Origin of the sequence: Bradyrhizobium genosp. SA-4 str. CB756 (assembly GCF_000473125.1) — a bacterium.
Lineage (GTDB): Bacteria > Pseudomonadota > Alphaproteobacteria > Rhizobiales > Xanthobacteraceae > Bradyrhizobium > Bradyrhizobium arachidis.
Genome location: NZ_KI421499.1, coordinates 2,140,205 through 2,249,368, shown reverse-complemented (window position 1 = coordinate 2,249,368; position 109,164 = coordinate 2,140,205). Strand labels below are relative to the sequence as shown.

Below are 109,164 nucleotides of genomic sequence, written 5' to 3'. Positions count from 1 at the left end.
CTTCGGACGGGTGCCCCGGCGGCCCGAAATGGCTATAGATGAGCGACCTATTCGCGCGGGTTCCGGAGAATCGAGATGAGCAAGTTGACGCTTGTAGCCGCAGTTGCTGCCCTGTCGGCCGCAATCCTGGTCCCTGGCCTTGCAGAAGCGCGGGGACATCACCGGTACCACCGCTATCACGCCAACCCGCTGCCCTACCCGATCAGCTATCTGCACAATTACGGCCCCGGCATCACGCCCGGCACCTTCGCCTTTTACGACGGCCCGTCGACCAACCACTGCTACCGCAGCGCCGCCGCCTATGTCGGTCAGGACCGCCGCCGGCACCCCTGCTTCTGAGGGGCGCCAGCGCGGGCATCGCTATCGGCCGGCGCCCGACCGCAGCAGCTGCTTCTCGATCTCGTAGACCGGCAGCTTGACGAGGTCCTTGCCGACCTCGCCTTGCAGCGCCTTGCGCAGGACGTCCGAATAGTCGGCGCGGATCATGCCGAGCGCGCGTGGTGAGGCTACCATGGTCAGGGCCGAGGTCTCGCCCGTACTGACGGCGGCATCGAGCCGGCCAGCAAGGCTCCGCAGGAAGGCGCGCTCGGCCTCATCGTGCCAGTCGGTCTGCTCGACCGAACTGCGAGCGCCACCGGCCGCCCCATGCAATCGACCCGGCGCATCGCTTCCTTGTGCGCTGGTCGCCGGATTGGGCTGCTCGTGCACCTCCCTGGTGTGGAGGTTCGGAAACATCTCGTCGCCGCGGTTTTCCAGAATGAGCGCCTTGCGCCCGTCGCACACGACCAGCCAATCACCCTTGTCCAATCTCATTTTATCCATTTGCACAGCTCCAAGCATCTTGCGGGCCCGTCCTTCGCGTTTCTCGAAAGACTGGTCACCGCGACAAGACTAGGGATGAAGCCGCATAGATGAATTGCGCAAGATCAAGCATGACCGCGATGTTCTGCGGGCCAACAGCAGGGCAGATGCAGCATTGGTCATGTGTGCGAACCTGGGATAGTCTGGCGAGACTAAACAAGTTCAGACTTGGGGCGAACGGCTGAAGATTTGTTCATCAGTATTACATTTCGGTTCCGCCACAATTTGATCAGAACAACTTCGATATCCTGCATCGCGTAAGCAGAGGAAGACATCATGAATCTCAAGATTGGCCTCGTCGCCGCGTCCCTGTTCGGTGCTCTCGCGGCATCGCCGGCGGCGTCCGCCATGCCCATTGCGCCCGCGCCTGCGGCACCGCAGGTCTCCGGCGTCGAGCAGGTCCGCATGGTCTGCAACGCCTGGGGACGGTGCTGGTGGCGCCCGAACTACTATGGATATTACGGGCCACGGCCATATTACGGCCCACAGTATTATGGGCCCCGCTATTACGGTCCGCGCTACTATGGTTATTACGGCGGCTATCGCCGCTGGTGACATTCGAAGGGGCCCTCGAGGCCCCTTCGCTTTTGCGGAATCGAAAACTGCCTATGCGTACCGGCGCGATCGCCTGGAGCGCTTACAAAACTGATCTAGATCAAAGTGGAAATCCGCCAAGCCGTCATTCTGCGACGATGGCCGATTTGATCGTTTTTCGATGCCCGCAGACGGGCATGAATGTGCAGACGCATCTGGAAAGGCAGCAGAGACAGGAGGGACGCAGCTTTGCGTCCTTCGCCTGTCCCGCCTGCACGCGGCTGCATTTCATCGACCTCGCCTCCGGCCAGCCGATGAGCCGGGAACGTTGACGGTGACATTGGCCTGACCACCCTTGGCATGATGTCCGCAATACTACGGCCCGGAATCCGGTTTACTGAAGCCGGATGTTTCGCCATTGATGGCAAAGTGCCGACATTCATTTCATTGTCACATTGCAGCAGCCGGCCTGACGTATGTTGTTCGACGCCCTTGTCCCGTCCTCCGCGCTTCAACTGATCGGCTTTGCCGACGTCGATGCGTTTCGGCCGATCGAGTCGATGGAGGACGCGAGAAGCATTCCGCTCGACGTCTTGAACTTCGCCGCAGCCCGCGCCGTCGTTTCGCTGCCGGCATGCCGCATCATCGTGATGAAGTCATTCGCGCGCATCCTCGACGCTGCCTATCGGATGCCGGGCGGGATGGTGATCCTGTCCATGACCGACGACCTTCAGGTCAATGCCAACGGAATGGATCTCGACGCGCGCTTCTTCGTTGCGCTCCGCGGCAACGAAGAGTGCCATTTCGTCGAACCGCAGACCAATCATTATGCGATGATCATCTTCTCTCCCGGCCTGAAAGACCGGGGTTGGTTCGACCATGCCGACGATCTGCGGGCCTATGTCGCCAACAGGCCCGCGCTGCTGCACACGCGGCAGCTGCTGCTCGACATTCTGCGAACCGCATCGGTGCAGCCGTTCCTGTTCGAAACCACCGAGGCCGCCGCCCATCTCCAGGAGGGCCTGCTGCTCGCGCTCGATGACTTGTTCCGGATCGAGCCGCCCTCGCATCGGACCGCCTCGGTTCAGGCCGACCGGTCGGCCAAACTGGTGCAACGGATCGACGACTACGTCGCAGCCTATCCGACCGCCCCGATTTACACCGCCGATCTCGCCGGCGAGTTCGGCGTCTCGATCCGCACGCTCGGCGGCGCGGTCAGCCAAGTGCGCGGCATGAGCCTGCACCAGTACATCCGTCTCAAAAGGCTATGGGCCACCCGCGCCCGGCTCCTGAAAGGCGGCGGTGCCACCGTCGCCACATGCGCGCGCGCCCAGGGTTTCCATCATCTCGGCGAGTTCGCCGCGGCCTATCGCGCGACGTTCCACGAGGCGCCCTCCGACACGCTGGCGCGGGGCCGGCAGACCAGGTTTTCGGCGGACTGACCGGCAGGCCTTGCGGCGATGACCCGGAACCCGGCACGCGGGCAGGACAAAGCAAAGGCGTGGCGCGCTCGGAAGGATTCGAACCTCCGACCCTCGGAATCGAAATCCGATGCTCTATCCAGCTGAGCTACGAGCGCCCTGGCCCGTCCGTAGGGCCGCAACCGAGAAGCGCCGGGGACCGCGACTGGCGAGCCAGCAAGGCGGGCGGCGTTCGGACGGCTTCGAATTAGCAGAGAGACTGGCCAATAAAAAGCCCTCCCGGTCTCGTTTCGAGCCAGCCGGGTCAGAGCCGTTCTTACCAGGTGCTGTTGAAGAAGCCGAACTGCGGCCGCTGCGCCATCACCATCATAGGCTGACCGCGCTGCGGAGCCGGATGCGCCCGGGCGACCTTGCGCTTGACCGGGGCCTGCGGCTTGAGGTCGGCTTTCTTGGTAGCATCAGCCTTTGAGCCTGGGGTGAACTGGGCGAACGTCTCGCGTACCCGTGCCTTGGCCGACATCTCCGCAAGGGCGGCTGCCGACGCGGCGTCCGGCGGCTGAGGCGCCGCCACGGCTGTTTTCACCACAGGCGCCGCAATCGTCGGCTGGGTGGTGTCGAGCACGACACGCTCAGGCAGGTGGCGATCGGACCTGATCCGGATCAGCGGTTGATCATTGCTTGCGGTGGCAACAGCCTGTGCCACGGGTGCCGCCGGCACCAGGTAGCTGACCGCGAACAACAGTGCGAGCAAAGCTCCACCGACATAGACGAAATACCGAAAGATGGGCATTGGCCGCACTCCGCCCCCCGCATCCCCGCGTGGGCTCTCCGCCTTAACAGGCGATACTCTAATTGGTTCCTAGCCCGGCCCTTTGGTTCAATTGGCAACGCCAAGATTTTTGGCCAAGGGGTGCGGAGGGCTGCGGACGGTAACTTTTCCGCTACCGGAGGACGCCGTCTTTCAGGTGCGCCGTGCTGCGACCAGCGAACATTTCGCTTGATCCGCGTTCACGTTGACGAAGCCGACGGAGACGCGCGCAAACGTCTTGCGGCTCTTCATGTTGACGGGCTCGGCCAGCACGCGGGTGCGATCGGTGAGATGGCTGCCGTCGCGTCGTGCGAATGCGCAAACGATCTCGATATCCTTTACGGCATAGTCGTTGTCGTTTCGCAGCGTGAACGTCACCAGTGCCTTCGAGCCGAGGCCGCCGCGGCGCCAGGTCTGTGATGAAATCCTGAGATGACCGAGTTCGGCCATTGCCGACGGCGCCTGGGCTTCAGAAGCCGGCGTGACCGCTGCTGATGCATCGCCCGAAGGCGTCGTCTCGACGGATGCAAGCTCAGGCTTCGCCGGCTCGGCGCTGTTGCCCTTGGAAAGAGGCAGCAGCATCCAGACACCGCAGCCGACGATGATGGCCGCCAGCAACCATAAAAGACTGCGGCCGAATGAGACGCTCGCGATCGTCACGCTCCGCGCCAGCCGCTCGCCGCTCCCGGCGAAACGTCCCAAACCGATACGGTCAAGCCTGGCGTTCATCGTTGCACCGATAGCGACCACAGCCCGTTGGACGACAGATCTGGCCGCTGTTTACCTTAATCCGGCAGACGAACTAAGGTTCCCGCGCTTCAGCCGAGTCGGCAAGGGCGGTGGCGATCATCCTCCTGGGCCGCTAACATGCACTGCAACATCGAAAGACCCTGTCGGGAGAACAAGACATGCCATTCGTCGTCACCTGGGATCACGTCCATCTGCGCAGCCCCGATCCGGAGGCCACGGCGACCTGGCTGCGGGACGTCTTGGGTGGTGAGATCGTGCACGCTCCCGGGCGGATCGACGTGAACCTCGGCGGCGCAAAAATCTTCATCGCGCCGCTTGAGGGCGACAACGCCGTCAACCCGCCGCCCCCGCACCCGCATCAAGGCCTCGACCATTTCGGCCTCACGGTGAAGGACATCGATGCCGTCGCGGCCGAGATCAAGGCCAAGGGCGTCACCTTCACGCGCGAGCCGACCACGATCCGCCCCGGCGTGCGCATATGCTTCATCCGCGGCCCGGAAGGCATCTCCATCGAGCTGCTCGAGCGCGACAAGAAATACACCTGACGCAAGCCGCATCAGGCATCAGCCGCCGCGCGAGCACCGTGCGGTGGCGCTACGTCATGCTACCGGGCATGAAGCAGCGGATGGTCACGCCCATGTAGCCGTAGATCGGCCACACCATGGTGCGCCCCACCCGGTTCGGCTCCGAGATCACGGCCTCCTCGGGCACGTCGACCCAGACCATCTCCTGCTGCTGCTGGCGATCGAGCATGGAGCCCGAACGCGGGATGCGGACGCGATAGTGCCCGTCCTTGCTCTCCCAGTCGGTATCCGAGAGCGCCGAGCCGTCGGCATCGGAGCAGCACGGCCCCTTGCCGCTGCGCAGGCCGTCGAACCAGGCCTTCAGATCGGCGTTGGTGTTGACGAACTGGCCGCGGTCGCGCGCGTGCCCGAACGGGGCAGCGAGCGCGATCAGCGCGATTGCGCAGGCCAGCTTCGTCACACCTCGCCAGCGTGCCGCGCTGCCAATCCGCCATCGTTCGTTTTTGCAAATCGTGGGACGCGCACTGTATAGACGCGGCTCATCGCCGCCGGAATCGATCCAGTTGCTCACGTTTGTCTTGCTCCAGCACCCCGCGGCCAGTGCAACAATGGTTATGCATTTCGCGGGCCAACTTGATTCGCAACGACTGGCCTCGCCTCATGATGAGACCGTCATATCGGTGTCACAGACAAGTCGGGACAATTACGGTGCGCGTTGCGGGGACAGCTTGGCGGCCGGCAAACTGCCGCGTTGCGCGCGGGATTGCGCTTTGGCATAAAAGCTTTACCGGTTGCGCCATTGGGCGATGGCGGCCGGCCTACGGGACGTTATGAAGAACGGCCTCTATTCGATTCACGTGAGTCTGCTCGATGGTCGAGTCGGCAAGGGCAGCGGCGTGATTCTGTTTCGCGACGGCAGGATTCTTGGCGGCGACGCCTACCTGTTTTACACCGGCAGCTACACCGTGAAGGACAACACCTTCAAGGGCGAGGTGCTGGTGCAGCGCCACACCTCGCCGCGGGGCGATGACAATCCGTTGTTCGGAGGCCCTGCCCCAGTCGGCATCGGCGTCAGCGGCACCTTCACAGACACTCGCGCGGAGATGACCGGCACGGCTCTCGTCGGCAAGGCCAGCCAGATCTTCGGCGCCACCCTGCACCGGCTCGCTGACGCCGATTAGCTATTCCGCGGCCTGCTCAAGCGGCGCGGTGCGCGGCAGGATCATCTGGATACGCGTGCCGCCGCCGGGCTCGGAATCGAGATCGAGCCGCCCGCCGAGGCGATTGGTGACGATGCTGTAGACGATGTGCAGGCCGAGGCCGGTGCCGCCCTGGTCGCGCCGGGTCGTGAAAAACGGATCGAACGCGCGGCGGCGAACGTCGAGCGACATGCCGCAGCCATTGTCCGAGAAGATGATCTCGACATTGTCCTTGCCGGACTCGCGCACCTGGATGTCGATGGTCCCGGGACGGCCGTCCGGGAAGGCGTGTGCCACCGAATTGAGAAACAGGTTGGTCAGCACCTGGCCGTAGGGACCGGGATAGCTGTTCATGGTGAGATCCGGCTGGCACTCGACGTTGAGCGTCAGATTGTGCTTGCGCAGGCCCGGCCGCAAACTCATCACCACCTGCTCGGTGAGGTCGCCGAGATCGAAATTGCGCTGGTCCGAATAGTTGCGGTCGGCCGCGACCTGCTTGAACGACTGGATCAGCTCGGCGGCGCGGTTGAGGTTAGAGACGAGCTGCGAGGAGGCATCGCGGCTGGTGTTGAGGAAGTCGTTGAGCGTGGAGCGGCGAAGCTCGCCGCGCTCGACCTCGGAGGTAAACGTCGCGGTCTTGCGTTCCAGCGCGGAGGCGACCGTGAGGCTGATGCCGACGGGATTGTTGACCTCATGCGCGACGCCGGCGACGAGGCGTCCGAGCGCCGCGAGCTTCTCCGCCTCGATCAGCGAGGCCTGGGTCTCGCGCAGATTGCGCAGCGCGGTCTCGGCGGATTCCTTGGCTTTGCGCATCTCCTGCTCGCCGCGCTTGCGCTCGCCGATGTCGAGCGCGACGGTGACGATCCGCTCGATCTCGCCGTCGGCGTCGAGCAGCGGCAGCTTGTTGACCAGCCATTGCCGCATGTTGCCGGCGGCGTCCTTGTACTCCTCCTCGTAGAAGCCGAGCCCCTTGCGCAGCCTGAGCACGCGCTTGTCGTTCTCGTCGGTCTTGGCCGCGCCGTAGCGCGACATCAGGTCCGCGGTGGTGCGGCCAAGCGCGTCACCGGGCTCGATGCCGAAGATGCCGGCCATGTAGCGGTTCATCAGCACGTAGCGCAGGTCGCGGTCCTTGACATTGATGACCGCCGGCACGGTATCGATAACCTGCTGGAGCAGACGCCGGCCTTCGGCGATGGCGTCTTCCGCCCGCTTCTGGTCGGTGATGTCGCGCAGCGTGCCCTCGTAGCGGACGATGTTGCCCTGCTCGTCCCGCACGCCGGTGGCGCTATCGGAGAGCCACAGGATGTTGCCGCTGCGCTGGCGCACCTGGTACTCGAACTCGCGCACCATGCCGTCGCGCGCCATCAGCCGCTGATACTCGTCGCGCGCCTCGGGAAGGACGTAGATGGTGTGGGCGATGTCGTTGATACTGTCGATCAGGTGCTGCGGGCTGTCATAGCCCATCATCCGCGCCAGCGCCGGATTGGCGTTGAGGAGGTCGCCGGCCGGCGTCGTCACGTAGATGCCGTCGACCGAGCCCTCGAACAGCTTCCGATAGCTCTCTTCCGCAAGGCGCTGCTCGGTGAGCGCGCGCACCGCCGCCTCGCGCGCGGTGTCGGCCTCCTCCAGCGCGCGGCGGAACACTTCGGCTGCGCGCGCGATGTCGCCGATCTCGTTGTCGAGGTCGGCCGAGGGAATCGAGGTGTTCTTCTCGCCGGCCGCGAGCGCGCGAATGGATCGCGCGATCTTTGCCAGCGGCCGGACGGTCCGCCGTACCACGAAGGCGGCCGCGACCATGCCGATCAGCACGCCGACGCTGCCGAGCACGATGCTCTGCCACCGCGCCTCCGCAAGCGTGCGGGCGAAGTCGCGTGACAGCACGTGGCCGCGGCGGTCGCTGACATCGCGCAGCAGTTCGGTGACGCGGCCGATCAGCCGGCCTTCGGTGCCCAGCACCTCGCGGTCGATGTCGGCGATCTGCCGCTCCCGGACGGCGACCGCGATGATGGCCTCGGCATAGTCGTTGACGGCCGTCTTCAACCCGCTATCGGCGATGTCCATCGTCCGCATGCCCTGCGCCGCCTGCTCGGCCGCGGAGGGATTGCGCGCCAGCAGGCCGAGCGCGATCCGGCTCTGCGCCTCGGACAGGCGGGAGGCCAGCTCGCGGTCCGCGGTGCCTGACACGGCCGCGTCGAACCGGTCGCGCAGCGGTGGCAGGCCGGCGAGCAGCTGGGCGCGTCGGTCGATCAGGGTCGAGATCCGCTCCAGGCCGCTGCGATAGGTCGCCAGCCGCTCGGTAACCCCGTCGATCATGTCCTGCTGCTCGGGCGCGAGCTCGATGCGGGTCTTCTTCAGGATGTCGCTGAGGGTCGAGGCCGCCTCGCCCACCTGCTTGAACTGGATGCCGGCGCCGGGATCAGTGACGAAGTCGCGCGCGGCGAGCCGCAGCTCGTTCATGCGGCGGTCGATGTCCTCGGCGAGGTCGCCGACGCTCTGGAGCCGCTGGAGCTCGGCGAAGGTCGTGTCGATGTGCCGGATCGCGATCACGCTCGCGGTCGAGGTGACGAGGATCACCGCCAGCACCAGGAGGAAGCTGCCGAAGGTGAGCTGGCCGATGGAGAGCGAGAATGTTCGCTTTTTCTCAGGGGTCGGCGTCAATTCGGCGGACATTGGTGTTTTGAGGACCGGGCTACTGGTAGCCCAATATACGACGTATTGCAGGCCCGGGGGAACATGCCTCGGGACGTCCAATATCCTTAATATTCCGGCCTACCGCCCTCCTCCGTCTCGACTTTATGACGCCCTGGCGCTGGCCCGCCGGCCAGCCGGGATCGTCATGGCGGCGACGCCGAGGACGACGCAGGCGAGCCCGATCCAGGCGGTCCGGCTCAGGGTCTCGCCAAGGAAGGCGACGCTGATGGCGACCCCGATGGGAACACGCAAGTACGCCTGCGCGGTGGTTCCGACCGAGCCCAGGGTCTGGATCAGGCGGAAGTAGATCGCAAACGCCGCCGCGGTCGAGAATACGGCGAGCGCAAGCAGGGCCAGCACCGAGCTCAGCGAGGGCGTTACCATCCAGGGCTGCTCGACGACCAGCGAGGCCGGGATCAGCACCGCCGCCCCCGTCAGCAGCGAGCCGGCCGCCGGCGCCATGGGATCGAGGCCCTTGAAGCTGCGGCCGAAGATCGCGGCGCAGGCATAGCAGATGGTGGCGGCGACGATCGCGGCCTCCGCAACGATGCCGCCGCCGATGTCATGGACCGCATCGACGCCGACGATCAGCAGGATGCCGGCCATGCCTGCGACCACGCCGATCAGCTTTCGCGGCGTCGTCGCCTCGTGGCGGGTGACGATTGCGGTGAGCAGGAAGGTGAAGATCGGTCCGGCCGAGTTGAGGATGGTGGCAAGCGCGGCATCGACGTGGCGCTCGCCCCAGGCGATCAGCGTCCAGGGAATGACGCTGTTGAGCACGGCCTGGAACGCGAAGCGCTGCCAGGTCGCGGCATCCGTCGGCATCCTAATGCCCCTCACCCACATCACGAGGAGCAGCAGCAGCCCCGCGATCGCCGTGCGCGCCGCGATCAGCGTGATCGGCGGGATGGTGGCGACGCCGAGCTTGATGAAGGTGTAGGAGCCGCCCCAGAGCGTTGCGAGCGCGACCAGCAGCGCCAGCTCGACGGCGATGTTGGTGTCCTGCCTGATATCCATCGTCCGTCCCGTCCATTTCGCAATAGACGGAACCTAGCGCGTCCCCGCTCGCTAATACTTCGTTGTGTGTCGAAGTGTATCAGCCGACCGCGCCGACCTCGAACACCTCGCCGTCATAACCTGCCTCGCGAGGGATGCGGAGCTGGCGCCCGGTTTCGGTCTTGGTCATCACAGGCATCACCGTGATGATGGACATGCCGCGGGCGTGCTCCATCGCAGCGTTCACGTTTGGCTGCTTGGCGAGCCGGATCAGATTGCGCGTGGTCGGGAACGGCAGCTTGAAACGGCCGCTCTCGCCGCCCTCCACCGCCTCGCGCGGCGAGACCCAGATGGAGTCGGTGGACTCACGGCCGTCATGCGCGCCGAGCTGGTCGGGCGGCGCTGCTGCGAGGAAGAACCAGGTGTCGAACCGCTTCGGCATGCCCTCCGGCGTGATCCAGTGCGCATAGGGCACGAGCGTGTCGAGCGCGAGCTGGAGGCCGTTGTCGGCGAGAATACTGAGGAAGCTGATCTTGTGCTCGTTGAGCGCGATGCGGTGCGCGTCCGCGATCTCGCCTGCGCGTTTGGCATCGACCGGCGCGCCTGTGTCCTTCGACCGCGCCAGCAGGATGCCGCTCTCCTCAAAAGTCTCGCGGATCGCGGCGATACGAAAACCGCGGTCGGCCTCGCTCAAGCCCTCGCTGCCTGAATAGAGGTCGGCGCGGGCGACGATCTCCTGATCGCCGGCATCGACGCTGCCGCCGGGAAACACCAGCGCGCCCGAGTTGAACTCGATCTGATGATGGCGGACCATCATGAAGACTTCGATTTCCTTGACGCCATCGCGCAGCAGGAGGATCGTCGAGGCCGGGCGTGATGCTGATGTCTCGGGCATTCAACTAACCTGCAGCGCTGGATTGCGGGCCGAGATTGGCGCGCTTGTCGAAACGGGCGACGCGCGACAAGAGGTAGTCGACCTCCGCCTTCGCCGTCGCCGTCATGGTCGCGCCGGGCTTACGCTGCGCGCTGGAGGCGATGATGCCGCGCTTCTGCAGCACGTATTTGCGTACGGTGAGGCCGACGCCGGGCTGCTGCTCATAGCGGATCAGCGGCAGATGCGCGTCGAAGATGTCATGCGCGGCATCGCGCTTGCCGGCCTTGGAGAGGTTCACGACGTCGATCAGGAGTTCGGGGAACGCGTAACCGGTCATGGCGCCGTCGGCGCCGCGCTCCATCTCGAAATCGAGGAATGTGCCGCCATTGCCGCAGAGGATCGAGAGCGGACGCAGCGAGCCGTCCTTCTGGAAGCCGCGCAGGGTCGAAATCTTCTCCAGGCCCGGCCAGTCCTCGTGCTTGAGCATCACGCAGTTCGCATTGTCCATGACGATCTTGCGGATCACCGAGGGAGTGAACACGACCGAGAGCGTCAGCGGATAGTCCTGGAGCACCCAGGGAATGTCGGGGCCGATCGCCTCGGCCGCCTGCTTGAAATAGCCGACGATCTGGTCGTCGGTGCGAAGCGAGGGCGGCGGCGCGATCATCACGCCGGCCGCGCCGGCGTCCATCGAGGCTTTCGCCAGCGAGCGCATGGTGGCAAAGCCCGGTGCGGAGACGCCGACGATCACCTGCATCTTCTTGGCGCGCTTGACGTAGCGCACCGCCACCCGCTCGGCTTCAGTGGCATCGAGCTTGGGAGCCTCACCGAGGATGCCGAGCACCGTGACGCCGTCGCAGCCGACCTCCTCGTAGAAATCGGTCAGGCGGTCGATCGAGCGCTCGTCGATCCGGCCGTCGTCGTGGAACGGCGTCGGCGCGATTGCGAAGGTGCCCTTGGCGTCGGCGGTGAGTTTCATCAGTCTCTCTCTTTCTCCGTCATTCCGGGGCGCGCGCAGCGCGAACCCGGAATCTCGAGGTTCCGGGTTCGTGCTTCGCACGCCCCGGAACGACAAAAAAGCCTAAAACCTCCGCGCGCCCATCTTGATCTGCTCCTCGGAGAAGAAGATCTCCTTGGCGTGATCGACGATGTCCTGGGCGTTCCAGCCCGAGTGCGGCGGTTTCCAGCCTTCCATCTCCATCATCCGCATTTCGCGCACGCCGCGGGGCCCGGACACGCCCAGCACCTTGCCGGTCTGGTCGCCCGACAAATCGCTGACCATGTATAGCACGGCCGGCGCGATGCCGTCCGGCCCCAGCGCCGCGCCGGGGTTCTCCTTATAGCGGGGCAGGTCTGCGGTCATGCGGGTCAGCGCGCCCGGGGCGAGCGTCCAGATCCGGATGTTGTACTTGCGGCCCTCGATCGCCAGCACGTTGGAGAGGCCCCAGATGCCGCCCTTGGCCGCGCCGTAATTGGTCTGGCCGAAATTGCCGATCAGCCCTGACGTCGAGGAGGTGTTGACGATGACGCCGCCACCGTTTTCCCGCATCCAGCGAAACACCGGCATGGTGCAACAAAAGGTGCCCTTCAGATGCACCTTGATGACCTTGTCCCAGTCGGCCTCGCTGGCCTTGTGAAAGGTCTGGTCGCGGAGGATACCCGCGTTGTTGACGAGGATGTCGGCGCGGCCAAAGTGCTTGATGGCGTCGTCGAACACCGACTGGCCGCCTTCCATGGTGGAGATGTCCGCACCGTTGGCGACCGCCTTGCCGCCCTCGGCCTTGATCGCATCCACCACCTGCTGCGCCATCGACTTGTCGGCGCCTGAGCCGTCGCGGGGGCCGCCGAGATCGTTGACGACGACCGAGGCCCCTTCCCTCGCGAACAGCTTGGCGTAGGCCTCACCGAGCCCGCCTCCCGCGCCGGTGATCAGCGCGACCTTGCCGTCGAGTAGTCCCATGGTGGCTTCTCCCTGTTTATTTTTCTAACCTCGCCCCGCTTGCGGGGAGAGGTCGATCGCGTAGCGATCGGGTGAGGGGTACAGGTCTCACTATCGTCTCGGCTCGTGGCGAGGGCCCCTCACCCCGTCCTCTCCCCGTAAGAACGGGGCGAGGGCGCGAGACATCGGCGCCTGCCTAACCCAGCACCGTCTTGCCGTTCTTGATCACGGTGACGCCGCGCGACTTCACCTTGACCTCGAACGAGATCACGTTGCCGTCCTTCCAGAGGTCCATGGTCACGGTCTCACCGGGATAGACGGGCGAAGAGAATCGCGCGACGTGCTGGCGGAACGCGCTGGCGTCGTAGTCGGCATAGGTCTGGAGCACGCCGCGGCAGGTGATGCCGTAGGTGCACATGCCGTGCAGGATCGGGCGCGGGAAGCCGGCCTTCTTGGCGAACTCGGGATCAGAGTGCAGCGGATTGCGGTCGCCGCAGAGGCGATAGACCAGCGCCTGGTCCGGACGCGTGACGATATCGATGGTCTTGTCGGGCGAACGCGTCGGGATCTTGTGCGGATCGGGCTGGGTCAGGTTTGGCCCACCGAAGCCGCCGTCGCCGCGCGCGAAGCGCGAGGCAACCAGCGTTGCCAGCTTCTCGCCCTTCTCGTTCTTTAGCACGGTCTGGTGGCTGATGATGACGCCCTTGTCCTTGCCCTTGTCGTAGACCTCGAGCACGGAGGAATCTGCGGTGATGTTGGCTGCCACCGGCAGCGGCTGATGGAAGGTGATGTCGCGCTCACCGTCCACCACCATCACCCGGTTGAGGTTCATCTCGCCGGGACCCGAACCCCAGGCCGCAACGGAGGCAAAGGTCGGCACCACCTTCAGCGGCCGCGGCGTGAACGTGCCCTCGTTGACGAAGGCGAGCTCGTTCTCGTCCATGGGGTCTGCACCCAGGCCAATGCCATAGGCGTAGAGCATGACCTCGCGATCGCCGTAGGCGTATTTCTGGCCGAGGTTTTTCAGGCCTTTGAGTTCTTCGTATCTGGCGGACATTTTTCTGGTTTCCTCCCGGTATTCCTCTCAGCGAGCAACGGCGGTTGAGAATGTGCCCTCTCCCCTTGCGGGAGAGGGCAGCACCGCCCTTGCAACAAACTCACTCGGGTGAGGGGTTGCCTCCGCAATGACACTTCTCGTGTGGAGAGAGACCCCTCACCCGGCAGCCTTCGGCTGCCACCCTCTCCCGCAAGGGGAGAGGGTTACGTCTTGCATCACATCAGGCCGGCGTGAAGAACGGCAGCGGGGCGCCGTCGGTCGGCTTGAACACCACCTTCACCTTCTGGCCGATCCTCAGCTTCTCGAGATCGCAGTCGACGAAATTGGTCTGCACCGACGGTCCTTCCTTCAGCGTGACGTAGCCGATGGCGTAAGGACCGGTCGGTGACTTCCGCATCAGGCTCCAGGTGTAGATCGTCCCCTCGCCCGACGCCTCTTCCCACACCGTCTTGTCGGAGTAGCAGAACGGGCAGATCGAGCGTGGGAAGTAATGCGCTTCGCCGCAGGCGGTGCAGCGCTTGATCATGAACTTGCCCTGCTTGGCCGCATCCCAGAATGCGGCGGTCTCAGGATTGGTCACCGGGGCCGGATATTTTTTCGCTTCGCTCATCACACGCGCTCCAGAATGGCCGTCGAGGCGGCGTGGCGAACACCCAGAAGGCCGCCGGTGCCGTGGGCGATGGCGAGATCGCAATTTTTCACCTGCACCTTCGGATGCGCCTCGCCGCGCAGCTGCCTGACGGCCTCAATGATCTTGGTCATGCCGCCGCGATTGACGGGATGGTTGCTGCAGAGGCCGCCGCCATCGGTGTTGAACGGCAGCTTGCCGACACCCGAGATCAGATTGCCGTCGGCGACGAACTTGCCGCCGTCGCCCTTCTTGCAGAAGCCGAGGTCCTCGAGCTGCATCAAGACGGTGATGGTGAAGCTGTCATAGATCGAGGCGTATTTGATGTCCTTCGGCGTAATGCCGGCTTCCTCGAACGCGCGCGGGCCGGACCAGACGCCGGCGGAGTATGTGAGGTCGAGATCCTTGCCGCCGCGCGGGCCCTTCATGGCCTCGCCATGGCCGATCAGGCGGACCAGCGGCTTCTTCAGGCTCTTGGCGATTTCCGGCGTCGTCACGATCAGCGCGCCGCCGCCATCGGAGACGACGCAGCAATCCATGCGATGCAGAGGATCGGAGATCATCGGCGAGTTCAGCACATCCTCGACGGTGACGACGTCCTTGAGCATCGCATGCGGATTGTATTGCGCGTGATGCGAGGCCGCGACCTTGATCCACGCGAGTTGCTCGCTGGTGGTGCCATAGTCGTGCATGTGGCGCATGGCACACATGCCATAGGCATTGTGCGTGGTCGCGCCGTAAGCGGACTCGAAATCGACCTCCGCGCCGGCCGCACGCGGCGGCATCACGCCGGTACGCGGCTTGCCGGCGAGCGTGATCAACGCGATCGAGCACTTGCCGGCGGCAATGGCTTCGGCGGCGTGGCCGAGATGAATGATGTAGGAACAGCCGCCAGTCTCGGTGGAATCGACGTGGCGCAGCTTTTTGGTGTTCAGGCCGAGATAGTCGACCATCGGCCAGGCGCCGCCGGGCGCGTCGCCCGCGCAGAAATAGCCGTCGACATCGTCCTTGCTGATCCCGGCATCCTCGATCGCGCCCTTGGCGACCTCGGCGTGGAGCTGGGCGGTGGATTTGTCCGGCGCATGCCGGGTCGGGTGTTCATAGATCCCGGCAATGTAGGCCTTGCCCTTGATGGTCAAAACAGAGGTCTCCGCTCGCGTTTCTTCTTGGCTCTTTTTTCTGAACCGCACCGGCCTGATTGGCAAGCGCGGAAATATTCCGTCGCGCGAGAGGGCAGCGGGTTGGCGCAACTCTCCCGACCCGTCATCCCTGAGAGCCGGGCCGTTCGAGGCTCGCCGAAGAAGCTCGCACCTCAGGATGACGGTTAAGCAGGGCTAGCTGTCTCAACATCGTCATTGCGAGCGCAGCGAAGCAACCAGGAATTTTTCCGCGGATGCATTTCTGGATTGCTTCGCTGCGCTCGCAATGACGGCCAGACACGGCTCCGCACCCTCGCGGCGGGTTCGCCCGAGTTTTGCTTCCGTCTGGCTTCCCTCTCGAACAGAGGGCGCAGGGAAGACCGGGTGCCGGCTGGGCACCCACGGTCCGCTGTGTGCGAATGCGCGAAGAACAGATGCACAGCGGCATACAGGTGAAGCCAAACATCCGGCCTTCCCTGCGCAGTGGCTTTACGGCTTATGCCGCGCTCTCCCCGGGGAGCGATGCACTATTGCCCCCGTCGCCTTGCGAGCGATCGCAAGACTTGACGCACAGACCCCGGGCGTCAGGACCACACGATTTTGCCGTACGCGAGACCGCGCCCGTCGTGCCGCGAGACAATCGCTCGCGTGACGCAGCCCGCGTCCACCGCCGCTCACCCCGCGTTTCGTGACGATCGCGATACGCCCCTCCGAGGGATGAGGTGGCGGACAGATACGATAATTCCGAATTTCGGTAAAGCGGAATATTTTTGAGCGCAAGGATTGACCCGCGGCATGGGTGTTTTGCCCGACGGGCAACGCAAGGGATGGTGTGTAGCCGGCGCCGTAGGGTGGGCAAAGGCGCAACGCGCCGTGCCCACCATCTCGCCGAAATCAATCCCGAAGACGTGGGCACGCTTTGCTTTGCCCACCCTACGGGACTGCCCTACTCGGCTGCAATCTGCCTTGGCGCGGGCGGCGGGCTCGCGAGATCCGCGGCGAGCTGGGCATAGCGGGCCTTGGCGTCTGCCACCGCCTTCTCCTTCACCGGACCGTAGCCGCGGACGCGGTCGGGCAGTGACAAGAGTTCAACCGCTGTATCGATCGTGACCGGCGACAGCAGGCCGAGCACGGTGGCGACGTCCTTCTCGTAGCCGGCGATCAGGTCGCGCTCGAGCTTGCGGTCGGCGCTGCGGCCGAAGATGTCGAGCGGGGTGCCACGCAGGAATTTGAACTTTGCCAGCACGCGGAACGCCTTCAGCATCCACGGGCCGAAGGCGCGCTTCTTGGGACGACCGAGCGCATCGATCCCGGATGCCAGGATCGGCGGGGCCAGGTTGAAGCTGAACTTGAAGTCGCCCTCGAACTGGTCGCGCAGCTGCTGCTCGAAAGCGCCGTCGGTGAACAGGCGCGCGACTTCGTACTCGTCCTTGTAGGCCAGCAGCTTGGCGTAATTCACCGCGACCGCGCGCGGCAGCGCTTCGCCGTAATCGCCTTGCTTCGCGGCATCGCGGACCTGGTCGATCAGCTTGCGATAGCGTTTGGCAAGGCGGCCGTTCTGGTAGGCGGTCAGATGCTTGGCACGGTGCTCGATGACTTCGTCGAGTGTCATGGCATCGAGCGTCTTCGGCGCGACCACCTCGTCCGTGCCCTTCAGCATCTCGGCAAGGCGCGCGGGATCGGCGACTGCGAGGCGGCCGAGGCGGAAGGCCTCCTTGTTCATCTTGATCGAGACGCCGTTGACCTCGATCGCCTGCTCGATCGCTTCAGCCGACAGCGGCAGCAAGCCCTTCTGATAGGCGTAGCCCATCATCATCATGTTGGTGGCGATGCTGTCGCCGAGCAGCTGCTCGGCGGGCTTGGTGAAGTCGAAGAACGCCGAGTCCTTATGCAGCGCCGTCTCGAGCAAGCCGGTCAGCTTGCGGGTTTGGAAATTGAAGTCGCGGTTGAGGATGAAGTCAGCGGTGGGAATGACGTGGCTGTTGATGATGCCGCGGGTGCGGCTGGTATCACACAGCGAGATCGTGTCCTTGGCGACCGCGACCACCTCGTCGGCGGCGAGCACGAGATCGGCAGTGCCGGTGACGATGCGCGAGCAGGTCACCTCGGCCGGATGGTCCGACAGACGCACGTGGCTGAGCACCGCCCCGCCCTTTTGCGCGAGGCCCGACATGTCGAGGATCATCGAGGCCTTGCCCTCGATATGGGCGGCCATGCCAAGCAGCGCGCCGATCGTCAGCACGCCGGTGCCGCCGACACCGCCGACCGCGATGTTGTAGGGTTTTTCAAGCGTCGGGCGCGAGGCCGGCTCGGGCAGCGCACCGATATCGGCGAGCTCGGCCGGCGCGCGATGGCGCGGTGCCCCGCCGTCGATGGTCACGAAGGACGGGCAGAAGCCTTTCAGGCAGGAATAGTCCTTGTTGCAGGACGACTGGTTGATGGCGCGCTTGCGGCCGAACTCGGTCTCCAGCGGCTCGACCGAAATGCAGTTCGACTGCACCGAGCAGTCGCCGCAGCCCTCGCAGACCGCCGGATTGATCATGACGCGGCGCGCCGGATCCTCCATCAGGCCGCGCTTGCGGCGGCGGCGCTTCTCGGCGGCGCAGGTTTGCACGAAGACGATCGCGGAGGTGCCCTTGAACTCGCGGCACATCTTCATGACGTTCTGGAGCTCGTCGCGGTGATATTTCTTCACGCCGGGCGCGATGGTGTCGGCGGGATAGGCGTCGGGGTTTTCCGAGACGAGATAGATCTCGCGGATGCCCTCGGCGTGGAGCTGGGCCATGATCTTCTCGGGCGATAGATCACCGTCGTGACGCTGGCCGCCGGTCATGGCGACGGCGTCGTTGTAGAGGATCTTGTAGGTGATGTTGGCCTTGGAGGCGACCGCCTGGCGGATCGCGAGAATGCCGGAGTGGAAATAGGTGCCGTCGCCGAGGTTGGCGAAGATATGGTTCTCGTTGGTGAAGGGCGCGATGCCGACCCACGGCACGCCCTCGCCGCCCATATGGGTGAAGGTCTCGGTCGAGCGGTCCATCCACAGCGCCATGAAGTGGCAGCCGATACCGGCGAGCGCGCGGCTGCCTTCGGGGACCTTGGTCGATGTGTTGTGGGGGCAGCCGGAGCAGAAATACGGGGTGCGGGAAACCGGCGCGACCGCCTGCATCTGGGTGGCCTGGCGGCCGTTGAACCAGTCGGCCTTGGCGCGGAGCATCTCCGCGATCTCGGGATTGAGATTAAGTCGAAGCAGGCGTTCGGTCAGTGAGGTCGCAAGCGAGGCGACGCTGAGCTCGGCGGCGAAAGTGAGGAAGCGCTTGTCGTGCTCGTCCATCTTGCCGACGATGCGCGGGCGCACGTCGTCGCGCCAGTTGAACAGCTCCTGCTTGACCTGGTTCTCGACGATCTCGCGGCGCTCCTCGACGATGAATATCTCTTCAAGGCCGACGGCGAAGTTGCGCACGCCTTCCGGCTCCAGCGGCCAGGGCATGCCGATCTTGTAGAGGCGAAGGCCGATTTTTGCGGCAACCTCCTCGGTGATCCCCAGCTCGCGCAGTGCCTGTCGGACGTCCTCGTAGCTCTTGCCCGAGGCCATGATGCCGAAGCGGGCGTTCGGCGAGTCCATGGTGATGCGGTTGACCTTGTTGGCGCGCGCAAAGGCGATCGCGGCAAAGCCCTTGTAGTCCTGCAGGCGGCGGTCCTGCTCGAAGCGGTCATCGGGCCAGCGCAGATTGAGCCCGCCGGGCGGCAGCTCGAAATCGGTCGGAATGATGAAGGGCTTCATCTCGTCGGTGAGATCGATCTCGGCGGTGGTCTCCACCGTCTCGGTGATCACCTTCATGCCGACCCAGCAGCCGGAGTAGCGCGACATCGCGATGCCGAGCAGGCCCATCTCGATCATCTCGTGGATGCTCGAGGGATAGAGATACGGCATCAGCGCCGAGATGAAGGCATGGTCGGACTGATGCGGGACGGTAGAAGACTTTGCGCCGTGGTCGTCGCCGGCCAGGCACAGCACGCCGCCGTTCTTGGCGGAGCCGGCGGCATTGCCGTGGCGGAACACGTCACCGCAGCGATCCACGCCGGGGCCCTTGCCGTACCAGATGCCGACCACGCCGTCGTACTTGGCGCCGGGCGAGAGGTTGAGCTGCTGGGAGCCCCAGACGGCGGTCGCCGCCAGGTCCTCGTTCACGCCGGGCTGGAACTTGATGTTGTACTCTTCGAGATGCTTGCGGGCGGCGAAGAGCTGCTGGTCGTAGCCGCCGAGCGGCGAGCCGCGATAGCCGGAGATGAAGCCCGCTGTGTTGAGGCCGTTAGCGCGGTCGCGCCGGATCTGGGCCATGGGAAGGCGGACCAGGGCCTGGATGCCCGTGGTGAAGACATGTCCGGTTTGCTGGGTGTATTTTTGGTCGAGACTGATCGGACCCTGGTTGATTCCCATGCTGTCCTCGTTTTGCCGCCCTGTTCAGGCCCTTGTTGCTTTAGGTCGCTTAAGCCGTTGCTTGCCCGTTGTTTTTAGCTAGGGCGCGCCGACCACCTTCGCCACTCTATGTCGGATATTTCACGCTCCGCATCACAAATCTGGACCAAAGGGAGCGCCGGGTAAAAATCGCAATTTCGTGGCCGGAAGCACACCGGGGATTTTCAATTTGTGTCACCATACCCCCGTCGTCGCGAAATGAATCGATGCCCGATCCTACGGGATGCGGGCCATTGGTCGCAGGAGAGACCGGGCATGCGGACGATTCTGGCTGTGATCGCGTTGTGCAGTGCAGTTGCGAGCGCGGCTTTCGCCGCCGATCCATCGCCGGAGCTGATCGCCTATGGCAAGGCGCTGGTCGAGGCCGGCGGCTGCGGGGGCTGCCACACCGCCGATCCGGCGAAGCCGTTTGCGGGCGGCAAGCGCATCGACACGCCCTTCGGCGCGGTCTATGCGCCGAACCTGACGCCCGACCGCGACACCGGGATCGGCGCCTGGGCGGATGCCGATTTCACCCGCGCGCTCCGCACCGGCATCGCGCCTGACGGCTCGAACTATTATCCGGCGTTCCCCTATCCCTACTTCACGAAGATGACCAAGGACGACACGCTGGCGATCCGTGCCTATCTCGGAACGCTGGCACCGGTGGTGAACCGCAACAAGCCGCCGGAGCTGCGCTGGCCGTTCGGCTATCGCCGCCTGATGCGGGTCTGGAACGCCTTCTATTTCAAGCCTGGCCTGTTCGAGCCGGACCAGAGCCAGAGCGCGGCGTGGAACAGAGGCGGCTATCTCGTCACCGGGCTCGCCCATTGCGGCGCCTGCCATACGCCGAAGAATTACTTCGGCGCGGACAAGCAGGCTCAGGTCCTCTCCGGCAACGAGGTCGGCGGCTGGTACGCGCCACGGCTCGACGGCGCCGTGCGCACCGGGCTGAAGTCATGGAGCGTCGAGGACATCACCGAGTATCTCCAGAGCGGACGTAACGCCAGGAGTCATGCCGACGGGCTGATGGCCGAGGTGGTCGTCAACTCGACCTCGAAGATGAGCGATGCCGACGTGACGGCGATCGCGGTCTATTTGAAGAGCCTGCCGCCGTCGCGGCGCGAGACCATCGTGACGCCGCCTGAGGATGCCGAGATGAAGGCCGGCCAGGCCGTCTACGCAAAGCTCTGCATCGCCTGTCACGAAGCCGACGGCTCCGGCGCGCCGCGGATCTATCCGCCGCTGCCGGGCAATGCGCTGCTGCAATCGGTCAACCCGTCCTCGACCTTGCGCCTCATCCTCGACGGCGCCCATACCGTGACGACACCGCGCGCGCCCAATACCGGCGAGATGCCTGCCTATGCCGAGCAATTGTCGAACGAAGAGATCGCGGCGGTGACGAACTACATCCGCAATTCCTGGGGCAACGCGGCACCGCTGGTGACGCCGGCGCAGGTCGCGAAGGCAAGGAAGTGAGGGGCGAATGGGGAGTAGTGAGTGGCGAATGGCCAGATCTATTCGCCATTCGCGCGCGACAGCGCTTACCTCCCCTCGTCCTCCGTGAAGACGAATTTCGGCATCTCCCATTTGTAGCGCACCGCCAGCAGGCGGAAGCTGATGCCGAGGACGAAGGTCAGGATGGTCCAGAGCTCGGCGTTGAGCTTGAGGCCGAAGGCGGTGGCATAGAACAGACCGGTCACCACCGAGACGCTGGCATAGAGCTCGGAGCGGAACAGCAGCGGCACGTCGTTGCACAGCACGTCGCGCAAGATGCCGCCGGCACAGCCCGTTACCATGCCGGAGACGATGACGATCGGCAGCGAGGCATCCATCTGCCAGGCGACGTCGCAACCGGCCATGGTGAAGACGACAAGGCCGATGGCATCGAGCACGATGAAGGCGACCTTGAGCCGGTGCACGAGGCGGGCGGTCAGGATGGTGAGGAAGGCGGCGCCGCCGGCGAGCGCGAGATAGATCGGGTGCTGCACCCAGACCAGCGGATAATGCCCGAGGAAGAGATCGCGCAGCGTGCCGCCACCGAGCGCGGTGATGCAGCCAAGGAAGCAGACGCCCAGCCAGTCCATGCTGCGGCGGCCGGCAGCGAGCGCGGCCGTCATACCTTGCGCTGCGACCGCGACCAGCGACAGGAAATGCAGCACGCTATCGCTCGGCGGCAGGCTCCACATGATCTTGTTCCCTTCCTCCGCTGGTGGAACTCACGCTTTCGGTTCCCCAGGCGAACAGGTTCCCGATTCCCGCAGCCGGGGCAACATGCGACGAAAGCATAAAGGAGGCGGAACGGAATCTCGCAGCTGAGGGTTGTCCCGGCGTCATAACCGAGGAGACCAATCGATGGCTGACGACCGTTTTCCCAACGATCCGTACCGCCCGAACCTCGCCGACGATGAGTATCTTCGCGCGGCGCGCCGGGATGCCGACCTTCAGGCCGATCCCGAGCTTGGCGAAGGCCCCGCCTCCAGCGGCAAGGTCGCGCTGTTCGCGGTGGCGATCGCCCTGGTGCTGGGCGCCGTGTTCTATGGCTTGAACAACACGACCACGGGCAACCAGGCGAGCAACACGCCGGCGACACAGACTGCGCAGCAGTCGCAGCCCGCCAATCCGGCTGCACCTCCCGGCATGCGCGACGTGACGCCGCGCAACAACGCCGCGCCGGGCGTGACCACGGGCGCCGCGCCGAGCAAGCCGGCCGCGCCGGCAGATACGCCTGCGGCAAAGCCAGCGCCGGATACGCAGACTCCGTCTGACGGCGCGAAGTAAGACGTAACACGATAGCTGTCGTCGCCCGGCTCGACCGGGCGACCCAGTACTACGAGACGGTTGTGATAGAGCCGAGAAGCCTCGGCGTACTGGATGCCCCGCCTTCGCGGAGCATGACACGAGAGGATGAGAGAGCGGCGGGACTCAACATCCCGCCGCTTTCGTTTGCCTTCAGCTGAACATCTTGTTGAGCTCGCCGCCGGAATAGCCGCTGCCGAGCTCTGCAAAAGTCCCCTTTTCCGCCATCTCCTTTGCGGCGCGCATGAAGCCGCCCCAGGCGGCGCGGGCGAGCGAGCCGCCGACGCTGATGCGGCGCACGCCGAGATCTTCGGCTTCCTTGAGCGACAGGCCGGGACCGCCGATCAGGAGGTTGAACGGCTTCGGTGCGACAGCCTTCACCACCGCGGCGATGTCCTCGCGTGTCTTCAGGCCCGGCGCGTAGAGGCAATCCGCGCCGGCGTCCGCATAGGCGGTCAGCCGGTCGATGACGAGCTTGAGGTCGGTCACGCCCCACAAATAGGCCTCGCAGCGGCCGACCAGCAGCGTGCCGCTGTCGCCGATCGCCTTGCGCGAGGCCTTGATGCGCTCGACCGCGAGCGCGCGCTCGTAGATCGGCTTGTCCTTGTCGCCGGTGGAATCCTCGATCGAGAGGCCCGCGACGCCGGTGCGCACACCGCGCTCGACATTGTCGGCGACCTTGTCCGGCTCGACGGCGAAGCCGCCCTCGAAATCCGCATTCACGGGAATGTCGACCGCCGAGCTCAATGCTGCCAGATGTTGACAGACATCCTCGACGGTGACGTGGTTGTCGGCCTTGCCGATGGTCCAGGCAAAGCCCGCGCTCGATGACGCGATCGCCTTGAAACCGAGATGCTGCAAGGCTTTCGCGCTGCCGACATCGACCGGATTGGGCAGGATGAAGCAGCCGCTTTCGTGCAACTTCCTGAACGTCGCACGCTTGTCGGCGGTGGTCACATGCATGTTTCTCTCCCTTGTTGGCCGCGCAGACATGGGGATGCGTCGCGGCCGGCGCTAGTGCGCGTCGTGCACCGCGCGGCTGTCCTTCGGCGCCTGCTCGCGATCATTCATGCCGTAATCGCGGATGACGCTGGCGATGCGCAAATGATAGTCGGCGAAGATCCGCGCCCTGCCCTTGGCCTGGGTACGGCGATGCTCCATCGTGTTGCGCCAGGCCTGGACTGCTGCCTCATCGCGCCAGAACGACAACGAGAGGATCTTGCCCTTCTCGGTCAGGCTCTCGAAGCGCTCGACCGAGATGAAGCCGTCGATGGTTTGCAGGAGCGGCTTCAGATCGGCGGCGAGATCGAAATAGTCCTGGCGATGTTCCGGCTTGGGCCAGACCTCGAAAATCACGGCGATCATGGGCGTCTCCTTAGCGTTGGTGGCCTACACTACCACCTTGCGCAGGAACGTGCGCTCCTCCGCGAGGATGAATTTGTTCTCCTCCGCGAAATGGAAATTCGCCATGCCTTCGGAATCCTGCCGCAGCCTCGCGCGATAGGCCTCGTAGGCGGCAAGGCTCTCGAAGGTGATCAGCGCGAAGGCGATGTTGTTGGTGCCCTCATGCGGCATGAAATAGCCAATGAGGTCGCCGCCGCATTTCGGGATGATGGTGAGCCAGCGTTTTGAATATTCCTCGAACTGCGCGCGCTTGAACGGATCGAGCTGGTAGCGGATGAAGACGGTGACGGACATGATAGGCTCCTGATTTGTCTTCGTCATTGCGAGCGCTGGTCTCGTAGGATGGGCAAAGCGAAGCGCGCCCACGTCCTTTGTCCGCAACGACGATTGGTGGGCACGCCGCTACGCTCCTTTGCCCACCCTACGGCGCTGGATTGCTTCGCTCGCAATGACGACGTAGTGAGAGGCTACGCCCTTGCCCGACCACAATGCTTCGGCTACCATCGAAGCATGAAATCAGGTCCCGACATCGCCATGGTCGCCTCGCTGGTCGGCGATCCCGCCCGCGCCAACATGCTCACGGCGCTGATGAACGGCCGCGCGCTCACCGCAAGCGAGCTTGCGCAGGAGGCCGGCATCACGCCGCAGACTGCGAGCTCGCATCTGGCAAAGCTCGAGGCCGGCGGCCTCGTCGAGCCGGAGAAGCAGGGCCGGCACCGCTACTACCGTCTCACCGACGACGACGTCGCCGGCGTGCTCGAGGGCCTTGCGGGCCTTGCCGCACGCACCGGCCATATGCGCGTGCGCACCGGTCCGAAGGATCCGGCGCTGCGGCGGGCGCGGATCTGCTACGATCACCTTGCCGGCGATCTCGGCGTGCAGATGCTCGACACCATGCGCGAGCGAAATCTGGTCAGGCAGAAGAAGCAGGACATCGAGCTGACGGCCGACGGCGAGCGTTTCCTCGCCAAGAATTTGCAGATCTCGGCCGACATGCTCAGCCACCCGCGCCGCCCGGTCTGCAAGGCCTGCCTCGACTGGAGCGAGCGGCGCCACCATCTCGCCGGCACGCTGGGCGCTGCGATGATGCAGCGGTTCGCGGAATTGAAATGGGCCGCGCGCGATCCCACGCCCGGCAGCCGCGTCGTGAATTTCACCCGCACCGGCGAGAAGCAGTTCGCGGCGCTGTTCGGGAATGGGAAGGATTAGTCACGCAACCGTCGTGAAATCACACGTTCGCGTGTGAATGCGGGCTCTCGTCATGGCCGGGCTTGACCCGGCCGTCCATCGCTTTAAGCGCACTGTCGTTCCGGGATGGTCCGAAGGACCAGACCCGGAACCTCGAGATTCCGGGTTCGATGCTGACGCATCGCCCCGGAATGACGCTGCCAACACACGAGACCCCAATGATCCGCTTCCTCTCGGCCGCGCTCGCCGCTGCCCTCCTCGCCTCCTCACTCACCTCTGCACACGCCGCCGACACCGCACCCCGCGAACCCTACGGCGTCGCGCTCGAAGGCTTTGCCTATCCCTATCCCGTGCATCTGCTCCCCGTGATCAATGACGGCGAGCAGCTCAGCATGGCCTATATGGACGTCGCACCCGCGCAAGCAAATGGCCGCACCGTCGTGCTGCTGCACGGGCGCAATTTCCCGTCGAGCTACTGGGCGCCTGTCGTCAAGATGTTGAGCGAGGCCGGCTATCGTGTCGTGGTGCCGGACCAGATCGGCTTCGGCAAGTCCTCCAAGCCGACGGGCGAGCTGCATTTCGACAATCTGGCGCGCAACACGATCGCGCTGCTCGATCATCTCAAGATCGACAAGGCAGATGTCGTCGCCCATTCGCTCGGCGGCATGCTCGGCGTGCGCATCGCCCGCGCCTATCCGGACCGCGTCGCCCATCTGGTGCTGACCGCGCCGATCGGGCTCGAGGACTACCGCCTCTACGTGCCGCCGACGCCGACCGAGAAGATCATCGAGACCGAGGACAAGCTCACCGCCGACGGCTACCGCAAGCAGCTCCAGACCAACTACGCGATCAAGCTGCCGCCGGACGCGATCACGCCGTTCATCGACGCCCGCTTCAACATCAAGGGCAGCCCCGATTATCCGCGCTGGCTGCGCGCCTTCGTCTCGTCCGGCCAGATGATCTATCGCGAGCCGGTGGCGCACGAGATCCCGCTCATCACCGCGCCGACGCTGTTCATCATGGGCGCCGACGACCACAACGCGCCGGGCCGGCCACTCGCGCCCGAGGCGTTGCGCGCCAAGATGGGGCAGAACGCCGAGCTCGCCAAGCAGCTCGCCACGAAGATGCCGAATGCGCGGGCCGAGGTGATCCCGGACACCGGCCATCTCGTCTTCCTGGAGGCGCCCGAGAAGTACAGGGAGCTGGTGTTGGGCTTTCTCGGCCGCTAAAGCATGATCCGGAAAAGTGCGAAGCGGTTTTCCGGAAAGATCATGCGTAAACAACAACCTAAAGCGCGATGACGATTCATCCAGATCTCATCGCGCTTAGCGACAGATGAGTGTCGCCTCAAGCAGCATGCAGGGAACGTTCATGCCGCATTCAGGTCATGATTGGCAGGTTTGCATCGCGATGCACGTTGCTTCCCCGATTTAACGTGTCGAATCGTGTCTTTTGATTCATTGTGCGCCGCAAGCGCCAAGCCCTGAAGATTCGCCCCCCCAAAGCCCTGCCCCAAGGACGAGAAGGAAGACCAAATGAAATATCTCTTCGCCGCCGTCATGCTCGCCAGCGCGGTTGTTGGTTTCAGCGAGGCGGCCAGCGCTGCTGGCGGCTGCGGCCCCGGCTGGTATCGCGGCCCCTATGGCGGCTGCCGTCCGATGGCCGCACGTGGGCCGGTCGTCGTCGTGCCGGCGCCCGCACCCGTCGTCGTGGTGCGCCCGCGCGTTTGCCCCTATGGCTTCCGCTGGTGGGGTGGCCGCTGCCGTCCGATCTGATCTCGTCTTTTCGCACTGCGAAGTGGCCGCGCAGGACAGCCTGCGCGGCCACTTTGTTTTTGAAGGCCCTTCAACCCATCATCTCACCCCGGCGTCGAATCAAAACGGGGACCGCGAACCGCGATCCCCGTTCAAGGCCTGGCTTGCGCGAAGCTTACCAATGATGACGACGCCAGTGTCGGCGGCGCCAGCCCCAGTGGCGGTGACGCCAGCCCCAATGGCGGTGATGCCAATGGCCATGACCATGGCCCCAGCGAACCTGCTCGGGCTTGAGCTGCGCGGCTTCATCGCTGGTGGTGACGGCGGGATGGGCGTCGGGATTGCCTTCCGGCATGCGCGCCGGGCCAACCGGCTGCGGCGACAATGGCGCGGCCTGCGCGGTCGCTGCGAAGGCAGCGGCGCCCGCCGTCACACCCAATGCAAGTTTCAAAAAGTTCCGACGCTCCATGACATATCCTCTGGTCTTTCGCGCAAGTGATGCAGAGGAAGTGTCGCGATCACGACATGAACCAGAGCTGAATCGCGCATTCAGGTTCGTTGCGAACGTGACAGGATTTGCAGACCTACTTCACAAACTCCTGCGCCAGCACCAGCGTCTCGCGCGAGCGCTTCACATCGGGCCAGTCCCGCTTGAAATCGGCGACGAGCTGCTTCAGAGCATCGCCCTTCAGCATCGCCGCGAGCGCTGCTTCGTCGTCGAACTGATACATGGCCTGGTGCAGCGAGGGATCGTCCAGGCTCCAGAACCGCCAGGCTTTGCTCACGCCGAACGCCTTCACCGCGTCGGGCACATGCTCGGTCTCGTACCACCGGTCGAAGGCGGCGCGCTTGTCGGCATCGGCGACGATGGCGCGGACGACGAAGTAGGCAGCGGGCATCGGGTTTCCTCCTGTTGTTTGGCCTCAGCATAGACGGTTATAGTGGCGGCAACAAAAAGCCCGCGCGGCGGATTTTACGCTGCGCCTACCTAAGGGAAGGAACGGCCATGCGCAGGATCATCTCGGGTCTCGTTGCGATCACCTGCCTGTGGCCGGCGGTATCAGTCGCCGAAATCGTTCGCTTCGATGTTCTGGAACGCGTGCCCGCCTTTGACGGGCGCAGCTTTGGCAATGTCGGCACCTATGAACGCATCACCGCGCGCGCGACCTTCGCGCTCAACCCGGCCGACGATCGCAATGCCGTCATCACCGACCTTGCGCTCGCGCCGCGCAATGCCGACGGCAAGGTCGAGGCCACCGCCGACGTCGTGATCCTCAGGCCCAGCGATCCCACGCATGGCAACGGCACGCTGCTGCTGGAGGTGCCCAATCGCGGCCGCAAGCTGGCGCCCCAACTGTTCGACGATTCCGCCCAGCCCGGCGCCAACAATGCCGACAAGGCCGAGGATGCCGGCATCGGCTTCCTGCATCGCCAAGGTTTTACGATGGTCTGGGTCGGCTGGCAGGGCGACATTCCCTCCAAGCCCGGCCAGATGGCGCTGGCCGCACCGGTGATCAAGAACATCAGTGGTCCCGCGCGCGAAGAATTCGTCCTCGACAACACGACCAATCCCGCGCGTGCCACGCTGACCTGGCCGGCGGCTGAGGCCGCCAACCTCCACGTCACCGTGCGCGCCGCCTGGGCCGATGCGCGGCAGACGCCATCAGGCCTTTCGGCAAAACTCGTCGATCCCACTGCGGTGGAGATCACGCGCCCTGATGGCTTTGATGCCGGCGCGCTCTACGAGATCACCTACACCGCGCGCGATCCGGTGCCGCTCGGCATGGGCTATGCCGCGGTGCGCGACGTCGTCAGCTTCCTCCGCCATGACGAGACGCAGGCCAACCCGCTGCTCAATGGTTTGCATCCATCGGTGAGCCGCGCGATCGGCTTCGGCGTCTCGCAATCCGGCCGCTTCCTGCGCGACTTCCTCTATCTCGGCTTCAACGAGGACCTATCGGGCCGCACCGTGTTCGACGGATTGATGCCGCATGTCGCGGGCACGCGGCGGATGGCGACCAATGTCCGCTTCGGCCAGCCCGGCCGCAACCCGCGCCATCTCCAGGACCCGGCCTGGCAGGCCGATCTCTTCCCGTTCACCTATGCGAGCCTCAGCGATCCCTATTCGGGCAAGACCGACGGCCTGCTCCGCCGCTGCTCGCTCTCGGCGACCTGCCCGAAGGTGATGCAGACCGACAGCGAGCACGAATGGTGGGCCTCGCACGCTTCGCTCCTGGTCACCGATCTCGCCGGCAACCATCTCGATCTTCCCGACAATGTCCGCGCCTACATGATCTCGGGCACGCCGCATTTTGCGGAAGCCGCCGACGTGATGAAGAAGGGCGTGCCGGCGATGTCGCTGCCGCAGAACCCTGTTCATGCGGGCATGCCGATGCGCGCGCTGCTCACCGACCTCAATGCCTGGATCAGCGACGGCGTCAGGCCGCCGGCAAGCCGCGTCCCTATGCGCGCCCACGGCACGCTCGTGCCGGCGCAAGGCGCCGTGCCCACCGATATCCCCGGCCTGCCCTATGCCGGCATCCACACGCTCGCCGCCTTCTCCGACCAGAGCGTGCTGCCGCCGAAGGAGATCAGCCGCTATCCCGTGTTCGTGCCGAAGGCGGATGATGACGGCATGGCCATCGCAGGCATCCGCCAGCTCGCTCTCGCCGTCCCGCGTGCGACCTACACGGCATGGAATCCGCGCGCGCAGGGGTTTGGGCCGACAGCGCTCTATCCATTGCAAGGCGCGGTGGTGCCGTTCGCGCCGACGGAAGCCGCGCGGAAGGAAGTGCATGATCCCAGGCTGTCGATTGCGGAGCGCTATGCCGACGACGGCGCGTATGTCGCCGCGGTGAAGCGCGAGGCAGCGCGGCAGGTGGCGGAGCGGATTTTGCTGCCGGAGGATGCCGAACGCGCGGTGGAGGCCGCGAAGCAAGGCAAGCTGGCGAAGCTTGGGCCATGAGCACCGGCCCGTAGGATGGGTAGAGCGCAGCGAAACCCATCATTCCACCCGCGGGAATAGCGTTGATGGGTTTCGCTTCGCTCTACCCATCCTACGAGATCGCCTTTTTTTCTGTCCCCGCTGTCGGAACGTCCGCTCCTCATCCGTCCTATGCCCAGACAACACGGAGCCCCCACATGCCCAATCTCATCCTCACCACCTTCGACTGGGTTCCCGAGATGCCCCGCGGCTTCGTGCGCGACCTTCGTGTACGCTGGGCGCTGGAAGAAGCAGCCCTGCCCTACCGCGTCGCGAGCGTGCCGTTCAACCCGCGCGATGCCGCGCACTTCGCGCATCAGCCGTTCGGCCAGGTGCCGTGGCTGACCGACGGCGACCTCTCGATCTTCGAGAGCGGCGCGATCCTGCTGCATCTGGGTCAGCGCAACCCCGAACTGATGCCGACCGATCCCCGCGGCCGTAACGAAGCGATGGAGTGGGTGTTCGCCGCGCTCAATTCGGTGGAGATGCCGGCCCTGCCCTGGACGATGTTCAAGTTCACCGGCAGTTTCGATGGCTCGCCTGCCGTGAAGTTCGTCGACGACTTCCTGAAACTCCGCCTCAAGCACATGGAGACGGTGCTTGCGACGCGCGAATGGCTGGCGGGGTCCTTTTCCGTCGCCGACATCCTGATGTCGGACGTGCTGCGCGTCGTCGATAAGTTCGGCGGCTTGTCGGAGCACCCGGCCTGCCGCGACTACGTCGCGCGCGCCACGGCTCGCCCGGCGTTCGCCAAAGCCCACGCCGACCAGCTGGCGCATTTTGCCGCGGCCGATGCGGCGCGACGATAGAACGGAACAGCTCGTAGCTCTCAGGATGGGTGAAGCGAAGCCGTAACCCACCTGGGTCTGCCCGAACGAATGGAGACGTGGTGGGTTACGCTGGCGCTAACCCACCCTAAAGCGCGATGGCATGAAGATGAATCACCATCGCGCTTTAGGTTATTGTTTGAGCACGATCTTTTCGGAAAACCGCTACGCACTTTTCCGGATCATGCTCTGCGCACCTCTACGCCTCGCCGCTTCACACCAACTTCATTGGCGCATTGCCTTGCGGTTCCCGCGCACGCGGCGTAGCCTTCCACCACAGGTAGCTCGTTCGAAAGTGATCTGTCGGGTTCGGCCTAGCGGGAGGGAGCGATGGTGGACCAGGTCTCATCTCAGGTCTCGTGGCAGCTTTCCGGTGACTATTTCGAAAATTGCAGTTGCAGCATTGTGTGCCCGTGCCTCGTGTCCGCGGGTGCCCCGCTGACCGCGCGACCGACCGAGGGCTTCTGCAACGTGCCGCTGATCTTCCACATCGAGACCGGCCGTTACGGCGATGTCGCACTCGATGGACTGAACGTCCTGGTCATTCTCCATGCGCCCGGAGTCATGGCTGACGGGGACTGGTCGCAGGCCACCTATGTCGATCAGAGCGCCGACGATCAGCAGACCGAGGCGCTGGCCGCGATCTTCAGCGGCGCGGCCGGTGGTCCCATGGCCGCGTTCGTACCGCTGATCAGCAAGAACCTCGGCGTGAAGAAGGTCCCGATCTCATTCCGGATCGACGGCAAGACGCGGTCTGCGGAAATCCCGGGCATTCTGCACATGTCGGTCGATCCGTTGCCGACCATGCACCCGAGCGGCGAAATGTGGGCCAACATCGGCCACCCCGTCAGCCCCGACAGGATGGTGATGGCGGTCGGCGCCGCCGGCAATACATACAGCGATCATGGCATGCGCTGGGACAATTCCGGCAGGAACGGCCTCTATGCGCCGATCCAGTGGTCGAACCAGGCTTGATGCCACTCCTGATGTGACGGTCTGCGGGAAGGCCGGCAACACGCATCACAAATGACCGACAGCGCTCTCGAAACCGTGCTGCGCCGCGATCGCTGGATCGTCGGCGGCGCGATTCTGATCATCGTCGCGCTGGCATGGGCCTATGTGCTTTGGCTCGCCAACGACATGGACATGGGCGGCATGGACATGACCGGCTTCCGCATGATTCCGGCCGGGATCGGAATCATGTTGCCCGCCGGCGAGCCGTGGCGAACGATCGAGTTCGCCTACGTGTTCCTGATGTGGGCGGTGATGATGGTCGGAATGATGGCGCCCTCGGCCGCACCCATGATCCTCATGTACGCCAGCGTCGGCCGGCGAGCGAAGGCACAGGCCAAGCCGTTCGCGGCGACGGGCTGGTTTGCGGCCGGTTATCTCCTCGCCTGGACCGGCTTTTCACTTGTCGCAACCCTTCTGCAATGGGGGATCGATCGCGCAGCCCTTCTCGACTCCCGGATGACGCTCGCCAGCAACCTCGTCGGCGCAATCGTGCTGATCGCAGCCGGGATCTATCAATGGACGCCATTCAAGGACGTCTGCCTCGTCCAATGCCAGTCGCCGTTCCTGTTCCTGATGCGCCACGGCGGCTTTCGTGACACGCCGCGAGGCTGCCTGCTGCTGGGACTTCGGCACGGAAGCTATTGTGTCGGCTGCTGCTGGCTCTTGATGGCACTCCTGTTCATCGGCGGCGTGATGAACGTGCTCTGGATCGCGCTGTTGGCGCTGCTCGTTCTATTGGAGAAGCTGACGCCGGCCGGACGATGGATCGCGCGCGCTGCTGGCATTGCATGTGTGGCCGCGGGCGTTTGGCTGCTGACGTCCTCGCTGCGGTGATGCGTTGCGCGCGAGACATTCAGCGCACCATTAACCCGTTGTTATCCATGTCCCCACCACCGCCGGAACGAAGCAATTTGCTTCAAATTATTCCTGCCAGAGGTGACACATGGCCCGCATCGACTATCTCAAAGAGCAGGTTGCCCGCGCCGAACGCCTGGCGAAGACCATCCTCGACCAGGAAACCGTGGAGCGGCTGCAAACCTTCGCCGCCGAATGCCGCGCGGAATTGATGGTGCTGACGCTGCGCCCTGCAGCGTGACGCGGTGCGTCACATCAGCTTCAGCGGTGCATCGGCGACCAGGCGCAGATCGATCGTTCCAATCAGCGCCGCGCGCCGCGCCTCCGCGGCACTGATCGCCTCGTCCGTCTGCCGCAACGTGCTGATGTTCGAGCCGAGCGACACGATCCCGCCCAACACCAGCGCGATCGATCCGAGCGCGGCGGTTTGGCCAGTCCCGAACAGCCCGAGGATCGTGATCAGCAGCAGCGCAGCACCGCTGCCGATGGCGATCTTGGAGGCCAGGATATACTTCCGGCATCGCTCGGCGATCTCGGCTAGCCGCTCGATCCGGTCTTCGATGTCGGAGATTTCGTCGGTCGGATCGTCTTCGGTCATTGGGTTTTGATCAAGGATGCCGGATCAGAAACGAACCTGGTAGCCCGCATGAGCGAAGCGCGTACAGCAACTGCTGAACGAGAACCCGGATTTCGCTACGCTCCATCCGGGCTACGTCCACCTCACAACGGCAAATTGTCGTGCTTCTTGGCCGGCGCTTCCACCTTCTTGTCCTTCAGCATCGCCAGCGCCCTTGCGATCCGTTTCCGCGTCGAGTGCGGCATGATGACGTCGTCGATGTAGCCGCGCTCGGCCGCGATGAAGGGCGACAGGAAGCGATCTTCGTATTCCTTCGTTCGCGCCGCGATCTTGTCGGGGTCGCCGATGTCGCTGCGGAAGATGATCTCGACGGCGCCCTTGGCGCCCATCACCGCGATCTGGGCGGTCGGCCAGGCGTAGTTCATGTCGGCGCCGATTTCCTTGGAGGCCATGACGTCGAAGGCGCCGCCATAGGCCTTGCGGGTGATGATCGTCACCAGCGGCACGGTGCACTGCGAATAGGCGAACAGCAGCTTTGCGCCGTGCTTGATCAGGCCGCCATATTCCTGCGCGGTGCCCGGCAGGAAGCCCGGCACGTCGACGAAGGTGACGATCGGGATGTTGAAGGCATCGCAGAAGCGGACGAAGCGCGCCGCTTTCCGCGAGGCATCGCTGTCGAGCACGCCGGCCAGCACCATGGGCTGGTTGGCGACGAAGCCGACGGTACGGCCGGCGATGCGGCCAAAGCCGGTGACGATGTTCTTGGCGAAGGCATCCGCGATCTCGAAGAAGTCGCCCTCGTCCACGACCTTCAGGATCAGCTCCTTCATGTCGTAGGGCTTGTTCGGATTGTCGGGGATCAGCGTGTCCAGGGAATCGTCGAGGCGCTCAATGGAATCGAAGCTCGGCCATTCCGGCACGCCGTCGGTGTTGTTGGACGGCAGGAAGTCGATCAGGCGCCGCATCTGCAAGAGCGTCTCGACGTCGTTCTCGAACGCACCGTCGGCGATCGAGGAGCGCGTCGCGTGCACCGAGGCGCCGCCGAGCTCTTCGGCGGTGACGACCTCGTTGGTCACTGTTTTCACCACGTCGGGGCCGGTGACGAACATGTAGCTGGTGTTCTTCACCATGAAGATGAAGTCGGTCATGGCAGGCGAATAGACGTCGCCGCCGGCGCAGGGGCCCATGATGACGGAGATCTGCGGGATCACGCCGGAGGCGAGCACGTTGCGGCGGAACACGTAGGAATAGCCGGCGAGCGCGGCGACGCCTTCCTGGATGCGGGCGCCGCCCGCGTCGTAGAGGCCGATGATGGGCGAACGCGCCTTCATCGCCATGTCCTGGAGCTTCGTGATTTTCAGTGCGTGGGTCTCGGACAGCGAGCCGCCGAACACCGTGAAGTCCTTGGCGAAGACAAACGTCTTGCGGCCGTTGACGGTGCCCCAGCCGGTGACGACGCCGTCGCCGGGCACCTTGGTCTTCTCCATGCCGAACTCTGTGGAGCGGTGCTCGACGAACATGTCGAACTCCTCGAACGATCCCTTGTCGAGCAACAGCTCGATGCGCTCGCGTGCGGTCAGCTTGCCGCGGGCGTGCTGCGCCTCGATGCGCTTCTCCCCGCCGCCGAGCTTTGCGCCGGCACGACGATCTTCAAGGGCGTCCAGGATATGTTTCATTTGCTCCCGCCAGTTCTTAACTAAGCCACGCTTGCCGGGGGTTCTAACACGGCATTTTGCGGAGCGGGAAGCGGCTTTCGGCGCCGCAGGGCTGCCCTGCCACAGCGTGAAAGCGCAAGGAATTACAGAGTTTTGCCTGGGAGGCGACGATGGACGAACAAGCTGCCGAGACCGGGGCTGCGACAGGTGGCGTCAACATCCTGCTCCGCCTGGAAGGCCTGACCCTGTTCGTTGGCATGGTGATGCTGTACGCGGCCTGGGGCGGCTCCTGGCTCGTGTTCGCCCTGCTCTTCTTCGTGCCTGACCTGAGCTTCCTGGCCTACCTCGCCGACGCCAAATTCGGCGCGATGGTCTATAACGCCGCCCACAGCTACATGGCGCCGGTGACGCTGATGACGCTGGGCTTCGGCTTCGCCTCGCCCCTCACCCTCTCCATCGCCTTGATCTGGCTCGCCCATATCGGCATCGACCGGGCGCTCGGCTATGGCCTGAAATATTCGGCCGGGTTCGGCTTCACCCATTTAGGGCGGATCGGCCGGCAGAAGGACGCCTGACCCCAAATTTGGCGGGCCTCGCCGGTTGACCGGGCCGGCCGATTCAGGCTTGCTCGGGTCCTCGATCAGGCGCCGAATGTTGCGTGAGCCCAGTCGGTACGGCGGCGGTCATTACGCCCTGGCATCCCCCATGTCCGCGACGGTCGTCCCACTGCCGCCGAACTCATCGTCCGAAACCGTCGATTTCCTGCGGCGCATGGCCAGCATGGTGTCGGGCCGGAACGGCGCCATGCTGCTGCGTGCGGCCGCGCTGATCGAGTCGCTGGCGCAGCGGGCGATGTCGGCCGAGCGGCTCTATCACGAGACGCAAGAAGAGAACACGCGCCATGTCGAGCTGCGCGAGGCCGCCGAGCTCGCCTCCGACTCCATGGTCGGCCAGATCGAGGCGATGCGCGCGCAGCTTGTCGAGGTGACCGCGGCGGCTGCCGCCGAGCGCACCGCCTTCAATGCCGAGCGCGTCAAGCTGCTCGGCCTGATGCAGGATGCGGAGAGCCACATCCGCAAGCTCACTGCCGAGCTGGAGAGCTTGCGCGCCTCGGTCGACAGTTTCAACGACACCGTCGTCTCGGTGCCGATCGAGGTGCTGCGGCTGGCGCGGACCCAGTTCGACTATCTCTCCAGCGGCTTTGCCAGGCGCGGCGACGTGATCTCGCAGGCGATGAGCGAGATCGGCGGCTTTGCCATCGACCAGGCGCTGACGGCGAAGAAGACCGACAAGGCCTGAAACATTTGGAGCCGTCATACCCGGGACAGCGGCCTACTCGGCGTCAACACGGTTTTGCAGGCGCTGTTCAAGCTGGGTTAGGTGCGGAAGCAGCTCGGCTTGCACCGATGCCGTAGGGTGGGCAAAGCGGAGCGTGCCCACCAATCGCGGTAGCACATAGAGAGATGGTGGGCACGGCGCGATGCGCCTTTGCCCACCCTACGGCATCGCAATTTTGTCGCGGGTTCTCGCGCCTCTTACGGCTCACCCGGCCTGAACGGCTCCTGCTTGTCCGGCGGCACCGTTTCCTCCGCCATCGCCAGCAGCATCGCCACCATCACGTAATTGCCTGAGACCGCGGTGAGGTCGACGATCTGCTGATCGCTAAAGATCTTCTTCGCCCGCGCATAGGTCTCGTCGGTGACCTTCTTGGTCGTGGTGATCTCGGTGACGAAGTCGTAGACCACAGCCTCGTCCTCGGCCATCTTCGACGGCCGCTTGTTGGCCTTCAGCTCCGCGATGATGTCGGGCGACAAACCCGCCTTCGCGGCGAGCGGCGCGTGCGCGAACCATTCCACCTGCGAGCGCCATTGCCGTCCGATGATCAGGATCGCGAACTCGTTGAGCTTGGTCGGGACCGAGGTCTCCCAGCGCAGATAGTAGAACAGGTCGAACAGGCGCTGGCCAAGCACGGGGCTGCGGATCATCGGATTGTAGGGCCCGCCGATGCCGACGCTCGACACCTTCATGATCTGCTCGCCGAGCGGCTTCTGCTTGGGGTCGAGCTGGTCCATGGTGAGCTGCGGAAAGCGCGGCTCCTTGCTGGTGGCGGGTGCGGTAAACGTCGTGGCAGCGAGCCAGCCGCCGGCCGCGGCCAGCGTGAGCGACGACAGCCAGAGTGGCGTTGAGTTCATTGTTATCCTCCCGGTTTTCTTTCTTGGCCGAAAGGATGCTAGTCGAGCGGCGCCGGCGCGACAGCGCTAGATCGCGCCGATCTCGGCAAGGCAGGCTTGCGTCAGGCTCATGCGGGCCTCGATGTGGCGCAGCTCCTTGCAATCGATGTTGAGCGCGAACACCGTGTGCGCGTCGCCCTTTTCGGCCCAGCCGACCATCCAGCCCAGCGACGGCTCGCCGCGCTCGGCGCCCAGGAGGCCCGACTTGGCGCGGATGACGCTGTCGCCGACCTTCGTCACCGGCAGGATGTCGGCGACGAGATCCTGGCTGCGCTTTGAGATCGGCAGCGCGCGGCGGCGCAGCCGGTCGACGAAATCGATCTGCTCGATCGGATCGATGCGCAAATTGCCGGTGAGCCAGAACTGGTCGATGCCGCCGCCGATGTCGCGATTACCGTAGTCGAACTCGTCGACATATTTCTGCATCCGCTCCTGCCCGATCCGGCGCGCGATTTCCTGATAGACCGGCACCGCACTCACCGCGATCGCGCTGCGCAGCGTGTGGTCCTTGTTCCAGGCCTCGATCGGCCGCTTCACGCCGTCCCACGGGAAGACGTCCTTGTCCGGATCGGCGACAACGCCGGTCTCGAGCGCGATCAGCGAGTTCGGAATCTTGAAGGTCGAGGCCGGCAACTTCCCCTCGCCCGAACGTTCCTTGTCGCTGGCGACGATCAGATAGTCCTCGACCTTGTAGCCGACGAAGGTGCCTGACGTGCCGAGATCGGTGAAGCGTTTTGCCAGGCTGTCGCGGATCTCGTTGCGCGGTGGCGCGACATGAGCGAATGCGCGCTGCGGCAGGATCGCGGCTGCGGCGAGAAGGCCGAGGGTGGAACGGCGGGAGAGCAAGGGCGGTATCCGTTAAGCAATGAAGACAGGCGCGACCATGCCGCCGCTACGTGGTGAAACGATGACAGGTTGTTCCTAGCGCCCCCGCCCCGACAGCCGCAGCACGAACACCAGCACTTCGGCGACGGCCTTGTAGAGGTCGGGCGGGATCTCCTCGCCGAGCTCGACCTTGGAGAGCGCGCCCGCGAGGATTTCGTTCTCCTCGATCGGGATGTCGTTGGCTTTCGCGATCTCGACGATCTTTTCGCCGATCGTGCCCTTGCCCTTGGCAACGACGACGGGCGCGCCAGAGCCCTTCTCGTAATGCAGCGCGATTGCGAGCTTGGATGGATCGCTCATGTGGCGCGATCCAGGAAATGGCCGGCGCGGGCCGGTGCGGGCTGCGGCGGCGTGCCGTCGCGGACCAGGATGTCGCCGGGCTTGAGCTCGGCCCGCATCAAGGCCTGGTTGAGCTCACTGACGCCGGCGCGGAGCTGCTGCGCGGTCGCCGGCCGCTCCGCCCACATCCGCACGAAGGTCTTGTCGCCGTTCAGCGTGATCAGCGCGTGCACGGGACCGGCCGGCTCGACGTTGAGCGTGAAGCGCGCGCGCCAGGCGCGCTTGGCGGGATCGGCGGACTCATTGCCGCCGTCGCGCGAGATCTCGAACTGCGCCATCGCGGTGCCCTGCGGCGTCGCAAACGGGATCTCGAAATTCCACTGCGGCACGGTCGGGTCGATGCGATGGCCGGATGCATCGGTGCGGTCGGGAAGCGAAGCGACCTGCAGCAATGTCTGCCGCGCGATCGCGGCATCGGTGTCGTCGAGCAGGCGATGCACTGTTGCGGAAAGCGGCGTGTCAGGCGCGAGCGACGGCGAAGCGACCGCCTGCGCTGCCGGCAGCGCACCGCGGAACGGCGGCGGCGTCGTGCGCCCCGCGGCCTCGAAGGTGCGGCCGTCGGGCACGGCCTTGTTCGAGCCCGGCACATTGCCGGTCAGGCGCGGCAGATTCTGCGCGGCCTCTTGCAGCAGGCTCGCGGCGAGGCCGGCCGACATGATGCGCGGCATCGCCGCCTGCGACGCGCCGGGGGCTATGTCAGTCAGGACCGCCGCCGCAAGACTGGCGCCGCGCGGCATCTGCTGCGGCTGCGCGATCTCAGGCTCGGCCACCAGCAATGTGGCCTGCGGCGTCTCGCCTGCCGCCGGTGCCGGCGCTGCGGCGACCCGCGGTGTCGCCGCGGCGTTCGTCGGGATCGTTCCGCCCTGCGCCTGCGGCGCGGCGCTCTCGAGCGTCGCCAGCGTCTGGCGCAACACCAGCAGCGCGGCCTTCAGGTCCGGCACATTGCCTGACGACGGCGTTGTACCAGCGGCGAGCGAAGCTTCGAGAAACAGCCCGGACTTCTGGAACGCGGATTCGATATCGCCGCCGTCGAGGGCGGTGTTGAGCGGCGTCTGCTGCGCCAGCACGTCGAGCACCGCCTGCTTCAGGCCGACAGGCAGATCGCTGCCGGTGACGACGGAGGCGAGATTGGCGAACAGCGGCGCCTGGCTGCCCTGTTTTGTGACCGCTTCGGCCGAAGCGGCGGTGACGGCGACCTGCTCCAACGGCGTGAGCGTATTGCGTGCCGCGGTCGTGGACGGCGCCAGCGACGGGCTGTCCACCCGCGAGGCCGCAGCCGGCGTCAGCGTGATCTGATCGGCGCTCGCCTCGCCTGCCCCGTTCATGACGGCAAGACGGATGGTGCCGTCGTTCTGCGACACCGCGAGCTGGAGGTTTTGCCCCGGTGTCAGCGACACCTCGGACATCACGTCCATCGAAAGGTTGGCGATCGCGATCCGCACCAGATTGTCGGCGAGCACGCTGACGACTTTGGCGTCGACGACGCTACCGGCCTGAAGCACGAGATCGGGCGTCGCCGCATCAGCCACAGGGCTGGCGGCACTGACCGGTACGATCGAGCTTATCGGTGTCGGCATTTTGGGGCCCAGGGAATGCGCCTCCCACCCTAGGGCCCCGTCGTAAACCTCTCGTTAAGGACCTGTGGCCGCTGGCCGCTTCAAGGCGGTCAGAACCGCCACGGCGGCCTCGAAATCCCTGAGGCGGGTAGCGCGGCGGGCGGCCGCCTCCTCGTCCACGCCCCACTGATCGATATTCCAGTCCTCGTCGACATGGGCAGCGGCCCAGACCTGGCCGGCATCGCGCGCGCCATGGGCCAGCGCCAGCGCCAGCAGCGCTGAGCCGGTCAGGGTCGTCACCACATGGAGGGCTGCGACCGACCAGGGATCGCTTGGCAGCGCATCGCGGGCCGCCTTCAGCGCCTCGTCCGGCTGCTTCACATGCATGATGCCCTCGGACAGGATGAAATGCGCGCCCAGCGTTTCCGAGGCCCAGAACAGCACGGGATCCCAATGCGCGGCCTCGCGGGCGACCAGCCCTTCCGGGTGGCCGGCGCGATAGAACAGCAAATCGGACTCGAAGTATTTTGCGAGGTCGTCGCTGACGAGCTCGACGCGGTCGACGACGCCCTCGACCACGCTGTTGGCGATCCGGGTCAGCGGCATGGTCACGGGATCGATCGCCTCGCCCTGGGCCGCCCATTCGCCGGCCACGGCATCGGCCAGCGATCGCGAGGGGATCACCACCTGGCGGCCGGACGGCGTGCGGATCGGCTTGCCGTCGAGCGTGATGGCAAAACCGCCCTCGGCCTCGGTGACGCCGGTCTCCTTGTAGAAGCGCTTGCGCAACGGCGTGCGCGCGGAGGCACGCGCCGAGTCCCGCGGATCCGGCGGGGGCTGGCTTGCTGCTTCTTCGAACAATTCGCGCATGTGAGTTTTCGGTCCCGGTCGCTGGATGCTAGGCTTTTAAGATAAGCGTTTAGGCCAGTACTTGCAGCCGATAAAGCGAGCGGCAGGCATGAGGGAACTTGCGGGCATCGTGGCCCTGTTCGCCGCGCTTTGGCTGGCCGCGGCGGAGGCCGGCTTTCGCACCCCGGAATCGCTGGTCCGCAACGTCTATGCCCATTACGGCCAGGGCGCGCCGGAGCTGTCCAAAGGCCTGCCGCGCGATGCCGCCACTGCCCGGCAGTTCTTCGATCCTCCCCTGCGCAAGGCCTGGAGCGCGCCGCGGGCGGAGCCCTATGACTTCCTGGTGCAGAGCCAAAGCTGGAAGCTCGGTCCGGTCGCGATCGCTATCATCCGCAGGCAATACGACAAGACCTATGTCGCGGCGAATTTCGACAATCGCGGCCGGCCGGTGACGCTGAACTTCATCCTGGTCAACGGTCCCGAGGGCTGGCTGATCACGGATGTCGAAAGCCCGCATGACAGCTTGCGGATGTTTCTGGAGCAGTTTCGGAATTGAGCCCCGCCGTCATGCCCCGCGAAGGCGGGGCATCCAGTACGCCGCGGCGTCTCGATTCAACAATGACTGTCTCTGGAATACTGGGTCGCCCGGTCAAGCCGGGCGACGACACCGGAGAGCGCCCCTACTCCTCCGGCGCGTTCTCGATCGGATCGAACCGGCTCGCATCCAGCCCGAGCAGATTCCACGACTGCTGCATGTGCGGCGGCAGCGGCGCGGTGGCGTCGATCACGCCGCCGCGCGGATGCGGGATGACGATACGGCGTGCCAAGAGATGCAGCCGGTTTTGCAGGCCGCCCGGCAGCTGCCAGTTCTCGATGTTGAAATATTTGGGATCGCCGACGATGGGGTGGCCGATATGCTCCATATGGGCGCGCAGCTGATGGGTGCGTCCCGTCACCGGCTTCAGCGACACCCAGGTCAGCTTGTTGCCGGCGGTCTCAACCACCGCGTAATACGTCACGGCGTGGCTGGCGCCCTCATCGCCATGCTGGGCGATGCGCATGATGGTGTCGTCCTCACCCTCCTCCTTGGCGAGGAAGGTCGAGATGCGGCCCTGCTTCGGCTTCGGCAGGCCCGGCACCAGCGCCCAGTAGACCTTTCGTGCCGACCGCGAGCGAAACGCGCCGGTCAGATGCGAGGCGGCAAAGCGCGTCTTGGCGATCAGGAGGCAGCCCGACGTCTCGCGGTCGATGCGGTGCACGAGGCGCGGCTTCTGGCCCTTCGAATCGCGCATCACCTCCAGCATCTGGTCGATGTGCCGCGTCATGCCCGAGCCGCCCTGCACGGCAAGGCCGGCGGGCTTGTTCAGGACAAGGACGTCGTCGTCCTCATAGATCGTCATCTCCTTCAGCGCCTTGAGCGTCTTCTGCGCGGCCTCGGAGAGCTCGCCGACGACCTTCGGCGCGTCGAGCTTCAGCGGCGGAATGCGGACGCTCTGGCCCTCCTCCAGGCGGTCCTTGCTGTCGACGCGCTTGCCGTCGACGCGCAGCTCGCCTTTGCGGACGACGCGCTGGATGTGGGAGAACGACAGGCCGGGAAAGCGCGCTTCGAGGAAACGATCGACGCGCATGTTGTTCTCGTCAGCCGTCACGGTGACGGTCTGCACCTTGGTCGGCAGCAGCGCCTCGACGGGCTTTTCGGGCGCAGGCCTTTCCGGCGCAGCTTTTGGCGGACGCCGCTCGGCACGCTCGGGGCCACGCCGCTCGGGACGCTCTCCGGCAAAGCGCGGCGGCTTGCTGCCGGGCTTACCGCCCGGCCGCGGCCCGGCCTTCTTCGCGCCGCGCGCCTGATGCGGACGTGAGTCCTCGCGCTCGTCACGCGAACGGGGCTTTGGATTCATTCTCTTGATGCGGCGGCTCATGCTTGCCTGCGTACCCTAAAAGCGGCCTTCCGTCACGACGAAATGGCCACCTCTAGCGCGAGCCGCCCCGCTCCTTGCGCAGCTTGGCCCAGTAATCCAGCCGCTTCCTGATCTCGCGCTCGAAGCCGCGCTCGGGCGGGTCGTAGAAGGTCTGCCGGCCGAGGGCCTCCGGGAAGTAATCCTGACCGGAGAAGGCGTCGGGGGCGTCGTGGTCGTATTCGTAAGCTGCGCCGTAGCCTTCCGATTTCATCAGCTTGGTCGGGGAATTGAGGATGTGCTTTGGCGGCAGCAGCGAGCCAGCCTGTTTTGCAACCTGCATCGCCGTGCCGAAGGCGGTGTAGACCGCGTTCGATTTCGGCGCGGTGGCGAGATAGACGACGGCCTGCGCGATCGCGAGCTCGCCTTCGGGATGGCCGAGGAAGTCGAAAGCGTCCTTGGCGGCATTGGCGATGACCAGCGCCTGCGGGTCGGCCAAGCCGATGTCCTCCACCGCCATGCGCACCACGCGGCGGGCCAGGAACAGCGGGTCCTCGCCGGCGTCCAGCATGCGCGCGAGATAATACAGCGCGGCGTCGGGATCGGAGCCGCGCACCGATTTATGCAGCGCCGAGATCAGGTTGTAATGGCCGTCGGCGGACTTGTCGTAGATCGGCGCGCGGCGCTGCAGGATGTCCTGCAACTGCGCGGCATTGAAGATCTCGTCCGCCCGCGCCGAACGCCAGACCTCTTCGGCGAGCGTCAGCGAGGCGCGGCCGTCGCCGTCGGCCATGCGCACCAGCACCGCCCTCGCCTCGGCATCGAGCGGCAGCTTCCTGCCCTCGACCGCCTCGGCATGCGCGAACAGCTTCTCGATCGCGGCGGCATCGAGCGAGCGAAACACCAGCACGCGCGCGCGGGACAACAGCGCCGCGTTGAGCTCGAAGGACGGGTTCTCGGTGGTGGCGCCGACCATCACCACCGTACCGTCCTCCATCACGGGCAGAAACGAGTCCTGCTGGGCGCGATTGAATCTGTGCACCTCGTCGACGAACAGCAGCGTGCCCTTGCCCATCTCGCGGCGGGCCCGCGCGGCGTCGAACGCCTTCTTGAGGTCGGCGACGCCGGAGAACACCGCGGAGATCTGCTCGAAATGCAGATCGGTGGCGTCCGCGAGCAGCCGCGCCACCGTGGTCTTACCGGTGCCGGGCGGGCCCCAGAACACCAGCGAGCCCAGCGTGCGCGTCTCCAGCATGCGCGTCAGCGCGCCGTCGGGCCCGAGGATGTGATCCTGGCCGACGACCTCCGACAGCGCACGCGGGCGCAGCCGGTCCGGCAGCGGATGCGGCGCCTCGTGGTCGAGCCCCGCCGCGGCAAAGAGGGTCGGCGTCTCCTGTGGTCGCTTCGGACTCATCCGCCCAGCGTGACGTTGATCTGCTGGCCGCCGCGCACCACCGTGATGCGCCAGATCCGCGGCCGCTCGCCTGCGGCCTTTTCGAGGTCGCCGGTCTTGCTGATCTTCTGGTTGTTGACCGCCAGGATAATGTCGCCCTTCTGGAAGCCGACACTCGCAGCCGCGCTGTCGCCGCCGAGATCGGTGACCACGACGCCTTCGGTGTCGGCGTCCAGATGCAGCTCGTCGGCCACCGCCGGGGTGATAGTCGAGACCTTGGCGCCCTGGAACGGCGAACGCGCGGTGATGACGAGCTCGTTGCGGCCGGAGTCGGGCGCGGTCTCCAGCGCCACCGTCAGCTTGAGCGGCTTGCCGCCGCGCTGCACGTCGATCTGCGCGGTGCCGCCGAGCGGACGGGTGGCGAAACGGTAGTCGAAGGCGTTGGGATCGTCCACGGTCTGGCCGTCGATCCCGGTGATGAGGTCCGAGGATTTCAAACCGGCCTTCGCCGCGGGGCCGCTCGCGACGACGCTTGCGACCAGCGCGCCGGTCGGCGAGCGCAGGCCGAGGCTCTCGGCGATCTCGGGCGTCACCGCCTGAAGCTTGGCGCCCAGCCACGGCCGCTTCACCGCCTTGCCGCCGCTCTTGGCGGAGGCGACGACGACGCGCACCATGTTGGACGGGATCGCAAAGCCGATGCCCTGCGAGCCGCCGGAGCGCGAATAGATCGCGGTATTGATGCCGGCGAGCCGGCCGTTCATGTCGACCAGCGCGCCGCCGGAATTGCCGGGGTTGATCGCCGCATCGGTCTGGATGAAGAACTGGTAGTCGGTGATGCCGACCTGCGTGCGCGCCAGCGCCGAGATGATGCCGTGGGTCACGGTCTGGCCGACGCCGAAGGGGTTGCCGATCGCCATCACGACGTCGCCGACCATCAGCTCGTCCGAATTGGTGAGTTCGAGCGCGGGAAACTTCTCCTTGGTGTCCTTCAGGCGCAGCACGGCGAGATCGCTGCGGGAATCCTTCAGCACGATCTCGGCCTCGAACTCGCGCTTGTCCGACAGCGACACCTTGACCTGGTCGGCGCCTTCGATGACGTGGACGTTGGTGACGACGAGCCCGGCCGCATCGACGATGACGCCCGAGCCGAGCGAGCGCTGCACCTGCTCCTGCTGCTGGCCCGGCACGCCGAAGAAGCGGCGGAAGATCGGGTCATCGAGCAGCGGATTGCGGTTCTGCACCACCTTGGCGGCATAGACGTTGACGACCGCCGGCTGCACCCGCTGCACGATCGGCGCATAGGACAGCCGTAGCTCGGCCTGCGAGGACGGAACGCGGCGGTCCTGTGCGGCGGCCGGATTGAAGTGGGCTGAAAACGCTATGCACAACGCCGTGATGATAGCTGCGGGACGGATCGATCGAAACATTCCTACCTCTCGGAAAAGACGACGGAATATAGGCGCGTTCGCCGGGCAATAGAAGGGCGCTGGGGCAATATTGCGCCCTCCTCAGGTGTGTCCGGCCTGCAAGCACGGCGTGCGAAATGACAATCCGCCTGGGGTGGTGGATTGGCATGATGCGCATCATCCAGCATGCTACCCGGTGGCGGATTCGGTTGCGACGAAATTACATCAGTGGGAACCCGCGCAACCGAGGCGCGCCGTCGCGGGGCAGTCATCGACCATTCCTAGGCTCTCGCCTGCGACTTGGGGAAGTTCGTCAACCGATGGAGTGATGACGTGAGCAGGACAAGAATTGCAGCCGCGGCGATTGGTTTCGCCGGCGCGCTGGCGGCCTCGCAGGCCCAGGCCCAATCGGCCAGCAGCAGCGAACAGGAGATCGCGCTGCTGAAGCAGCAGTTGAAGATGCTGGAGCAGAAGCTCGACAAGCTCCAGAGCCAGACCGCGGCGAACACCGCGGCCACGGCGAAAGCGAAGGCCGAGGCGAAAGCCGAAGCGAAGGCCGAGGCACGCTCGGAGGCGAAGGCGGTCGTCGCCAATGCCAATGCGGCGATCCCGCTCAAGACCCCGCCGCCTGCGTCCGGTGTCGTGGTGACGATGCCGAACAACCGGCCGACCATCTGCACTGCCGACGGGGCGAACTGCGTCGCCATCACGAGCCGCGTGCATTGGGACGTCGGCGGCTACGACTTCCGCCCCAACACGGCGGCAACTGTGCCGCAAAAGCTCGACAGCGGCGAAAACGTGCGTCGCGCGCGTATCGGTGTCGTCGGCAAATTCCTCGAAGACTGGAATTTCGCGCTGATCTACGACTTCGGCGGCTCGTCGGACGGATTTGGCGGCACGGGAGCCGCCGGCGCGACCCCCGTCGGCTTCCTGCCCGGCGGCGGCACATCCGGCATCGAAAACGCGTTTGTGAGCTACACGGGACTGAAGCCGTTCGGCGGCAAGATGGCGATCGAAGCCGGCATCATGGATATCGCCTGGACCATGGATGAGTCCACGAGCTCCAACGACATCGCCTTCATGGAGCGCGCTTCGGTCGGCATCATCGCGCAGAACATCGCCGCCGGCGATTTCCGTTCTGCCGCCGGTGCCCGCTGGTACAACGACGTGTTCTACGCCGGCGCCTACGTGACCGGCCCGACCACGGGTGCCATTCACTCGGCCTCGAGCGTTTCACCTCCCGGCACCAGCGAGCAATACGGCGCAACCGCCCGCGTTGCAGGCCAGGTCGTGAGCGGCAACGACTACTCGGTGCATCTCGGCGCCGACGCCCAGTGGCTGATCCAGCCGCCGCGCAATCTGGTCGCGAACACGCAAACGCTCACGCTCAGCGATCGTCCCGAGCTGCGCATCGATCCCACGACGCTGATCTCGACCGGAGCGATTGCGAATGTGTCGGGCGCACAGGTCTATGGCGTGGAAGCCGCAGCCACCTACGGACCGCTCTGGGTCCAGGGCGAATACTACTGGTTCAACATCGATCGCGATGCCAACACCGCCGTGCCACCGATCGGTACGTCGAGCCTGAAATTCCAGGGCGGCTACGCGCAGGCGGCCTATGTCCTGACCGGTGAAAGCCGCAAGTACAATCCGGGCAACGCGGCCTATGGCGGCGTCAAGCCGAACAATCCGTTCTCGCTCAGCGGCGGCGGCTGGGGTGCCTGGGAGATCGCCGGTCGATACTCAACCGTGGATCTGAACGATCAGCTCGCGACCGCTGCGGGCATCGCCGGCGGGCGGCAAACCGTCTACACGCTGGCGCTCAACTGGTACGTCAACGGCAATGTGCGCTTCATGCTCGACTACCTGCACGGCACGGTGTCGAAGCAGGCCTCGGCGGTGTCGGCGGCGGACACGGGCTCGAAGTTCGACGCGGTCGCGTTGCGCACGCAGTTTGCGTTCTGAGGCTCGCTGTCGTCCCGGGGCGCGCACCAGCGCGAACCCGGGACCCATAGCCACAAGCTGGAGTTTGGCGAGGACTCGGAGCTGCCGGCTCGCGCCAAAACTTCTTCTTGCGGTTATGGGTCCCCGCCTTCGCGGGGACGACACCGAGGGTGCGGCAACAACTTCGCAGCAAAATCACGCCGCCCGCTTCGGCTTCTTCACGACCACCGGCGGCGGCGCGCAGGACAGCCGCTGCTGGTGGCTCTCGCCCCACGCCTTCAAAATATCGATCACCGGCTTGAGGCTCTCGCCTAGCTCGGAGAGGCAGTACTCCACGCGCGGCGGCACCTCGGCATAGACCTTGCGGATGACGAGCTTGTCCTCCTCCAGCGCGCGAAGCTGCTTGGTCAGCATGCGCTGCGTGATGCCGGGCATCCGGCGGCGCAGTTCGCCGAAGCGCTGGGTGCCGCTTTGCAGGTGATAGAGGATCACGCCCTTCCACTTGCCGTCGATCAGGTCCAGCGTCGCCTCGACCGAGCAGCCCGGCCGGCGGGCAAAATCGCGCCGTTTCATGCGTGTTTTCCCAATAGTATCCAAACAGGGACTATATCCCTGAATTTACAGTACTTGCCAAATGGAGGCCAGCGGGACAGTTAGCAAGCCGGGCGCACGTCACAGGCTGGGCGCCAACTGATGGAGACAAGCCATGAAGGCCGTCGGCTACAAAAAGTCGCTTCCGATCGAGGACGCGGATTCACTGATCGATTTCGAGACCGCAAAGCCGGAGCCCAAGGGACGCGACATCCGCGTCGCCGTGAAGGCGATCTCGGCCAATCCGGTCGATTACAAGGTGCGCAAGCGCGCCGCCCCGCCCGAGGGCGAGACGAAGATCTTGGGTTACGACGCGGCCGGCGTAGTCGATGCCGTCGGGCCCGAGGTCTCTCTGTTCAAGCCGGGTGACGAAGTGTTCTACGCCGGCTCGATCCTGCGCCAGGGCACCAATGCCGAATTCCATCTGGTCGACGAGCGCATCGTTGGCAACAAGCCGAAGAGCCTGTCGTTCGCGCAGGCCGCCGCCCTTCCCCTCACCTCCATCACCGCCTGGGAATTGCTGTTCGACCGCCTCGGCGCGGTACCCGGCAAGAGCGTCGATCCGCGCACGCTGCTGATCACGGGCGGCGCCGGCGGCGTCGGCTCGATCCTGATCCAGCTAGCGCGCCGCCTCACCGGCCTCACGGTGCTCGCGACCGCGACGCGCCCGGAGTCGCAAAAATGGTGCCTCGACCTCGGCGCCCATGCGGTGATCGATCACGGCAAGCCGATGAAGGAGCAGATCGAGAAGCTCAAGCTGCCGCCGGTCGCGTTGGTGGCGAGCCTCACCTATACCGACCAGCACTACAAGAGCATTGTCGAGTTCATGGCGCCGCAGGGCCGGTTCGGCCTGATCGACGATCCGCCGGAGTTCACCATGAGCACGTTCAAGGGCAAGGCGATCTCGGTGCACTGGGAATCGATGTTCACGCGATCCTCGTTCCAGACATCAGACATGATCGCGCAGCATCATCTGCTGAACGACGTCGCCGACCTCATCGACAAGGGCGTGCTCCGCACCACGCTCGACCAGACCTTTGGCACGATCAATGCGACCAACCTCAAGCGCGCGCACGCGCTGCTCGAGAGCGGCAAGTCGCGCGGCAAGATCGTGCTGGAGGGGTGGTAGACGCCGCATACCCCGTCATGCCCGGGCTTGTCCCGGGCATCCACGGACGTTGTCGCCTTGGGCGACACGTGGATGGCCGGACAAGCCCGGCCATGACGAATGCCGTTACGGCGCCACGCCCTCGACGAACAGCAGCCGCCGCTCCAGTGCACCGGCGCGGATCTTCAGCGCCTCGGCATATTCCGGCGAGGCGTACCACTCCTTCAGCCTCGCCATCGAGGCGAATTCGACGATGACGATAGCCTTCGGCGGAAGATTGCCTTCCGCAAGCTCGGCCTTGCCGCCGCGAACGAGATAACGTCCGCCGTACTGCGCGATCGTCTTTGCGGCGAGCGAGCGATAGGCTTCGAATCCGTCGAGATCGCGCATCTCGACTTCGGAGATCACGTAAGCAGTCATAGGCAGCTCTTACGCGATCGTATTGACGATACCGCCTTCCGCGCGCAGCGCGGCGCCGTTGGTCGCGGACGCTTCCTTCGAGGCGACGTAGACCACCATATTGGCGATCTCATCGACGCTGGCAAAGCGCTGGATCAGCGAGCTCGGGCGATGCTGCTTGACGAAGTTGGCGGCGGCCTCGTCCACCGACTGACCGTTCTGCCTGGCGAGGTCCTTCACGAAAGTCTCGACACCCTCCGACATGGTCGGCCCGGGCAGCACGGAATTGACGGTGACGCCGGTGCCGCGGGTGAGCTGCGCAAGGCCGCGCGCGACCGAGAGCTGGGCCGTCTTGGTCATGCCGTAATGGATCATCTCGACGGGAATGTTGAGCCCGGATTCCGAGGAGATGAAGACGACGCGGCCCCAGTTGCGCTTGAGCATGCCCTTCATGTAGGCGCGCGACAGCCGCACACCGCTCATGACGTTGACCTCGAAGAAGCGGTTCCAGTCCTCGTCCGGAATGTCGAAGAAATCCTTCGGCTCGAAGATGCCGGCATTGTTGATGAGGATGTCGACCTCGGGAAGCGCCGCGACCAGCGCCTTGCAGCCCGCAGCGGTCGAGACGTCGGCGGCGATGCCGCGCACCTTGGCGCCGGTCCCTTCGAGCTTGCGCACGGCCGCATCGACCTTGTCCTGACCACGGCCGTTGATCACTACGCTGGCGCCGGACGCAGCAAGGCCCTTTGCGATGGCGTGGCCGATGCCGGCGGTCGAGCCAGTCACGAGGGCGGTCTTTCCGGACAAGTCGATCTTCATGCGTCGTCTCCATTGCGGTTGGTGCGGATATCGTGCGCAGCACAGACGGATGCAATCATCCCTCACCGACGCGTGAGGATCGATCGCCACAACAGCAAGCGCCGATTGGTGTGCACGGCGCGCGTCGAGCGCGCGCCTTTGCCCCCCAACGGCACCTATTTCTTCGGCGGCAGCGTCCTGACAAACGCGACGATGGCATCGAGATCCTGTGGCGTCATGCTGGCATAGGCAGCATACGCCATCGGCGGCTTGAGCTTGCGACCGTCACGCGCGATGCCTTGCGTAATCGCACGTTTGATTTCGTCGTCGCTCCAGTTGCCGAGACCGGTCGCGGGATCCGCGGTGATGTTGGGAGATACGGATTCACCCCACGGACCCCTAAAGGTGCGACCGCCCTTGCCGCTCGCCGCGGTGAAATCGTGCACGGCGGACGGGCCTTCCGGCGTGTGGCATTCGAGGCAATGGGCGATGGTCAGGAGATAGCGGCCGCGCGCGAGCTTGTCGGAGAGCTCGGCCTCGCTCGCCTGCCTGCCGGCATAGGTCGGCACTTCCGGCTTCAAGGCGATCCTGTATTCCGGCGCCGGCGTTTCGTGGCGCACCGGCGGCACGGAGCGCAAGTACGCCGCGAGCGCGTCGAGATCGCGGGCCGTTAGCACCGTGTAGAACTCGGTCGGCATGATCGGCGCGGCCTTGGTTCCGTTCGGCTTGATACCGCTCACGAGAAACCGCTTCAGCTCGGCATCGGTCCAATTGCCGATGCCGGTGTCCTTGTCCGGCGTGATGTTGGAGCCGGTGACCTTGAAGGCGGGCTCGTCGAACGTCTGGCCGCCGGAAAGCGCGCGAGAGAGATCAAGCCCTTGCGGACCCCGCGGCGTGTGGCAGTTGTGGCAGACCATGACGCTACCAACGAGATAGGCGCCGCGCTCGGTCAGCGTCTCGCCCATGGCCGGCGCCATCAGCAGCGCGAGCGCAATTGAAACCGCAGCTCTCATGGAATCCCCCAAACGAAATCAATTCTGCAAAATCATCGTGCACAGCATGAGAAATTGCTGCGCCATACAAAAAAGCGGCGCCCAGGGGCGCCGCTTTCTGAAACTTCCATACTGGTCGGCTTACGCCGCCTCGGCTTCCTTCTCCTGCACCGGACCGGAGTCCTGGCCCTTGGCATCGACGTCGCGATCGACGAACTCGATCACGGCCATCGCGGCGTTGTCGCCGTAGCGGAAGCCGGCCTTGATGATGCGGGTGTAGCCGCCCTGGCGATCCTTGTAGCGGGTCGCGAGCGTATCGAAGAGCTTCTTGACCATGTCGACGTCGCGCAGCTCGGAGATGGCCTGGCGGCGCAGCGACAGGCCGCCCTTCTTGCCGAGAGTGACGAGCTTCTCGACGATCGGACGGAGCTCCTTGGCCTTGGGCAGCGTGGTGACGATCTGCTCGTGCTTGATCAGCGCGGCCGCCATGTTGGCGAACATCGCCTTGCGGTGCTCGGCCGTACGATTGAGCTTCCGATGAACCTTGCCGTGACGCATGTGTGTAGTCCTTACGTTAAAACTGCCGCGACGGTTCGTCGGACATGTTGCTCAGGTGGGCTACCTGCGTTCGCCCTGGGTGGTGAATAGCGAATGGCGAGTAGCGAATAGAATTACTATTCGCCATTCGCCACTCCCCATTCGATCAGTAATGATCCTCGAAGCGCTTGGCCAGCTCGTCGATGTTCTCCGGCGGCCAGCCCGGCACTTCCATGCCGAGGTGCAGACCCATCTGGGCCAGCACTTCCTTGATCTCGTTCAGCGACTTGCGGCCGAAGTTCGGGGTGCGGAGCATTTCCGCTTCGCTCTTCTGCACGAGGTCGCCGATGTAGACGATGTTGTCGTTCTTCAGGCAGTTGGCCGAACGTACCGACAGCTCGAGCTCGTCCACCTTCTTGAGGAAGGCCGGGTTGAAGGCGAGGTCCGGGATGATCTCCTGGGCGACTTCCTTGCGCGGCTCTTCGAAGTTGACGAACACGTTGAGCTGATCCTGCAGGATGCGGGCGGCGTAAGCCACCGAGTCATCCGGCGAGATCGCGCCGTTGGTCTCGATCGTCATGGTCAACTTGTCGTAGTCGAGGATCTGGCCCTCGCGGGTGTTCTCGACCTTGTAGGAGACCTTGCGGACCGGCGAGTACAGGCTGTCGACCGGGATCAGGCCGATCGGCGCGTCCTCGGGACGGTTGCGCTCGGCGGGCACGTAGCCCTTGCCGGTCGAGACCGTGAACTCCATGCGGATCTCGGCGCCCTCGTCGAGGGTGCAGATCTGCAGGTCCGGGTTGAGAACGGTGACGTCGCCGACGGTCTGGATGTCGCCGGCGGTGACGACGCCCGGGCCCTGCTTCTTCACGACCATGCGCTTGGGGCCTTCGCCCTGCATCTTGATCGAGATGTCCTTGATGTTGAGCACGATGTCGGTGACGTCCTCACGGACGCCAGCGATCGAGGAGAACTCGTGCAGCACGCCGTCGATGTGCACCGACTGCACCGCCGCGCCCTGGAGCGAGGAGAGCAGGATGCGGCGCAGCGCGTTGCCGAGGGTCTGGCCGAAGCCGCGCTCGAGCGGCTCGGCGACGATGGTCGCGAAACGCGTGGGGTCACTGCCGGGCGTGACCTGGAGCTTGTTCGGCCGAATCAGTTCTTGCCAATTTTTCTGGATCGTCACTGTTTCACCCATACAGGCCAGTCGAACTGCCGTTGCAGACACTGGCGTTGGAGAAAGGCCGCAGGCTGCACCCGCGGCTTCGTACAAAAGTCATTGCGGGCGCCGATGCACCCGCAACTTGGTATCAAACGCGCCGACGCTTGCGGGGACGGCAACCGTTGTGCGGGATGGTGGTCACGTCACGGATCGAGGTGACGGTGAAGCCCGCGGCCTGCAGTGCACGGAGCGCCGACTCGCGGCCCGAACCGGGACCGGCGACTTCGACTTCCAGCGTGCGCATGCCGTGCTCCTGCGCCTTCTTGGACACGTCCTCGGCGGCCACCTGCGCGGCGTACGGGGTCGACTTGCGCGAGCCCTTGAAGCCCATCGTGCCGGCGGAGGACCAGGCAATCGTGTTGCCCTGTGCGTCGGTGATGGTGATGGTCGTGTTGTTGAACGACGAGTTCACATGCGCAACGCCGGAGGCGATGTTCTTGCGCTCACGACGGCGAACGCGGGTGGCTTCCTTGCCCATTGATGACCTTTCCTGGAGATCTCAAACGCCGCCGTAATGCCAGCGGCTACACCTGTGAAAATGCGAGTGGCGAATGGCGAGTAGCGAATGAATCCATTCGCCACTCCCGATTCGCCATTCGCGTCGAATTACTTCTTCTTGCCGGCGATGGCCTTGGCCGGACCCTTGCGCGTACGCGCATTGGTGTGGGTCCGCTGACCGCGCACCGGCAGACCGCGACGATGACGCAGGCCGCGATAGCAGCCGAGGTCCATCAGGCGCTTGATGTTGATGCCGACCTCGCGACGTAGGTCGCCCTCGACGAGATAGTCGCGGTCGATCACTTCGCGGATCTGGAGCACTTCGGCGTCGCTGAGCTGATTGACGCGACGATCCGAGGGGATCTTCACCTTCTCGATGATGTCACCGGCGATCTTCGGGCCGATGCCATGGATGTACTGAAGCGCGATCAGCACGCGCTTGTTGGTGGGAATGTTCACGCCGGCAATACGGGCCACGGCCTTCTCTCCTGTTGCCGATCCCTCGTCAGAGATCGGGCTTTAAGTGCTTGCTTTCTCGGGCAGGTGTTCACAAACGCGAACACGACGCCCACCCCCGGTCTTCCTGGGGCCCGGCATCGTCTGAAACTATCCGACTTGGATGCGGGGCTTATTAGGGGATTCCAGGGGCTTTCGTCAACCGCTGCTAGCGCTTGGCTCGCTTTTTCGTGACCTTTTTTGGTCCCTTCTTCGAACCTTTTTTGACGGCCTTTTTGGTGGTCTTTTTGACCGTTTTCTTGGCTGTCTTCTTGGCGCCCTTCACGGCCTTCTTGGCCGCCTTTTTGGCGGTTTTGGCGGATTTGGCGGCCTTTTTAGCCGCTTTGGCCGGCTTTTTAGCCGCCTTCTTGGCTGCCTTGGCCTTCTTGGCCGGACCCGCCTTGGCCGCGCTGCGGGCATGGGTCTTGGGTTCCACCGCCCCAAGCGCCAGCAGCTGGCGGTGGATGGCACGGGTGACCTCGTCGATGGCCATCATGCCGTCGATGGTCGAGAGCTTCCGCCGCTCGGAATAGTAGTGAATCAGCGGCTCGGTCTGGCTGCGGTAGCTGGCCAGGCGCTTGGTCAGGACCTCCGGGGTGTCGTCGACCCGGACCTCCTCCCCGCGCTCCCGCATCTGGGCGACGCGGGTCTCGACGCGGCTCAGCAGCGCGCTCTCGTTGACGCGGAGCTCGATCACGGCGTCGAGCTTGAGATGCTTGTGCTTCAAGAGATCGTCCAGCGCCTCGGCCTGCGGCACGGTGCGCGGGAAGCCGTCGAGGATGAAGCCGCCCTTGGCATCCGGCTGGTCGATGCGATCGGAGATGATTCCAACCACGACGTCGTCGGGGACGAGGCCGCCGCCGGCCATGATCTCCTTGGCCTTCAGCCCGACCGGCGTACCAGCCGCCACAGCCGCGCGCAGCATCTCGCCGGTCGAGAGCTGGACGATGCCATAGCGCTGCACCAAGAGCTGCGCCTGGGTCCCCTTGCCCGACCCCGGCGGTCCCAGAAGTATAATTCTCATCGGCGTACGCCCCCCGGATTGGTGAGCGATACGTCGCGCACCCGTGTTTGAAAGTTCGATAACAGTGCAAACCATAATCGGCGCTGCACCGCTACCCATATCATAGGGGAGCGAATGCCTGGACGCCAAGAAGGCCTTTGAAATCAGTGATTGCGTCGCGGTGAGAGCTGCTCTGCCGATGCGACCGAACGTCCGGCTGGTCGCTTCCGTCAGCGCCGCGCGTTGCTCGCGCGGCGAATCGGCGGCGCTGTTGCGCCGCCTTCGCAGGACACAGCGCTCAGCGGCGGCGGCCGCGCAGCTTCGACTTGCGGATCAGGCCTTCGTACTGATGGGCCAGCAGATAGCCCTGCACCTGCGCCACCGTATCCATGGTGACGCTGACGACGATCAGCAGCGAGGTGCCGCCGAAGTAGAACGGCACCGAGGCGTAGGAGATCAGGATCTCCGGGATCAAGCAGACGATCGCGAGATAGATCGCACCCAGCACGGTGATGCGCGACAGCACGTAGTCGATATATTCCGCGGTGCGCTCGCCCGGACGGATGCCCGGGATGAAGCCGCCGTGCTTCTTCAGATTGTCCGCGGTCTCGGTCGGGTTGAACACGATGGCGGTGTAGAAGAACGCGAAGAACACGATCAGCGCGAGATAGAGCACCAGGAACAGCGGACGGCCGTGGCCGAGCTGGGTGGTGATCCACTGGAACCATTCCGGCCCGCTGCCGGCATTGAAGTTCGCGACCGTGGTCGGGAGCAGCAGCAGCGAAGACGCGAAGATCGGCGGGATCACGCCCGAGGTGTTGAGCTTCAGCGGCAGATGCGAAGACTGGCCCTCGAACATCTTGTTGCCGACCTGGCGCTTCGGATACTGGATCAGCAGCCGGCGCTGGGCGCGCTCCATGAACACGATGAAGGCGATCACGGCGACGGCCATGATGATGACGACCAGGATCAGGCCGGTCGACATCGCGCCCTGACGGCCGAGCTCGAGCATGTTGGCGAGCGCCGCGGGCAGCTCGGCGACGATGCCGGAGAGAATGATCAGCGAGATGCCGTTGCCGATGCCGCGCGAGGTGATCTGCTCGCCCAGCCACATCAGGAACATGGTGCCGCCGGTCAGCGTGATCGCGGTCGACAGGCGGAAGAACATGCCGGGGTCGCTGACGACGTTGCCGGCGCCTTCGAGGCCCACCGCGATGCCGTAGGACTGGAACGCGGCCAGGATCACCGTCAGATAGCGGGTGTACTGGTTCAGCGTCTTGCGCCCCGCCTCACCCTCCTTCTTCAGCGCCTCGAGCTGCGGCGAGACGGTGGTCAGGAGCTGGATGATGATCGAGGCCGAGATGTACGGCATGATGTTCAGCGCGAAGATCGCCATGCGGTGGATGCCGCCGCCGGCGAACATGTTGAACATGCCGAGGATGCCGCCCGCCTGGGACCTGAACACCTGCTCCCAGATGTTGGGATCGATGCCCGGCAGCGGGATGTAGGTTCCGAGCCGATAAACGAGCAGCGCACCCAGGGTGAACCAGATGCGCTTCTTCAGTTCGTCGGCCTTGGCGAACGCGCCGAAATTGAGATTGGCTGCCAGTTGTTCCGCTGCAGAGACCATCTTGGACTTTCTCCCGCCGCCTGTTGCGCCGTCATGCCCGCGGCCGGGCTACATTAGAGCGGACGCCGGACATTATCTGGGGCTCGGCTTCGATAAGTCCATCGTCCCGCATGCGTAAAGGCCCGCGAGGCGCGGGCCAATGACGCAGTTGTTACGCCGCCTCGCCTTCTTCCTTGGCAGGGGCGAGGATCTTCACCGAGCCGCCGGCCTTCTCGACCGCCGCGATCGCGGTCTTGGTGGCGCCATGCACCTCGATGTTGAGCTTGGACTTGAGTTCGCCACGGCCGAGCAGCCGCAGGCCGCCCTTGGCGCGGCGCAGCACGCCGCCCTTCACCAGGGCCTCGACGTTCACGACGCTGCCGGCGTCGATCTTCTTGGCATCGACCGCTTCCTGGAGCCGGTCGAGATTGATCTCGGCGAACTCGACGCGGAAGATGTTGTTGAAGCCGCGCTTGGGCAGACGGCGATGCATCGGCATCTGGCCGCCTTCGAAACCCTTGATGCGCACGCCCGAACGCGCGGTCTGGCCCTTGCCGCCGCGGCCGGACTGCTTGCCCTTGCCCGAACCAATGCCGCGGCCGACGCGCATACGCTTCTTGCGCGAGCCGGCGTTGTCGGCGATATCGCTGAGCTTCATCGCCCTTCTCCTTGTGTCTTGCGCATGATCGTCACCGAAGACCGGCACCCGGTTTCGGGATCATGCGCCCTGCTTACTTCTCGTCGACGATGCGGACGAGATGGTGAACCTTGTCGATCATGCCGCGCACGGCCGGGGTATCCGGCAGTTCGCTGGTGCGGCCGATCTTGTTGAGCTTGAGCCCGATCAGGGTCGACCGCTGCGAGTGATGGCGGCGGATCGCGCTGCCGGTCTGCTCGAGCTTGATCGTCTTGCTGGACTTAGCGGCGTCCTTGGCCATGGGAGTCTACTCCGAAAGCTTCCGTTAGTCGGCAGCCGCCTCGGCATCGCCGCCGATACGGCGGGACTGCAGAGTGGACACCTTGATGTTGCGGCGGGCTGCGACCGAACGCGGCGAATCCTGATGCTTCAGCGCGTCGAAGGTCGCGCGAACCATGTTGTACGGGTTCGATGAGCCGATCGACTTGGCCACCACGTCCTGGACGCCGAGCGTCTCGAACACGGCGCGCATCGGGCCGCCGGCGATGATGCCGGTACCGGCCGGAGCTGCACGCAGGTAGACACGGCCCGCGCCATGACGGCCGGCGATGTCGTGATGGAGCGTGCGGCCCTCGCGCAGCGAGACCCGGGTCAGATTGCGCTTGGCGGATTCAGTCGCCTTGCGGATCGCCTCGGGCACTTCGCGTGCCTTGCCGTGACCGAAGCCGGCACGGCCCTTCTGGTCGCCGATCACGACCAGCGCTGCGAAACCGAAGCGCTTGCCGCCCTTGACGACCTTGGCCACGCGGTTGATGTGGACGAGCTTGTCGACGAACTCGCTGTCGCGCTCCTCGCGCTCCTTGCGTTCACGTCCGCCGCCGCGTTGATCGCGTCCACCACGTTGTTCGCGTTCTGCCATTTTTCCAATCCTTCAGAGGCTTACGCCTCAATCCTCAAATTCCGTTAGAAGCTCAGCCCGCTCTCACGCGCCGCGTCGGCGAGAGCCTTGACGCGCCCGTGATAGAGATAGCTGCCGCGATCGAACACGACTTCCTTGACGCCCTTCTCGGCGGCGCGCTCGGCCAGCAGCTTGCCGACCGCCTTCGCCGCATCGATGTCGGCGCCGGTCTTGCCGCCGTCGCGCATCGACTTCTCGAGCGAAGAGGCAGAGGCCAGCGTCTCGCCCTTCAGGTCGTCGATGACCTGGGCGTAGATGTGCTTGGACGAGCGGAACACCGACAGACGCGGACGGCCGCCACCGGAGCGGCGCAGCTTCAGCCGCACACTCCGCTTGCGCCGGGCATTCGTAACCTTGGCTTTGGACATGACCGGCTCCGTTACTTCTTCTTGCCTTCCTTGCGGAAGATGAATTCGCCAACATACTTCACGCCCTTGCCCTTGTAGGGCTCCGGCGGGCGATAGCTGCGGATCTCGGCGGCGACCTGGCCGACGCGCTGGACGTCGCTGCCCGACACCGTGATCTCGGTCGGCTTCGGCACGGCGATCGTGATCCCTTCCGGGATCGGATAGATCACGTCGTGGCTGTAGCCGAGCGCGAGCTGCAGGTTCTTGCCCTGCATCGCGGCGCGGTAGCCGACGCCGGTGATCTCGAGCTTCTTCTCGAAGCCCTTGGTGACGCCTTCGACCAGGTTCGCGACCTGGGCGCGCGCGGTACCGTACAGCGCGCGGGCGCGGTTGGTCTCGGCCCGCGGCTTGACCTTGATCTGGCCGCTCTCGAGCTTCACCTCGACGTCGTCATGGACGACGAACTGAAGCTGGCCCTTCGGCCCCTTCATCTTGACGGTCTGCCCATCGACGGTCGCGGTCACACCCGACGGAACCGCCACAGGCCTTTTGCCAACTCGTGACATGGATCAAAAATCCTTCTCAGAACACCGTGAAGAGGACTTCACCGCCCACATTCGCGTCGCGCGCGCTGTGGTCGGCCATGATCCCCTTCGGCGTCGACAACACCGAAATGCCGAGCCCGTTGTTGACCCGCGGCAGGTTCTTCACCGAGGCGTAAACGCGACGCCCGGGCTTGGAGACACGTTCGATCTCGCGGATGACGGGCTCGCCGTCGAAATACTTCAGCTCGATCTCGATCTCGCTGCGGCCCGAGGAATGCTCGAGCGTAGCGTAACCGCGGATGTAGCCCTCGGACTTGAGCACCTCGAGCACGTTCTCGCGCATCTTCGAGCCGGGCGTCGAGACCTTGGTCTTGGAGCGCATCTGCGCGTTGCGGATGCGGGTGATCAGATCGCTGATTGGATCGTGCGTAGACATCTAAACGACCCTCCTTACCAGCTCGACTTGACGAGGCCCGGGACCATGCCCTTGGAGCCAAGTTCGCGCAGCGCGATACGGGACAGCTTGTTCTTGCGATAGTTCGAGCGCGGGCGGCCCGACAGCTCGCAGCGCAGGCGGATGCGGGTGGCCGACGAGTTGCGCGGCATTTCCGCCAGCTTCAACGTCGCAGCGAAACGCTCTTCCATCGGCAGCTTCTTGTCGGCGATGATCGCCTTCAACCGCTCGCGCTTGGCGGCGGCGTTCTTCACCATCCGCTTGCGCCGGTTGTTCTTCTCGACTGAACTCTTCTTTGCCATGCTTGGCTCCTGGGTATCCGCGTTTGAGAGGCTCTAGGTCAGCGTCTCACTGCCGGAACGGGAAATTGAAAGCGGTCAACAAGGCCCTCGCCTCTTCGTCGGTCTTGGCCGTGGTGCAGACGGTGATGTCCATACCGCGGGCTTCCGTGACCTTGTCGAAGTCGATCTCGGGGAAAATGATGTGCTCCTTGATGCCGAGCGAGTAGTTGCCGCGGCCGTCAAAGCTCTTCGGGTTCAGGCCGCGGAAGTCGCGGACGCGCGGCAGCGCGACCGTCACCAGGCGATCGATGAACTCGTACATGCGGGCCTTGCGCAGCGTGACCTTGCAGCCGATCGGCTGGTTCTCACGCAGCTTGAAGGTCGCGATCGCGATACGCGAATAGGTCACGATCGCCTTCTGGCCGGCGATCTGGGTCAGCTCGGCAGCGGCGGTCTCGGCCTTCTTGCGGTCGTTGACCGAATCGCCAACGCCCATGTTCAGCACGACCTTGTCCAGGCGCGGAACCTGCATCACGTTCTCATAACCGAACTTCTCGGTCAGGGCGGTGCGGATCTTCGCGTCGTATTCCGCGCGCAGGCGCGGGGTGTAAGCGGCCTCAGCCATCGATCTCAGCTCCCGAGCTCTTGGCGATGCGGACCTTCTTGCCGTCCGCCAGAATCTTGAATCCGATGCGGGTCGGCTTTCCGTCCTTGCCGACATACGCGATGTTGGACAGTTGGATCGGCGCCTCTTTCGAGATGATGCCGCCCTCCTGGGCCTGCGTCTGCTTCTGGTGACGCTTGACCATGTTGACGCCGCGCACGAGCGCGGTGCCGGCGTCGGGACGAACCTCGAACACTTCGCCGGTGCGGCCCTTGTCGCGGCCGGTCAGCACGACGACCTTGTCGCCCTTGCGGATCTTCGCAGCCATCACAGCACCTCCGGCGCGAGCGAGATGATCTTCATGTGGTTCTTGGCGCGCAGCTCGCGCGGCACGGGCCCGAAGATACGGGTGCCGACCGGCTCGGACTGGCTGTTGATCAGCACGGCGGCGTTGCGGTCGAAGCGGATGACCGAACCGTCGGCGCGGCGGATGTCCTTGCGGACGCGCACCACGACGGCCTTCATCACGTCGCCCTTCTTCACCTTGCCACGCGGAATCGCTTCCTTGATCGAGACGACAATGATGTCGCCGATCGTGGCGTAGCGGCGCTTGGAGCCTCCGAGCACCTTGATACACATGACACGGCGTGCGCCAGAATTGTCGGCCACGTCGAGGTTGGTCTGCATCTGAATCATTGATGCACCTCGTCCTCTTTCTAATTGCGCCAGCCCAGCCGGCGCTCAACATTTCCCTGAAGTCAGTCGGCTAAAGCCAACAGATCAGGCGCTTTTCTTGTGCTCGCCCCGGATCACGACCCAGCGCTTCAGCTTCGAAATCGGCTTCGATTCCTCGATCCACACCATGTCGCCCGGCTTGAACTCGTTGCTCTCGTCGTGCGCGTGGTAGTTCTTCGAACGGCGGATCGTCTTCTTGTAGATCGGGTGCGTGAAGCGGCGATCGACGCGCACCACGATGGTCTTGGCCTGCTTGTCGCTGACGACCACGCCCTGCAAAGTACGTTTCGGCATCTTCGTAAGCCTCTTACTTCTTCTTCGCGCGCGTCTGCGCGGCGACGGTCTTGATCCGGGCGATGTCACGGCGGGCCTCGCGCAGGCGCGAGGTGTTCTCGAGCTGCCCGGTGGCGCGCTGGAAGCGCAGGTTGAAGCGCTCCTTCTTCAGGTTCAGGATGGCGTCATCCTGCTGGTCGGGGCTCATCGCGCGGATGTCTTCGATCTTCATCTGTGCCATGGCCATTACTCCGCAATGCGCTCGACGAAGCGCGTCTTGATCGGCAGCTTGGCGGCCGCCAGGGTCAGCGCCTCACGCGCCGTCTGGGTGTTGACGCCGTCGATCTCGAACAGCACCCGGCCCGGCTTGACGCGCGCCACCCACAATTCCGGCGAACCCTTGCCGGAGCCCATGCGGACTTCGGCCGGCTTCTTCGACACCGGAACGTCGGGGAACACGCGGATCCAGACGCGGCCGGCGCGCTTCATGTGGCGGGTCAGCGCGCGGCGAGCGGCTTCGATCTGGCGGGCGGTGACGCGCTCAGGCTCGGTCGCCTTCAGGCCGAACTGGCCGAACGCCAACGTCGCGCCCGAAGACGCGACGCCGTGGATGCGGCCCTTATGCGCCTTCCGGAACTTCGTTTTCTTAGGTTGCATCATGGCTTTAAGCCCTCAAATTCCTGTCTGGCTTTAGGCTGCAGCCGTCTCGCGGCGCTGACGGCCACCGCGATCGCTGCTGCCGCCGGTCTCGCCTTCGGCCATTCTCTTGTCCTGGGCCATCGGATCGTGCTCGAGGATCTCGCCCTTGAAGATCCAGACCTTGACGCCGCAGGTGCCGAAGGTCGTGAACGCGGTCGCAACGCCGTAATCGATGTCGGCGCGCAGCGTGTGCAGCGGCACGCGGCCTTCGCGATACCACTCCATGCGCGCGATTTCCGCACCGCCCAGACGTCCCGAGCAGTTGATGCGGATGCCTTCCGCGCCGAGACGCATCGCCGACTGCACGGCGCGCTTCATGGCGCGGCGGAACGCTACGCGGCGCTCCAGCTGCTGCGCGATCGATTCCGCCACCAGCGTCGCATCGAGCTCCGGCTTGCGGATCTCGACGATGTTGATGACGACGTCGGACGAGGTGATGTCCGCGACCTTCTTGCGCAGCTTGTCGATGTCGGCGCCCTTCTTGCCGATCACCACGCCCGGACGGGCCGAGTGGATGGTGACGCGGCACTTCTTGTGCGGACGCTCGATCACGATGCGGGCGACGGCCGCCTGCTTGAGCTCCTTGTGCAGGATCTCGCGGATCTTGACGTCCTCGTGCAGCAGCTTGCCGTATTCCTGCTTGCCGGCGAACCAGCGGGAATCCCAGGTCCGGTTGATGCCGAGACGCAGACCGATCGGATTGATCTTTTGACCCATCGTTTTCTCCTGCGACCCTTAAGCCGCTGCTGCTTCGGCTTCGACCTGACGAACAATGATCGTCAGCTGCGAAAATGGTTTGTAGACACGGCCCGAGCGGCCACGGCCGCGGGCGGCAAAGCGCTTCATCACGAGGCCGTTGCCGACGAAGGCCTGCGCCACGACGAGATCGTCGACGTCGAGGTCGTGGTTGTTCTCGGCGTTGGCGATCGCCGATTCCAGGCACTTCTTCACGTCAACCGCGATCCGCTTGCGCGAGAACTGCAGGTCGGCGAGCGCAGCGGAAGCCTTCCGGCCGCGAATGAGCTGGGCGACCAGGTTGAGCTTCTGCGGACTCACCCGCAGCATCCGGGCGACCGCCTTGGCCTCGTTGTCGGCGAGGCTCCGTTCGCGCTTAGGTTTGCTCATCGTTTAATCCTCAAGCCTTCTTGGCTTTCTTGTCGCCGGAGTGGCCATGGAAGGTCCGGGTCGGCGAGAACTCGCCGAACTTGTGACCGACCATTTCCTCGTTGACGGCCACCGGCACGTGCTTCTGACCGTTGTAGACGCCGAAGGTCAGGCCGACGAATTGCGGCAGGATCGTCGAGCGACGGCTCCAGATCTTGATGACGTCGTGACGGCCGGACGAACGGGCGGCATCTGCCTTCTTGAGCAGAGAACCCTCGACGAACGGGCCTTTCCAGACTGAACGAACCATGTCCGGCGTTCCTTACTTCTTCCGCTTGTGGCGGCTTAGGAGAATGAATTTGTTGGTCGACTTGTTGGAGCGGGTCTTCTTGCCCTTGGTCGGCTTGCCCCACGGGGTGACCGGGTGGCGGCCGCCCGAGGTACGACCTTCACCACCGCCGTGCGGATGGTCGATCGGGTTCATCGAAACGCCGCGATTATGCGGCTTGCGGCCCAGCCAACGGTTGCGGCCGGCCTTGCCGATCGAGGTGTTCATGTGATCCGGGTTCGACACCGCGCCGATCGTGCCGCGGCAACGGCCGTGCACCAGACGCTGCTCGCCTGAGTTCAGACGGATGATGACGTAGTCCTGGTCGCGGCCGACGAGCTGGGCGTAGGTGCCCGCCGAACGAGCGAGCTGGCCACCCTTCCCGATCTTGACCTCGATGTTGTGGATGATCGTGCCGACCGGCATGTTGCCGAGCGGCATGACGTTGCCCGGCTTCACGTCGACATAGTTGCCGGCGACGATGGTGTCACCCACGGCCAGGCGCTGCGGCGCCAGGATGTAGGCCTGCTCGCCGTCCTGATACTTGATCAGCGCGATAAACGCAGTGCGGTTGGGATCGTACTCCAGCCGCTCGACCGTCGCGGGCGCATCGACCTTGTCACGCTTGAAGTCGACGATACGCAGCGTCTGCTTGTGACCGCCGCCGCGGAAACGCACGGTGATGCGACCGGTGTTGTTGCGACCGCCCGAGGAGTGCTTGCCTTCGGTGAGCGCCTTGACCGGCTTGCCCTTGTAGAGGGCCGAACGATCGACCATGACCAGCTGGCGCTGGCCCGGCGTCGTGGGATTGAATGTCTTCAGTGCCATCGTCGTACGACCTTACAGACCGGTGGTCACGTCGATCCGATGGCCCTCTTCGAGGGTCACGATCGCGCGCTTGGAGTTCGACTGCGAACCGAGATTGCCGCGGAAGACCTTGGTCTTGCCCTTGCGGACCAGCGTGTTGACGCTCTTGACCTTGACGTCGAACAGCTTCTCGATCGCTTCCTTGATCTGCGGCTTGGTCGCCTTCGCGGCCACCTTGAACAGCACCTTGTTGTGCTCCGAGGCGATCGTGGCCTTTTCGGTCACGACCGGCGACAGGATCACGTCGTAGTGGCGAGGCTCGATGTTCTTGCTCATTTGAAGCGCGCCTCCAGCGCATCGATGGCGGCCTTGGTCAGAACGAGCTTCTGACGGCGCAGGATGTCATAGACGTTGATGCCCTGGATCGGCAGCACGTCCATGTTCGGGATATTGCGGGCCGCAGCGGCAAAGCCGTTGTTGAGCTCGGCGCCGTCGATGATCAGCGCGTTGGTGAGCCCCAGGCCCGAGAAGTGACCGAGCAGCGCCTTGGTCTTGGCGGCTTCCAGCGCGGCCTTCTCGATCACGACGAGATCGCCGTCCTTGGCCTTGGCCGAGAGCGCATGCTTGAGCGCGAGCGCGCGGACCTTCTTCGGCAGGTCGGTGGCGTGCGAACGCACCACCGGACCGAAGGCACGGCCACCGCCGCGGAACTGCGGCACGCGGGCCGAGCCGTGACGAGCACCGCCGGTGCCCTTCTGCTTGTACATCTTCTTGCCGGTGCGCCAGATCTCGGCGCGGCCCTTGGCCTTGTGCGTGCCGGCCTGGCGCTTGTTGAGCTGCCACTGCACGCAGCGCGCGATGATGTCCTCGCGCGGCTCGAGACCGAAGATGGCGTCGGACAGCTGGACGGAGCCGGCTTCCTTACCTTCGAGGGTGGTGACCTTCAGTTCCATCTCACGCCTCCTGCGCAGCCGGAGCGGCTTCCGCGTCGCCAGCAACCTTGAACTTGCCGGGCTTCGGAGCTTCCTTCGGCAACGGCTTCTTGACGGCGTCGCGCACGCGGATCCAGCCGCCCTTGGAGCCGGGAACGGCGCCTTCGACGAGGATCAGGCCGCGCTCGACATCGGTCTGGACGACGCGAAGGTTGAGCGTGGTGATGCGATCGACACCCATGTGGCCGGGCATCTTCTTGTTCTTCCAGGTCTTGCCGGGGTCCTGACGACCACCGGTCGAACCGATCGAGCGGTGCGAGATCGACACACCGTGCGTGGCGCGCAGACCGCCGAAGTTCCAGCGCTTCATACCGCCGGCAAAGCCCTTACCGACCGAGGTGCCGGTGACGTCGACGAACTGGCCGACGACGAAGTGATCGGCCTGGATCTCGGCGCCGACCGGGATCATGGCATCCGCGGTGACGCGGAATTCCTCGACCCGGCGCTTCGGCTCGACCTTGGCGACCGCGAACTGGCCGCGTTCGGCCTTGGGCATGTAAACGGTCTTGCGGGCACCAGAACCGAGCTGGAGCGCGACGTAACCGTTCTTCTCTTCGGTGCGGTGGCCTACGACCTGGCAATTGCCGAGCTTCAGCACGGTCACGGGGATATGTTCGCCGGCCTCCGTGAAGACCCGCGTCATCCCGACCTTTTGTGCGATCACTCCGGAGCGCATCGGCTTGCTTCCTGTTCTTTCTGTCCGCTTACGCGAACGGGATCCAAAATCTTAGAGCTTGATCTCGACGTCGACACCGGCGGCCAGGTCGAGCTTCATCAAAGCATCGACGGTCTGCGGGGTCGGATCGACGATGTCGAGCAGGCGCTTGTGAGTGCGCATCTCGAACTGCTCGCGGCTCTTCTTGTCGACGTGGGGCGAACGGTTGACGGTGAACTTCTCGATGCGGGTGGGCAGCGGAATAGGTCCGCGGACCTGCGCGCCGGTGCGCTTCGCCGTGTTCACGATCTCGCGGGTCGACGTATCGAGGATACGATGGTCGAACGCCTTGAGACGGATACGAATGTTTTGGCCGTTCATTGCCGTGGTCTCTCTTCAGTGGGTGGCGAATAGCGAATAGCGAATGTCACCACTCGCTACTCGCCGTCCCTATTCTCGTAATTACTCGATGATCGAGGCGACGACGCCGGCGCCGACGGTGCGGCCACCTTCGCGGATCGCGAAACGGAGCTTCTCTTCCATCGCGATCGGCACGATCAGGTGCACTTCCATCGCGATGTTGTCGCCCGGCATCACCATCTCGGTGCCTTCCGGCAGGTGCACGACACCGGTCACGTCGGTGGTGCGGAAGTAGAACTGCGGACGGTAGTTGGTGAAGAACGGGGTGTGGCGACCGCCCTCTTCCTTGGTGAGGATGTAAGCCTCAGCCTTGAACTTGGTGTGCGGCTTGACCGAACCCGGCTTGCACAGCACCTGACCGCGCTCGACGTCTTCGCGCTTGGTACCGCGGAGCAGAGCGCCGATGTTGTCGCCGGCCTGACCCTGATCGAGCAGCTTGCGGAACATTTCGACGCCGGTGACGGTGGTCTTCTGGGTGGCGCGGAGACCAACGATCTCGATTTCCTCGCCGACCTTGACGATGCCGCGCTCGACACGGCCGGTCACGACGGTGCCGCGGCCCGAGATCGAGAACACGTCTTCAACCGGCATCAGGAACGGCTGGTCGATCGGACGCTCCGGCTGCGGGATGTACGAGTCGACGTTCTTCATCAGCTCGAGGATGGCGTCGTGGCCGAGCGCCTTGTTGGAGTCCTCCAGAGCGGCCAGCGCCGAGCCCTTGATGATCGGGATCGTGTCGCCCGGGAATTCGTACTTCGAGAGCAGCTCGCGGACTTCGAGCTCGACGAGCTCGAGCAGCTCCGGATCGTCGACCATGTCGCACTTGTTGAGGAACACGACGAGCGCGGGCACGCCGACCTGGCGGGCGAGCAGGATGTGCTCGCGGGTCTGCGGCATCGGGCCGTCAGCGGCCGACACGACCAGGATCGCACCGTCCATCTGGGCGGCGCCGGTGATCATGTTCTTCACGTAGTCGGCGTGGCCGGGGCAGTCGACGTGGGCGTAGTGGCGGTTCGGCGTCTCGTACTCGACGTGCGCGGTCGAGATGGTGATGCCGCGCGCCTTCTCTTCCGGCGCCTTGTCGATCTGGTCGTACGCGGTGAACGTCGCACCGCCGGCTTCGGCGAGAACCTTGGTGATCGCCGCGGTCAGCGACGTCTTGCCATGGTCGACGTGACCGATGGTGCCGATGTTGCAGTGCGGCTTGTTACGTTCAAACTTTGCTTTGGCCATTTGACTCTCCGTTCAATCGTCAGCTTTCAGACCGACGACAATCAGGCAAACTTCTTCTGGACTTCTGCCGACACGTTGGCCGGCGCTTCTGCGTAGTGGTCGAACTGCATGGTGAAGGTCGCGCGACCCTGGCTCATCGAGCGTAGGTTATTCACGTAACCGAACATGTTCATGAGCGGCACCATCGCGTTGATGACGTTGGCGTTGCCGCGCATGTCCTGCCCCTGGATCTGACCGCGCCGGGAATTCAGGTCGCCGATGACCGAGCCGGTGTAGTCTTCCGGGGTCACCACTTCGACCTTCATGATCGGCTCGAGCAGGACGGACTTGCCCATCTGCAGCGCTTCGCGGAAGCAGGCGCGCGAAGCGATTTCGAAGGCGAGCGCCGACGAGTCGACGTCGTGATACTTGCCGTCGACGAGCTGCACCTTGACGTCGACCACGGGGAAGCCCGCGACCACGCCGGACGAGAGCACGCTCTCCAGGCCCTTTTCGACGCCGGGGATGTATTCCTTCGGCACCGCGCCGCCGACGATCTTCGACTCGAACTCGTAGCCCTTGCCGGCTTCGTTCGGCTCGACAATGAACGACACGGCCGCGAACTGGCCGGTACCGCCGGTCTGCTTCTTGTGGGTGTAGCTGTGCTCGACCCGCTTGGTGACGCGCTCACGGAACGCAACCTGCGGCGCGCCGATGTTGGCGTCGACCTTGTAGGTGCGCTTGAGGATGTCGACCTTGATGTCGAGATGGAGTTCGCCCATGCCCTTGAGGATGGTCTGGCCGGACTCGTGGTCGGTCGACACGCGGAAGGACGGATCCTCCGCGGCGAGCTTGGCCAGTGCCACGCCCAGCTTCTCCTGGTCGGCCTTGGACTTCGGCTCGATCGCGATCTCGATGACCGGCTCGGGGAATTCCATCTTCTCCAGGATCACCTGCTTGTCGGGATCGCACAGCGTGTCACCGGTGCGCGCTTCCTTCAGGCCGGCCAGCGCGACGATGTCGCCGGCATAGGCTTCCTTGATGTCCTCGCGGTTGTTCGCATGCATGAGCAGCATGCGCCCGATGCGCTCCTTCTTCTCGCGGGTCGAGTTCACGACGCCGGTGCCGCTCTGCAGGATACCGGAGTAGATGCGGCAGAAGGTGATGGTGCCGACGAACGGGTCGTCCATGATCTTGAACGCGAGCAGCGCCAGCGGCTCCTTGTCGTCCGCCTTGCGCACGACTTCGTTGCCCTTGTCGTCGGTACCCTTGATCGCGGGCACGTCGAGCGGCGACGGCAGATAGTCGACGACGGCGTCGAGCAGCGGCTGCACGCCCTTGTTCTTGAAGGCCGAGCCGCACAGCACGGGATAGAACGCGCCGGTCAGCACCGCCTTGCGGATCAGGCGCTTCAGGGTCGCCTCGTCCGGCTCCTTGCCGTCGAGATAGGCGGCCATGGCGTCGTCGTCGAGCTCGACGGCGGCTTCCACCATCTTCTCGCGGTATTCCTTGGCCTGGTCGACGAGGTCTTCCGGAATGTCGACATAGTCGAACTTCGCGCCGAGCGATTCATCGTTCCAGACGACGCCCTTCATCTTCACGAGGTCGACGAGACCCTTGAAGTTGTTCTCGGCACCGATCGGCAGCTGGATCGCGACGGGCTTGGCGCCCAGACGGTCGACGATGTCGGCCAGACACTTGAAGAAGTCGGCGCCGATCTTGTCCATCTTGTTGGCGAAGACGATGCGCGGAACCTTGTACTTGTCGCCCTGGCGCCAGACGGTCTCGGTCTGGGGCTCGACGCCCTGGTTGGAGTCGAGCACGCAGACGGCGCCGTCGAGCACGCGCAGCGAACGCTCGACCTCGATGGTGAAGTCGACGTGGCCGGGCGTGTCGATGATGTTCAGGCGCTTGCCGGCCCAGAACGCGGTGGTCGCAGCCGAGGTGATCGTGATGCCACGCTCCTGCTCCTGCTCCATCCAGTCCATCGTCGCGGCACCTTCGTGCACTTCGCCGATCTTGTGGCTCTTGCCGGTGTAATAGAGGATGCGCTCGGTCGTCGTGGTCTTGCCGGCGTCGATATGCGCCATGATACCGAAGTTACGGTAGTCCTCGATGGCATGTTGGCGGGGCATGGGGTGTTCCTTGCGAGTCCGTTTGTTTCGCCGTTACCAGCGATAGTGCGAGAAGGCGCGGTTGGCTTCCGCCATCCGGTGCACGTCTTCACGCTTCTTGACGGCGTTCCCCCGGTTATTCGATGCGTCCAAGAGCTCCGCCGAGAGCCGCTCGGTCATCGTCTTCTCGTTGCGCTCGCGCGCAGCCGCGATCAGCCAGCGAATGCCAAGCGCCTGCCGGCGGGTCGAGCGAACCTCGACCGGAACCTGGTAGGTCGCGCCGCCGACGCGGCGGGAGCGAACCTCGATCGTCGGCATGACGTTCTCGAGCGCCTGCTCGAACACGCCGAGCGGGTTCTGCTTGGTCTTACTCTCGATGATACCAAACGCACCATAGACGATGCCTTCGGCGACCGACTTCTTGCCGGCGTACATCACCGAGTTCATGAACTTCGTGACGATGATGTTCCCGAACTTCGGATCCGGGAGAACTTCGCGCTTTTCCGCTGAGTGGCGACGAGACATTGAGCTGGTTCCCGCTTACTTCGGACGCTTGGCGCCGTACTTCGAACGACGCTGCTTACGGTTCTTGACGCCCTGGGTATCCAGAACGCCGCGGAGGATGTGGTAGCGCACGCCGGGCAAGTCCTTGACGCGGCCGCCGCGGATCATGACCACCGAGTGCTCCTGGAGGTTATGGCCCTCGCCGGGGATGTAGCCGATCACCTCGAAGCCGTTGGTCAGGCGCACCTTGGCGACCTTACGAAGCGCCGAGTTCGGCTTCTTCGGGGTCGTGGTGTAGACGCGCGTGCAAACACCGCGCTTCTGCGGCGACTGCTGCAGCGCCGGCACCTTCTTGCGCGACTTCTGCACTTCACGCGGTTGAGCGATCAGCTGGTTGATCGTCGGCATCCTGGCCTTACCCTTTGTTCTGTCGCGGCCCCTTCCGGGCCCGCTGTCTTGGCGCGGTCCGTCGCCGGAACCGCAAATTCTTCTCGGGCCACCTGCCCGACGAGGCCGCCTTTTGCGGAACAATCCGCACAAAGCGAAATTGCGCCAACCGCTCCATCAACGAGCGGAAAGCGCTTCGACGCCACAGAGGACCGCGATATTGAGGCCGATCAGCGTAAAGCTGCGGCCTGCGCACCGAGGTCATGCATCCGAATTCGATCTCAAGAGAACGAGCTCAAGAGAACTAAAATCGCACTGGCATTGCCTAGCTATGATCGACAGCGTTTGAGCGGCATTCGTCGAGGTTGGTGCCCGCTTAATCGATCCCCGAGATATGGTCCCTGGCGATCAACGGGTGGCCCGTTCCGACGTTGGCGATGCTCACCGCCTGTCGTTAAGTGAGGCGCTTTCTATAAGTGAGAATCGCTCAAGTCAAGGTGAAACGACAGTCAGAAAACGCTTCTCGCGACTGTCGAAATCGCTGTTTGTCGCACTCACCGCGTCATCCGGATATGGGCATGGGTTTCCTGTTCCGCTACCCCAGCGACCCATTTACATCCGGGCGAAATATACTTTTATATCTCTTGCTAAGGCTTTTTTTCCTGTTGATGCGGCAATCTGCCGCCTTCGGCAGAGATTTACGCCATGCGGTACACCGACATTGCCATCATCGGCGGGGGTTTGTCCGGCTCGACCACCGCTGCGATGCTCGGCCGCGCCGGCATTTCGACAGCCCTGATCGATCCGCATGAGAGCTATCCGGCGGATTTTCGCGTCGAGAAACTCAGCGGCCATGTCCAGGTCGAGCGATTCCTGAAGACCGGAATCGGAGAATCGGTGCTGCGCCGCGCCACCTTTGCCGGCGAGAACTGGATCGCGCGTTTCGGCCGTCTGCTCGACAAGGCGCCGAGCCGGCAGTTCAACATCCTCTACGATTCCCTGGTTGGCGCCGTCCGCGACGAGATCCCTGCGAGCGTCGAGCGCATCTGCGCCAAGGCCGTTGCGGTCGAGACCAGCCCGGAGCGGCAGCGGGTCTCGCTCTCCAATGACGAGACGATCTCGGCCCGCCTCGTCGTGCTCGCCAATGGCCTCAATGTCGGCCTGCGCCACCAGCTCGGCATTGCGCGGAAGGTCGTCAGCGCCTGCCATTCGATCTCGATCGGATTCGACGTGGTGCCGGCGGGGCGGAATTCGTTCGATTTCCCCGCATTGACCTATTTCTCGGAGCGGCCGAGCGACCGCATTCCCTACATCACGCTGTTTCCGATCGGCCCGCGGATGCGCGCCAATCTGTTCGTCTACCGCAGCTTCGACGATCCCTGGCTCGGCGAGCTGCGTCGCAGGCCAGCCGAGACGCTGAACGCCGCCCTACCCCGGCTCAAACACATCACCGGCCCATTCGACATTCCCGGCGAGATCAAGATCCGCCCGGTCGATCTCTATGTGAACGATGCAAGCGGCCAGCCCGGCCTCGTATTGGTGGGCGATGCCTTCGCGACCTCCTGCCCCGCCGCAGGCACCGGCTGCGACAAGGTCTTCACGGACGTCGAGCGGCTCTGCAATGTCTACATCCCGCAGTGGCTCGCCTCCGACGGGATGGATGCGGCGAAGGTCGCCGCGTTCTATGCCGATCCCGTCAAGCGGGCCTGCGACGAATGGTCGGCGGCGAAGGCGTTCGATTTCCGCTTGGTCTCGACCGCGACAGGCCCCTATTGGACGGCACAGCGCTGGGCGCGCTTCATGGCCTGGTCGGTTCAGGGCTCTTGCGGCCGCTCGGAGGTGCCTTCGACCTGGAACCGAACTTCCTCGGTCACTCCTCCTCGTCGTCCTCGTCCTCATCATCCTCAAGGTCGTCGTCTTCCTCGTCGTCATCCTCGCTGTCGTCATCGGCCTGAGCCGCAGCGCTGTGCGGCTGGTGCATCTGGTCGTTCCACAGCTTGCGATAGGTGCCGTTCTTCGCGAGCAGCTCGGCATGCGGGCCGCGCTCGATCGCCCTGCCCCCTGAAATGACGATGATCTCGTCCATCTCGACCACCGAGGTCAGGCGATGCGTCGACCAGATCATGGTGCGGCCCTTGGCGACCTTCAGCAGAGTGCGATTGATCGCCGCTTCCGTGGTCTGGTCCAGCGCCGAGGTGGCCTCGTCGAGCAGCAGCACCGAGGGATTGCGGATGATCGCGCGCGCGATCGCGATGCGTTGGCGCTGGCCGCCCGACAAGGTGTCGCCGCGCTCGCCGACCGGGGTGTCGTAACGCTGCGGCAGGCTCATGATGTAGCGATGGATCTCGGCCTTTTTCGCCGCCTCCTCCACCTCCTCGTCGGTCGCGCCCTCCTTGCCGAGCCGGATGTTCTCGCGGATCGACATGTTGAACAGCATGTTCTCCTGGAACACGACCGCCATGCTCCGGCGCAGCGAATCCAGCGTCACCTTGCGGACGTCGACGCCGTCGATGGTGACGCGCCCCTCATCGGGCACGTAGAGCCGCAGGATCAAATTGAGCAGCGTGCTTTTGCCCGAGCCCGAGGGCCCGACGATGGCGATGCTCTTGCCGACGTTTAGCTTGAGGCTGAGATTGTCCAGCACCGGCGTCTGGCTGCCTTCGTACTGGAAGGTGACGTGGTCGAAGGTGATGTCGTTGGTGATGCGCGGCAGGTCGGGCGCGCCCGGCCGATCGGCGCCGCGGGTCGGCTCGTCGAGCAGCTCCTGGATGTGGCGGATCGCGGCGGCCGAGGAGATCGACACCGGGATGAAGTGCATCACATGGGCGATGTTGTAGGAGACCTCCCAGAACGCGCTCTCGAAGGTGACGAAGGTGCCGATGGTGATCTGGCCCTTGGTCGCCAGATAGGCGCCGATCGCGAGCACCACGAGATGCAGCATCAGCACCGAGATGGTGACCGTTCGCTCCACCATGGTCGACAGGAACGCCGCGGAGGCGATCTTGTTGCGGGTCTCGTCGTTGCGGAAGCGGAAGAAGCCGAACATCTTGCGCTGCAGGCTGAACGCCTTGATCACGGCCTGCGCCGCCACGTTCTCCTGCACCATGCCGAGCAGCGCACTCTCGTTGAGCTTCTGCTCGTAATTGGCCTGCACCGCCTTCGGGGTGAGGATGCGCGGGCCGATCAGCGTGATCGGGAACACCAGCAGCGCGACGACGGCGAGCTGCCAGTTCAGGAACACCATTAGGACAATGCCGGCGACCAATTCCAGAAACGGCAGCGCCGCGCTGTTGGCGAAGGTCTTGACCGAGCCTTCGAAGGCCGAGAGGTCGACCGAGAAGCGCGACAGGATCTCGCCGCGCTTGGTGCGGCCGAAATAGGCCGCCGGCAGGTCCTGGACGTGCTCGAACAGGCGCTTGCGGACGTCGGAGATGATGCAGGCGGCCAGCCGCGCGTCCCAGCGCTCGTACCAGACCGCGACGATAGAGGTGAAGATGCCGGCGGCCGCGAGCACGCCGAGGATCTTGTACAGCGCCTGGAAATCCTCCTCGCCGAGCGCGTCGTCGATCAGGTATTTCAGGCTGAGCGGCATGATGACGTTGAACAGCGTCTCGACGACGACGCCGAACGCCACGAACGACAGCATCCGCTTGTAGTTGGCGAGGAAGGGCTTGATGAAACCCAGGATGGTCGCGAGCGCGCCGGCCGCCTCGCGCGCGGTAAAGACGACGAGGTCCTCGTCCTCATCGTCGTCATCGAGCTCCAGCTCGTCATCCTCCTCGTCTTCATCGTCCTCGTCGCCTTCGAGGTCCGGCTTGGCGGCGGCGGCGAGCTTGTCGTCGAGCTCGGTCGCCTCTTCGGCGGCGAGCTTCTGTTTGTCGGGCGAGAGAGGCTTGGACGCCATGATACCAACCGATGCTGACGGCCGGCATGACCGCAGAGAAAGCAGGAAATAGCGGAGAGCCGCTATTGCACCGATTCTATGCGATCAAAATGAATTCGGCAAAACAATTGGCGAATTCACCCGATCCTTGAGCGCTAGTCGTCGTCCTCGTCCTCGACCTTGTCGAAGAACGAATAACGCAAGCTGTCGGCGTCGGCGTACCACTGGCCCGGGCCCTTGCCCGCGGCGAGCGTCGCCTCCCAGAGCGCGTCGGTGCAGTCCTTGCGGTGCATCGACAGGTCGAAGCCGTTGCCGAAGAACAGCTCGGACCATTCCCACCAGGTGCCGAGCTTCTTGACCCCGCGCAGGAGGTCGTAGCGGTCGATCACCACCGAGGCCATGTCCGAGGTGATCGAGCCGAACACGAGTCCGGTCTTGACCACGCGGTTGAGCTCGCGGATCGCGCGGACCACCTGCTTCGGGGACACGTGGCAGAGGCTGGTCTCGAACACGAAGTCGAAGCTGCCATCCTTGAACGGCATGTCGGTGATCGAGCCGAGCTTGTTGTACTTCTTCAGCGCCTTCGGCGTTTTCGCATGGATGGCGCGGTTGCTTTCGATGCCCCAGGCATCGATGCCGCGCTCGCGCAGCGCGCCGACCAGCTCGCCGCTGGCCGAGCCCGCGACCAGGAGCTTTGAGCCCTTGGCCTTGCCCCAGACGATGCCGATCAGCTTGGACAGGTAATCGGGATCGGTGAAGTGCTTCCAGGCTTCGTGATAGGGACCGAGGCCGCGATAGTTCTCGAAATAGTCGCGATCGATCTTGTCGGAGACCTGCGCCTCGCCCTGCGCGCGCTCGCGGCGCAGGCGCATCATCTCGGTCAGGATGATGTCGGTCGCGGCATCCGAGGAATCGAGCAGGCCGTTCAGCGTGGAGTCGAACAGATAGTCGCCGACCACCACGATGCCGGGATGTTCCTTCGGCTCGGGGCGATGGTTGGTCATGACGTCGCGCACCGGCAGACCGCCCGGCAGCGCGTTCACCGACGACAGCCAGCGGTGGATCTTGCCTTCCAGGAAATGCGCGCGGGCATCGCCGAGCGAGGCGGGCAGCGATTTCAGCGCGGCGTCGATCAGCTCCTGGTCCGAGAGGTTGGCGAAGGCCAGCGCATCGGAGCCGGGAATGAGCCAGTTCAACACGCCGTGCTTGCCGACGTCGTGGCGCGCGCCCTCGTTGTAGACGCAGCAGCCGCCGAAGGCCTCCGACATGAACCAGGCGCCGGGAATCTTCTCGCCCCAGAACGGGGCGTCGAACAGGATCGAGACACGCAGATAGTGCGCGGGACGGTCGAAATAGGAGACGTGCTTGACCATCGACTTGCGCAGCTGCTCGCCTTCCCACCCCATCGTAGCGAGCCAGGAATGCGGCAGGCAGACCAGCACGAGGTCGAAGTCGCGCGTCTCCGGACCCTTGCCATTCATCATCTTGAGCTGATAGCGGCCGGTCGGCGCCTTGCCGACGGTGAGCACGCGGTGATTGAGCTGGATGTCGGCGTTGACCTCCGACTGCAGGCACTCGATCAGCTGCTCGTTGCCGTTCTGGATGGAGTAGAGGCCGATATAGCCGTCGACATCCATCAGGTAGTTCTTGAGCGCGTTGAGGCCGTTGGTGTTGTGGCTCTCGGTGGCGATATCCGAGCGCGCCATCACCTTGAAGAAGCGCTTTGCGGTCTCGTCCTCGACCTCCTCGTCGAGCACCTGCTCGGCGGTCTTGTAGGCCCAGGGGTTCTCGTTGTCGTGCGCGCCGACGCCCTCGTAATATTCGATCGGCGACATCATTTCGGCGCAACGGTTGCGGAACGCCTCGATCGCAGCGGCGGTCTTCGCACCGTATTTGCGGCGCATGCCGGGCACGTCGTCGAGCAGCTCGCCGCCGAACTGCACCTGCTCGGCGTCCATCGGGATGGTCTGAAGTCCGAAATGCTGGATCAGCTCGCGCAGCGGGTCCGGGCCCGTCATCGAGTAGTCGTAGATCTCGGCAACGCCGGCCTCGTACATCGCGGGCGCGGAATCGAATTTGCGCGTGACGATCTTGCCGCCGAGCCGGTCGGACGCCTCGAAGATGGTGATGCGGCAGAGGTCGCCGAGCTTACGCTTTAGATACCAGGCACTCATCAGCCCGCCGGGGCCGCCGCCTACGATTGCGAGATCAAGCATGTCAGTTCCGTGGTCTCCGGCCCTGCCCCCGTCACGGGATCCACCGGTCTAAGCTGCCCTAGCAGAAGCGCTTTTGCGCCTGAAGGAAAGATGAACAAAGGTTGATCCCGCACCGCAACAGGGAAACAAAGCAGCAAAAAGGCCGGCTTGCGCCGGCCTTTTCATTGTCCTCGGTATTCTTACGGATGAACGATCATTCCGCGGGCGGCAGCGCAGGAAGCTCCGCTTCCGGCGCCGGCGACACGACGGCCGCCTGCTTCTCGCGCTCGTCCAGGATCAGCTTGTCGCGCTTCATCGCGACTTCGCGGATCTTGGCCATGGAGGCGCCGGTGCCCGCCGGGATCAGCCGGCCGACGATGACGTTCTCCTTGAGGCCTTCGAGCGGATCGATCTTGCCGTTGACCGCCGCTTCCGTGAGGACGCGGGTGGTCTCCTGGAACGATGCCGCCGAGAAGAAGGAGCGGGTCTGGAGGCTCGCCTTGGTGATGCCGAGCAGAACCGGCGTACCCGTGGCGGGCTTCTTGCCCTCTTCCTTGGCCTTCTCGTTCAGCGCGTCGAACTCGATCTTGTCGACCTGCTCGCCGGAGATCATGTCCGTATCGCCCTGGTCGGTGACTTCCACCTTCTGGAGCATCTGACGGACAATCACCTCGATGTGCTTGTCGTTGATGAGCACGCCCTGGAGCCGGTAGACCTCCTGGATCTCGTTGACCAGATAGGCCGCGAGCTCCTCGATGCCCTTGACCGCAAGGATGTCGTGCGGCGCCGGGTTGCCTTCCACGATGAAGTCGCCCTTTTCGACGACGTCGCCGTCCTGAAGGTGGATGTGCTTGCCCTTCGGGATCAGGTACTCGCGCGGCTCCTCGGTCTTGTCCATCGGCTCGATCGAGATGCGACGCTTGTTCTTGTAGTCGCGCCCGAACCGGATGGTGCCCGCGATCTCGGCGATGATCGCCGCATCCTTCGGACGCCGTGCCTCGAACAGTTCCGCCACCCGCGGCAGACCGCCGGTGATGTCACGCGTCTTGGCGCTTTCGGTCGAGACACGGGCGAGGATGTCGCCCGGATTGACCTTGGCTCCGACGTCGACCGAGAGAATGGCGTCGACCGACAGCATGTAGCGGGCATCGCCGCCACGGGCGAGCTTGAGCACCTTGCCGTCCTTGCCCTTGACCACGATGGCCGGACGCAGGTCCGAGCCGCCGCGGGTCGAGCGCCAGTCGATGACCACGCGCTTGGCGATGCCGGTGGCCTCGTCGAGCGTTTCCGAGATCGACTGCCCCTCGACCAGGTCCTCGAAGCCGATCGTACCTTCGACTTCGGTGAGGAGCGGACGAGTGTAGGGATCCCACTCGACGACGCGCTGGCCGCGCTTGACCATGTCGCCCTCGTCGACGTGCAGGCGCGAGCCGTACTGGACGCGGTGCGTCGCACGCTCGGTGCCGTCGGCATCGACGATCGCCACCACCATGTTGCGCACCATCGCGATCAGGTGACCTTCGCTGTTGCGGGCGATGGCCTTGTTCCTGATCACGATCTTGCCGTCGAAGCTGGCTTCGACGAAGGACTGCTCGTTGAGCTGCGCCGCACCGCCGATGTGGAACGTGCGCATGGTGAGCTGGGTGCCCGGCTCGCCGATCGACTGCGCCGCGATGACGCCGACGGCTTCACCGTGGTTGACCGGCGTGCCGCGGGCGAGGTCGCGGCCGTAGCACTTGCCGCAGATGCCGTTGACGAGCTCGCAGGTCAGCGCCGAGCGGATCTTCACCTCCTGCACACCACCCTGCTGGATGGCTTCCAGATGGCTCTCTTCCATCAGCGTGTCGCGCTTGATGATCACCTTGCCCGAGCTGTCACGGATATCCTCGCAGGCCGTGCGTCCGAGGATGCGCGAGCCGAGCGAAGCGACCACGGTGCCGGCATCGACGATGGCGCGCATCTTGATGCCGAGCTTGGTGCCGCAGTCGGACTGCGTGATGATGCAGTCCTGCGCGACGTCGACGAGACGACGGGTCAGGTAGCCCGAGTTCGCGGTCTTCAACGCGGTGTCCGCGAGGCCCTTGCGGGCGCCGTGGGTCGAGTTGAAGTACTCGAGCACCGAGAGGCCTTCCTTGAAGTTCGAGATGATCGGCGTCTCGATGATCTCACCCGACGGCTTGGCCATCAGGCCGCGCATGCCGGCGAGCTGGCGCATCTGGGCCGGCGAACCGCGGGCACCGGAGTGGGCCATCATGTAGATCGAGTTGATGTCGGCATCGGCTCCGCTCGCCGTCTTCTTGGTGGCGGAGATCTCCTTCATCATCGCCTTGGCGATTTCTTCCGTGGCCTTCGACCAGGCGTCGACGACCTTGTTGTACTTCTCGCCGTGGGTGATCAGGCCGTCGTTGTACTGCTGCTCGAAATCCTTCGCCAGCGTACGGGTGGTGTCGACGATCTTCCACTTGCCGTGCGGCACGACCATGTCGTCCTTGCCGAACGAGATGCCGGCCTTGAACGCGTTGTAGAAGCCGAGCGCCATGATGCGGTCGCAGAAGATCACCGTCTCCTTCTGGCCGCAGTGGCGGTAGACCTGGTCGATGACGCCAGAGATCTCGCGCTTGGTCATCAGCTTGTTGATGATCTCGTAGGTGACGCGCGGGTTCTTCGGCAGCAGGTTGCCGAGCATGACGCGGCCGGCGGTGGTCTCGATCCAGCGCTTGGAGATCTTGCCGGTCTCGTCCATGCCTTCCCACCGGTACTTGATCTTGGTGTGGAGGTGGATGACCTTCGCATGCAGCGCGTGCTCGAGCTCGGCCATGTCGCCGAACACCTTGCCCTCGCCGGGCAGGCCTTCGCGCATGATCGAGACGTAGTAGAGACCGAGCACGATGTCCTGCGACGGCACGATGATCGGCTGACCGTTCGCCGGATGCAGGATGTTGTTGGTCGACATCATCAGGACGCGCGCTTCCAGCTGCGCTTCGAGCGACAGCGGGACGTGCACGGCCATCTGGTCACCGTCGAAGTCGGCGTTGAAGGCCGAGCAGACCAGCGGGTGAAGCTGGATCGCCTTGCCCTCGATCAGCACGGGCTCGAACGCCTGGATGCCGAGACGATGCAGCGTCGGGGCGCGGTTGAGCAGCACCGGATGCTCGCGGATCACCTCGTCCAGGATGTCCCAGACCTCGGGCCGCTCCTTCTCGACCAGCTTCTTGGCCTGCTTCACGGTGGTGGACAGGCCCTTGGCGTCAAGCCGCGAATAGATGAACGGCTTGAACAGCTCGAGCGCCATCTTCTTCGGCAGGCCGCACTGATGCAGGCGCAGCTCGGGACCGACCACGATCACCGAACGGCCCGAATAGTCGACGCGCTTGCCGAGCAGGTTCTGACGGAAGCGTCCCTGCTTGCCCTTGAGCATGTCGGCGAGCGACTTCAGCGGACGCTTGTTGGCGCCGGTGATGACGCGGCCGCGGCGGCCGTTGTCGAACAGCGCATCGACCGCTTCCTGAAGCATGCGCTTCTCGTTGCGGATGATGATGTCGGGCGCGCGCAGCTCCATCAGCCGCTTCAAGCGGTTGTTGCGGTTGATGACGCGGCGGTAAAGGTCGTTGAGGTCAGAGGTCGCGAAGCGGCCGCCGTCGAGCGGCACCAACGGACGCAAGTCCGGCGGGATCACCGGAACCACGGTCATGATCATCCATTCCGGCTTGTTGCCGGAGTGGCGGAACGCTTCGACGATCTTCAGGCGCTTGGCGAGCTTCTTGTGCTTGATGTCGGAGTCGGTCTCCTGCATCTCGACGCGCAGCGTAGCCTCGAGCTTCTCGAGGTCCATGCCCTTGAGCAGCTCGCGGATCGCTTCGGCGCCGATCATGGCGGTGAAGCTGTCCTGGCCGTACTCGTCCTGCGCCTTCAGATACTCGTCTTCCGACAGCAGCTGACGGTCCTTGAGCGCGGTCAGACCCGGCTCGAGCACGACGTAGTATTCGAAGTAGAGGATCCGCTCGAGATCCTTCAGCGTCATGTCCAGCAGCAGGCCGATGCGCGAGGGCAGCGACTTCAGGAACCAGATGTGAGCGACCGGAGCGGCGAGCTCGATATGGCCCATACGCTCGCGCCGGACGCGCGACAGCGTGACCTCGACCGAGCACTTCTCGCAGATGATGCCCTTGTACTTCATGCGCTTGTACTTGCCGCACAAGCACTCGTAGTCCTTGATCGGCCCGAAGATGCGGGCGCAGAACAGGCCGTCGCGCTCGGGCTTGAAGGTACGGTAGTTGATGGTCTCCGGCTTCTTGATCTCGCCGTAGGACCAGGACAGAATCTTCTCTGGGGACGCGATCGAGATCCGGATCTGGTCGAAGACCTGAGCCGGCGTCGTCGGGTTGAAGAGATTCATAATTTCTTGGTTCATCGTCTTCTCCTCGCGTGCCGGTCGCCTCCGGCCGCAAATTCGAAAATCACTCGAGCAGGGCGCCCTGCCCTCAAGGCCTCAGGCCGGGCGCCGATGCCCGGCCGTCGAAGGCCGGGCATGAAAGGTCGAATTACTCGGCCGCTTCCGACGTCGGCGCCGGTCCCATCTTGGAGTTGTGCAGGTCGACGTTGAGGCCGAGCGAGCGCATTTCCTTGACCAGCACGTTGAACGATTCCGGAATACCGGCCTCGAACGTGTCGTCGCCGCGCACGATCGCCTCGTACACCTTGGTGCGTCCGGCGACGTCGTCCGACTTCACCGTCAGCATCTCCTGGAGCGTGTACGCCGCGCCGTAAGCCTCGAGCGCCCACACCTCCATTTCGCCAAAGCGCTGGCCACCGAACTGCGCCTTGCCGCCCAGCGGCTGCTGGGTGACGAGCGAGTACGGACCGATCGAACGCGCATGGATCTTGTCGTCGACCAGATGGTGCAGCTTGAGCATGTAGATGTAGCCCACCGTCACCTTGCGATCGAACGCATCGCCGGTGCGGCCGTCATAGACGGTCGACTGACCCGAAGCGTCCAGACCAGCCAGCTTCAGCATCTCCTCGATGTCGGCTTCCTTGGCGCCGTCGAACACCGGGGTTGCGATCGGCACGCCGCGGCTGAGGTTGTGGCCGAGCTCAAGCAGCTCGTTGTCGTTGAGCGTCTTGATGGTCTCGTCCTCGCCGTAGACCTTCTTCAAGGTTTCCTTCAGCGGCTTGATGTCCTGCTTCGACAAATAGGCATCGACCGTCTGGCCGATACGCTTGCCGAGGCCGGCGCAGGCCCAGCCGAGATGGGTCTCGAGGATCTGTCCGACGTTCATGCGCGAGGGCACGCCCAGCGGGTTGAGCACGATGTCGGCGTGCGTACCGTCTTCGAGGAACGGCATGTCCTCGATCGGCACGATCTTCGACACCACGCCCTTGTTGCCGTGGCGGCCGGCCATCTTGTCGCCGGGCTGGATCTTGCGCTTCACCGCGACGAAGACCTTGACCATCTTCATCACGCCGGGCGGCAATTCGTCGCCGCGCTGGAGCTTCTCGACCTTGTCGAGGAAGCGCTGTTCAAGCCCCTTCTTCGACTCGTCGTACTGCTTCCGCATGGCCTCGATCTCGGCCATCAGCTTGTCGTTCGGCGAAGCGAACAGCCACCACTGCGACTTCGGGTACTCCTCGAGCACCGCACGGGTGATCTTGGTGTCCTTCTTGAAGCCCTTCGGACCGGCAATGCCCTGCCGCCCCTCGAGGAGCTCGGCAAGACGGTTGTAGACGTTGCGGTCCAGGATCGCCTGCTCGTCGTCGCGGTCCTTGGCCAGACGCTCGATCTCTTCCCGCTCGATCGCCAGCGCACGCTCGTCCTTGTCGACGCCGTGACGGTTGAACACGCGCACTTCCACGATCGTGCCCTGCACGCCCGGAGGAACGCGCAGCGAGGTGTCGCGAACGTCGGAGGCCTTCTCGCCGAAGATGGCGCGCAGGAGCTTCTCTTCCGGCGTCATCGGGCTTTCGCCCTTCGGCGTGATCTTGCCGACCAGGATGTCGCCGGCACGCACTTCCGCGCCGATGTAGACGATACCAGCTTCGTCGAGGTTCTTCAGCGCTTCTTCCGAGACGTTCGGAATGTCGCGGGTGATTTCCTCAGGTCCGAGCTTGGTGTCGCGGGCCATCACCTCGAACTCCTCGATGTGGATCGAGGTGAAGACGTCTTCCTTCACGATCCGCTCGGAGAGCAGGATCGAGTCTTCGAAGTTGTAGCCGTTCCACGGCATGAACGCGACGAGCACGTTCCGGCCGAGCGCGAGCTCGCCGAGATCGGTCGACGGACCGTCGGCGATGATGTCGCCCTTCTTGACGATGTCGCCGACCTTCACCAGCGGACGCTGGTTGATGCAGGTCGACTGGTTGGAGCGCTGGTACTTCATCAGACGGTAGATATCGACGCCCGACTTGGTCGGATCGAGATCTTCCGTGGCGCGAATGACGACGCGGGTCGCGTCGATCTGGTCGATCACGCCGGAACGGCGCGCCGCGATCGCGGCACCCGAGTCACGGGCAACCACGCCTTCCATGCCGGTGCCGACGAACGGCGCCTCGGCGCGAACCAGCGGCACCGCCTGGCGCTGCATGTTCGAGCCCATCAGCGCGCGGTTGGCGTCGTCGTTCTCGAGGAACGGGATCAGCGCCGCGGCGACGGAGACGAGCTGCTTCGGCGACACGTCCATGTAGTCGACCTTGTCCGGCGTCACCGGCAGAACTTCGCCGGCGTGACGGCAGACCACGAGGTCTTCGGTGAAGCGGCCCTTCGGGTCGAGCGGCACGTTCGCCTGCGCGACCGTGTAGCGGCCCTCTTCCATCGCCGAGAGGTACACGACCTCGTCGGTGACGCGGCCGTCCTTGACCTTGCGGTAAGGCGTCTCCACGAAGCCGTACTTGTTCACGCGCGCGAAGGTCGCGAGCGAGTTGATCAGGCCGATGTTCGGACCTTCCGGCGTCTCGATCGGGCAGATACGGCCGTAATGGGTCGGATGCACGTCGCGGACTTCGAAGCCGGCGCGCTCGCGGGTCAGACCGCCCGGTCCAAGCGCCGAGAGACGACGCTTGTGGGTGATCTCCGAGAGCGGGTTGGTCTGGTCCATGAACTGCGAGAGCTGCGAAGAGCCGAAGAACTCGCGCACGGCGGCAGCCGCGGGCTTCGCGTTGATCAGGTCCTGCGGCATGACCGTGTCGATGTCGACCGAGGACATGCGCTCCTTGATCGCGCGCTCCATACGCAGGAGGCCGATGCGGTATTGGTTCTCCATGAGCTCGCCGACCGAGCGCACACGGCGGTTGCCGAGATGGTCGATGTCGTCGATCTCGCCCTTGCCGTCGCGCAGGTCCACCAGAGTCTTGATGACCGAGAGGATGTCTTCCTTGCGCAGCGTGCGCTGGGTGTCGGGCGCATCGAGGTCGAGGCGCATGTTCATCTTGACGCGGCCGACGGCGGAAAGGTCGTAACGCTCGGCGTCGAAGAACAGCGACTGGAACATGGCCTGCGCCGATTCCAGCGTCGGCGGCTCGCCCGGACGCATCACGCGGTAGATGTCGAACAGCGCGTCCTCGCGCGTCATGTTCTTGTCGGCCGAGAGCGTGTTGCGGATGTAGGGGCCGACATTGACGTGGTCGATGTCGAGCAGCGGCAGCTCCTTGTAGCCCTGCTCGTTGAGCGCCTTCATCAGCTTGTCGGTGATTTCCTCACCGGCTTCGGCGTGGATCTCACCCGTCTTCGGGTTGACGAGGTCCTCGGCGACGTAGTTGCCGACCAGCTCCTCATCGGCCATGCGCAGCGCCTTCAGCCCCTTCTCCTGGAGCTGGCGGGCGGCACGGACGGTGAGCTTCTTGCCGGCCTCGAGCACGACCTTGCCGGTGTCGGCGTCGATCAGGTCGTTGACGGTCGAGTAGCCGCGGAAACGGTTGGCGTCGAACGGAACGCGCCAGCCTTCCTTGGTCCGCTTGTAGAGAATCTTCTTGTAGAACGTGGACAGGATCGCTTCGCCGTCGAGGCCGAGGGCGAACATCAGCGACGTCACCGGAATCTTGCGGCGACGGTCGATACGCGCATAGACGATGTCCTTGGCGTCGAACTCGATGTCGAGCCAGGAGCCGCGATACGGGATCACGCGGGCGGCGAACAGCAGCTTGCCCGAGGAATGGGTCTTGCCCTTGTCGTGGTCGAAGAACACGCCGGGCGAACGGTGCATCTGCGAGACGATGACGCGCTCGGTGCCGTTGACGATGAAGGTGCCGTTCATCGTCATGAGCGGGATGTCGCCCATGTAGACGTCCTGCTCCTTGATGTCCTTGACCGACTTCGCACCGGTTTCCTCGTCGATATCGAACACGATGAGGCGCAGCGTCACCTTGAGGGGAGCCGCGAAGGTCATGCCGCGCTGGCGGCACTCGTCGACGTCGTATTTCGGCTGCTCGAACTCGTAGCGGACGAATTCCAGCATCGAGGTGCCCGAGAAGTCGGAGATCGGGAACACCGAGCGGAACACCGCCTGCAGACCCTCGTCGAGGCGGCCGCCAGTGGGTTCATCGACCATCAGGAACTGGTCATAGGACGCCTTCTGAACCTCGATGAGGTTCGGCATCTCGGCGACTTCCTTGATGTGTCCGAAGAACTTGCGAACGCGTTTGCGACCGGTGAATGTCTGCTGCGCCATCGTGGCCTCTCATTTCGTCGCCCGCTCTGGGCGCGCCGTCCGGAACGCGGCTGCCACCGCTTCCCGGGTTGAATTTTTCGAACCCGTTTTGGGGGGTCGGAAACTCAGTTTCAGGCGGGAATGTCCTGAATCTGTTCTTCAGACCTTCAAAACGCAAAACGACGCGCGGGGCGCTGCTGCGCGCCCGCCCGTCACAACGATCGTCTTCACGGACTGCAAAAGCCCGAAATAGCCTGCTCTCCCAACGGCTTACAGGGAAATCCGGCCTCCCTGCCCACCGCGCTTTCGTGCTGTCGACCCGATATGGGGCGACAATAGTGTAGATTCGAGGGTTAAACCCGCAAATCCCCACACTTTTTCGTGTTCGGCCTACGTCGGGGCGTTCCGTCGCACGCCTTTTGCATCCGGCCCGCCCCCTTGGAGGGTGGACCAAGATCCCGGGCTGAGCCGATGCTCGCCCGGGATCCCGTACCAGTAAGCCGTGCTTACTTGAGCTCGACCTTGGCGCCAGCCTTCTCGATCTGGGCCTTGATCTTCTCGGCTTCTTCCTTGTTCACGCCTTCCTTCAGCGGCTTCGGAGCACCCTCGACGAGGTCCTTTGCTTCCTTGAGGCCGAGACCGGTGATGGCGCGGACTTCCTTGATGACCTCGATCTTCTTCTCGCCGGCAGAGGCGAGAACGACCGTGAACTCGGTCTTCTCTTCCGCCGGAGCGGCGGCAGCGCCACCACCAGCCGGGCCGGCCACGGCGACAGCCGCGGCAGCCGAAACGCCCCACTTCTCTTCGAGGAGCTTCGCCAGTTCAGCGGCTTCGAGCACGGTGAGGCTCGAGAGGTCGTCAACGATCTTCTGCAAGTCAGCCATTGTTCAGTTTCCTTACGTGTATGTCTGGTTCGGGTTTGAGTTTTGCGAAGGGCGTCAGGCCGCTTCGCCCTTTGAGGCATGAGCCTGGATGACGCGCGCGAGTTTGCCCGCGGGCGCGTTGGCGAGCTGAGCCAGCTTGGTCGCCGGGGCCACAAGCAGGCCGACGATCTTGCCGCGCAGTTCATCAAGCGACGGCAGCGAGGCAAGTGCCTTCACGCCGTCGACATTCAGGACGGTCTTCCCCATCGATCCGCCGACGATGACGAACTTTTCGTTCGCCTTGGCGAATTCAATGGCGACCTTTGGCGCCGCTACCGGATCGTTCGAGGTGGCGATCACGGTCGGCCCCTTCAGCATGGGGCCGATGGCAACGACGTCAGTGCCTTCAAGAGCAATTTTGGCGAGACGGTTCTTCGAGACCTTCACCGCAGCGCCCGCCTGCTTCATCTGCTGGCGCAGCTTCTGCATCTGGGCGACGGTGAGGCCGGAATATTGAGCAACGACCGCGACGCTCGTGGTCTTGAAGACCTCATTGAGCTGTTCGACCGCTTCCTTTTTTGCCGCTCGTTCCACAGCAAGCTCTCTCCGGTTGGCGGTCATCGCGAAAAGCGGGACCGCCGGGTTGCACCCATCGTCCCGCCCAAACCTGAACCTCCGGGCCAAAACCCTTCGGACGCGCCGGGCAAGACGACAATTCAAAGCCTGCCCTCCGGGAACCCCTTAGAGGTCCACGGCGTGTCGAGGTCCGAACCAGACCCGTTTCGCAAAGCCAGCCCTTAAAGCTGAGTGCGAAGTGAAATCCGGTCTTCACCCGTCTATGCAGGCCATGCGATTAAGCCGTTGAGAAATCGAAATTCCCCGCGGGCGCCTGCAGTCTTGGACAGGACAAGGTCAGCCGGCGAACCGCCCGACCTCTGCCCGCATCCCTTCCGGCCGACAGTCTTTCCTTCCTTTTCGGGCAAATCCTCGCGGACGTCCTGAAAAGGAATGAGCTCCTGCCGTGTCGGGTTTTCGGAATGCGTGCACGAACGCGCCAGCCGAGGCCGGCACGTCCGGAAGCGGTTCTTTAACCGCTCTCTGCCGGCTTGCCAAGAGCAAAATTCGCACCAGTTCCGATCCGATGCCGGTGGGACTGGAACCCCGCGCCAAAGGCGTGGTCCCGCCGAGGGTTAGCGAAGTCTTTTCGCACAATGCCGCATCGGAATGCACGCCTTACGGATCAGGCAAGGCTTCTCAGCTATGGGTTGAGCTTCGCACCCTCTTCTCCTCCAAGTTCCCTCTGAAGCGCAAATCGACAGGGATCAATGATCCGGCACACCGTCACCCTGCTCCTCGGACTGGCGATCCTCGCGGCGGCCTATTGGGTGCTGGCAAGCTGGCCGATCATCGCGCTGGTCTTCTTCTTCCTCGTGCGGGATGTCGCTGGCGGCCTCAACGTCCTCTGGTTGGCCGTCATCGTCGGAATGATGGCTTTTGGCGCGACCCGAAGACATCCCGGGCTCGTCGCGGCGCCGCTGCTGTTCTTCGCGGCCTGGTTCGGCGTCTCCGTCGTGGACCGCTACAAGGCCGAGGCGGAGACCGATCCGTCCCTTGCCGTCCGGACCATACCGGCGGAACTGAAGGACATCCGCACCGTCACCCTGGTCACCCGCGGGGTCCGGGGCTGCTGCGGACAGGTCTCGCTGCTGGCCGATCATCTGGTCGATCGCTATGTCCATGCCGCCGATGACGAGAAAGGCCATATCGGACCGATCCAGATGACCGAGCTTGCCGCGGCCAAGGATTGCACCGCTGAGGAGCTCCGCCGGTCCGAACTGCTGCAACGCGCCGGCCGGATCGGCGAATGCCTGAAGACAACGACGATCGACAGCATTCCCGACGGGCTCGTAGTTAGGATGCAGCCCAGGCCCTACTATCCCATGGTCGGTTGCTGCACCGTCGGCACGCTCAATGTCCGGCAGAACGGCGAGGAGCGCGTCGCGGCGACCTGGCACTCCGGCCGGCGCGTCGTGCGCAGCTACGCCCCGCTATTCGGGAGGCCGAACGCACCCGATCCGACCGTGTCGGTGTGGTCGGGATTCGCGGGCGGTCCATCGCAGATGGTCTGGATCGGCGGTCCCACCTTCACCGCCGAGGACCTCGCGGCCGCGGCCTACGGCATCGACTGGGCTGCACCGCCGAAGACACCCGACGTCAGCATCGCCGAGCTGATCCGCCGCGCGGTCGAGATTTCCAAGGGCCCCACCCGCACCGCCGCCCTCGACATCGCGCTGGCCGTGCAGGCCAAGGGCGGCGTCAATGACGAGCTGCTCCGCATGATGGCCTCCTTCATCGAACTGTCGAGCAGCCACAGCCCCGCCTATCAATCGATCCAGAAATTCTGGTTCAAGCTTGATCCCGGCCGGCAGCGCCAGTTCATCGACCTGATCGTGGCGCGCATGAAGGACCCGGCCATAGGCTTCGACTACAATCGCGCCGAGCTGCCGTTCCACTGGGATGCCGCGAAATTCCCCGGCATCCCGGATCAGGCGCTGCTCGTCTTTGAGGAACGACGCGACCTGAAGACCTGGCAATATGAGCTGGCGCTGCGGCTCGCGGCCAAGGCCGCCTTCGGATCGGATCAATATGCTGCCGAGCAGCGCCAGCGCTTTGGCTTGATCCGGGACGATTCCAGCGACGCATTCAGCAGCCGCGCGCTGGCGTTCAAGCGCGTCTACTTTCTGGGCAATGACGAGCAGCGCGAATTCTACGCCGACCAGCTCGATCGCGTTCCTGATGCGATGCTCGAACAGTTCCTGATCGCGACCGGCTGGCATCGCAGCCCGCATGAGCCGAACGCGACGGTTACGACCCGGATGCTGCGCGAACGCGCCGCGGCCCGCATCGCGGCGGTGAAAGACGACAAGCTCAGGCGCGATCTCCAGGAGAGATTCCGCCTCGATCGCGCCAGCTAGGTCTTGACCGCGTAAGGCAGCGGCTTGCCCGCGAAGAATGCGGTGAGGTTCGCCAGCACGCAGTTCTGCATGGCGACGTGCGAGTCCAGGGTATGGCCGCCGATATGCGGGGCGAACACGACGTTGGGCAGCGCGGTCAGCGCGTCGGGGGCGTGCGGTTCCTTCTCGAAGACGTCGAGGCCGGCGCCGGCGATGGTCTTGTCGGTGAGCGCCGCGACCAGGGCCTTCTCGTCGATGACAGAGCCGCGGGAAATATTGACGACATAGCCATCCGCGCCGAGGCGCTTCAGGATATCGGCGTTGACGACGTGCTGGGTCTCGGCCCCTGCCCGGACCGCGATCATCAGCACGCTGCACCAGTCGGCCAGCGCCTCCAGCGACGGGAAATACTGATACGGCAGATCGTATTGGGTGCGGCTGAAATAACCGACCTCGCTCTCGAAGGCGGCGCAGCGCGCGGCGATCTTGCGGCCGATCTCGCCCATGCCATAGACGCCGATGCGGCGGCCGGGCATGCCGGCCTGCGGCCGCATCATCGGCGACTGTTTTGACGCGGCCCAGTCGCCGCTGCGGACATATTGGTCGGCCACCAAGATCCGCCGCGTCGTCGCCAGCATCAGGGTCATCGCGATGTCGGCGACCGAGGCGGCATTGGCGCCCGGGCTGTGACCGACCGCGATGTTGCGGCTAGCTGCCGCCTTCAGATCGACACCGTCATAGCCGGTACCGTAGCAGACGATGGCGCCGAGCTTCGGAAACAGGTCCATCGCCTCCGCGCCAAGCGGCGAGCCGCCAGCGGTCAGCATCGCACGGATGCCGCCGAGCTCGTCGGCCGGAAACACCTCGTGCGCCGGCTTGCCACCGGTGTCGAGCAGCTCGAACTGCTCGGCGAAGCGCGCCATCATCGTCTTCGGAAAGCGCGAATAGATCAGGACCTTGTCAGCCATTGTTCTTGTTTCCGGTGAATCCCGCAGACAAACGAAAGGGGCGGAATCGGTTGCCCAATTCCGCCCCTCGCCTCATGCAATTTCCAAACCTCAGCCGAGAATAGTGCCCGGCTCGACCTTCACGCCCGGGCCCATCGTCGAGGACACCGCAACGCGCTGGATGTAGGTGCCCTTGGAGCCGGCCGGCTTCGCCTTCGAGACAGCATCGGCCAGAGCCTTGATGTTCTCGACCAGCTTCTCCTCGGAGAACGAGGCCTTGCCGACGCCGGCCTGCAGGATGCCGGCCTTCTCGACACGGAACTCGACCGAGCCGCCCTTGGCACCCTTCACCGCACCGGTGACGTCCATGGTCACGGTGCCGATCTTCGGGTTCGGCATCAGGCCGCGCGGGCCGAGCACCTTACCGAGACGGCCGACCAGCGGCATCATGTCCGGGGTGGCGATGCAGCGGTCGAAATCGATCGAGCCGTTCTGCACCTTCTCGACCAGATCCTCGGCGCCGACGACGTCGGCACCGGCGGCCTTGGCTTCATCGGCCTTGGCGCCGCGGGCGAACACACCGACGCGGAGCGTACGGCCGGTGCCGTTCGGCAGGGTCACGACGCCGCGGACCATCTGGTCGGCGTGACGCGGATCGACGCCGAGATTGATCGAAACCTCGATGGTCTCGTCGAACTTCGCTTTCGCGCGCTCCTTGACCATCTTGATGGCGTCCGCGAGCGGGTAAAGCTTTTCGCGGTCAATGCCTTCGCGGGCTTTGTTCAAACGCTTTCCGATTGCCATGACCGCTTACCCCGCAACTTCCAGACCCATCGAACGGGCGGAGCCCTCGACCATCTTCATGGCCGATTCGATGGTGTCGCAATTCAAGTCCTTCATCTTCTTCTCGGCGATCTCGCGCACCTGCGCCTTGGTCACCTTGCCGGCCTTGTCACGGCCCGGCGCCTTCGAGCCGGACTGGATCTTGGCGGCCTGCTTGAGGAAGTAGGACACCGGCGGCGTCTTCATCTCGAAGGTGAAGGAACGGTCCGCATAGATGGTGATGATCACCGGGATCGGGGTGTTCTTCTCTTCCTTCTGGGTCTGGGCGTTGAACGCCTTGCAGAACTCCATGATGTTGAGACCGCGCTGACCGAGCGCGGGACCGATCGGGGGCGAAGGATTCGCCGCACCGGCCGGGACCTGAAGCTTCAGGTATCCGGTCACTTTCTTTGCCATGTATCACTCCTGTTGTGCCGGCTAGGCCGGCGGTTTCAGGTTCGTGGTCTGGGTCGGATGCGGCTGGCAACCGCCCTCTCCCTCCCACGGCCTCTCTTTGCGCAAGACCTTACGGCTTTGCGCGCTACCCGATCAGACCTTCTCGACCTGACCGAATTCCAGTTCGACCGGCGTTGCGCGGCCGAAGATCGACACTGCGACCTTCACGCGCGAGCGCGCCTCGTCGATTTCCTCGACCACACCCGAGAACGAGGCGAACGGGCCGTCGGCCACGCGCACGTTCTCGCCGATCTCGAACGACACCGACGCCTTCGGCCGTTCCACGCCCTCCTGCACCTGGTGCAGGATGCGCATGGCCTCGGCTTCCGAGATCGGCATCGGCTTGTTTTCCGCGCCGAGGAAGCCCGTGACCTTCGGGGTGTTCTTGATCAGATGAAACGCCTCGTCGGTCAGCTTCATCTTCACCAGCACGTAGCCCGGGAAGAACTTGCGCTCGGCGTCGATCTTGCGGCCGCGGCGCACTTCCGTGACCTTCTCGGTCGGAACCAGCACCAGCTCGAACAGCTCCTCGAGCCCGCGCTGCTTGGCCTGCTCGCGGATCGATTCGGCGACCTTCTTCTCGAAGTTCGAATAGGCGTGGACGATGTACCAGCGCTTGTCGGTCAATTGAGCGGTTGCTGTTGCCATCAGTGAATGCCCAAGAGGAAGGTGATGAGATAGCGGATGATCTGGTCGGCGGCGAAGAAGAAGACCGAAGCCACGGCGACCATCACGAACACCATGATGGTGGTGATCGTGGTCTCACGACGGGTCGGCCAGGTGACCTTGGCGGTCTCCGAGCGCACTTCCTGCAAGAACTTGAACGGGCTGACTGCCATCGCTTGAATGTCCAACGTCCGTCGCCAGACGCGCATGAATTTCGGGGACCCGAACAGCCGCCGTTGGCCCAGCCCTCTGTCGCGAAGGATGAGCCGGAAACCGGGCTCGATTGTTCGGGGATTTAAAGCCGCGCCGGATATCCGCATCTCAACGGGCCGGCTGCGAGTGCCGGGTAGATACTGCGGATGGGGCCAAAGGTCAAGGTGTGGCCGAGCCCGGATGCCCGCGGCAACCGCGCGCGGACCTGATCCGGATCAATGGGTTACCCGACCTGCCTCTATCCTGATTGGCTGGATGGACTGGCAGGAGTGGCAGGGCTCGAACCTGCGACCCCCGGTTTTGGAGACCGGTGCTCTACCAATTGAGCTACACTCCTACGGACCCTCGCGTCGCCACGCGGATCAGGGGCGCTTTCAAGCACAGGGGGCGGCTGGTTTGCAAGGGTGAAGCGCGCTGGCTTCGCTTGTTTGTGCCGCGCCTTCTGGGTCACAGTCCGTTCCCGATAATAATGTCCCCCGGGAGTGACCATGACCGCGACTGCCGCCGCCCGCCCCTCGACCGCGCCGAAAACCCCGCCTCTGCCCGAGGCCAAGCCCGAGACGCTGGGCCTGTCGCGGCCCCGTCTCCAGGCGATGTCGGATGCGTTCAAGCGCGAGATCGACAAGGGAACCGTGCCCGGCGTGACTGTGCTGGTGGCGAGGGGCGGCCAGGTCGGCTGGTTCGAGGCGCTCGGCAAGCAGAGTCCGGCGGGGTCCGCGCCGATGGCGCTTGATTCGATCTTCCGCATCTTCTCGATGACCAAGCCGATCGTCTCGGTCGGCATCATGGCGCTGGTCGAGGACGGCCATCTGCTGCTCGGCGATCCCGTTGCCAAGTTCATCCCGGAGTTCGCCGATCAGAAGGTCGCCGTCGTCAGCGGTGGCAAGCTGGAACTGGTTCCGGCCCGGCGGCCGATGACGGTGCAGGATCTGCTTCGCCACACCTCGGGCCTGACCTACGAGCACCAGGGCGACGGCCCCGTGCACAAGCTCTACCAGGAATCCCGCGTCCGCAGCCGCAAGATCACCAATGCCGAGCACGCCGCGCTGGTGGCGAGCTTCCCCCTCGTCTGTCAGCCCGGCGACGAGTTCAACTACAGCCGCTCCACCGACATCCTCGGCCGCATCATCGAAGTCATCAGCGGCAAGTCGCTCGGCGCGTACCTCGCCGAACGCATCCTCGCGCCGCTTCAGATGACCGAGACCGGCTTCTCGACCGCTGAGACCAATGCCAACAGGCTCGCCGAGGCTTTCGCATCCGATCCCTGGACCGGCGACAAGGTCGCGCTGTTCAACATGCTCGAGCAGCCGGTGATGGAATCCGGCGGCGGCGGTCTGGTCTCGACCACGATGGATTATGCCCGCTTCGCGCTGATGCTGCGCAATGGCGGCACACTCGACGGCAACAGGATCATCGGCCGCAAGACGCTGGAGCTGATGGCATCAGATCATCTCGGGCCTGATGTCGTTACCAACGGCACTCTGCTCTCGCCCGGCCACGGCTTCGGCCTCGGCTTCGCCGTCCGCCGCGAGGCCGGCATCGCGCCCTTCCCCGGTAGCGTCGGCACCTATTTCTGGAGCGGCATTGCGGGCACGTTCTTCTGGATCGATCCGAAGGAGGATCTGTTAGCGGTGTTCATGAGCCAGGGCCCGGGACAGCGTGATTTTACGCGGACCTTGGTGCGCGATCTGGTTTACGCGGCGGTGGAGTGAAGGGGCGCCGCATCTCCACCCTCACTGTCATGCCCCGCGAAGGCGGGGCATCCAGTACTCCGCGGCAGCAGTTCGTTCACACCATTTCCGCTGCGGAGTACTGGATCGCCCGCCTTCGCGGGCGATGACACCTGTTGTTGGGTCAGCTGCGTGGCCCTTCCCGCTCTATCGCGTCAACTGATCGTCGCACCGCCGTCGATCACCATGGTCTGGCCGGTCATGAAGTCGCCGGCCTTTGAGCCCAGGAACACGGCGGCGCCCGCGATCTCGTCGGGGATGCCGATGCGGAGCAGCGGCGAGCGCGAGGTCGAGGCCTTCAAATTCTCCGGATTGTCCCACAGCGCCTTGGCGAAATCGGTCTTGATCAGGCCGGGCGCGATGCAGTTCACGCGGATGTTGTGCTTGCCGTATTCGCAAGCGAGGTTGCGCGCGAGCTGCATGTCTGCGGCTTTCGAGATCGCGTAGGCGCCGAGGATGGTCGAGCCTTTCAAGCCGCCGATCGAGGAGACGATGATCACCGAGCCGTCCTTGCGCTCGATCATCTGCGGCACCACCATCGAGATCAGCCAGTTGTTGGCGACGATGTTGTTGTCGAGAATTTTTCTGAACTGATCGTCGGAGATGCCGGCGAGCGGACCGTAATACGGATTCGACGCGGCGTTGCAGACCAGCACGTCGATCTTGCCGAAGGCGCGGTTGCTCTCGTCGACGAGGTTTTGCAGATTCTCTTTCGATGAGATGTTGGCGGCGATCGCGACCGCGGTGCCCTTGCCGTACTTGTCGTTGATGTCTTTGGCGACCTGCTCGCAGACGTCGGCCTTGCGCGAGGAGATCACGACCTTGGCGCCGTGCTCGGCCATGCGCTCGGCGATCGCAAGCCCGATGCCGCGCGTCGATCCCGTGATGACGGCGACTTTCCCCTTCATGTCGAACAAGGTCATGCTTTCCTCCCAAGGTACGATTTGATTTGGCCTGAAGTCTACGCCGCGTCCGCTTGCGCGGACAGCGGTCTCAGGCGAGCTTCTTGACTTCCGGTCCCGCCGGCTGATGCATCGCCGCGTGCGCATCGTCCGCGATCCACGGCTGCTGGTTCACCATCGGCAAGCGCCAGACGCTGCGCTCGGGGCTGGCGAAATAATCGAGCCGCGTCACCGAGACGTTGTCGATATCGAATGCGAGCCCTTGCTCCGGCAGGTCGCCGAGCGCAAGGCCGACCGCCGCCTTGATGGTGCCGCCATGGGCGACCGCGATGATATCCTGGCCAGCCGCCTCATTGTTGATCCGCTCGATGGTGCGGCGCGTGCGGTTGTAGAGATCCATGAAACTTTCGCCGCCGGGTGCCGGCTCGTTGATGTCGGCGAACCAGCTCGTGCCGACCGGGCGGCTGGCGACGAACTCGGCGCGGTTCATGCCCTGCCATTTCCCGAGATTTTGCTCGGCGAGATCCGCCTCCCACTTCATCGACGCCGGCTTCGGGAAGCCCGCCGCCCAGATCGCTTCGGCGGTCTGGTGCGTCCGCATCAGATTGCTCGAATACCAGACCGCGTGACGTGGCAACACCTTGGCAACAGCGTTGAACACATAGGTGTCGCTGGTGTCGCAGGCGATATCGCTCTGCCCGTAGATGTTGCCGCCGTCATTGCGCACCGGCGCATGACGAACCCACCACCACCGCGTCGTGACGACCTTCTTGCCGGAGCCGGACATCATCGAAACCCTTCCATCCCGTGTGATGTCGCTGTACGTCAGTAGCGAACGTGTCTCAAGACACTTTACCGTTTCAAATTCTGTTTGAAATTCCGTCGCGCGGCAAGCGTCGTGCACGAACCCAGGGAGAAGCGCATGGGCCGCCTGCAAGGCAAATCCGTCATCATCACCGGCGCCGGCAGCGGCATCGGCCGCGCCGCCGCACTCCTCTTCACCAAGGAAGGCGCAAGGCTGATCGCAGTCGATCGCACCGAGGCGGTGAAGGAGACCGTCGACGAGGTGAAGAAGGCCGGCGGTGTCGCGGAAGCGATGGTCGCGGATGCCGGCTCCGAAAAGGACGTCATCGCGGTGATCGACAAGGCCGTGAAGACGCATGGAAGGCTCGACGTGATCTGGGCCAATGCCGGAGTCTCCGGCGGGCTCGTTCCGCTTGCCGAGCAGACCGTCGAGCACTGGCAGGAGATCTTGCGCATCAACCTGATCGGGCCGTTCCTCGCGGTGAAGTACGCGATGCCGCACATGGTGAAGCAGCAGTCCGGCGCGATCGTGCTCACGGCGTCCGTCGCGGGCCTCAAGGCCGGCGCCAGCGGTCATCCCTATGCGGCGAGCAAGGCCGGCGTGATCTCGCTGGTGCAGACCACCGCCTATTCGCTCACCGGCACCGGCGTGCGCATCAATGCGGTGTGCCCCGGCCTGATCGAAACCGGCATGACCAAGCCGATCTTCGATCGCGCCAAGGAGCGGGGGACTCAAGACAAGATCGGCCAGCTCAATCCGCTGAAGCGTCCGGGCCAACCGCATGAGCTCGCCGCGATGGGGCTCTTCTTGGCGAGCGACGAGGCCTCGTATGTGAATGGGCAGGCATTCCCGGTGGACGGCGGTCTGACGGCGTCGATGCCGTATACGGGTAAGCCGGTTTAACAAGGACAGTCTCGTGTCCCTGACGCGGTGCGGCGCCATAAGCGCGTTCACGCGCGTCTTCGACGCGCTATGGTGCCGCTCCGCAGAGCCGGGACCCAAAGTGCCACAAGCATGGGCCCCGGCTCTGCAGCGCACCGCTGAAGAAGCGCTGCGCTGCGTCCGGGGCACGAGACCTGAGTTTTCGTCCACACCTTGTTCCAACATCGTCATTGCGAGCGCAGCGAAGCAATCCAGAATTATTCCGCACTGGCAGTATCCATTCCGGCATCCTGAGGTGCGAGCGTAGCGAGCCTCGAAGGATGAACGGCCTAGGTGCAGCTGGGCTGTCGCCCTTCGAGGCCTCCGCTTCGCTTCGGCACCTCAGGGTGACGGTCACGGGGTGGTGCTCGCCGCAACGTTAGCATTTCGATCTTCAATTGCAGACACACCTTCGCATCCTCGCGGCGCATTTCGCCCGAGCTTTGCCTCGATACCTCACCCTCGATTGAAAGAGGGCGCAGGGAAGACCAGGTGCCGGCCGGGCACCCACGGTCCACTGTGCGAAAGGTGGCAACAAAGAATTTGCACAGCGGCATACAGGTGAAGCCAAACATCCGGCCTTCCCTGCGCAGTGGTTGGAACGGCTTATGTCGTGCGCTCCCCGGGGAGCGATGCACTATTGCCCCCGTCGCCGTGCAGATGACTGATGCGCGTGCCCGGTCGGGCCGCCACATCACCGCAAGACTTGGCGCACAGACCCCGGGCGCCAGGACCACACGATTTTGCCGTACGTGAACCACATCTGTCGCAGGCGCGAGGTCTTCGCTCACGGTTGCCCGCCCTGCGAAGCTTTTCGCGCCGATGTGGCCCACGCCCACCGCCGCCCGGTCCACGTTCGTGACGATCGCGATACGCCCCTCTTCCTTGGGCCGGGTTGCGGCGACACATACGCGATTTCCGAATTTCGGTAAAGTGGAATATTTTTGGCGCGCGGCGTTGACCGATGGTTTGGGTGTTTTGCCCGACGGGCAACGCAAGATCTCGTAGCCCGAGGCCTTGTAGCCCGGATTGCGCGGAGCCTGTCATCGGGCGCGCATTCGCGCGACCCGTTGGCTCCATCCGCGCTACGGAACCTCCGTGTTGATTTGCTCATTGGACCTTCACGTTGGTATGGTTCATGCAAGCAACTTCAGCCTCTCCAATCCCCGACAAGAAAAGACAATGCCGAACCCGATCTTCCCGAGCTCCAGAGCCGATCGCATCCGCCACCTCCTCGCCGACCTCGTCGACTTCGACACGATCAGCGATCGCACCAATTTGCCTTTGATCGCCCACATCGAGAGCTATCTCGCCTTCCTCGGCGTCAAGGGCGAGCGCATTGTCGACGAGACCGGGCAGAAGGCTTCGCTGTGGGTCACGATCGGGCCGGAGGATCGCCCCGGCCTCGTGCTGTCCGGCCATACCGACGTCGTGCCTGTTATCGGCCAGGACTGGAGCCACGATCCGTTCAAGCTGGTCGAGCGCGACGGCAAGCTCTTTGGCCGCGGCACCACCGACATGAAGGGCTTTGTGGCGGTGTGCCTTGCCATGGTGCCGGAGATGCTGGAAGCCAAACTGAACACGCCGATTCATCTCGCGATCTCCTATGACGAGGAGATCGGCTGCGTCGGCGTGCGGCCGATGCTGCGCGAGGTGGCAAAGAAGAAGGTCAGGCCGCTCGGTGCCTTCATCGGCGAGCCGACCCACATGCAGGTCATCATCGGCCACAAGGGCAAGCACGGCGTGCGCGCCACGTTCCATGGCCTCGCCCGCCACTCCTCGATCGCGCCCGACGGCGTCAACGCGATCGAATATGCCGCCGAGCTGATCGTCGAGATCCGCCGCCGCGCAGAGAAGCTCGCGGCCGCGCGGTCGTCGGACAGCCTCTACGACGTTCCGCATTCGACGCTGCTCACCAGCATCGTGCATGGCGGCGCCGCGCTGAACATCGTGCCCGACACCTGCACGGTGGATTTCGAATGCCGCGGCATCGGCATCACCGAGTCGCGCGAGGTGACGGATGCGATCGTCGCCTGGGCCAAGGCCGAGCTCGAGCCGGCGATGAAGGCGAGGAATCCCGAGTGCGGCATCGATTTCGAGGAGATCCTCGACTATCCCGCGCTCGACACCGCCGCCGACGCCGGCATCGTCACGCTCGCCAAGAGCCTTGCGGGGCGCAACGACCACGCCAAAGTCGCCTTCGGCACCGAGGCGAGCCTGTTCGCCAGCATGGCCGATATCCCGTCGGTGGTGATCGGCCCGGGCTCGATCGCGCAGGCACACACGCCGGATGAGTTCGTGGAGATGGCGGAGCTGGAGAAATGCGCAGGCTTCGTCGAGAGATTGATCGCGCATTGTGCGAAGGGGTAGCCGCAAGCGACCCTGCCGTAGGGTGGGCAAAGCGAAGCGTGCCCACGACTCTACTATCATCGCGAGGAAACCGTGGGCACGGCGCTGCGCGCTTTTGCCCCCTACAAGAGCGACGCGCCTCAGCGCTCCTGCAAGGCCAGCCTGATGCCGACGGCGCAGTAGATGGTGCCGACCACCTTGCCCTGCCATTTCACCACCGCGGGATGACGGCGCAGGAGATTGCCGAGACGGCCGGCACCGACGGCGAACACGACGGTGCTGAGCAGGCCGAGCAGCACGAAGACGACGCCGAGGATGGCAAGCTGAAGCGCGGTCGCGCCGTGCTCCGGCTTCACGAATTGCGGCAGGAACGCCAGGAAGAACAGCGCGGTCTTGGGATTGAGCACTTCGGTCAGGACGGCCTGCCGGAAGGCGCGGCCCGCGCCGATCGCCGGCGCGCCTCCGTTCAGCTCGATCGGCGCCTTGTCGAGCATGGCGCGAATGCCGAGATAGACCAGGAACGCCGCGCCGGCATATTTGACGATGCTGAACAGCAGCGCGGAGGTCGCGATGATCGCCGACAGCCCGACGATCGCCATCGAGGTGTGGATCAGATCGCCGGCCGCAATGCCCGCCCCCGTCGCGATGCCGACCTTCGTTCCCGAGCTTGCCGCCCGCGCCATGGTGAGCAGCGTCGCCGGGCCCGGGATGAAGACGAAGCCGAGCACGATGAGGATGTAGGTGATGAGGGTCGCGTGGTCGATCATGTGATCAGCATTTCTTTCGCGAGTGTCCCTACGAAGCCGATGTCATGCTCCGCGAAAGCGGGGCATCCAGTACGCCGCGGCTTTTCGGCTCAAGCACTGCTGCCTCTGGCATACTGGATTGCCCGCTTTCGCGGGCAATGACACTGAGCTTGTGGAAACAGCAGCGCACCAAAGCAAAAGGCGCGGCCATCAGCCGCGCCTTTGTCGTTCCTAAACCGCGCCCGCCTTCTGCGCGTACTCCCATGACGCTTTCGACAGCGGCACGGTGCGCTTGGCAGATTCGAGCGCCTTGGCGTTGGCGGCGGTGCCGTCGCGGATGCGGCCGGCGATACCTTGCGTGATCCCTGCGAGGCGGAAGAGATTGTACGAAAAATACCAGTTGAGATCGGGCACGCTCATCCTGGTGACGTTGCAATAGATCTGCGCCGCCTCTTCCAGGCTCGGGATGTTGAGCGCCTTGATGTCGACGCCCTGCAAGCCCGGCATGATCCACTGCATGAGCAGATAGGTGAAATCGGCCATGGGATCGCCCAGCGTCGACAGCTCCCAATCCAGCACGGCCTGCACGCGCGGTTCCGTCGCGTGGAAAATCATGTTGTCGAGGCGATAGTCGCCATGGACGATCGAGACGCGCGCCTGCTCCGGCACGGTCTTGGGCAGCCATTCGGCGACCTTCTCGAACTCCGGAATGTGCTGCGTCTCGGACGCCCGATACTGCTTGGTCCAGCGGTCGATCTGCCGCGCAAAATAATTGCCGGGCTTGCCGAAGTCGCCGAGCCCGATCGCGACGGGATCGAACATGTGCAGCTTGGCCAGCGTCTCGATCTTGCTGGTGAAGATCTTTCGCCGCGCATCGGCGTCCTGGCTCGGCAGCGTCGGATCCCAGAACACCCGCCCCTCCTCCATCGACATGATGTAGAAGGCAGCGCCGATCACGCCGTCGTCCTGGCACAGCGCGTAGGCGTGTGCGACCGGAAATCCCTGCTTTCCAAGGGCCGCGATCACGCGATATTCGCGATCGACCGCGTGCGCCGACGGCAGCAATTTGCCAAACGGCTTTCTGCGCATCACGTAGGAACGCTTCGGCGTGTTGAGGCGATACGTCGGGTTGGACTGGCCGCCCTTGAACTGGAGCACGACCAGCGGGCCTTCAAAACCCTCGACGTTCTCGCGCATCCACGCCTCGAGGCGCAGCTCGTCGAAACGATGCCGCTCCTCGACCGGCTTGGTGCCCGAGAACTCTTCGTCTTTCCTGACGCCGTCAGCCACGGTGACGCTCCCTCTTCAGTCGGGACATGATCCTAATCGGTAACCGCTGACGCACTTGCGTCAAGCGGTCACCTCGATCGTGCCCTGTCGTTTCTTCAAGTCGGGAGCGCCGCTTTGGCTCTCCCTCTTAATGACTGGGAGAGTTTGCATACTTCCGAAGTTCAAGTCTGGCAATGGCGCGATTGTGCACCTCGTCCGGACCGTCGGCGAGACGGAGCGTGCGGATATGGGCGTAGTCCTTGGCAAGGCCCGCTTCATCCGAGACGCCGGCACCGCCAAAGGCCTGGATCGCCTGGTCGATGATCTTCAAGGCCATGTTGGGACCTGCGACCTTGATCATGGCGATCTCGAGCTGCGCGGTCTTGTTGCCGACCTTGTCCATCATGTCGGCGGCCTTGAGGCACAACAGGCGGTTCATCTCGATGTCGGTGCGGGCCTCGCCGATGCGCTGCTCCCACACACTGTGCTCGATGATCCTCTTGCCGAACGCGGTGCGCGAGGCGAGCCGCTTCACCATCTTCTCCAGCGCCTCCTCGGCCTTGCCGATGGTGCGCATGCAGTGATGGATGCGGCCGGGGCCGAGGCGGCCCTGCGCGATCTCGAAGCCGCGGCCTTCGCCGAGCAGGATGTTCTCCTTCGGCACCCGCACGTTCTGGAGCAGCACCTGGGCATGGCCGTGCGGCGCGTCATCGAAACCGAACACCGGCAGCATCTTCTCAACCTTGATGCCGGGCGTGTCGAGCGGAACCAGGATCTGCGACTGCTGCTGGTGCTTGGCGGCCGACGGATCGGTCTTGCCCATCAGGATCGCGATCTTGCAGCGGGGATCGCCGACGCCGGACGACCACCACTTGCGGCCGTTGATGACGTAGTGGTCGCCATCCTTTTCGATCCGGGTCTCGATGTTGGTCGCGTCCGACGATGCGACCGCCGGTTCCGTCATCAGGAAGGCCGAGCGGATCTCGCCGTCCATCAGCGGGCGCAGCCATTTGCGCTTCTGTTCCTTGGTGGCGTAGCGGATGAACACTTCCATGTTGCCGGTGTCGGGCGCGGAACAGTTGAACACCTCGGAAGCCCAGGTGATGCGGCCCATCTCTTCCGACAGCAGCGCGTATTCGAGATTGGTCAATCCCGCGCCGCGGAATTCGTCGTCCTCATGCTCGCTCGGCGGCATGAACATGTTCCAGAGGCCTTCGGCCTTCGCCTTCTTCTTGAGGTCCTCGAGGATGGGGATCACCTTCCAGCGCTCGCCGCTGCGATCCTGTTCGTCATAGATCGGCACCGCCGGACGCACGTGCTTGGCCATGAAGGACCGCACGCGGTCGAGCCATTCCTTCTGCTTCGGCGACAGATCGAAATCCATGGGACGCTCCTCGTTTTTCTCTCACTGGTCGTTTTGCGCCGGACTGTCCTCCCGCCGCGCACGGCCCGCAAGCGCGACTTGCGGGCGTTTCAGTGGAACCGGCCCGCGAGTTGCGAACGAGTCCCGATTGCGGATTGACTTTTCCCGGCCTTCAAACGATAGTTTCATACAACTGTTTGAATTGCAACTCCCGACGCCTCGTGCCTCGCACGTCATTCCGGGGCGACGCGAAGCGTCGAACCGGGAATCCAGAGATTGCGGCGCGGGATTCCGGGTTCGCGACTGCGCCGCGCCCCGGAATGACGAGGTCCAAGCCATGGCCAGCGATCACACCAGGTCCGCCATTCTCGCCGCCGCCGAACGGCTTTATGCCGACCGCGGTTTTGGCGACGTCACATTGCGCGACATCGTCGCGGAGGCCGGGGTCAACCTCGCCGCGGTGAACTATCATTTCGGCTCGAAGGACGAGCTGATCGCGGAGCTGTTCGTCACCCGCTCGATCGCGACCAACCGCGAGCGTCTGCGCGAACTGAAGGCGGCGGAAGAGCAAGGCGGCGGCCGCGCACCGATCGAGGTGATCCTGCATGCGCTGGTCGGCCCGACCTTGCGCGGCTGCCTCGGACCCGAGAACCAGCGCTCCACCGCGGCGCGCTTCATGATCCGCGCCTCGATCGAATCCGTGCCGCCGATCCGCCGCATCAAGAACCGCGAGATCGACCATTTGCGCAAATTCGCCGGCGCGATGCGCCGCTCCCTGCCCGACCGCAGCGAGGTCGAGATCTATTGGGGCCTGAACTTCGCACTCGCGATGGCGCACCACACCATCCGCGAGAGCGAGCGGCTGACGAAGCTGTCGGAAGGTAAATGCGATCTCGACGACGTCGAGGACGTGGTGGAGCGGGTCGTCAGCGTCGCGACGATGGCGCTGACGGCGGGACGGACGGAGGCGAAGGCGCCGGCGAAGATCGCTGCGCGCTAAACTCTCGTTTGACGCGTTTTCTTTACGCGAACCGGCATCCACTTCGCTCGAAAACGCATTGATCCTCACATCATCGCGATGCAGTCGATCTCGACGTCGAAGGGGCCGAACCATTCCGGCGTGCAGACGAAGATCCGCGCCGGCGGATCATTGGGGAAATAGCGGGCATAGACCGCGTTGAACGCGGCGAAGTGTTTGGTCGAGGTGCAGTAGACGTTGCACTTCATGACGTTGTCGAGCGAGGCGCCGGCCGTCTCGAGGCACAGCTTCATCTGCTCCATGATGATCTCGCTCTGCCGCTCGATCGGCATCTCCGCAAGCTCGCCGGTCTCGGGATCGAACGGCGGCAGGCCGGCGACGAAGATCATGTTGCCGGCGCGCGTCACCGGCGAGGTCGGCGCCTTCCAGCGATCGAGAAAGGACGAGATCGGTTCGACGCGGAGCGCTTCGCGTTTCATGGACCACCTTCGGTTCGAGCGAGACTGGTGCCTGACTACATTATTCTGCAGCCAGCATGTTTCGCTTCTGATCGAAGTGTGGCGGCGGGTTAGCCCCGCTGCGGCATCTCCTCGGCCTCTTCCTTGGCGAGCAGCAGCAGCATCTCGATGCCCATCTCGCCTTCCTGCGGCGAGCGGATGAACTTGATCTCGTCGGCGCTCTGTCGCAGCGCGGCGATGATGGCGACGGCCTGATTGGCGGTGGCCGCCTCGGTCGCCAGAATTGCCTTCTGGTCCTTGGCCTGGAACCCGATCGTATAGGACATGCGCTTCCCTCCCGACTTACGGGAGGAGATCAGACTCGCGCGCGAAGCGGAAGCCTGTGCGACTACGGACCGGGTTTATCTGGGGATTGCGCGCAAGCTCTACGCAAGGCCCGGTCTGCGCCACACTGAGGTCACCAATCCATGCTCAACATTCCGGCGCCGGCGTCGTGCTACGCTAGGCCCAGCATCGCGCGCGCGTCCTGCGCGGTCGCAACGCTCGCGCCGAGGCTTTTTAGAATGCCGGCGGCGTGCGCGACCAGCTCGGCATTGGTCTTCGCAAGCACGCCCTTGGACATATAAAGATTGTCCTCCATGCCGACGCGGACATGGCCGCCGAGCAAATAGGCCTGCGCAACCATCGGGAACTCGGCGCGGCCGATACCGAAGCCGGACCAGATCGCGCCCGGCGGCAGCAGGCTGCGGGCGTAGAACATCGTCTCCGGCGTCGCGGAGAAGCCGTATTTGACACCGAGCACGAGCGAGAACAGGCCCGGCCCCTTCAGCGAGCCATCAGCGAGCATGTCGCGCGCCAGATGACAGTCGCCGGAATCGAACAGCTCGATCTCCGGCAGCACGCCCGCCGCCTTCATCCGCTCGGCCATGATCCGGACGTTGCGCGGCGTGTTGATCACGACCTCGCCGCCGGAATTCATGGTGTTGAGGTCGAGCGTGCAGATGTCGGGCTTGATGAGCTCGATATGCGCGACGCGCTTTTCAGGTTGAAGCAGCGTGGTGCCGGGGGCGGCGACACGAGGATCCTCGACCGAGGGCACGAAACGGCCGCCGGGACCAGTGGTGAGGTTGATGATGAGGCTCTTGTTGCGGGCGCGGATGCGATCCACGACATCGCGGTAGAGATCGATCTCCATCGATGGCCGCCCCGTCGCGGGATCGCGCACATGAATGTGCGCGATGGCGGCGCCGGCGTCGGCGGCTTCCAGCGCCGAGGTCGCGATCTGCTCGGGCGTGATCGGCAGGTACGGCGACTGCTCGGGCTTTGTCAGGTTGCCGGTGATGGCGCAGGTGATGATGGTTTTGCCGGTCATAAAATCAGATGATCCCCTGCTTCTTCAGCTCCTCGATCTTCCCCGCATCATAGCCGAGCTTGCCACCGAGGATTTCCTGGGTGTGCTCGCCGAGCAGCGGCGGGGCGCGGTAGGTCTCGATCGGGGTCTCCGAGAGGGTCAGCGCGTTGCGGATCAGCGACAGATCGGGCTCGAAGGGATGGTCGACCTTCACGCGCATGCCGCGCGACTGCACGTGCGGATCGGAGAACACCTGCTCGAAATTGTTGATCGGGCCCGACGGCACGCCGGCCTCCTCCAGCTTCTCCAGCCAGTACGCCACCGGCTTTTTCAGGAACAGGCCGGCGAAGATCGCCATGATCTCCTTGCCGTGCACGACGCGGTCGTTGTTCTTGATGAAGCGCGGATCGGTGGCGAGCCCGGGCTCGCCGAGCACGGCGCATGTGCGCTGGAACTGGCCGTCATTGCCGACCACCAGCATCAGTTCGCCGTCGGTGCAGCGGAACACGCCGGCCGGCATGCCGCCATTGCCCCAGGTGCCGCGGCGCGGCGGCATCTTGCCGTTGACGAGGTAGATCTGCAGCCAGTGCGACAACGAGGCGATCACGGTGTCGAACAGGCAGACGTCGATGTGCTGCCCCTGCCCGCCATTGACGTCGCGATGGTAGAGCGCCGAGAGGATGCCGATCGAGGTGTTCATGCCGGTCATGTAGTCGACGATGGAGGGGCCGACCTTCATCGGCCCCTCGCCCGGCTCGCCGTCGATATGGCCGGTGACGCTCATCAGGCCGCCCATCGCCTGGAGGATCGCGTCATAGCCGGCGCGCGGCGCGTAAGGGCCGGTCTGGCCGAAGCCGGTCACCGAGCAGTAGATGATCTTTGGGTTGATCGCCTTGATCGTCTCATAGTCGAGGCCGTAGCGCTTGAGATCGCCGACCTTGTAGTTCTCCATGAAGACGTCAGCGTCCTTGGCAAGCTCGCGGATGATCGCCTGCCCTTCCGGCTTGGCGATGTTGACGGTCACCGATTTCTTGTTGCGGTTGGCGCAAAGGTAGAACGAGTTGTTGTTGTTGGCCTTGCCCTCGGGATCGGTCAGGTAAGGCGGGCCGAAGGCGCGCGCGTCGTCGCCGGTGCCCGGCCGCTCGATCTTGATCACCTCCGCGCCGAGATCGCCCAGCATCTGGGCCGACAGGGGGCCGGCAAGCACGCGGGTGAGGTCAAGGATCTTGATGCCTGAGAGCGGCAAGGCCGACATGTAAGTTTCCTCCGGGAACTGGTGTTGGCGCGGCGGCTCGAGCCAGGCCGCGCTCCCTGCGGATACACCATTTTCGTTCCCCGAGCACTGCGCTCCAGGCATACGGCCATCCCCGCCCCGGCGGCAGCGAATTTCCGCGCCGCGAAGATAGCCTCAGGTCGCGACCGCCGCAGCCACCTGCGGCCTTCGCCGGCCGAGCAGCACCAGGATCAGCACCGTGGCGCAGGAGAACACGAAGGTGAGACCGAGCGCGCCGCGGCTGCCGAACTCGGTGAGCAGGCCGGCCAGCAGCGGCGGCGAGATCGCCGAGGCAAGATTGAGCGGCAGCGCGATCATCGACATCGCCTTGGCGAATTCCGCCTGGTCGTAGAACACCAGCGGGATCGTCGCCCGCGCCACTGCCATCGCACCACTGCCGGCGCCATAGAGCAGGATGAAGACCGCGACCGCCCAGGTCGCCCCCTCGCTCAGCATCAGGAGCAGCATGGCGACGGGCAGCGCCGTACCGGCGACGAGCCCGGTCGTGATGCCGTCCCAGCGTCCGCCGCCGAGGAAGTCGAGCCCGCGGGCGCTGACCTGGATCACGCCCAGCATGGACCCGAACGCGATCGCCTGCGCCGGCGCCAGTCCCTCCGCCCGCAGCAGCTCGATGAACACGGCGCTGAGGCCGAAATTGACGAAGGCATTGAGCGTGATCGCAGAGACCACGAGGCCGAACGTGCTGCGCGCAATCCGCGGCGCCTCCGCGCGCTTCGCCGGCGCAGCACCGTCGTCCTTCGCGACGGTCTGGCGCGGTGCTGCGAACGCATAGAGCGGCAACGACACGAGGATCAGCATCGCGGCATAGACGAGGCAGGTCCCGCGCCACCCGAGATGGCCGCTGAGGAACGACGTGGCCGGCCAGAAGATGCTGCTGGAAAGGCCCGTCACCAGCATGAGCGCGCCGATCGCGCTCTTGGCCTGCCGCCCGGCGATCTCGTTCAGCATGATATAGGCGCCGGTCGAGAGCGTGGCGCTGCCGGCGACGCCGAAGATGGTCCAGGCGGCGAAGTAGAGCACCGGCTCGCGCGCGAAGGACAGCAGCACGAATCCGGGCACGGTGAGGACCGTCCCGACCATCATGACCTTGCGCGCGCCATGCCGCGCGAATGCCTTGGCAAGCCAGGGCGCGCACAGGCCCATCGTGACATAGAGAACGGAGGTGCCCCCGAACACCGCCGGCAGGCTCATGCCGAGGTCAGCCGCAAGATCGCGCCCGACGATGGCGGGAAGCCCGATCGTCCCCCATCCAATGAGTTGGGTGATCGCCAGCACCAGCAGGACGCCGATGAGCCTGCTGTCAGATTTCAAGAACCGCATTCCAACCGTCGCCTGCCCGGCAGGCGCCGATCACGCCTGTGACGCCCGTCTTACCCGGAGACTCAGCGCGGGGGAACGCCAGCCGCCGAATGGCAGAATGCAGCCGGGAGCATGTCAGCAGGAGGCAGTAGCCCCTACCCCGCGAGCCCGAGCAGGGATCGCGCCTCGGCCGAGGTCGCGACGCGCCGGCCGTGGCGCGCGACAGCCTCACAGGCGACGGTCACGAGCTCGGCGTTGCTGGCGGCCAGGCGCGTCTTGTCGATCCTGATATTGTCCTCGAGCCCGGTGCGGACCGCATCAGCGCCTCGCGCGAGTGCCCAGCCCATGACCTCGGCCTGGTGGCGCCCGATCCCGGCCGCGGTCCACGTCGCCTTCGGAATCAGCCGTTTCAACTCTCCCAGAAGGATGTCGAGCACGTGCTCGTCAGCCGGCATGGCGTTCTTGACGCCCATGACGAACTGCACATGCGGACGCTGGTCCATCAGCCCCGCCTCGATCAGGCGGCGAGCTCCATGCAGATGCGACAGATCGAAGATCTCGATCTCCGGCCGGATGCCATTCGTCTTCATGCCGGTGGCGAGGGTCTCGACCAGGGCGGCGCTGTTCTCGTAGACGATCGTCGGAAAGTTCACCGAGCCCGTGGACAGCGAAGCCATGTCGGGCTTCAGATAGAGCGACGATCCGCGCGCCGAGGGATCGCGGCCTCGCCCGCCGGTCGAGAACTGAACGATCATTCCCGGGCAATGCTTTTTGATGCCCTCCTGCACGAGGGCAAAGCGCTCGGGGTCGGAGGACGGCGTCTCGTCATCGTTGCGAACATGGATGTGGGCCAGCGTAGCGCTGGCCTCGAAGGCTTGTTGCGTCGATTCGATCTGTTCCGACGGCAGGATGGGCACCGCCGGATTGTCTTTCTTGCGCGGAACGGAGCCGGTGATAGCGACAGCAACGACGACGGGGTTCATCCCTTGACCTCATGATGATCGCGCTCGCGCGCAGAAGGTTCGAGTGGGCAATTACGTAATGCGTCGAGCCTGCCGCTGCAAACATCATCGCTCGCAGCGGCATGGCTCCTTACACTCTTCAGGTCGGAATTGCGGCCGCACCGCCCGCCGCCTCCGCGCGCTGCCGCTCATAATCGGCCCGCGGCATCGGCACGGCCTTGGGATTGCCGAGATCGTCGATGCTGATCCGGTAGGTTTCCCGCGCGGTGACCGCCGCCAGCGCCGCGATGACCGTGATGCCGAAAGCGATCGCCCCGACCGTCAAGGGAATGTTGGCCGAGCCGGGAGGCGCCACGGTC

Annotated in this window: 113 protein-coding genes, 2 tRNA genes and 1 pseudogene (1 of these 116 running past the window's edge); 27 read left to right on the top strand and 89 right to left on the bottom strand. The window is 64.5% G+C overall.

Going from position 1 to position 109,164, the window contains the following annotated elements; genetic code table 11:
• The first annotated feature begins 75 nt into the window (after positions 1-75).
• Positions 76-339, top strand: coding sequence for a hypothetical protein (locus BRAGE_RS0111220; RefSeq protein WP_027559837.1), 264 nt, complete (start codon positions 76-78; stop codon positions 337-339).
• A gap of 21 nt (positions 340-360) precedes the next feature.
• Here BRAGE_RS0111220 and BRAGE_RS0111215 read toward each other — a convergent pair whose 3' ends face one another.
• Positions 361-822, bottom strand: a complete 462-nt coding sequence (locus tag BRAGE_RS0111215) for a host attachment protein (protein WP_027559838.1) — start codon at positions 820-822, stop codon at positions 361-363.
• 315 nt (positions 823-1,137) lie between these two features.
• Here BRAGE_RS0111215 and BRAGE_RS0111210 point away from each other — a divergent pair, with 315 nt between their 5' ends.
• From BRAGE_RS0111210 to BRAGE_RS0111200, 3 genes are all read left to right on the top strand, one after another.
• A complete protein-coding gene (locus BRAGE_RS0111210; RefSeq protein ID WP_027559839.1) occupies positions 1,138-1,416 on the top strand; it encodes a hypothetical protein in 279 nt (92 codons plus the stop codon).
• Between the two features lie 53 nt (positions 1,417-1,469).
• Positions 1,470-1,727, top strand: a complete 258-nt coding sequence (locus tag BRAGE_RS54460; protein ID WP_167336464.1) for a hypothetical protein — start codon at positions 1,470-1,472, stop codon at positions 1,725-1,727.
• Positions 1,728-1,871: 144 nt separating this feature from the next.
• The gene (locus BRAGE_RS0111200; protein ID WP_027559840.1) at positions 1,872-2,837 is read left to right on the top strand and encodes an AraC family transcriptional regulator; all 966 of its coding nucleotides are present in this window, start codon (positions 1,872-1,874) and stop codon (positions 2,835-2,837) included.
• A gap of 60 nt (positions 2,838-2,897) precedes the next feature.
• On the opposite strand, the gene BRAGE_RS0111195 is transcribed toward BRAGE_RS0111200, so the two are convergent.
• The 3 genes from BRAGE_RS0111195 to BRAGE_RS0111185 all read right to left on the bottom strand — a co-directional run bounded on the left by BRAGE_RS0111195 (position 2,898) and on the right by BRAGE_RS0111185 (position 4,353).
• Positions 2,898-2,974: transfer RNA gene (locus BRAGE_RS0111195), tRNA-Arg, on the bottom strand.
• 158 nt (positions 2,975-3,132) lie between these two features.
• Positions 3,133-3,606 (bottom strand): hypothetical protein, encoded by a 474-nt coding sequence (locus BRAGE_RS0111190; RefSeq protein ID WP_027559841.1) that lies wholly within the window; start codon positions 3,604-3,606, stop codon positions 3,133-3,135.
• Between the two features lie 171 nt (positions 3,607-3,777).
• Positions 3,778-4,353: a hypothetical protein gene (locus BRAGE_RS0111185; protein ID WP_027559842.1), complete on the bottom strand. Its 576-nt coding sequence runs from the start codon at positions 4,351-4,353 to the stop codon at positions 3,778-3,780.
• Between the two features lie 179 nt (positions 4,354-4,532).
• On the opposite strand from BRAGE_RS0111185, the gene BRAGE_RS0111180 reads away from it, so the two are divergent.
• Positions 4,533-4,919, top strand: coding sequence for a VOC family protein (locus BRAGE_RS0111180; protein ID WP_027559843.1), 387 nt, complete (start codon positions 4,533-4,535; stop codon positions 4,917-4,919).
• A 49-nt stretch (positions 4,920-4,968) separates the two neighbouring features.
• Here the strand turns inward: BRAGE_RS0111180 and BRAGE_RS0111175 are convergent, their stop codons facing one another.
• Positions 4,969-5,469 carry a hypothetical protein gene (locus BRAGE_RS0111175; protein WP_027559844.1) on the bottom strand — a complete coding sequence of 167 codons (501 nt, stop codon included), beginning with the start codon at positions 5,467-5,469 and terminating at the stop codon, positions 4,969-4,971.
• A gap of 259 nt (positions 5,470-5,728) precedes the next feature.
• Between BRAGE_RS0111175 and BRAGE_RS0111170 the strand changes: the two genes are divergently transcribed.
• Complete coding sequence (locus tag BRAGE_RS0111170) at positions 5,729-6,079, top strand: GrlR family regulatory protein (protein ID WP_027559845.1); 351 nt, start codon at positions 5,729-5,731, stop codon at positions 6,077-6,079.
• On the opposite strand, the gene BRAGE_RS0111165 is transcribed toward BRAGE_RS0111170, so the two are convergent.
• From BRAGE_RS0111165 to BRAGE_RS0111125, 9 genes are all read right to left on the bottom strand, one after another.
• Positions 6,080-8,767 (bottom strand): PAS domain S-box protein, encoded by a 2,688-nt coding sequence (locus tag BRAGE_RS0111165; RefSeq protein ID WP_027559846.1) that lies wholly within the window; start codon positions 8,765-8,767, stop codon positions 6,080-6,082. It lies immediately after the preceding gene.
• Positions 8,768-8,890: 123 nt separating this feature from the next.
• Positions 8,891-9,805, bottom strand: coding sequence for a DMT family transporter (locus BRAGE_RS0111160; protein WP_027559847.1), 915 nt, complete (start codon positions 9,803-9,805; stop codon positions 8,891-8,893).
• Between the two features lie 79 nt (positions 9,806-9,884).
• Positions 9,885-10,679: an NUDIX hydrolase gene (locus BRAGE_RS0111155; protein WP_027559848.1), complete on the bottom strand. Its 795-nt coding sequence runs from the start codon at positions 10,677-10,679 to the stop codon at positions 9,885-9,887.
• 4 nt (positions 10,680-10,683) lie between these two features.
• Positions 10,684-11,637: a dihydrodipicolinate synthase family protein gene (locus BRAGE_RS0111150; protein ID WP_027559849.1), complete on the bottom strand. Its 954-nt coding sequence runs from the start codon at positions 11,635-11,637 to the stop codon at positions 10,684-10,686.
• 102 nt (positions 11,638-11,739) lie between these two features.
• Complete coding sequence (locus BRAGE_RS0111145; protein WP_027559850.1) at positions 11,740-12,618, bottom strand: SDR family oxidoreductase; 879 nt, start codon at positions 12,616-12,618, stop codon at positions 11,740-11,742.
• Positions 12,619-12,793: 175 nt separating this feature from the next.
• A complete protein-coding gene (locus BRAGE_RS0111140; RefSeq protein ID WP_027559851.1) occupies positions 12,794-13,654 on the bottom strand; it encodes a MaoC family dehydratase in 861 nt (286 codons plus the stop codon).
• 220 nt (positions 13,655-13,874) lie between these two features.
• Positions 13,875-14,264, bottom strand: coding sequence for a Zn-ribbon domain-containing OB-fold protein (locus BRAGE_RS0111135; protein WP_027559852.1), 390 nt, complete (start codon positions 14,262-14,264; stop codon positions 13,875-13,877).
• Positions 14,264-15,421 (bottom strand): thiolase domain-containing protein, encoded by a 1,158-nt coding sequence (locus tag BRAGE_RS0111130; protein WP_028146251.1) that lies wholly within the window; start codon positions 15,419-15,421, stop codon positions 14,264-14,266. The genes BRAGE_RS0111135 and BRAGE_RS0111130 overlap by 1 nt, the downstream gene beginning before the upstream one ends.
• A 946-nt stretch (positions 15,422-16,367) precedes the next feature.
• On the bottom strand, positions 16,368-19,859 hold the full coding sequence (locus tag BRAGE_RS0111125) for an indolepyruvate ferredoxin oxidoreductase family protein (protein ID WP_027564360.1): 3,492 nt from the start codon (positions 19,857-19,859) through the stop codon (positions 16,368-16,370).
• Positions 19,860-20,153: 294 nt separating this feature from the next.
• On the opposite strand from BRAGE_RS0111125, the gene BRAGE_RS0111120 reads away from it, so the two are divergent.
• On the top strand, positions 20,154-21,356 hold the full coding sequence (locus tag BRAGE_RS0111120; RefSeq protein WP_027564361.1) for a c-type cytochrome: 1,203 nt from the start codon (positions 20,154-20,156) through the stop codon (positions 21,354-21,356).
• Positions 21,357-21,421: 65 nt separating this feature from the next.
• Here BRAGE_RS0111120 and BRAGE_RS0111115 read toward each other — a convergent pair whose 3' ends face one another.
• Entirely contained in the window at positions 21,422-22,066 is a 645-nt protein-coding gene (locus BRAGE_RS0111115) for a trimeric intracellular cation channel family protein (RefSeq protein ID WP_027564362.1), read from the bottom strand.
• Between the two features lie 166 nt (positions 22,067-22,232).
• On the opposite strand from BRAGE_RS0111115, the gene BRAGE_RS0111110 reads away from it, so the two are divergent.
• A complete protein-coding gene (locus tag BRAGE_RS0111110; RefSeq protein WP_027564363.1) occupies positions 22,233-22,658 on the top strand; it encodes a hypothetical protein in 426 nt (141 codons plus the stop codon).
• A 171-nt stretch (positions 22,659-22,829) separates the two neighbouring features.
• Here the strand turns inward: BRAGE_RS0111110 and BRAGE_RS0111105 are convergent, their stop codons facing one another.
• Genes BRAGE_RS0111105 through BRAGE_RS0111095 form a run of 3 tightly spaced genes read right to left on the bottom strand, consistent with a single transcriptional unit; the run spans position 22,830 to position 24,374 of the window.
• Positions 22,830-23,639 carry an isocitrate lyase/PEP mutase family protein gene (locus BRAGE_RS0111105; protein WP_027564364.1) on the bottom strand — a complete coding sequence of 270 codons (810 nt, stop codon included), beginning with the start codon at positions 23,637-23,639 and terminating at the stop codon, positions 22,830-22,832.
• A gap of 51 nt (positions 23,640-23,690) precedes the next feature.
• Positions 23,691-24,041 carry an antibiotic biosynthesis monooxygenase family protein gene (locus BRAGE_RS0111100; RefSeq protein ID WP_027564365.1) on the bottom strand — a complete coding sequence of 117 codons (351 nt, stop codon included), beginning with the start codon at positions 24,039-24,041 and terminating at the stop codon, positions 23,691-23,693.
• A gap of 24 nt (positions 24,042-24,065) precedes the next feature.
• Positions 24,066-24,374 (bottom strand): NIPSNAP family protein, encoded by a 309-nt coding sequence (locus tag BRAGE_RS0111095; protein WP_027564366.1) that lies wholly within the window; start codon positions 24,372-24,374, stop codon positions 24,066-24,068.
• A gap of 216 nt (positions 24,375-24,590) precedes the next feature.
• Between BRAGE_RS0111095 and BRAGE_RS0111090 the strand changes: the two genes are divergently transcribed.
• The 3 genes from BRAGE_RS0111090 to BRAGE_RS0111080 all read left to right on the top strand — a co-directional run bounded on the left by BRAGE_RS0111090 (position 24,591) and on the right by BRAGE_RS0111080 (position 27,043).
• Positions 24,591-25,289: an ArsR/SmtB family transcription factor gene (locus BRAGE_RS0111090; RefSeq protein ID WP_027564367.1), complete on the top strand. Its 699-nt coding sequence runs from the start codon at positions 24,591-24,593 to the stop codon at positions 25,287-25,289.
• Positions 25,290-25,486: 197 nt separating this feature from the next.
• Positions 25,487-26,497, top strand: coding sequence for an alpha/beta fold hydrolase (locus BRAGE_RS0111085; protein WP_027564368.1), 1,011 nt, complete (start codon positions 25,487-25,489; stop codon positions 26,495-26,497).
• A 306-nt stretch (positions 26,498-26,803) separates the two neighbouring features.
• Complete coding sequence (locus BRAGE_RS0111080) at positions 26,804-27,043, top strand: GCG_CRPN prefix-to-repeats domain-containing protein (RefSeq protein WP_027564369.1); 240 nt, start codon at positions 26,804-26,806, stop codon at positions 27,041-27,043.
• A gap of 154 nt (positions 27,044-27,197) precedes the next feature.
• On the opposite strand, the gene BRAGE_RS0111075 is transcribed toward BRAGE_RS0111080, so the two are convergent.
• Positions 27,198-27,491, bottom strand: a complete 294-nt coding sequence (locus BRAGE_RS0111075) for a twin-arginine translocation signal domain-containing protein (protein WP_027564370.1) — start codon at positions 27,489-27,491, stop codon at positions 27,198-27,200.
• Positions 27,492-27,606: 115 nt separating this feature from the next.
• The gene (locus tag BRAGE_RS0111070; protein WP_027564371.1) at positions 27,607-27,921 is read right to left on the bottom strand and encodes a hypothetical protein; all 315 of its coding nucleotides are present in this window, start codon (positions 27,919-27,921) and stop codon (positions 27,607-27,609) included.
• Positions 27,922-28,028: 107 nt separating this feature from the next.
• On the opposite strand from BRAGE_RS0111070, the gene BRAGE_RS0111065 reads away from it, so the two are divergent.
• The 5 genes from BRAGE_RS0111065 to BRAGE_RS55790 all read left to right on the top strand — a co-directional run bounded on the left by BRAGE_RS0111065 (position 28,029) and on the right by BRAGE_RS55790 (position 32,942).
• Entirely contained in the window at positions 28,029-29,987 is a 1,959-nt protein-coding gene (locus BRAGE_RS0111065) for an alpha/beta hydrolase domain-containing protein (protein WP_027564372.1), read from the top strand.
• A gap of 176 nt (positions 29,988-30,163) precedes the next feature.
• A complete protein-coding gene (locus BRAGE_RS0111060; protein WP_027564373.1) occupies positions 30,164-30,814 on the top strand; it encodes a glutathione S-transferase family protein in 651 nt (216 codons plus the stop codon).
• Positions 30,815-31,162: 348 nt separating this feature from the next.
• Positions 31,163-31,807 (top strand): DUF1326 domain-containing protein, encoded by a 645-nt coding sequence (locus BRAGE_RS0111055; protein ID WP_027564374.1) that lies wholly within the window; start codon positions 31,163-31,165, stop codon positions 31,805-31,807.
• Between the two features lie 51 nt (positions 31,808-31,858).
• Positions 31,859-32,680 (top strand): DUF2182 domain-containing protein, encoded by an 822-nt coding sequence (locus BRAGE_RS0111050; RefSeq protein ID WP_027564375.1) that lies wholly within the window; start codon positions 31,859-31,861, stop codon positions 32,678-32,680.
• 109 nt (positions 32,681-32,789) lie between these two features.
• Complete coding sequence (locus tag BRAGE_RS55790) at positions 32,790-32,942, top strand: hypothetical protein (RefSeq protein WP_167336495.1); 153 nt, start codon at positions 32,790-32,792, stop codon at positions 32,940-32,942.
• A 9-nt stretch (positions 32,943-32,951) separates the two neighbouring features.
• On the opposite strand, the gene BRAGE_RS0111040 is transcribed toward BRAGE_RS55790, so the two are convergent.
• Together BRAGE_RS0111040 and BRAGE_RS0111035 are read right to left on the bottom strand one after the other, a co-directional pair.
• Positions 32,952-33,299, bottom strand: coding sequence for a hypothetical protein (locus tag BRAGE_RS0111040; protein ID WP_027564376.1), 348 nt, complete (start codon positions 33,297-33,299; stop codon positions 32,952-32,954).
• Positions 33,300-33,421: 122 nt separating this feature from the next.
• Complete coding sequence (locus BRAGE_RS0111035; RefSeq protein ID WP_027564377.1) at positions 33,422-34,954, bottom strand: acyl-CoA carboxylase subunit beta; 1,533 nt, start codon at positions 34,952-34,954, stop codon at positions 33,422-33,424.
• Between the two features lie 149 nt (positions 34,955-35,103).
• On the opposite strand from BRAGE_RS0111035, the gene BRAGE_RS0111030 reads away from it, so the two are divergent.
• Both BRAGE_RS0111030 and BRAGE_RS0111025 read left to right on the top strand, forming a co-directional pair.
• Positions 35,104-35,508: a DUF4260 domain-containing protein gene (locus BRAGE_RS0111030; protein ID WP_027564378.1), complete on the top strand. Its 405-nt coding sequence runs from the start codon at positions 35,104-35,106 to the stop codon at positions 35,506-35,508.
• Between the two features lie 130 nt (positions 35,509-35,638).
• Positions 35,639-36,232 carry a hypothetical protein gene (locus tag BRAGE_RS0111025; protein WP_027564379.1) on the top strand — a complete coding sequence of 198 codons (594 nt, stop codon included), beginning with the start codon at positions 35,639-35,641 and terminating at the stop codon, positions 36,230-36,232.
• Between the two features lie 236 nt (positions 36,233-36,468).
• Here the strand turns inward: BRAGE_RS0111025 and BRAGE_RS0111020 are convergent, their stop codons facing one another.
• The 5 genes from BRAGE_RS0111020 to BRAGE_RS0111000 all read right to left on the bottom strand — a co-directional run bounded on the left by BRAGE_RS0111020 (position 36,469) and on the right by BRAGE_RS0111000 (position 40,814).
• Positions 36,469-37,125, bottom strand: a complete 657-nt coding sequence (locus tag BRAGE_RS0111020) for a carboxymuconolactone decarboxylase family protein (RefSeq protein ID WP_027564380.1) — start codon at positions 37,123-37,125, stop codon at positions 36,469-36,471.
• A 66-nt stretch (positions 37,126-37,191) separates the two neighbouring features.
• Positions 37,192-38,010 (bottom strand): class D beta-lactamase, encoded by an 819-nt coding sequence (gene blaOXA, locus BRAGE_RS0111015; protein WP_035729596.1) that lies wholly within the window; start codon positions 38,008-38,010, stop codon positions 37,192-37,194.
• Between the two features lie 75 nt (positions 38,011-38,085).
• Positions 38,086-38,349, bottom strand: a complete 264-nt coding sequence (locus BRAGE_RS0111010; RefSeq protein WP_011088117.1) for an EscU/YscU/HrcU family type III secretion system export apparatus switch protein — start codon at positions 38,347-38,349, stop codon at positions 38,086-38,088.
• Positions 38,346-39,965: a flagellar hook-length control protein FliK gene (locus BRAGE_RS0111005; RefSeq protein WP_027564382.1), complete on the bottom strand. Its 1,620-nt coding sequence runs from the start codon at positions 39,963-39,965 to the stop codon at positions 38,346-38,348. Before BRAGE_RS0111005 ends, BRAGE_RS0111010 begins: the two co-directional genes overlap by 4 nt.
• A gap of 54 nt (positions 39,966-40,019) precedes the next feature.
• Positions 40,020-40,814, bottom strand: coding sequence for an ATP12 family chaperone protein (locus BRAGE_RS0111000; protein ID WP_027564383.1), 795 nt, complete (start codon positions 40,812-40,814; stop codon positions 40,020-40,022).
• A gap of 88 nt (positions 40,815-40,902) precedes the next feature.
• On the opposite strand from BRAGE_RS0111000, the gene BRAGE_RS0110995 reads away from it, so the two are divergent.
• On the top strand, positions 40,903-41,349 hold the full coding sequence (locus BRAGE_RS0110995) for a hypothetical protein (protein ID WP_027564384.1): 447 nt from the start codon (positions 40,903-40,905) through the stop codon (positions 41,347-41,349).
• Positions 41,350-41,473: 124 nt separating this feature from the next.
• Here the strand turns inward: BRAGE_RS0110995 and BRAGE_RS0110990 are convergent, their stop codons facing one another.
• The 3 genes from BRAGE_RS0110990 to BRAGE_RS0110980 are packed head-to-tail and all read right to left on the bottom strand — an operon-like array spanning position 41,474 to position 45,508.
• Positions 41,474-42,712 carry an RluA family pseudouridine synthase gene (locus BRAGE_RS0110990; RefSeq protein ID WP_027564385.1) on the bottom strand — a complete coding sequence of 413 codons (1,239 nt, stop codon included), beginning with the start codon at positions 42,710-42,712 and terminating at the stop codon, positions 41,474-41,476.
• A gap of 52 nt (positions 42,713-42,764) precedes the next feature.
• Positions 42,765-44,102 carry a replication-associated recombination protein A gene (locus BRAGE_RS0110985; RefSeq protein ID WP_027564386.1) on the bottom strand — a complete coding sequence of 446 codons (1,338 nt, stop codon included), beginning with the start codon at positions 44,100-44,102 and terminating at the stop codon, positions 42,765-42,767.
• Positions 44,099-45,508, bottom strand: coding sequence for a DegQ family serine endoprotease (locus tag BRAGE_RS0110980; protein ID WP_027564387.1), 1,410 nt, complete (start codon positions 45,506-45,508; stop codon positions 44,099-44,101). The genes BRAGE_RS0110985 and BRAGE_RS0110980 overlap by 4 nt, the downstream gene beginning before the upstream one ends.
• A 312-nt stretch (positions 45,509-45,820) precedes the next feature.
• Between BRAGE_RS0110980 and BRAGE_RS0110975 the strand changes: the two genes are divergently transcribed.
• On the top strand, positions 45,821-47,452 hold the full coding sequence (locus BRAGE_RS0110975) for an OprO/OprP family phosphate-selective porin (protein WP_027564388.1): 1,632 nt from the start codon (positions 45,821-45,823) through the stop codon (positions 47,450-47,452).
• A gap of 174 nt (positions 47,453-47,626) precedes the next feature.
• On the opposite strand, the gene BRAGE_RS0110970 is transcribed toward BRAGE_RS0110975, so the two are convergent.
• Entirely contained in the window at positions 47,627-48,004 is a 378-nt protein-coding gene (locus tag BRAGE_RS0110970; protein ID WP_027564389.1) for a winged helix-turn-helix transcriptional regulator, read from the bottom strand.
• A gap of 133 nt (positions 48,005-48,137) precedes the next feature.
• Between BRAGE_RS0110970 and BRAGE_RS0110965 the strand changes: the two genes are divergently transcribed.
• Complete coding sequence (locus tag BRAGE_RS0110965) at positions 48,138-49,151, top strand: zinc-binding alcohol dehydrogenase family protein (RefSeq protein ID WP_027564390.1); 1,014 nt, start codon at positions 48,138-48,140, stop codon at positions 49,149-49,151.
• Positions 49,152-49,256: 105 nt separating this feature from the next.
• Here BRAGE_RS0110965 and BRAGE_RS0110960 read toward each other — a convergent pair whose 3' ends face one another.
• The 34 genes from BRAGE_RS0110960 to rpsL all read right to left on the bottom strand — a co-directional run bounded on the left by BRAGE_RS0110960 (position 49,257) and on the right by rpsL (position 70,760).
• Positions 49,257-49,550 (bottom strand): DUF1330 domain-containing protein, encoded by a 294-nt coding sequence (locus tag BRAGE_RS0110960; protein WP_027564391.1) that lies wholly within the window; start codon positions 49,548-49,550, stop codon positions 49,257-49,259.
• Positions 49,551-49,559: 9 nt separating this feature from the next.
• Positions 49,560-50,348 (bottom strand): SDR family NAD(P)-dependent oxidoreductase, encoded by a 789-nt coding sequence (locus BRAGE_RS0110955; protein WP_027564392.1) that lies wholly within the window; start codon positions 50,346-50,348, stop codon positions 49,560-49,562.
• A gap of 155 nt (positions 50,349-50,503) precedes the next feature.
• Positions 50,504-51,340 (bottom strand): c-type cytochrome, encoded by an 837-nt coding sequence (locus BRAGE_RS0110950; protein WP_028146250.1) that lies wholly within the window; start codon positions 51,338-51,340, stop codon positions 50,504-50,506.
• A 120-nt stretch (positions 51,341-51,460) separates the two neighbouring features.
• Positions 51,461-51,877, bottom strand: coding sequence for a 50S ribosomal protein L17 (gene rplQ / locus BRAGE_RS0110945; protein WP_025036979.1), 417 nt, complete (start codon positions 51,875-51,877; stop codon positions 51,461-51,463).
• A 145-nt stretch (positions 51,878-52,022) separates the two neighbouring features.
• Positions 52,023-53,054, bottom strand: coding sequence for a DNA-directed RNA polymerase subunit alpha (locus BRAGE_RS0110940; protein ID WP_035729592.1), 1,032 nt, complete (start codon positions 53,052-53,054; stop codon positions 52,023-52,025).
• 112 nt (positions 53,055-53,166) lie between these two features.
• Positions 53,167-53,556 (bottom strand): 30S ribosomal protein S11, encoded by a 390-nt coding sequence (gene rpsK, locus BRAGE_RS0110935; protein ID WP_007603045.1) that lies wholly within the window; start codon positions 53,554-53,556, stop codon positions 53,167-53,169.
• A gap of 128 nt (positions 53,557-53,684) precedes the next feature.
• Entirely contained in the window at positions 53,685-54,053 is a 369-nt protein-coding gene (gene rpsM / locus BRAGE_RS0110930) for a 30S ribosomal protein S13 (RefSeq protein WP_027564395.1), read from the bottom strand.
• A 187-nt stretch (positions 54,054-54,240) separates the two neighbouring features.
• Entirely contained in the window at positions 54,241-55,095 is an 855-nt protein-coding gene (locus BRAGE_RS0110925; protein WP_027564396.1) for an adenylate kinase, read from the bottom strand.
• A gap of 277 nt (positions 55,096-55,372) precedes the next feature.
• Positions 55,373-56,704: a preprotein translocase subunit SecY gene (gene secY, locus BRAGE_RS0110920; protein WP_027564397.1), complete on the bottom strand. Its 1,332-nt coding sequence runs from the start codon at positions 56,702-56,704 to the stop codon at positions 55,373-55,375.
• A 151-nt stretch (positions 56,705-56,855) separates the two neighbouring features.
• On the bottom strand, positions 56,856-57,341 hold the full coding sequence (gene rplO / locus BRAGE_RS0110915) for a 50S ribosomal protein L15 (protein WP_011088136.1): 486 nt from the start codon (positions 57,339-57,341) through the stop codon (positions 56,856-56,858).
• Positions 57,342-57,414: 73 nt separating this feature from the next.
• Entirely contained in the window at positions 57,415-57,621 is a 207-nt protein-coding gene (gene rpmD / locus BRAGE_RS0110910) for a 50S ribosomal protein L30 (protein ID WP_027564398.1), read from the bottom strand.
• A gap of 24 nt (positions 57,622-57,645) precedes the next feature.
• Positions 57,646-58,239 carry a 30S ribosomal protein S5 gene (gene rpsE / locus BRAGE_RS0110905; protein ID WP_008136332.1) on the bottom strand — a complete coding sequence of 198 codons (594 nt, stop codon included), beginning with the start codon at positions 58,237-58,239 and terminating at the stop codon, positions 57,646-57,648.
• Between the two features lie 44 nt (positions 58,240-58,283).
• Positions 58,284-58,646 carry a 50S ribosomal protein L18 gene (rplR, locus tag BRAGE_RS0110900; RefSeq protein ID WP_007603036.1) on the bottom strand — a complete coding sequence of 121 codons (363 nt, stop codon included), beginning with the start codon at positions 58,644-58,646 and terminating at the stop codon, positions 58,284-58,286.
• Between the two features lie 11 nt (positions 58,647-58,657).
• Complete coding sequence (gene rplF / locus BRAGE_RS0110895; protein ID WP_027564399.1) at positions 58,658-59,191, bottom strand: 50S ribosomal protein L6; 534 nt, start codon at positions 59,189-59,191, stop codon at positions 58,658-58,660.
• A 16-nt stretch (positions 59,192-59,207) separates the two neighbouring features.
• Entirely contained in the window at positions 59,208-59,606 is a 399-nt protein-coding gene (gene rpsH, locus BRAGE_RS0110890) for a 30S ribosomal protein S8 (protein ID WP_018322269.1), read from the bottom strand.
• A gap of 14 nt (positions 59,607-59,620) precedes the next feature.
• Entirely contained in the window at positions 59,621-59,926 is a 306-nt protein-coding gene (gene rpsN, locus BRAGE_RS0110885; RefSeq protein WP_018322268.1) for a 30S ribosomal protein S14, read from the bottom strand.
• A 46-nt stretch (positions 59,927-59,972) separates the two neighbouring features.
• Positions 59,973-60,530, bottom strand: a complete 558-nt coding sequence (gene rplE, locus BRAGE_RS0110880; RefSeq protein ID WP_018647250.1) for a 50S ribosomal protein L5 — start codon at positions 60,528-60,530, stop codon at positions 59,973-59,975.
• Positions 60,523-60,837, bottom strand: coding sequence for a 50S ribosomal protein L24 (rplX, locus tag BRAGE_RS0110875; RefSeq protein WP_027564400.1), 315 nt, complete (start codon positions 60,835-60,837; stop codon positions 60,523-60,525). Before rplX ends, rplE begins: the two co-directional genes overlap by 8 nt.
• The gene (rplN, locus tag BRAGE_RS0110870) at positions 60,837-61,205 is read right to left on the bottom strand and encodes a 50S ribosomal protein L14 (protein WP_027564401.1); all 369 of its coding nucleotides are present in this window, start codon (positions 61,203-61,205) and stop codon (positions 60,837-60,839) included. Before rplN ends, rplX begins: the two co-directional genes overlap by 1 nt.
• Positions 61,206-61,289: 84 nt before the next feature.
• Entirely contained in the window at positions 61,290-61,538 is a 249-nt protein-coding gene (gene rpsQ, locus BRAGE_RS0110865) for a 30S ribosomal protein S17 (protein WP_007603028.1), read from the bottom strand.
• 13 nt (positions 61,539-61,551) lie between these two features.
• The gene (gene rpmC, locus BRAGE_RS0110860) at positions 61,552-61,758 is read right to left on the bottom strand and encodes a 50S ribosomal protein L29 (protein ID WP_011088144.1); all 207 of its coding nucleotides are present in this window, start codon (positions 61,756-61,758) and stop codon (positions 61,552-61,554) included.
• A 5-nt stretch (positions 61,759-61,763) separates the two neighbouring features.
• A complete protein-coding gene (gene rplP, locus BRAGE_RS0110855; protein ID WP_008136349.1) occupies positions 61,764-62,177 on the bottom strand; it encodes a 50S ribosomal protein L16 in 414 nt (137 codons plus the stop codon).
• 30 nt (positions 62,178-62,207) lie between these two features.
• A complete protein-coding gene (gene rpsC, locus BRAGE_RS0110850; protein ID WP_027564403.1) occupies positions 62,208-62,933 on the bottom strand; it encodes a 30S ribosomal protein S3 in 726 nt (241 codons plus the stop codon).
• An 18-nt stretch (positions 62,934-62,951) separates the two neighbouring features.
• Positions 62,952-63,341 carry a 50S ribosomal protein L22 gene (gene rplV, locus BRAGE_RS0110845; protein WP_035729589.1) on the bottom strand — a complete coding sequence of 130 codons (390 nt, stop codon included), beginning with the start codon at positions 63,339-63,341 and terminating at the stop codon, positions 62,952-62,954.
• Between the two features lie 10 nt (positions 63,342-63,351).
• Positions 63,352-63,630, bottom strand: coding sequence for a 30S ribosomal protein S19 (gene rpsS, locus BRAGE_RS0110840; RefSeq protein WP_007603021.1), 279 nt, complete (start codon positions 63,628-63,630; stop codon positions 63,352-63,354).
• Positions 63,631-63,642: 12 nt separating this feature from the next.
• Positions 63,643-64,476: a 50S ribosomal protein L2 gene (gene rplB / locus BRAGE_RS0110835; protein WP_027564405.1), complete on the bottom strand. Its 834-nt coding sequence runs from the start codon at positions 64,474-64,476 to the stop codon at positions 63,643-63,645.
• A gap of 12 nt (positions 64,477-64,488) precedes the next feature.
• A complete protein-coding gene (locus BRAGE_RS0110830) occupies positions 64,489-64,791 on the bottom strand; it encodes a 50S ribosomal protein L23 (protein WP_027564406.1) in 303 nt (100 codons plus the stop codon).
• Positions 64,788-65,408: a 50S ribosomal protein L4 gene (gene rplD, locus BRAGE_RS0110825; RefSeq protein ID WP_018647243.1), complete on the bottom strand. Its 621-nt coding sequence runs from the start codon at positions 65,406-65,408 to the stop codon at positions 64,788-64,790. Before rplD ends, BRAGE_RS0110830 begins: the two co-directional genes overlap by 4 nt.
• Before the next feature lies 1 nt (position 65,409).
• Positions 65,410-66,123: a 50S ribosomal protein L3 gene (gene rplC, locus BRAGE_RS0110820; protein ID WP_027564407.1), complete on the bottom strand. Its 714-nt coding sequence runs from the start codon at positions 66,121-66,123 to the stop codon at positions 65,410-65,412.
• Positions 66,124-66,174: 51 nt separating this feature from the next.
• Positions 66,175-66,483 (bottom strand): 30S ribosomal protein S10, encoded by a 309-nt coding sequence (rpsJ, locus tag BRAGE_RS0110815; protein ID WP_002712302.1) that lies wholly within the window; start codon positions 66,481-66,483, stop codon positions 66,175-66,177.
• 81 nt (positions 66,484-66,564) lie between these two features.
• Positions 66,565-67,755, bottom strand: a complete 1,191-nt coding sequence (gene tuf, locus BRAGE_RS0110810) for an elongation factor Tu (RefSeq protein WP_027564408.1) — start codon at positions 67,753-67,755, stop codon at positions 66,565-66,567.
• A gap of 41 nt (positions 67,756-67,796) precedes the next feature.
• Entirely contained in the window at positions 67,797-69,869 is a 2,073-nt protein-coding gene (gene fusA / locus BRAGE_RS0110805) for an elongation factor G (protein ID WP_027564409.1), read from the bottom strand.
• Positions 69,870-69,902: 33 nt separating this feature from the next.
• Positions 69,903-70,373: a 30S ribosomal protein S7 gene (gene rpsG / locus BRAGE_RS0110800; RefSeq protein WP_018647239.1), complete on the bottom strand. Its 471-nt coding sequence runs from the start codon at positions 70,371-70,373 to the stop codon at positions 69,903-69,905.
• 15 nt (positions 70,374-70,388) lie between these two features.
• Positions 70,389-70,760 (bottom strand): 30S ribosomal protein S12, encoded by a 372-nt coding sequence (gene rpsL / locus BRAGE_RS0110795; RefSeq protein ID WP_007603006.1) that lies wholly within the window; start codon positions 70,758-70,760, stop codon positions 70,389-70,391.
• A gap of 684 nt (positions 70,761-71,444) precedes the next feature.
• Here rpsL and BRAGE_RS48355 point away from each other — a divergent pair.
• A pseudogene (locus BRAGE_RS48355) lies at positions 71,445-72,694 on the top strand (FAD-dependent oxidoreductase).
• Here BRAGE_RS48355 and BRAGE_RS0110785 read toward each other — a convergent pair.
• The 6 genes from BRAGE_RS0110785 to rplJ form a co-directional block, all read right to left on the bottom strand.
• Positions 72,610-74,643 (bottom strand): ABC transporter ATP-binding protein, encoded by a 2,034-nt coding sequence (locus BRAGE_RS0110785; protein WP_027564411.1) that lies wholly within the window; start codon positions 74,641-74,643, stop codon positions 72,610-72,612. The pseudogene BRAGE_RS48355 and the gene BRAGE_RS0110785 sit on opposite strands and share 85 nt — an antisense overlap.
• 134 nt (positions 74,644-74,777) lie before the next feature.
• Positions 74,778-76,838, bottom strand: coding sequence for an FAD-dependent oxidoreductase (locus BRAGE_RS0110780; protein ID WP_027564412.1), 2,061 nt, complete (start codon positions 76,836-76,838; stop codon positions 74,778-74,780).
• 193 nt (positions 76,839-77,031) lie between these two features.
• A complete protein-coding gene (rpoC, locus tag BRAGE_RS0110775) occupies positions 77,032-81,228 on the bottom strand; it encodes a DNA-directed RNA polymerase subunit beta' (RefSeq protein ID WP_028146248.1) in 4,197 nt (1,398 codons plus the stop codon).
• Between the two features lie 130 nt (positions 81,229-81,358).
• Complete coding sequence (gene rpoB, locus BRAGE_RS0110770) at positions 81,359-85,477, bottom strand: DNA-directed RNA polymerase subunit beta (protein ID WP_027564414.1); 4,119 nt, start codon at positions 85,475-85,477, stop codon at positions 81,359-81,361.
• A gap of 485 nt (positions 85,478-85,962) precedes the next feature.
• Positions 85,963-86,340 carry a 50S ribosomal protein L7/L12 gene (gene rplL / locus BRAGE_RS0110765; RefSeq protein WP_018647233.1) on the bottom strand — a complete coding sequence of 126 codons (378 nt, stop codon included), beginning with the start codon at positions 86,338-86,340 and terminating at the stop codon, positions 85,963-85,965.
• A 54-nt stretch (positions 86,341-86,394) separates the two neighbouring features.
• A complete protein-coding gene (gene rplJ, locus BRAGE_RS0110760) occupies positions 86,395-86,913 on the bottom strand; it encodes a 50S ribosomal protein L10 (RefSeq protein WP_018322254.1) in 519 nt (172 codons plus the stop codon).
• A gap of 731 nt (positions 86,914-87,644) precedes the next feature.
• Between rplJ and BRAGE_RS0110755 the strand changes: the two genes are divergently transcribed.
• Positions 87,645-89,294 carry a hypothetical protein gene (locus BRAGE_RS0110755; RefSeq protein ID WP_027564415.1) on the top strand — a complete coding sequence of 550 codons (1,650 nt, stop codon included), beginning with the start codon at positions 87,645-87,647 and terminating at the stop codon, positions 89,292-89,294.
• Here the strand turns inward: BRAGE_RS0110755 and BRAGE_RS0110750 are convergent.
• The 6 genes from BRAGE_RS0110750 to BRAGE_RS0110725 all read right to left on the bottom strand — a co-directional run bounded on the left by BRAGE_RS0110750 (position 89,291) and on the right by BRAGE_RS0110725 (position 92,714).
• On the bottom strand, positions 89,291-90,241 hold the full coding sequence (locus BRAGE_RS0110750) for a 2-hydroxyacid dehydrogenase (protein ID WP_027564416.1): 951 nt from the start codon (positions 90,239-90,241) through the stop codon (positions 89,291-89,293). The two genes, BRAGE_RS0110755 and BRAGE_RS0110750, sit on opposite strands and share 4 nt — an antisense overlap.
• A 90-nt stretch (positions 90,242-90,331) precedes the next feature.
• Complete coding sequence (gene rplA, locus BRAGE_RS0110745) at positions 90,332-91,024, bottom strand: 50S ribosomal protein L1 (RefSeq protein WP_035729586.1); 693 nt, start codon at positions 91,022-91,024, stop codon at positions 90,332-90,334.
• A 6-nt stretch (positions 91,025-91,030) separates the two neighbouring features.
• Entirely contained in the window at positions 91,031-91,459 is a 429-nt protein-coding gene (gene rplK, locus BRAGE_RS0110740) for a 50S ribosomal protein L11 (RefSeq protein WP_027564418.1), read from the bottom strand.
• Positions 91,460-91,591: 132 nt separating this feature from the next.
• Positions 91,592-92,146, bottom strand: coding sequence for a transcription termination/antitermination protein NusG (nusG, locus tag BRAGE_RS0110735; protein WP_027564419.1), 555 nt, complete (start codon positions 92,144-92,146; stop codon positions 91,592-91,594).
• On the bottom strand, positions 92,146-92,337 hold the full coding sequence (gene secE / locus BRAGE_RS0110730; RefSeq protein WP_027564420.1) for a preprotein translocase subunit SecE: 192 nt from the start codon (positions 92,335-92,337) through the stop codon (positions 92,146-92,148). The genes nusG and secE overlap by 1 nt, the downstream gene beginning before the upstream one ends.
• 301 nt (positions 92,338-92,638) lie before the next feature.
• Positions 92,639-92,714: transfer RNA gene (locus BRAGE_RS0110725), tRNA-Trp, on the bottom strand.
• Positions 92,715-92,865: 151 nt separating this feature from the next.
• On the opposite strand from BRAGE_RS0110725, the gene BRAGE_RS0110720 reads away from it, so the two are divergent.
• Positions 92,866-94,089 (top strand): serine hydrolase domain-containing protein, encoded by a 1,224-nt coding sequence (locus BRAGE_RS0110720; protein ID WP_027564421.1) that lies wholly within the window; start codon positions 92,866-92,868, stop codon positions 94,087-94,089.
• Between the two features lie 173 nt (positions 94,090-94,262).
• On the opposite strand, the gene BRAGE_RS0110715 is transcribed toward BRAGE_RS0110720, so the two are convergent.
• Both BRAGE_RS0110715 and BRAGE_RS0110710 read right to left on the bottom strand, forming a co-directional pair.
• Complete coding sequence (locus BRAGE_RS0110715; protein WP_027564422.1) at positions 94,263-95,030, bottom strand: SDR family NAD(P)-dependent oxidoreductase; 768 nt, start codon at positions 95,028-95,030, stop codon at positions 94,263-94,265.
• 70 nt (positions 95,031-95,100) lie between these two features.
• Positions 95,101-95,796: a histidine phosphatase family protein gene (locus BRAGE_RS0110710; protein ID WP_027564423.1), complete on the bottom strand. Its 696-nt coding sequence runs from the start codon at positions 95,794-95,796 to the stop codon at positions 95,101-95,103.
• Between the two features lie 135 nt (positions 95,797-95,931).
• Here BRAGE_RS0110710 and BRAGE_RS0110705 point away from each other — a divergent pair, with 135 nt between their 5' ends.
• Positions 95,932-96,717: an SDR family NAD(P)-dependent oxidoreductase gene (locus tag BRAGE_RS0110705; RefSeq protein ID WP_027564424.1), complete on the top strand. Its 786-nt coding sequence runs from the start codon at positions 95,932-95,934 to the stop codon at positions 96,715-96,717.
• 1,200 nt (positions 96,718-97,917) lie between these two features.
• Positions 97,918-99,105 carry an acetylornithine deacetylase gene (argE, locus tag BRAGE_RS0110700; RefSeq protein ID WP_027564425.1) on the top strand — a complete coding sequence of 396 codons (1,188 nt, stop codon included), beginning with the start codon at positions 97,918-97,920 and terminating at the stop codon, positions 99,103-99,105.
• A gap of 119 nt (positions 99,106-99,224) precedes the next feature.
• Here argE and BRAGE_RS0110695 read toward each other — a convergent pair whose 3' ends face one another.
• From BRAGE_RS0110695 to BRAGE_RS0110685, 3 genes are all read right to left on the bottom strand, one after another.
• Entirely contained in the window at positions 99,225-99,851 is a 627-nt protein-coding gene (locus BRAGE_RS0110695) for a LysE family translocator (protein ID WP_027564426.1), read from the bottom strand.
• A 210-nt stretch (positions 99,852-100,061) separates the two neighbouring features.
• On the bottom strand, positions 100,062-101,120 hold the full coding sequence (locus BRAGE_RS0110690; protein ID WP_027564427.1) for a phosphotransferase family protein: 1,059 nt from the start codon (positions 101,118-101,120) through the stop codon (positions 100,062-100,064).
• A gap of 127 nt (positions 101,121-101,247) precedes the next feature.
• Positions 101,248-102,483, bottom strand: a complete 1,236-nt coding sequence (locus tag BRAGE_RS0110685; protein ID WP_027564428.1) for an acyl-CoA dehydrogenase family protein — start codon at positions 102,481-102,483, stop codon at positions 101,248-101,250.
• 316 nt (positions 102,484-102,799) lie between these two features.
• Here BRAGE_RS0110685 and BRAGE_RS0110680 point away from each other — a divergent pair, with 316 nt between their 5' ends.
• Positions 102,800-103,462 carry a TetR/AcrR family transcriptional regulator gene (locus BRAGE_RS0110680; RefSeq protein ID WP_027564429.1) on the top strand — a complete coding sequence of 221 codons (663 nt, stop codon included), beginning with the start codon at positions 102,800-102,802 and terminating at the stop codon, positions 103,460-103,462.
• A gap of 65 nt (positions 103,463-103,527) precedes the next feature.
• Here BRAGE_RS0110680 and BRAGE_RS0110675 read toward each other — a convergent pair whose 3' ends face one another.
• The 7 genes from BRAGE_RS0110675 to BRAGE_RS0110645 form a co-directional block, all read right to left on the bottom strand.
• The gene (locus tag BRAGE_RS0110675) at positions 103,528-103,920 is read right to left on the bottom strand and encodes a RidA family protein (protein WP_027564430.1); all 393 of its coding nucleotides are present in this window, start codon (positions 103,918-103,920) and stop codon (positions 103,528-103,530) included.
• A gap of 89 nt (positions 103,921-104,009) precedes the next feature.
• On the bottom strand, positions 104,010-104,225 hold the full coding sequence (locus tag BRAGE_RS0110670; protein WP_027564431.1) for a hypothetical protein: 216 nt from the start codon (positions 104,223-104,225) through the stop codon (positions 104,010-104,012).
• A gap of 170 nt (positions 104,226-104,395) precedes the next feature.
• Positions 104,396-105,271: a 3-keto-5-aminohexanoate cleavage protein gene (locus BRAGE_RS0110665; protein ID WP_027564432.1), complete on the bottom strand. Its 876-nt coding sequence runs from the start codon at positions 105,269-105,271 to the stop codon at positions 104,396-104,398.
• A 4-nt stretch (positions 105,272-105,275) separates the two neighbouring features.
• A complete protein-coding gene (locus tag BRAGE_RS0110660; RefSeq protein WP_027564433.1) occupies positions 105,276-106,505 on the bottom strand; it encodes a CaiB/BaiF CoA transferase family protein in 1,230 nt (409 codons plus the stop codon).
• A 153-nt stretch (positions 106,506-106,658) separates the two neighbouring features.
• Entirely contained in the window at positions 106,659-107,864 is a 1,206-nt protein-coding gene (locus tag BRAGE_RS0110655) for an MFS transporter (RefSeq protein ID WP_027564434.1), read from the bottom strand.
• A 134-nt stretch (positions 107,865-107,998) separates the two neighbouring features.
• On the bottom strand, positions 107,999-108,826 hold the full coding sequence (locus BRAGE_RS0110650) for a 3-keto-5-aminohexanoate cleavage protein (protein WP_027564435.1): 828 nt from the start codon (positions 108,824-108,826) through the stop codon (positions 107,999-108,001).
• Positions 108,827-108,944: 118 nt separating this feature from the next.
• Positions 108,945-109,164, bottom strand: partial view of an MFS transporter gene (locus BRAGE_RS0110645; protein WP_027564436.1) — the end only. The gene runs 1,169 nt beyond the window's last position; the window shows 220 of its 1,389 coding nt (coding positions 1,170-1,389); its start codon lies beyond the right edge, outside the window; it ends in the stop codon at positions 108,945-108,947.

Excerpts from the sequence above, each read along its gene's own strand:
- BRAGE_RS0111110 (WP_027564363.1), top strand. The coding sequence starts at position 22,233 with ATGGCTGACGACCGTTTTCCCAACGATCCGTACCGCCCGAACCTCGCC.
- rplV (WP_035729589.1), bottom strand. The coding sequence starts at position 63,341 with ATGAGCAAACCTAAGCGCGAACGGAGCCTCGCCGACAACGAGGCCAAG.
- rpmD (WP_027564398.1), bottom strand. The coding sequence starts at position 57,621 with ATGGCCAAGGACGCCGCTAAGTCCAGCAAGACGATCAAGCTCGAGCAG.
- BRAGE_RS0110655 (WP_027564434.1), bottom strand. The coding sequence starts at position 107,864 with ATGCGGTTCTTGAAATCTGACAGCAGGCTCATCGGCGTCCTGCTGGTG.
- rplX (WP_027564400.1), bottom strand. The coding sequence starts at position 60,837 with ATGGCTGCGAAGATCCGCAAGGGCGACAAGGTCGTCGTGCTGACCGGC.
- BRAGE_RS0111080 (WP_027564369.1), top strand. The coding sequence starts at position 26,804 with ATGAAATATCTCTTCGCCGCCGTCATGCTCGCCAGCGCGGTTGTTGGT.
- BRAGE_RS55790 (WP_167336495.1), top strand. The coding sequence starts at position 32,790 with ATGGCCCGCATCGACTATCTCAAAGAGCAGGTTGCCCGCGCCGAACGC.
- rplB (WP_027564405.1), bottom strand. The coding sequence starts at position 64,476 with ATGGCACTGAAGACATTCAATCCCACGACGCCGGGCCAGCGCCAGCTG.
- BRAGE_RS0110715 (WP_027564422.1), bottom strand. The coding sequence starts at position 95,030 with ATGACCTTGTTCGACATGAAGGGGAAAGTCGCCGTCATCACGGGATCG.
- BRAGE_RS0110925 (WP_027564396.1), bottom strand. The coding sequence starts at position 55,095 with ATGAGAATTATACTTCTGGGACCGCCGGGGTCGGGCAAGGGGACCCAG.
- rplL (WP_018647233.1), bottom strand. The coding sequence starts at position 86,340 with ATGGCTGACTTGCAGAAGATCGTTGACGACCTCTCGAGCCTCACCGTG.
- BRAGE_RS0111085 (WP_027564368.1), top strand. The coding sequence starts at position 25,487 with ATGATCCGCTTCCTCTCGGCCGCGCTCGCCGCTGCCCTCCTCGCCTCC.
- BRAGE_RS0111135 (WP_027559852.1), bottom strand. The coding sequence starts at position 14,264 with ATGAGCGAAGCGAAAAAATATCCGGCCCCGGTGACCAATCCTGAGACC.
- rplD (WP_018647243.1), bottom strand. The coding sequence starts at position 65,408 with ATGGAACTGAAGGTCACCACCCTCGAAGGTAAGGAAGCCGGCTCCGTC.
- rpsC (WP_027564403.1), bottom strand. The coding sequence starts at position 62,933 with ATGGGTCAAAAGATCAATCCGATCGGTCTGCGTCTCGGCATCAACCGG.
- BRAGE_RS54460 (WP_167336464.1), top strand. The coding sequence starts at position 1,470 with ATGCGTACCGGCGCGATCGCCTGGAGCGCTTACAAAACTGATCTAGAT.
- rpmC (WP_011088144.1), bottom strand. The coding sequence starts at position 61,758 with ATGGCACAGATGAAGATCGAAGACATCCGCGCGATGAGCCCCGACCAG.
- rplC (WP_027564407.1), bottom strand. The coding sequence starts at position 66,123 with ATGCGCTCCGGAGTGATCGCACAAAAGGTCGGGATGACGCGGGTCTTC.
- BRAGE_RS0110680 (WP_027564429.1), top strand. The coding sequence starts at position 102,800 with ATGGCCAGCGATCACACCAGGTCCGCCATTCTCGCCGCCGCCGAACGG.
- BRAGE_RS0111215 (WP_027559838.1), bottom strand. The coding sequence starts at position 822 with ATGGATAAAATGAGATTGGACAAGGGTGATTGGCTGGTCGTGTGCGAC.
- fusA (WP_027564409.1), bottom strand. The coding sequence starts at position 69,869 with ATGCCCCGCCAACATGCCATCGAGGACTACCGTAACTTCGGTATCATG.
- BRAGE_RS0110995 (WP_027564384.1), top strand. The coding sequence starts at position 40,903 with ATGAGGGAACTTGCGGGCATCGTGGCCCTGTTCGCCGCGCTTTGGCTG.
- BRAGE_RS0110950 (WP_028146250.1), bottom strand. The coding sequence starts at position 51,340 with ATGAGAGCTGCGGTTTCAATTGCGCTCGCGCTGCTGATGGCGCCGGCC.
- BRAGE_RS0111145 (WP_027559850.1), bottom strand. The coding sequence starts at position 12,618 with ATGGGACTACTCGACGGCAAGGTCGCGCTGATCACCGGCGCGGGAGGC.
- BRAGE_RS0111180 (WP_027559843.1), top strand. The coding sequence starts at position 4,533 with ATGCCATTCGTCGTCACCTGGGATCACGTCCATCTGCGCAGCCCCGAT.
- rpsK (WP_007603045.1), bottom strand. The coding sequence starts at position 53,556 with ATGGGCAAGGAAGCCACCCGCGTTCGCCGTCGTGAGCGCAAGAACATC.
- BRAGE_RS0111170 (WP_027559845.1), top strand. The coding sequence starts at position 5,729 with ATGAAGAACGGCCTCTATTCGATTCACGTGAGTCTGCTCGATGGTCGA.
- BRAGE_RS0111190 (WP_027559841.1), bottom strand. The coding sequence starts at position 3,606 with ATGCCCATCTTTCGGTATTTCGTCTATGTCGGTGGAGCTTTGCTCGCA.
- rplQ (WP_025036979.1), bottom strand. The coding sequence starts at position 51,877 with ATGCGTCACGGCAAGGTTCATCGGAAGCTCAATCGTACGGCCGAGCAC.
- BRAGE_RS0111115 (WP_027564362.1), bottom strand. The coding sequence starts at position 22,066 with ATGTGGAGCCTGCCGCCGAGCGATAGCGTGCTGCATTTCCTGTCGCTG.
- BRAGE_RS0111125 (WP_027564360.1), bottom strand. The coding sequence starts at position 19,859 with ATGGGAATCAACCAGGGTCCGATCAGTCTCGACCAAAAATACACCCAG.
- BRAGE_RS0110710 (WP_027564423.1), bottom strand. The coding sequence starts at position 95,796 with ATGTCCGGCTCCGGCAAGAAGGTCGTCACGACGCGGTGGTGGTGGGTT.
- BRAGE_RS0110970 (WP_027564389.1), bottom strand. The coding sequence starts at position 48,004 with ATGAAACGGCGCGATTTTGCCCGCCGGCCGGGCTGCTCGGTCGAGGCG.
- BRAGE_RS0110965 (WP_027564390.1), top strand. The coding sequence starts at position 48,138 with ATGAAGGCCGTCGGCTACAAAAAGTCGCTTCCGATCGAGGACGCGGAT.
- BRAGE_RS0110705 (WP_027564424.1), top strand. The coding sequence starts at position 95,932 with ATGGGCCGCCTGCAAGGCAAATCCGTCATCATCACCGGCGCCGGCAGC.
- BRAGE_RS0110750 (WP_027564416.1), bottom strand. The coding sequence starts at position 90,241 with ATGGCTGACAAGGTCCTGATCTATTCGCGCTTTCCGAAGACGATGATG.
- rplK (WP_027564418.1), bottom strand. The coding sequence starts at position 91,459 with ATGGCAAAGAAAGTGACCGGATACCTGAAGCTTCAGGTCCCGGCCGGT.
- rplA (WP_035729586.1), bottom strand. The coding sequence starts at position 91,024 with ATGGCAATCGGAAAGCGTTTGAACAAAGCCCGCGAAGGCATTGACCGC.
- BRAGE_RS0111165 (WP_027559846.1), bottom strand. The coding sequence starts at position 8,767 with ATGTCCGCCGAATTGACGCCGACCCCTGAGAAAAAGCGAACATTCTCG.
- BRAGE_RS0111070 (WP_027564371.1), bottom strand. The coding sequence starts at position 27,921 with ATGCCCGCTGCCTACTTCGTCGTCCGCGCCATCGTCGCCGATGCCGAC.
- rpsG (WP_018647239.1), bottom strand. The coding sequence starts at position 70,373 with ATGTCTCGTCGCCACTCAGCGGAAAAGCGCGAAGTTCTCCCGGATCCG.
- rpsS (WP_007603021.1), bottom strand. The coding sequence starts at position 63,630 with ATGGTTCGTTCAGTCTGGAAAGGCCCGTTCGTCGAGGGTTCTCTGCTC.
- BRAGE_RS0110675 (WP_027564430.1), bottom strand. The coding sequence starts at position 103,920 with ATGAAACGCGAAGCGCTCCGCGTCGAACCGATCTCGTCCTTTCTCGAT.
- BRAGE_RS0110980 (WP_027564387.1), bottom strand. The coding sequence starts at position 45,508 with ATGTTTCGATCGATCCGTCCCGCAGCTATCATCACGGCGTTGTGCATA.
- BRAGE_RS0110670 (WP_027564431.1), bottom strand. The coding sequence starts at position 104,225 with ATGTCCTATACGATCGGGTTCCAGGCCAAGGACCAGAAGGCAATTCTG.
- BRAGE_RS0110720 (WP_027564421.1), top strand. The coding sequence starts at position 92,866 with ATGACCGCGACTGCCGCCGCCCGCCCCTCGACCGCGCCGAAAACCCCG.
- rplF (WP_027564399.1), bottom strand. The coding sequence starts at position 59,191 with ATGTCACGAGTTGGCAAAAGGCCTGTGGCGGTTCCGTCGGGTGTGACC.
- BRAGE_RS0111200 (WP_027559840.1), top strand. The coding sequence starts at position 1,872 with ATGTTGTTCGACGCCCTTGTCCCGTCCTCCGCGCTTCAACTGATCGGC.
- rplO (WP_011088136.1), bottom strand. The coding sequence starts at position 57,341 with ATGAAGCTCAGCGATATCGCCGACAACGCCGGCTCGCGCAAGAAGCGT.
- BRAGE_RS0111025 (WP_027564379.1), top strand. The coding sequence starts at position 35,639 with ATGTCCGCGACGGTCGTCCCACTGCCGCCGAACTCATCGTCCGAAACC.
- BRAGE_RS0110665 (WP_027564432.1), bottom strand. The coding sequence starts at position 105,271 with ATGACCGGCAAAACCATCATCACCTGCGCCATCACCGGCAACCTGACA.
- rpsN (WP_018322268.1), bottom strand. The coding sequence starts at position 59,926 with ATGGCAAAGAAGAGTTCAGTCGAGAAGAACAACCGGCGCAAGCGGATG.
- tuf (WP_027564408.1), bottom strand. The coding sequence starts at position 67,755 with ATGGCCAAAGCAAAGTTTGAACGTAACAAGCCGCACTGCAACATCGGC.
- BRAGE_RS0111095 (WP_027564366.1), bottom strand. The coding sequence starts at position 24,374 with ATGTCCGTCACCGTCTTCATCCGCTACCAGCTCGATCCGTTCAAGCGC.
- BRAGE_RS0111000 (WP_027564383.1), bottom strand. The coding sequence starts at position 40,814 with ATGCGCGAATTGTTCGAAGAAGCAGCAAGCCAGCCCCCGCCGGATCCG.
- BRAGE_RS0111035 (WP_027564377.1), bottom strand. The coding sequence starts at position 34,954 with ATGAAACATATCCTGGACGCCCTTGAAGATCGTCGTGCCGGCGCAAAG.
- secE (WP_027564420.1), bottom strand. The coding sequence starts at position 92,337 with ATGGCAGTCAGCCCGTTCAAGTTCTTGCAGGAAGTGCGCTCGGAGACC.
- rpoC (WP_028146248.1), bottom strand. The coding sequence starts at position 81,228 with ATGAACCAAGAAATTATGAATCTCTTCAACCCGACGACGCCGGCTCAG.
- BRAGE_RS0111055 (WP_027564374.1), top strand. The coding sequence starts at position 31,163 with ATGGTGGACCAGGTCTCATCTCAGGTCTCGTGGCAGCTTTCCGGTGAC.
- BRAGE_RS0110955 (WP_027564392.1), bottom strand. The coding sequence starts at position 50,348 with ATGAAGATCGACTTGTCCGGAAAGACCGCCCTCGTGACTGGCTCGACC.
- BRAGE_RS0111030 (WP_027564378.1), top strand. The coding sequence starts at position 35,104 with ATGGACGAACAAGCTGCCGAGACCGGGGCTGCGACAGGTGGCGTCAAC.
- BRAGE_RS0110985 (WP_027564386.1), bottom strand. The coding sequence starts at position 44,102 with ATGAGTCCGAAGCGACCACAGGAGACGCCGACCCTCTTTGCCGCGGCG.
- BRAGE_RS0111105 (WP_027564364.1), bottom strand. The coding sequence starts at position 23,639 with ATGCATGTGACCACCGCCGACAAGCGTGCGACGTTCAGGAAGTTGCAC.
- rpsJ (WP_002712302.1), bottom strand. The coding sequence starts at position 66,483 with ATGAACGGCCAAAACATTCGTATCCGTCTCAAGGCGTTCGACCATCGT.
- BRAGE_RS0111040 (WP_027564376.1), bottom strand. The coding sequence starts at position 33,299 with ATGACCGAAGACGATCCGACCGACGAAATCTCCGACATCGAAGACCGG.
- BRAGE_RS0110695 (WP_027564426.1), bottom strand. The coding sequence starts at position 99,851 with ATGATCGACCACGCGACCCTCATCACCTACATCCTCATCGTGCTCGGC.
- nusG (WP_027564419.1), bottom strand. The coding sequence starts at position 92,146 with ATGGCAACAGCAACCGCTCAATTGACCGACAAGCGCTGGTACATCGTC.
- secY (WP_027564397.1), bottom strand. The coding sequence starts at position 56,704 with ATGGTCTCTGCAGCGGAACAACTGGCAGCCAATCTCAATTTCGGCGCG.
- rplN (WP_027564401.1), bottom strand. The coding sequence starts at position 61,205 with ATGATTCAGATGCAGACCAACCTCGACGTGGCCGACAATTCTGGCGCA.
- BRAGE_RS0110960 (WP_027564391.1), bottom strand. The coding sequence starts at position 49,550 with ATGACTGCTTACGTGATCTCCGAAGTCGAGATGCGCGATCTCGACGGA.
- BRAGE_RS0110990 (WP_027564385.1), bottom strand. The coding sequence starts at position 42,712 with ATGAGCCGCCGCATCAAGAGAATGAATCCAAAGCCCCGTTCGCGTGAC.
- rpsH (WP_018322269.1), bottom strand. The coding sequence starts at position 59,606 with ATGTCTACGCACGATCCAATCAGCGATCTGATCACCCGCATCCGCAAC.
- BRAGE_RS0111160 (WP_027559847.1), bottom strand. The coding sequence starts at position 9,805 with ATGGATATCAGGCAGGACACCAACATCGCCGTCGAGCTGGCGCTGCTG.
- BRAGE_RS0110685 (WP_027564428.1), bottom strand. The coding sequence starts at position 102,483 with ATGGATTTCGATCTGTCGCCGAAGCAGAAGGAATGGCTCGACCGCGTG.
- BRAGE_RS0111065 (WP_027564372.1), top strand. The coding sequence starts at position 28,029 with ATGCGCAGGATCATCTCGGGTCTCGTTGCGATCACCTGCCTGTGGCCG.
- rpsE (WP_008136332.1), bottom strand. The coding sequence starts at position 58,239 with ATGGCAGAACGCGAACAACGTGGTGGACGCGATCAACGCGGCGGCGGA.
- rplR (WP_007603036.1), bottom strand. The coding sequence starts at position 58,646 with ATGTCCAAAGCCAAGGTTACGAATGCCCGGCGCAAGCGGAGTGTGCGG.
- BRAGE_RS0110940 (WP_035729592.1), bottom strand. The coding sequence starts at position 53,054 with ATGGGTGAAACAGTGACGATCCAGAAAAATTGGCAAGAACTGATTCGG.
- BRAGE_RS0111060 (WP_027564373.1), top strand. The coding sequence starts at position 30,164 with ATGCCCAATCTCATCCTCACCACCTTCGACTGGGTTCCCGAGATGCCC.
- rplP (WP_008136349.1), bottom strand. The coding sequence starts at position 62,177 with ATGATGCAACCTAAGAAAACGAAGTTCCGGAAGGCGCATAAGGGCCGC.
- BRAGE_RS0111150 (WP_027559849.1), bottom strand. The coding sequence starts at position 11,637 with ATGAAACTCACCGCCGACGCCAAGGGCACCTTCGCAATCGCGCCGACG.
- BRAGE_RS0111210 (WP_027559839.1), top strand. The coding sequence starts at position 1,138 with ATGAATCTCAAGATTGGCCTCGTCGCCGCGTCCCTGTTCGGTGCTCTC.
- BRAGE_RS0110780 (WP_027564412.1), bottom strand. The coding sequence starts at position 76,838 with ATGCTTGATCTCGCAATCGTAGGCGGCGGCCCCGGCGGGCTGATGAGT.
- BRAGE_RS0110650 (WP_027564435.1), bottom strand. The coding sequence starts at position 108,826 with ATGAACCCCGTCGTCGTTGCTGTCGCTATCACCGGCTCCGTTCCGCGC.
- BRAGE_RS0111010 (WP_011088117.1), bottom strand. The coding sequence starts at position 38,349 with ATGAGCGATCCATCCAAGCTCGCAATCGCGCTGCATTACGAGAAGGGC.
- rpsQ (WP_007603028.1), bottom strand. The coding sequence starts at position 61,538 with ATGCCGAAACGTACTTTGCAGGGCGTGGTCGTCAGCGACAAGCAGGCC.
- BRAGE_RS0110785 (WP_027564411.1), bottom strand. The coding sequence starts at position 74,643 with ATGGCGTCCAAGCCTCTCTCGCCCGACAAACAGAAGCTCGCCGCCGAA.
- BRAGE_RS0110830 (WP_027564406.1), bottom strand. The coding sequence starts at position 64,791 with ATGAGCAAGAACATCGAGCCTCGCCACTACGACGTGATCCTGTCGCCG.
- BRAGE_RS0111075 (WP_027564370.1), bottom strand. The coding sequence starts at position 27,491 with ATGGAGCGTCGGAACTTTTTGAAACTTGCATTGGGTGTGACGGCGGGC.
- BRAGE_RS0111020 (WP_027564380.1), bottom strand. The coding sequence starts at position 37,125 with ATGAACTCAACGCCACTCTGGCTGTCGTCGCTCACGCTGGCCGCGGCC.
- rpoB (WP_027564414.1), bottom strand. The coding sequence starts at position 85,477 with ATGGCGCAGCAGACATTCACCGGTCGCAAACGCGTTCGCAAGTTCTTC.
- BRAGE_RS0111050 (WP_027564375.1), top strand. The coding sequence starts at position 31,859 with ATGACCGACAGCGCTCTCGAAACCGTGCTGCGCCGCGATCGCTGGATC.
- BRAGE_RS0111140 (WP_027559851.1), bottom strand. The coding sequence starts at position 13,654 with ATGTCCGCCAGATACGAAGAACTCAAAGGCCTGAAAAACCTCGGCCAG.
- BRAGE_RS0110660 (WP_027564433.1), bottom strand. The coding sequence starts at position 106,505 with ATGTCGGCCTTGCCGCTCTCAGGCATCAAGATCCTTGACCTCACCCGC.
- rpsL (WP_007603006.1), bottom strand. The coding sequence starts at position 70,760 with ATGCCGACGATCAACCAGCTGATCGCTCAACCGCGTGAAGTGCAGAAG.
- BRAGE_RS0111005 (WP_027564382.1), bottom strand. The coding sequence starts at position 39,965 with ATGCCGACACCGATAAGCTCGATCGTACCGGTCAGTGCCGCCAGCCCT.
- BRAGE_RS0111155 (WP_027559848.1), bottom strand. The coding sequence starts at position 10,679 with ATGCCCGAGACATCAGCATCACGCCCGGCCTCGACGATCCTCCTGCTG.
- BRAGE_RS0110755 (WP_027564415.1), top strand. The coding sequence starts at position 87,645 with ATGATCCGGCACACCGTCACCCTGCTCCTCGGACTGGCGATCCTCGCG.
- rplE (WP_018647250.1), bottom strand. The coding sequence starts at position 60,530 with ATGGCTGAGGCCGCTTACACCCCGCGCCTGCGCGCGGAATACGACGCG.
- argE (WP_027564425.1), top strand. The coding sequence starts at position 97,918 with ATGCCGAACCCGATCTTCCCGAGCTCCAGAGCCGATCGCATCCGCCAC.
- BRAGE_RS0111100 (WP_027564365.1), bottom strand. The coding sequence starts at position 24,041 with ATGATCGCCGTGATTTTCGAGGTCTGGCCCAAGCCGGAACATCGCCAG.
- BRAGE_RS0111185 (WP_027559842.1), bottom strand. The coding sequence starts at position 4,353 with ATGAACGCCAGGCTTGACCGTATCGGTTTGGGACGTTTCGCCGGGAGC.
- BRAGE_RS0111120 (WP_027564361.1), top strand. The coding sequence starts at position 20,154 with ATGCGGACGATTCTGGCTGTGATCGCGTTGTGCAGTGCAGTTGCGAGC.
- BRAGE_RS0111220 (WP_027559837.1), top strand. The coding sequence starts at position 76 with ATGAGCAAGTTGACGCTTGTAGCCGCAGTTGCTGCCCTGTCGGCCGCA.
- BRAGE_RS0111090 (WP_027564367.1), top strand. The coding sequence starts at position 24,591 with ATGAAATCAGGTCCCGACATCGCCATGGTCGCCTCGCTGGTCGGCGAT.